The organism is Nonomuraea dietziae (genome assembly GCF_014195505.1).
Classification (GTDB): Bacteria; Actinomycetota; Actinomycetes; order Streptosporangiales; family Streptosporangiaceae; genus Nonomuraea; species Nonomuraea roseola.
Genome location: NZ_JACIBV010000002.1, coordinates 173,015 through 281,570 on the forward strand (window position 1 = coordinate 173,015; position 108,556 = coordinate 281,570).

Here is a 108,556-nt window from a genome sequence, read left to right on the forward strand (position 1 = left end):
CACGCCTCCAGGATAGCCCTCTATAACATTTAGGAGTGATAGCTCCTAAATTAGGAGTATTGCTGTTACCGTCGTCGGTAGAGCCTCCGGGGCGCTGCTGTGTCGGCAGGGCGGGCGTGTCGTGCCCGATCTCCCAGACCCCGTGGAGGCGTGATGTCTGGATCAAGGAGATGCCATGAATCTTCCGCCGATCGTGTCGCCCGAGGAGTGGCAGGCCGCCAGGGACGAGTTGCTCCTCAAGGAGAAGACCCTGACCCGGTCTCTGAGCGTCTTCCTGCGTGACGGCGACCGCGTCTTCCGCAGCTACTTCACGACCGCCCGGGGCGTGGACCGGCTGCGCGCCGACTTCAATCTGCTCGATCTCACGCCCTACGGCAGGCAGGAGACGTGGGAGGACTCCCCGCAGGGATGGCCGCAGACCCCCGCCTACCAGTGGTGGCGGCTGCACGACGAGTACGAGATCCACACTGCGATGCCGATGGCAGACGGGCAGGCCAGGGCATGAACGGCGTCTCCGCTTCGACGCACCGTCCATTTCGCCCGGGCTGGACGCTCGCGCTGGTGTCCGTCGCCGCGTTCCTGACCTCACTGGACGTGATGGTGGTGGTGACCGCGCTGCCCACCATCCAGGAAGAGCTGAACGCGAGCCTGGCCGACCTGGAGTGGACGGTCAACGCCTACAACCTGGCGTTCGCGTGCCTCATGCTCATCGGCTCCGCGCTCGGCGACCGTTTCGGCCGCTTGAAGAGCTATGTGTTCGGACTCGCGGTGTTCACACTGGCCTCGGCCATGGCCGCGCTGGCCCCCTCGGTGGAAATTCTCATCCTCGCCCGCGTCCTGCAGGGGATTGCGGCCGGGGTGGCGATCCCGGTGAGCCTCACGCTGCTCGGCGACGCCTACCCACCGCACAAGCGTGGCCGGGCGATGGGGATCTGGGGCAGCGTCTCCGGCGCGGCGGTCGCCGCCGGGCCGGTGGCCGGCGGCCTCATCACCGAGGGCCTGTCGTGGCAGTGGATCTTCTGGCTGAACGTGCCGCTCGGGGTCGCCGCCACGATCCTGGCCGCGGCGCTGATGCGGGAGAGCTTCGGTCCACGGCCGAAGATGGACATCGTTGGCCTGGGGCTGGCTTCGCTCGGTCTGTTCGGGCTGGTCTGGGCGGCCGTGCGGGCGCCTGGGCTGGGTTGGGGGCACGCGGAAGTGGTCGTCATGGCGCTGGGCGGCGTTGTGCTGATGGTTGCCTTCGTGTTCTGGGAACACCGGGCTGAGCACCCGGTGCTGCCGCTGCGCTACTTCCGGGCGAGAGGCTTCACCATCTCCAACGCATCCGCCTTCTTCATGCACTTCAGCCTGATCGGCTCGCTGTTCATCATCTCGCAGATGTTCCAGATCGGGATGGGAGCAAACGCCCTCGACGCCGGATTGCGGATCCTCGCGTGGACCGCGATGGTGCTGGTCGTCGCCCCGATCGCGGGCCGCTTCTCCGACAGGTTCGGCGCCCGTCCGTTCATCGTGGGCGGTCTGCTTCTCATGGCGGCGGGCCTGGCCTGGCTCGGTGCGGTGGCCGGCGCGGACACCGGGTACCTCGTCCTGCTGGCGCCGCTGGCATTCGGTGGCATCGGAATCGCCATGAGCCTGCCGAGCACGATCAATCTGGCTCTCAGCTCGGTGCCCATGGAGGACATGGGTGTCGCCTCCGGTGCCAACAACGCCATGCGGGAGCTCGGAGGTGTCTTCGGCGTTGCCTTCCTCGGCGCGATGTTCGCGGCGAACGGCGGCTACGCCACGCCGGCGGCGGCCATCGACGGTTTTCGAGCGGCGCTGTTCCTGGGCGGTGCGATGGCCCTCGTCGGTATGATCATCGCACTGTTCGCACCCGGCCGCCGCCCAGCCGAGGCAGCGGCTCCGGCGGCCCCGGAACCGAAGGTCGCGAAGACCGGCGGATGAAGGCGCTGTCCTGTGCGGAGAGTGCTGGAAGCCTTGTCCCGGCCGGTGAAGGCGATGCTGTCGGCGACCACGGTGACGGTCTGGGCGGCGGCTTGACGCTCGATGGCCTGAGCAGCCGTGGCGAGGCGGCGGCCCGGTGGGGCCGCGCGTCGTGAACGTTCGTCACACGGTCGTCTTCCCGGTGATCTACTGGTTGCCCTCGGCGGCCGAGATGTCGGCCAGGGCGGAGTCGGAATCGCGTTCGATCGCCAAGTCTCCGATGCTCACGATGCCGACGGCCCGCTCGTCTTGCACCACCGGCACCCGGCGGATGGCGGCCGAGCGCATCAGCTGCACCAGCTGCGCGATGCTCGTATCCGGCCCCACGCTGGTGAGGTCGCCGCTGTAGGCGTCCGCCACCGGGGTGTCGGGGCCTTTGTCGGCCGCCACGACCCTGATGGCGATGTCGCGGTCGGTGATGATGCCGCTGACGCGGCCGTCCTCGGTCACGATCACGGCGCCGGTGTCGTGATCGAGCATGAGGCGGGCCGCAGCGGAGACGGGCTGTGCGGCCTCGATGGTTTGCGGATCGGCGGTCATCACGTCGGCTACGGTCTTGGCCATGTCATCCCCCTGAAGTGGTGTTTCCCGATGCCCTACCCGATGACCGCCATCGCATGTGGCCCCCTGCGGGCATGCCACCGGGTCACGGCGGAAATGGGCCGCCAGCCTCTGTCACCGCAGGCCGAAAGCCGCAGCGATTTCTCGCGCACCTTGCGGTGGTGGCATCACCGCGTCTGGGCCGTGGCACGAGGGCGGCGTACAGTGAGACCACGGCACCGTGCCAGTCGCGCGGCTTGTGCGCTGGTGACACCCACCCCCGTCGTTGGGCGAGGCCTCCATGACCGCTTTACACGTGGACCTTCTCCGCCATCCCGACCGGCCGGTGATGCACCTGGTCGGCGAACTCGACATCACCGCGCTACCCGTCCTGCGCCAAGCCGTCGACGCCGCATTGGCCGCCCAGCCCGCGACGTTGGAGGTCGACGTCGCTGCGCTGACCTTCTGCGACTCCAGCGGCCTTCAAGGCCTGCTCCAGATCCAGCACGCCGCCGACCAGAACGGCGCCGCGCTGCGCCTGATCCACGTCCAGGGCCAGCTGCACCGCGTGCTGAGGCTCACCCGCCTCGAGGCGGCCTTCGACATCGAGCCCGCCGCGACCACCTGACTCTGTGCCGCCGATCGGCGGGCTGGGGACATGTTCGGGAGTGCTGACCGGCTGGCGCTCGCCGGGAGTTTCAACAGACTCCGATGCCTGCGCGAAGCGGCCGCACCTGCACGTCGACCATTGCCTGGACTCCACGGTTGAGCGCCGCCGGGTCGATTTCGGCGTGGTAGCCGCGGATGACGCCACACCTGGTCAGCGCAAGTCGTGGCCGCGGTCGCGTACGAGCGCCGTGGGCGGTCGCGCGGCGCTCAACGAGGGCGAACAACCGTCGTCACCGAATCTGCCATCAAGATCCGGTCTGATACTCCCCGGACACCTACCTGCGCCGGCGTGGAAGTCGCTGCACGATAGTGTGGCTCGCGCGGTGGTCGCCCTTGTCGCGGCAAGCAACGAGTGGTATGACGGGCAGGTCACGCCCGCGGCAAGGCAAGCTCATAGCGGCTCACCCAGGTGACCGGACCGTCCTCCAACCGCTGACCAGGAGCCCCACCCACCGGTACGTCTCCGCGGTGCGCGAAGCCGCGCGCCTCGTAGTAGGCACGCAGCCGATCATTGGACTTCACGCAGTCCAGCCGCAGGTACTTGGCGGCCCGCTGCTGTGCGGCATTGGCCGCCCAGTCGAGGATGCAGTCCCCGAGCCCCGACGCCCATCGGCGCACGGCCATGCGGTGCACGTATCCCGCCGCGTCGGCATCCGTCCACAGGGGATCCGACCAGTCCATGGTGATCGTCCCCGCCACCTCGTCCCCGGTTGTCACCAGCCACGTCTCGCCCCGCACAATGGCTTCCTTAACCCATGCAGCCTCGAAACGCGCAGGCCACTGGCTGATTCCACGTGCGTTGAGCCATTGCGCCGCCTCATCGAGCACGCTCAGCACCTCGCCCATACGGTCGACGCCAACGCGCTGGAAGACGACCTCCTTGCCATCCCCATCAGCTGTCATGGCACGAATGATCGCACCACTTCCGATACACGGTGCGCTTGGAGCGATCAGGTCAGGACGGGCTCGGATGCCTTCCGGAGCCCGCCGGACGGCAGGTCGCGGTGGGTGAACATGTCGATCAGCACCTGGACCGGCATGTCGGCCTCAGCGGGATGGCGGAAGTGCTGATCGGGTCTGATCTGGTAGTGGTTGCGACGCCCGACCCGGATGCGCTCCAGGTAGCCGGCCTCCACCAGATCGGCCACGATGCCCTGAGCCGCTCGCTCGGTGATGCCGATCTTGGCCGCCATGTCGCGCATGCGCACGTGGGGATCCGCCGCGACCGCCAGCAGCACGCGGGCGTGGTTGGTCAGGAACGTCCAGGCGGAGCGTCGATCGGCAGCGTTGTCCATCGTCTGGCGAGTATATCGAAGGCGATCCTGACGCACGAAGCTTGTAAGGCGAAAAGTTTTTCCGGTAATCTTTTTACGGAATTGGTGTGACGTCGCGGCTCGCATGGACAGCGGGCCGTTGTCGATCAAAGGAACATGATGCCGCTCAGATCAGGTGCCGTGATGTCCCGCGGCGACGGCCCGCTGGAGGAGTTGCCCAAGTTCGCCGACGGAAGCGTCCCTGAGCAGCTCGCGCCCGAGCGAGCCCGACCCGAGCAACTGCTGTACGTCGATCGGATCCTGCGCATCACCTGCACCGTGACGCCGGCCTCGTCGGTGATCTGGCTCGCCGGCGAGATCGACGCCACCAACTGCCGGGCCATGCTGTCCATCCTGACCCAGGCCCGCCGCATCGACGAGCGGCTCATCCTCGACCTCGGCGCCGTCACCTTCGCCGACATCTCCGCCATCAAGGCGCTGACCGCCTTCACCGCCGATCGCACGCTCCATGTCCGCAACACACCACGGCAGATGGCCAGGCTGATGAGCCTGCTGAACCTTCCCCCCTTCGACTGACCCGCGTCATGACTCACCGCCCTCGCGGCGCGGGAGGACGAACGTCGCCGCCCACGTCTGAGCACGCCTGAGCGGGCGCGTAGCCCCTTCCTGGGCATTTGAGAAAGTCATTCGTGTTCGGGGTGACGGCATGACGACGTAGCCGGTCTCGCCAGGAGTCGTCGGCGATGGCCCAGGGCGCGGACGGCGTGAGGGCGCTCGCAGGGGTAGGGGCCGCCGGTGGCCGTTCCCCGATGGGTCGTGACGCTCTCGACGCTCATCGCCCTGACCGGCTGCTCCGGTCCCAGCGACGCCGACATGGTGTACTGCTTCGCTCCCCAGCGCCAGGCCGGGATGATCTCCGCGATCAGGGTGTTCGAGCCCTCGGTCGCCTCAGCGCAGGGCATCCTGCTGGAAGGCGGCACCCCGGTCAGCCTGCAGACCTGGCGCGCCAAGCATCCGGCGGCCTTCGACCGGGCCTGCGCGGCGCTCAGCGCGAACGCCGCGCGTAGCGGGCCCTCGCTGCCGGCGATGGCGCTGTCCGGCCTGGCCGGCGCGGCGATCACCCTGTTGGCCTCCTGGCTGTGGCGCAGGCAATCCTTCCACCGCGAACGCCCCTGACGGTCGCCGTTCGGTCCCCTTACCAGGAGCGCTCAGCTGAGCCGCGCCGCCCCACCCGCAGTACGGCCAAGCCACGCTACTGGCTGGGAGCCGACCCGGACGAGGCCCGAGATCCGGCTTCTTGACGGGAGCGGAGGGATCGCGCCGCCACGATGAACGATCAACCGGAGTGTGCGGGCGCCCTCTCGTGCTCACGTCACGGCACCGGAAGCTTTTCCCCCGGCCGCCGGCGAGCAGGACGACGAGCCGCCTGCAGACCGGCCACACTGAGTGTTGAGAATCGATCGTTTCGGACAGCGGCCGAGGGCATCTCAGGACACCACCGATCCCCGAAGACCGCGCTCCGGCGCGCCGTGCATCACGCAGGGCGCCCGCTTGGACCGGTCCATATGCGAGTCCGCCGAACCCGGCCTAGCATCCCCCGGGTCAGAGGCCGCCGTCGCGAAGCCAAGGCCACGGACCGCGGCGGCGGCCCATTGCCCATCCGGCAAGTCAGAGGAGCAACGTGACGATTCTGGTGACGGGCGCGACCGGCAACATCGGCCGTCGCGTGGTGGACGGGCTGGTGGGGGCCGGCCAGCGGGTACGCGCCATGGTGCGCGACCCGCGGGCGGCCCACCTCCCCGATGGGGTGGAGCTGGTCCGCGGCGATTTCGAGCGGCCGGAGACCTGGCCGGATGTGCTGGACGGTGTCGAGCGGCTCTACCTGTTCCCGTTCGCCTACCACGTGCCCGAATCCGCCGACCTCGGCTTCGTCGAGCGGGCCTCGGCGGCCGGCGTACGCAGGTTCGTGGTCCACTCGGCCGCGGCGGCCGGGTTCGCCCCGTCCGACGACCCGAGCGCGCTGGGGCGGCACCTGGAGGAGGAGCGGGCTGCCCATCGCGGGCTGGAGCTGATGGTCGAGGCCACCGGCAAGGAGTGGACCCATGTGCGTCCCGGCCTGCTCGCCGTCAATGCCCTCGGCTGGGCGGAGCGGATCCGCACCGAGCGCACGGTACGCGAGCCGTACGGCCGGTCCGGTTACCCCCTGGTCCACGAGGCGGACGTGGCCGAGGTAGCGGTGGCCGCGCTGCTGACGGACGACCACCTCGGCGCGGCGTACACGATCACGGGCCCCGCCAAGGTCACCCAGACCGAGCAGGCGGCGGCGATCGGCGCCGCCATCGGGGCGGACGTCCGCTTCGAGGAGCTGACCCCGGCGCAGGCCCGCGCTCAGTGGCTCGCGGACGGCTGCCCACCGGACGTCGCCGACTGGCTGATCGAGCTGCTGGCCGATGCGCTCGACGGGCCCGGCGCGCTGCCGCCGACCGGCACGTACGAGGAGCTCACCGGCCGCCCGCCGCGCGCGTTCACCCGGTGGGCCCGCGACCACGCGGCGGACTTCATGGAGGTGGCATGACGATTCTGGTCCCGGGGAGCGGCTGTACCTGTCCCCCGTGCCCCGGACGGTTTCCGAGGTCGTCGCGCAGGCGGTCACCCAGCTCACCCACGAGGCCGGCGTCGCCGCCACGGCCATTGATCGAGGACGGCCACGCGAGCCAGACTGACGGAAGGGCCGGAGGCGCTCATCCTCGTTGAGCGGTGGGGGCGATCAGCAAGGCGATCGGAGAGCTGGTGCGGTTCGAGGAGCAGGTTCCGGCGGCGACGCGGGAGCAGTGCGGGACGGATATCCGGCCGAGGTGGGTGCGACGCCACAGATCAGACAGCGGACGTGACCAAGCTCCACCCGGCGACCACCACAAGCCCCGCCGCCGTCAAGCGCGCAAGAGCGCCTGTCAGCAGCCAACCTGACCGCGACCAACGAGCCATCACCGAATGAGAGGGAATCACCCGTGACCACCGACGACTCCCAGGCTGCCACCAAGCTCCGGGCGACCATGGTGAGCGAGCTGCACGATCTGGGAGCCATTCGGTCGGAGTCGGTGGCAGCGGCCGTCGCCACCGTGCCTCGGCATCTGTTCGCGCCGGGTGCGCCGCTGGAGGACGCCTACGCCGCCGACAACCCTCTGGTGATCAAACGCGACGTGAACGGCAAGGCCCTGAGCTCCATGTCGGCCGCCCACATCCAGGTCGTGATGCTGGAGCAGGCCGGCATCGAAGCCGGCATGCGGGTGCTGGAGATCGGGTCTGGCGGCTACAACGCCGCTCTGCTGGCCGAGATCGTCGGTGAGCAGGGTCGCGTCACCACCGTGGACATCGATCCGGAGATCGTCGAGCGTGCCGGCGCTTGCCTGCGCTCGACAGGCTACGACCACATCGACGTGGTCCTGGCCGACGCCGAGGAAGGCGTGCCCGCGAACGCCCCGTACGACCGGATCATCGTCACGGCCGGGGCGTGGGACATCCCGCCCGCGTGGCTGGAGCAGCTCAGTCCGGACGGCCGCATCGTCGTCCCGCTGCGGCTGAAAGGGGTGACCCGCACGATCGCGTTCTACTGCGACGGCGAGGGCGGTCTGATCAGCCGCAGCTACGGCCCGTGCGGCTTCGTGCCGTTTCAGGGCGCCGGCTCAACCGGCCGAGGGGCACCCGTTCTGATGCGCGGCGGCAGCTTCGCCTACCGGACGAGCCGGGAGAACGAGGAGACGGGCGGATACGAGACCGGTGTCATCGCGCACGGGCCTTCGGCCGAGCAGATCGCCGACCGCTACGTGGAGTCGCTGCGGCGCTGGGCGCGAGAGCACCACCGTCGCGGCGCCGCGACCATCCGCTACCTCCCGAAGTCCGCAGCCGTCCCGGCACCGTCCAGCGGGTTGATCATCAAGAGGCACGGAGCCGTTGTTGTCTCCTGGCCATAGAGACCACCGCGCTTCCCGCCGGTCGAGCCGATCAGCAGGGGGAAACCGGCAGGACCCCACCCTCACAAAGGTTCCCTCCGTCATGTTGATGAGGGCGTTTTGGATGGATTCGTTCAGATCTGTTGTCGGCCGGGTCAGGCGTCGCTCGGACCCGGCCGCCAGCCGACGCTCTGAGCCCACGTGTCGGCGCGCCGCACGATGTCCCAGACGAAGGGCTCCTTGGCAGAGACATACTGTTCCCTGTCATCGCGGAACTGTCGCGCACATCGTCGCTTCGCCTGCGCGAACTCGGCCGCGGTGGCTGGGTGGGCGCGCAGGTAGTCGCGGAACAGTAGGGGCAACTGCTGGGAGAAGCTGCCGAGCTCGCGCACGTGAATGTGGGTGCGGCGGCCGCCTGGCGCCTCGCGGAAGTATCGTTTGGTCAGTTCGGGGTTGTCCGCTCGATACACCAGGCCGAGCCGCTCCAGCGGAGCCCTGTAGGCATCCAACGGCTCCAGCGAGCGTACCGAGATCTGGATGTCGATGACCGACTTGGCGGCCAGACCGGGCACCGACGTCGAGCCGATGTGATCGACCCGCAGTGCGCCCTCACCGAGCACCCCGCGCAAAGCTGTCCCGATCGCGGCGAACTCCGTCTGCCAAACCGGTTCATAGTCCATGATCTCGATTAGATCCCCCATATCCTGATTGTCCACGGTGTCAGGCCACCTTCGCGCAGAGAAGATCATGATCCGGCAACGGTCTCGGTGCCGGCGTTTCGAGATAGGCGGCGAACGCCCTCCGTGGACATCCAGTACGGCCTTCGGGGAGGATCGGACCGGACTTCGGCGCCATGCAGCCGCCCGAGGAAGCCGGCCCCGGTCAGGCTCCCCTGCCCGGAGCGCGCGCTTGACCGCGGTCATCGCGGGTGGAGTCGCGCACGACCAGGCGCCACTCGATCAGGCCGGTCTCATTCGCCGCTTCCCCGCCGAGGACCAGTTGCGCGCAGCGAGCTCCCCGGGCAGGTTGTGCGCGACGGTCGTCAGCGACGGCGGGGCGCGGCCTCGTATTCACGACCCCGAACTGATCCTGGACACCGCGGAGCGGCTGGTGGCCGGCTCGGGGCCTGATGGGGTCACCATCCGGGGCCTGGCGGCGGCTACGGGCATGTCGAATGGGGCGATCTATCACTCGTTCGAGTCTTTGCCCGCGCTGCTGGGGCGGGTCTGGCTGCGAGCGGCGAACGATTTCCTCGACCTACAGTCCACGCTGGTTCAGCAGGCCTTGAATACCGGGGGGCAGCCGGCCACGGCGATGGTGGAGGCGGTTGTCGCGGCGGCCGACGCGCCTGCCGTCTTCGCGCTGCGCCGTCCTGCGGCGGCCCGGATGCTGATGGGCGTGCGCCGTGAGCAGCTTCTGGGGCCTGATCTGCCCGACCAACTGGCCGCCGACCTGTTCGCGCTCGACCGGCGGCTGCTGGCCCTGCTCTCGCACCTCATCCAGGGCAAGCTCACCCCGGCCGCCGCCATCGCCTCCATGGCCACCGGCCACCGGTTCAGCGCCCCCGAAGCCCGCGACCTGGGCCTGGTCGACGACGTCGCCGAGCTCGACCGGCGCATCGCCACCGCCGACGGCCGCGTCCGGCCCCTGGCCGGCAAGGACCGCACCACCCTGGCCGCGATCAAGACCACCATGTTCGCCTCCGCCCTGGCCGCACTGCGCGACACCCAGCCGGCGCCAGCGACCGCCTGACCCATCGGGCCCGACTGCTGACCTCAGGGCGGACCTGCCTCGATGCTGCGAGCGCGGCGGGCGGCGACCATGCCCGGCGCCTACCGCCATCACGACAGGTTCGGGGTCACCAGGGGATGACGCCGTCGTCCTCGAAGAACGAACCGGTCGGGCCGCCGTCGGGCAGGGCGGCGAGCCGGATCGCCGTGGCTGCGCCCTGCTCAGGGGTGCGGGGTCCGTGGAAACCGGTGAAGTCGGTCGCGACCAGGCCTGGGCAGGCGGCGTTGATCAGGATGTTCGTTCCGGCGAACTGCCGGGCGTACTGCACGGTGACGGCGTTGAGGAACGACTTCGACGGCGAGTAGGCCGCCATGATGGGGCCGATCTCGATGTCCGGGTCCGCCTGCCGGGTCAGGGAGGCGACGGCACTGGAGACGTTGACGATGCGTGGCGACGCCGAGCGCCGCAGCAGCGGCAGCATCGCGTTGGTCACCCGGATGACACCGATGACGTTGGTCTCCACGACCGTGCGGACCATGTCGAGGTCGAGCGTGGTCGGGTCCTGCGCCCACCCCGGCCCCGTCTCTCCTGAGATACCGGCGTTGTTCACCAGGACGTCCAGGCGCCCGGCCTGCCGTTCGATCAGGTCCGCGGCATCGGTGACGCTCTGGTCGCTGGTCACCTCCAGCGGCACCCCGAATGCGTCCACCCCGGCGGCGCGCAGCTTCTCAACGGCGCTCTCGCGCCGGGCCTCGTCGCGGGCTCCCACGCCCACCCGGTACCCGAGGGCGCCCAGCCCGGCCGCGATCTCGTACCCGATTCCCTTGTTCGCGCCGGTCACCAGCGCGATCTTCGTTTCGCTCATGCCGTCGATCTTCGCTCGCGGCCGAGCGGCGCCTCCAACACCGATACAGTGCCCTGTCATACCTGGTAGGTATCAGTGAAGTACGGTGTGGCCGTGGACACCTTGGAGACCCGCGAGTTGAGGTACTTCACGGCTGTCGCCGAGGAACTGCACTTCGGCCGCGCCGCCGAGCGCCTCGGCATGGCCCAGCCACCGCTGTCCCGGGCGATCCAGCAGCTCGAGCGGCGCCTCGGCGTCTCCCTGCTGAAACGTAACCGCCGCGGTGTCTCCCTGACCGGCGCCGGAGAGGTACTGCTGCAGGAGGGCCGCGCAGCCCTCGACGCGATCACCGCCGCCGCTCGCCGCACCCGTCGCGCCGGTGGCGCCGACAGACCAGGTGAACCCCGCCACCGCCTGGTGCTGGCGGTGAAGGCCGCCGCCTTTCACGAACTGCTGCAGAAGCTCCTCGACGCCTACGCGGCCGAGCCAGACGCCGCCGAGGTCGAGGTGCTACCGAGCGGCACGTGCGAGCAGGAAGAAATGCTGCGCGATGGCCGCGCTGATGTGGCGCTCATGCACGCGCCGTTCAACTCCCTCGCCGGGTTCGACAGCGAGGAGCTGATGACCGAAGGGCAGATCGCGATCCTGCCTGCCGGGCACCCCCTCGCCGCGCACAAGACTCTGTCCCTGGCCGACGTCAGCGACATCCCCGATCTTCCGCTCGCCCGCTGGTCCCGCCACGGCACGTATCCACCCGGCCCAGGCCCCGAGATCCACGACCAGACGCAGCTGGCCCAGCTGATCGCCCTCGGACGCACCGTAGCCGTCTTCCCCGACTCCGCCCGCGCCTGGCTATGGGCCGAGCACGCCGCCGTCCCCTTGACCGACGCACCCCCCGTCGTCACCCACATCGCCTGGCCCGCGCACAGCCGCTCCCTCGCCCTCGCCGGGCTGATCCGCACGGCGACACAGCTCTGACGCTCTCCTGACCCGCCTGACTCAAGCGCGAGGCCGGACGCGAGACGAACTCCCGCCTGGTGATCGCCGATGCCGCCGACTGAGAGCATCCCCGCCGGCCCGGCCGTGGCCACCGATCCCACGGGCGCCAACCCTGAGCGAGGGGGTCAGTGCTCGGCGAAGAACTCCAGCACCGCCGGGCCAATCTGTTCGCCGGCCGCAATCGCACCGCCGTGCGCATGGCCGGCGATCTCAGGGAAGCGGCCCTGCGGCATCACCGCCGCCGCCAGGCGTCCCCCGCGCGGCGGGAACAGCAGGTCATGCTCCAGTGCCAGCACCGGCACCGGGACGCCGATACGCGGCCAGCGGGCGGCGTGATCGACATCCAGCATCCACTCGATCCAAGCCAGGTGCTGGCCGCGATCGCCCGGCGTATCCCACGTCGTGCCCGACAACAGCTCCACCCACTGCCCGACCAGCGCATCGTCATCCCGCAACTGCTCGGCAGGCAGCGCGTTCAACAGGTTCTCGGCGATGAAGAACTCCTGGGGCACCGGCCCGGCAGCGAACAGGGCCCGCATCGCCGAAAACCATGCTCGCTGATAGGCGGTGGCAGGTCCGGCGCTGGCCAGCAGCACCGCCGAGCGCACCAGTTCCGGCCGTTCGGCGGCCAGGTACTCCACCACGAATCCGCCCTGCGACAGCCCCATCATCCGAGCCTGCGCCCAGCCCAGATGCGCCATCACCCCGGCCGCGTCGGCGGCCAGGTCGGCGATCGCGTACCCGCCCAGCGGCGCCGAGGACTCCCCGGTGCCGCGCGGGTCCACGGCCGCCACCTGGTAGCCCGCCTCTACCAGGGCGGGCAGCTGCATCATCGTCCACACCCCGCGCGGCATGCTGGTGCCTCCCAGCAGCAGCACCGGCTCACCATCGGCAGGGCCGTGCAGCTCGTACCCGGCTGCCACCCCTTCGACCTCCGCGACCGCCACGTTCCTTCTCCCTCACCGTCAGGACAGCACCACCTGTGGTGATCAACGACACTCGCACGGCGATCGTTTCCCAGCCAGCGACCGGCAGCGCGGAGAGCACTGCTGGGCCTGTACCTCTCACTCCAGCGGCGGCCGGCGGCGCAGCACCGCCCACGCCCCATTCCGCGCGACTTTCCATGCCCTCCCCATCACTCAGCGCAGCGGCGATGTCCGCCGCGGGCACGTCCACCGCACGCAGGGCCGGCGGGTGCGCCGGCGAAGGGTCAGCGGTGGCGGCTCGTCGCCGTCCTGGTGGCCTGCGGTTGAGCCGCAAAGGTGGCGGCGACCGTTGCGGCGTCCTCGCCAACCCAGCCAAGCAGGGCGGACCCGCGGTTACGCTGGAAGGGCAGGCCGAGGTACGTCAGGCCAGGTACCGGGCTGATGCCGCCGGTGTGGAGGGGGAGCCCGCCGGCCAGCGCGCCGGGGATGTGCATCCAGCGGTAGTCGGGACGGTAGCCGGTCGCCCAGATCACGGCCGACGGGGCGATGGTTTCTCCGGTGTCGCTGCGAAGCCGCGTGCCGTCGGCTGCGGTGATGCGGTCGACGATGCGGACGCCCAGGCGGCGCAGGCCGCGTGGTCCCATGCCGATGAGGGGGTCGCGGTTGCGGACGAGGTGGCCGAGGCGGCCGGTGACCGGTGCGCGGACCAGGCCGAGAGCCTGAAGCCAGGTGAAGACGTCGGTGCCGCCGATGCGCTGGGGCAGCACGGGTTGCCGTTTGCCGAGGGCGAGGGTCACCGGGCGGGTCGCGGCCAGTTCGGCGGCGATCTGCACGCCGGAGTTGCCTCCGCCGACGACCAGCACGGGCCCGTCGGGCAGGTGTTCGGGGTTGCGGTAGGCAGCGCTGTGCAGCGAGACGATCTCGGGCGGGATCGGCAGGTCGGGGATATGAGGCTGCTGGAACGGGCCGGTGGCGACCACGACCCCGTCGCCGGTGAAGGTGCCGTGGCTGGTGATCGCCTCGAAGCCTTCGTCCGGGGTCAGACGCAGCTGGGTCACGGTGGTGGCGAGGTGGACGGGCAACTGGAAGCGGGTCGCGTACGCCTGCAGGTAGTCGGCCACCTCGTCCTTGCCCGGGTAACGGTTGTCCGGGCCCGGGAAGGGCATGCCGGGCAGCGCGCTCAGGCGGGCGGGGGTGAACAGGCGCAGAGAGTCCCAGCGGCGTCGCCAGGACTCACCGAGCCGGGGGTGGGCGTCCAGCAGAAGCACGTCATGTCCGGCCAGGCGCAGCGCGCGGCCTGCCGCGAGCCCGGCCTGACCGGCGCCGATCACGATAATCACGAGGTCAAGCCTGCCTACTGGAGCGGCGGCGGGGCTTGAACGAACCTGCTAAGACAGCCACCGCACGCCGTCGGCCAGGGCTGAGGGGGCGTCGCCCATCATGCGGCGCACGGTGCGGGTCAGGTGGGCGGCGTCGGCGAACCCGGCCGTGTGCGCGGCCTCGGTCAGCGAGGCGCCCTCCGACAGCGCCGCCAGGGCCGCGCGCAGGCGTGCCCAAAGCACATACGGCCGAAACGGCAGGCCGAACTCGCCGGTGAACAGGTGGGACAGCCTGCTCTCCGACAGGTGCACGCCGGTCGCGACGTCGCCGAGCCGCACCTGGGCGGGCAGCATTCTTTCGATGATCTGCGCTGCTTCGGTCAGCACGGGATGGCCTGGCCTTGGTGGTGCCGCCCCGGTCACGGTGGTGACCAGCGCGTGCAGCGAGGGCAGGTCACGCTGGGCGGGCACGTCCAGATCGATGTGCCAGGCGGCGGCCGAGCCGGTTCGCGTCCGGTCGAGTGCCGGCCCGGCATGGGCCGCCGGGTCGATCAGGGCGAGCAGCGCGTCGGCCGAGCCGCGGACGATCGCGTGCGGGGTGTTGGCCGGAATGAGTGCTGCTGTCATGGCGTGCTCGGCGCCGTCGGCGCCGGCCAGGATGAGATCGTCCCCGATCAGGAGTTGCACGGCGTGGTGGGAGTGCAGGCTGCCCGCGCCGATATGGCCGCCGTAGTACAGCCGGCCCGGCTTGATCGTCACCCAGCCTCGCCACCGGGGCGTGGGCAGCGGCATCAGCGCCTCCTTTGGAAGCTCAGGAGAAGACCGGGGAGAAACGGATGGGGGTAACGCCGCGCACGCGCCCGCAGAAAGGTCGGCTGAGCATGCAAGCCGTCCACCTCCAAGTGATCCACAAGCGGCAGCGCGCACAGTACGTGCCATGCATGCCAAGAAAATCACGCGGTCGGCGGTGCTGCTCGCCCTGGTGGCGGCCCTGGCCCTCCCGGCGGGTCAGGCGCAGGCAGCCACGCCCACCCCGAAGAACACCGACTTCAACGGCGACGGCTACAACGACCTGGCCCTCGGCAGCCCGAACTACGCCGGCGAGGACGGAAGCTGGAACAGGGGTCTGGTCACGGTCCTGTACGGCGGCCCGGACGGGTTCGACGGCCACTGGAGCCGCAGGCCCCCGGTCGGCTGTACGGCCCCGAACGGGCGCCGCTGCTACTTGTGGGGTCGGCAGGTGTCCGCGGGTGACCTCGACGCCGACGGCAGGACCGACCTGCTCTTCGCCGCCGATGACGGCATGCGCGTCCAATCCTGGACGCCCCAGGGAGTCACCGAGATCGAGTACCACGGCAATAATCCCACCCTCAACCCCGTGGGGGTGACGCTGGGTCAGTTCGACGACCAGCCGGGAGGCGACATCGTCGGCGCATGGGATAACGGCAACCATCAGTCCGTTGTCGGCGGCTGGTACAACAGGGACGCATCGACGATCACCCGGGGGTTCGGCTTCCCCGACAGCGATGTCTCGGTCAAGTCGGCCGCCACCGGGGACGTCGACGGCGACGGCAAGCTGGAGATGTCGGTCATCGCCAGCAGGCGCTACAACGGCAAGGAATCCGCCTACCTGTGGCTCATCGACGACCCCAAGCAACAACCGCTGAGCATCAGCGACAAGGCCTGGGGCTGGGAGGCCCTCTGCAAACCGGACACCAGGAACTTCCTGGGCTGCCCGCGACTCGACTCCCGGGTGGCGATGGGCGACGTCGACGGCAACGGCCATCTCGACGTGGTCATGACCACCCCGAGCACCCGCTCCCTGCAGGTCTGGTACGGCTCGGCCTCCGGTCCTGCCAGCCATCCCGGTTTCTCCGCACACGACCTTGACTGGTTCGACCCCGACCCTCTGGTCGGCCGCGGCCTGGCGGTGGGCGACGTCAACGGTGACGGCGCTGCCGAAATCGCCATCGGCACTCCCAACGCCACCGTTTCCGGCCAATTCAGAGCGGGCGCGATCGTGCTGATCCCCGGTTCCGCAGGCCCCACCCGCGGCCCGGTGCTCGCGAACGCCCAGCTCATCACCCAGGACGGCATCGGCCCCGTCTCGGCGCCGAACCCCACGCCTGCCGCGGCCGCGCTCGCCGACCCGATCGGTGAGCAGTCCGAGGCCGGTGACCGCTTCGGCGAGGAGATCAGGATCATCGACATCACCGGTGACGGCAAGGGCGAGGTCATCATCGGCGTCCCCGACAAGAACGGCAAAGCCGGCATGCTGGCCGTCCTGCGCGGCTCGGCCACCGGCGTCTCGACCACCGCCGCACAGGTGGTCCACCCCCGCCAGTTGGGCCTCGCACCGGGCTACATCACGTTCGGCATGGTCATGACGCCTTGAGAACCGGCGATGTCCACGAGCCCTTCCTGGGCCACGACGGATATGCAGGTTACCTGCGCGAAGCGCGGTAAGCACGCGGTTGCCGACGCGCTGGAACCGCATCGGCCGCGGCCCGGGCGTCAGAGACAGGCATCCGCACTAAACGATCAGTTCTGTCGATGATGTCGAGGGCGGGGTGTCGGCTTCGAGCACCGACTGACCGTCCGGGTCGGCGGTGCGCCCGCCCGCGGAGGATTCGTGGGCCGGCGCGGCGGCTGGTTCGGTGCCGCTGGACAGGTCGTGTTGGGCGAACATGTCGATGAGCAGCCTGATGGGCAGGTTCGCCTCGGCTGGATGGCGGAAGTGCTGGTCGGGGTTGACCCGATAGTGGTTGCGGCGGCCCACCTTCTCACGGGTGACGTAGCCGGTCTGGTGCAGGTCGGACACGATGCCTTGGACGGCGCGTTCGGTGATGCCGATGCCGGCGGCGATGTCGCGCAGCCGTGCGTGTGGGTTTCGGGCTATCTCCATCAGGACGCGTGCGTGGTGGGTCAGGAAGGTCCAGGCGGACCGGTCGTCAGAGCTGCTCACTTTCCGTCTTTCCGGCCAGAGGTCGGGAGGCCCGTGCATTCGGGCCGGGCATGGAACCGCTTCTATCATGAGAGCCACACCGGAAGAAGGTTTCCGGTATGCGGCTTCTTCTATTACGCTGTGGCGCGAACATCAACTGCACAGCAGTGTCGGGAGGTCTTCGATGGCTGCCATTACACACCAGTGCGCTGGTATCGCCGCGCAACTCCCGTCAGCGCAGACCCCGACAGCACAAACCTCGACAGTGCAGGCGAGGGCCCTGGACCGGCCGCCCCTTGCCACGTCGCGCGTCCGGTACCGCCCTCGCACCCCGGCCCCCATGACCTCCTACGGTGACAGCCCCGCCAGCACGCCCGAGCCCGGGTCCTGCGAGTACGTCGTGGCGGTGCTCTACCTCGATGACCACTTGCGCATCACCTACACCCCGCGACCATCCTCGGCCGCCGTCCGCCTGATCGGCGAACTCGACGCGGCCAACCACCGGGCAGCGGCTGACACTCTTCGCCGTGCCGGCCGAGACGACGACCCGCTCGTCATCGACTGTGAACACCTTGACTTCGTCGACGTGGCCGGCCTGCGCATGTTGATCGACCTATGCCGCGACGGCCGGGCCCGTATCGCCAACCCTCCGGCCCAGTTGCTGCGGCTGCTGCACCTGGTCGGCCTTGCCCTGCCCTGACCACGGCCGGCCGTGCTGCTTCTGCAGGATCGGATCGGTCGCCGCCGTCTGATGTGTGACACCTGGTTCGTGGCCGGCGTCGACCCGGCCACCGCCGGCTGGAGACGCGCCGCCCGACTTCATCGTCCGGGTCGAGGTGTCAGCCCCCATCGGCCGTCTCCAGGCCGGTGACAAGGCTTTGCCTGTTTCCAGTCCAGCCACTCCTCTAGGCTTCCCTCTCGTGTCCCGACGATCATGGATGCTCTGGGCCGCGGCCATGCTGACCGCGCTCGCCCCCAGCCTCTACTTCTGGGTCTCGTCGCTGCTGTCCGGAGACGACGGCGCCCGGTACTACGCGCACATGTTCTCGTGGCGGTGTACGGGTGCGCAGATCCACTCCATGATCCCCCACCTGGTCGTGGCCATGGCGCGGCTCATGGTGGATCGCCTGGAGCGCCAGCAGCTGCACATCGGCCAGCCGCTCACCTCGTAGCCGATGGGGCCGATGGCATGCTCTGCGAGCCGGTCGAGCAGTTCGGCCTCGGCCCGGTCGCTTTGCGGCTGCCATCAGGGTGGGGGTCTGGGACGTGTCCACGAGGACGACGGTCACCCATGTCGCTCGAGCCCCGAATGCCCGCCGCGTGGCCAGGGCCGCCACAGCCCGCTCATCCGTCCTGGTCCAGGGCGGATGCCGCCTCGGCCACTGTGGCGTAGCAACCGAAGACCCGATCCAGGCCGGTGAGGCTGAGAACCTGTGTGACCCGGTCGTGCACGCCGGCCAGCACCAGCGGCCTGCCGTCCGCCGCCAGGCGATGCCGGGCGCTGATCAGCGCGCTCAGTCCGGTGGAGTCGCAGAAGGTCAGCTCCGACAGGTCCGCGATCACACCCGACGGGTGCGGCGCCGTCTCGGTCAGCACCTGGGCGAACGCGTCTTCGGCCAGCGGCTGGGTGTGCAGGTCCAGCTCACCCTTCAGGGCCACCACGACAGCCGAGCGATCGCGGCGCACGGTGACGCGCAGCAACTCCCCCGGTCCACCCCCCAGGCCCACGATCACCACCCCCTCCCAGGCACTGCCCTGGCACGAGCAGGAAGAACGCACCCTTGTGTACTGGGTCATGCTCCTCCAAGGCCGGAAGGCGAAGTCCCGGACACCGCCCCCGGCCGCCGTTTCATGCCCGCAGCGGCTACGGCCTGTGGCTCATGGGTCGGCTGTGCGACGAACTCGTCGTCGCCCAGGGCGCCGGCCGCTTCTCCGTCCGCCTGCGTATGCACACCGGCGACGACTCCGACCTACCGGCTGATCACCACCATCCGCGAGCGCGGCCGGGCCCTACTCGGTGGCGAAGGCGTCGGCGAGCGCGTCCTGCACGCTGGCGTAGATCGACAGATGGGACTCCAGGCTGGCGATGTGCAGCAGTCGGGCCGGACCGGGCCGCAGCGCCGCCAGGCGCAGGCTGCCGCCGTGCTGGGCGCTGTAGGAGTGGGTGGTGAGCATCACCCGTAGTCCGCTGCTGTCCATGAAGGACAGCTCGGTCAGGTCGAGCACCACATGCTCTTCTGGCCGACGGCGGACCTGGCGGATGAAGCCGTCCAACTGGCCGCTGGTGATCGTGTCCAGTTGCCCGGCCACGGTGATCAGCGTGACGCCGGGAAGGTGCTGGCAGCCGAGCACGAGAGCCTTCACCGCCCAACCATAACCCGGTGATCAAGAGCAGATGTCGAGGGTTGCGGGCCACTGGAGGCGTGCGCGCGAGACTCCCGCCGGCGGCCACCGATCTGGGGATCTCACAGCAGCAGGTGTACGTGCTGCTGCGCCGGCGTCCCTCCCCCGACGCGCGTAGTCGCGGGCCACCGCCCCGATAGCCACCGAGATGTCACCTAGGGACCGCGGGAGACGGTGTGGTGGACGTCGCGGTGACGATCAGCGGCGGCGCAGTGACGGGTCAAGCAGCGCGGGCGGGGTGTCGTTCATTTCGTGTACGGCGATCGCGACGATGGCGTCGTGTAGGTCGGCGGAGAGCGTGGTGTCCGCGGCGGCGAGTTGCGAGTGCAGGTGGTCCAGCGCGCGGGGGCCGATGAGCGCGCTGGTCACGGCGGGGTCGCTGTCACGAAGCCGAGCGCGATACTCGCGGGCGGCCCACTGGACCTGCACGATGCGGCAGGCGGGGAAGGTCGAGAAGTCGAAGTAGCGGATCTTTCCCGAGCGCGAACACCGAAATCTCTCGCTGCGTTCACCGCTGGCTCACCCCGTGAGACGGCCGATGGGGGTCGGCGTGTATGTGCGTACGCATCCCTTGCGGGTCGAACAGGATGAGAAGCTCGACAACGCCGCCGTCGGCACTGCCCAGCCAGTGCGGCAAGGACGTGTCGAACTCGGCTGCCTCACCGGCCGGCAACGTCAGGTCGCGCTCGCCGAGGATGAGCCGCAGGCGTCCGTTCAGCACGTACAGCCATTCGAAGCCGTCGTGGGTCTGCGGGGTCGGTACGGACGGTTCCAGCTGGGCAGGGATGATCATTTTGAACGCCTGTACCCCGCCCGGTCGCCGGGACAGCGGCACGAAGGTCATCCCGAACCTCCGGATCGGCGTGAGGTGGATCCGGGGGTCGCCGGTGCGCGGGGCGCCTACGAGGTCGTCCAGCGGAACGTTGTACGTGCGGGCCAGCGGCAGCAGCAACTCCAAGGTCGCGCGGCGCTGACCGCTCTCAAGGCGGGACAGGGTGCTCTCCGACACGCCGGTTGTCGTGGCGAGGTCGGCGAGGGTGATGCCGCGGTGACGACGCAGCGCACGAAGTCGCGGCCCCACTGCGGCGAGTACCTCGTCCATCTCATGTTCCACGGTGCCATCTTGCCAGAACCGCAAGATTTCGTGCCAGATCGGTGGGTGCCTGGCCAGACTGAGCGGACACCGACGGAAGGAGCCTCCATGAAGACCGGTGATGCGGTCATGTTCTGGGACGGCGTGTACGCGGCGCGACCGGCGGCCACCGATCCACGGCCGAATGTCCGTCTCACCGAGACGGTCACGGGCCTGCCGCCCGGCGACGCGCTGGACCTCGGATGCGGCGCCGGTGGTGACGCGCTGTGGCTCGCCGGACAGGGGTGGCACGTCACCGCCGCCGACATCTCGGCCGTGGCGGTCGAGCGGCTCGCGGCACTCGCCGACGCACACGGCCTGGGCGATCGCGTGACCGCCGTGCCGCACGACCTACGCAGCTCGTTCCCGCACGGTGAGTTCGACCTGATCTGCGCCCACTATCTGCACACGCCCTTCGACCTGGACAGAGCGGCCGTCCTGCGCTCGGCCGCGCACGCGTTGCGCCCGGATGGGCGCCTGCTGATCGTGGACCACGGTTCGACCGCGCCGTGGTCGTGGAACCAGGATCCCGACGTCCGGTATCCGAGCCCGCGGGAGGTGGCGGCGGGTATCGGTCTGGACGCGGCGACGTGGATGGTCGAGCGGGCCGACGCACCCCGCAGGATCGCGACCGGGCCGGGCGGGCGCACCGCCGAGGTCACCGACCACGTGCTGCTCATCCGCCGCAGCGCCTGACACGGCGAACAGCGCCGCCCCCCACCCCACGAAGAGAGGAGACCACTATGCCCAACACCGTGCGCCGCCGCCGCGACACTCCGCCGCCCCGGACCGGGAGCAGCGAGGCTGAGGTCCTGCGCGGATTCCTCGGCTACCTCCGCGCCTCGGCCGCCGCGAAGGTCGAGGGTGCGCCCGAACCGGCGGTGCGAACGGCCGCTGTGCCGTCGGGCACGAACCTGCTCGGCCTGCTCAACCACCTGACGTTCGTCGAACGCTCGATGTTCCTCGGGGACGACGTCACCGACTGGCAGGCGACCTTCCATGCCGCACCAGAGGACAGCGTGGCCGACGTCGTCGCCCGCTACCGCGAGACGGTCGAGCGTGCGAACGACGTGCTCGACGGGTGCACCGATCTCGGCGCGCCTGTCCCTCGATCGCGGCCGAACCGCCCCGCTCCCAGCGTCCGCTGGGCACTCACCCACATGATCGAGGAGACCGGCCGCCACGCGGGCCACGCGGACATCCTCCGCGAACTGATCGACGGCACGACCGGACGCTGATCCCACACCTTCTCCAGGACAGGAACACATGAAGACCGCAACCCCGCCGTTGTCGCGCCGCCTCCTCCGATCCGCGCGCACGGTGGCGACCGTCATGCTCACCCTTCTGCTCGCGATGGGCATCGCAGCCTGTTCCACGCCGACCGCGACGAACGTCGCCCCCTACGCCGTCGCCACCCAGGACGACCCGGAGTTCAAGAAAACCTTCCGACACGAGTTCGCCGATGTCGACGGCGTCCGCATGCACTACGTGACCGGCGGCAGCGGCACACCGGTGGTGCTGATCCACGGGTGGCCCCAGACCTGGTACGGCTGGTGGCCGATCATGCCGGCACTCGCCGAACACCACACCGTCTACGCTGTCGACCTTCCGGGACTGGGCGACAGCAACGGCTCACCGACCGGCTACGACAAGGCCACCCTGGCGCGGTACGTGCACACGTTGATCGCCGACCGGCTCAAGATCCGGGACGCCGCCGTCGTCGGCCACGATTTCGGCGCCGCAGTAGCATTCCAGTACGCCAGCCAATTCCCCGACGACACCGCACGCCTCGGCTACTTCGACCTGCCGCTGGCCGGGCCCGCGATCGATGCGTCCACGTACCGCTCACTGAGCTGGCACATCGCCTTCCACTCCCAGCGACGGGTCCCCGAGGCGGTCGTAGCCGACGACGTCCGCGAGTACCTGGCACTGTTCTACCCCCAGGTCTCCTTCGGCGGAACGGCGTTCGGTGGCACCTCAGACCGGTCCCCGTTCACCGACACCGAGATCAACGAGTACGCACGGACCTACAGCCGGCCGGAGGTCCTGTCTGGCGGCTTCGAGCTCTATCGCGCCCTCGACAAGGACGTCCGCGACACAGCGGCAGCGGCACCGGTACGTGTCCCGACGCTGCTCATGACCGCCCAGGGGCAGCTCGACGGGATCCGCTCCACCGTGGCCCCGCGCATGACCAAGATCGTACGCGCGGTGGACGTGCCGCACGCAGGGCACTGGCTCGTCGAGGAGAACCCCCGGTTCGTCACCGCGGAGCTGGTGCGTTTCCTTGACGGGAACAGTTAGCAGGGGGCGCCTTGCTGACTTCGACCTGCCTGCTGGTCTGGAGCAACCCAGAAGGCCAGTAGGGCTTGACCTTGCCCTCAAGGGCAAGGTTTAAGGTTTCCGCAGGTGAATGCAGATGAAGATCAGTGAACTCGCACGCAAGGCGGGAGTGAGCACCAAGGCGGTTCGCTACTACGAATCGTTGGGACTGGTCACCCCGGTCAGGCTCGACAACGGCTATCGCGACTACTCGGCGGACGACCTCCGGCGGGTCCGCGAGATCCGTGCGCTCACCCGGCTGGGCATCTCGGCGGACCGGACCCGGCCGTTCCTGGAATGCCTGGACGTCGGTCATGAGCACGCCGATGACTGTCCCTCGTCGCTGGCCGGGTATCGCGCCGCGATCGACGAGCTGACCATGAGGATCGACGCTCTCACCGAGCGCAGGACCGAACTGATCGCCCGGCTGCGAAGCGCCGCCGCCCGCAACTTCCCCATCTCCCCACGTGACCTGGAGCAGACAAAGATGGCCAATCTGCACGAACTCCCCACAGACCTCCCCGTTCCCCAGGACGACGGAGCCGCTCGTCACCTACCGGGGACGGCGTTGCCGGAGATCACGCTGCCCAGCACCGGCGGCGACCCGGTCCGGCTCCACGCCCTGGAAGAGGGCCGTCATGTCCTGTACGTCTTTCCGCTCATCGGCACCCCGGACGTCGACCTGCCCCAAGGCTGGGACAACATCCCCGGAGCCCGCGGCTGCACCCCCGAGGCCTGCGATTTCCGGGACCACTACGAGGATCTCACTGCCGCCGGCGCGGTCAGCGTGCACGGGATGTCCATCCAGACCACCGACTACCTGCAAGGAGTCGTGGATCGGCTACGGCTTCCCTACGCCATGCTCTCCGACGCCGAGTTCCGGCTCGCCAAGGCACTCCGGCTGCCGACCTTCCAGGCCGATGGAGAGCACTTCTACCGGCGGCTGACGCTCATCATCCGCGGCGGGAAGATCGAGCACGTCTTCTACCCGATCTTCCCACCGAACGAGCACGCCCAGCAGGTTCTCGCCTGGCTGAAGGACAACCCCGCCTGATCGGTTTCCGGCCCCACAGGATCGGTCGAGACAGCACCGTCAGCCAGAGCCGATCGGGGTCGGTGTGCGGGCGGCTGCCGCTCGTGCGCGACGCGCTAACCCGACAGCCGCGCCCGTGCGGCGCGTTCGGCGAGCTCGGCGAACTCCTCCCCGGTCGTGGCGAACCCCAAGGTGCCACGCTTCGGATCGGTGACCACGAAATGGAGCCAGGGTCCCGCGGCCGGGTGGAGAGCGGCCTTGAGCGCGGCCTCACCGGGGTTGGAGATGGGCCCCGGAGGCAGACCGCGATGGCGGTAGGTGTTGTACGGCGAACGCACCTTCAGGTCCTCGGTCGTGATGTCGCCGCGGTACCTGCCGAGGCCGTAGAGGACGGTGCTGTCGAGCTGCAGCAGCATGCCGCGGGCCAGGCGGTTGTGGATGACGCGGGCCACCTTCGGCATGTCGGCCTCGGTGGGCGATTCGGCCTGGACGAGGCTGGCGATGATGACGACGTCCAAGGGGGCGCGTCGGGAGGCCAGGCCGAGCTCGTCCGCCGTCTCGCGGAACCGGGCCACCATCTCGGTCAGGATCGCGGCGGGGGTGGCGGAGTCGGCGAAACTGTACGTGCCGGGGTGGGCGAAGCCCTCCAGCCTGCCCTTGGCGTACGGAGGCAGGCCCAGTGCCCTGCCGTCCTCGGCGGCCCGCGCGAACGACTCCGCGGGCTCGCCGGTCGCGCGGGAGAGGTTGTCGAACAAGCGGGCGACCCGCCATCCCTCATTGATGGTCATCTTGTGCGTCCGCTCCGGCTCGGGACGCGCGGCCACGGGTGCCTCCGGGCGACCTGCCTCGGGCGAGAGGGTCCTGACGGCGATCGTGCCGCCCAAGGCCAGGGCGACGACGGTGACCGCGGCCGCCAGGGCGGCGCCCCTCCGGCGGGCAGGGCGGTTGGGGAGGAAGCGGGCCGGGGGCGGCGGCACCTGCTCGTCCGCCATGTCGGCGAGGGTCTCACGCAGCAGGTTCTCGACGTTCAACGGAACTCCCTCACAGTGCTCAGTTCGGGGGCGGACTTCTTCAGCCGCTCCAGCGATCGGTAGATCTGGCTGCGGACCGAGCCCACCCGCACGCCCAGCAGGCGCGCGATCTCGGTCTCCGACTTGTCCTCGAAGTAGCGCAGGACGAGCATGGTCCGCTGCCGGGGCGTCAGCCGGGACAGCGCCGCCCGCATCGTCACGCGCAGGTCCGCGGCCTCGGCGTGCCCGTCGCCGGCCCGGTCGAGCCGCTCGTCCGTGCTCACCTCCACGACCCGCGACCGGCGGCGCCACCGGCTCACCTGCTCGTGGTACATGGTGCGGCGGACGTATCCCTCGATGGCCTCGGCGTCGCGCAGGCCGCGCCACCGCGCGGCCGTCTTCGCCAGGGCCGACTGGACGAGGTCCTCGGCGGCGTGCCGGTCGCCGGTCAGCAGGTACGCCGTGCGGAACAGCGCACTCGACCTGTCGATGACGAACTGCCGCAGAGCCGCCTCAAAGCCTGGATCCACCCGTCCTCCTCTTGATGTCACCCACCAAGGACGAGCGGGCGCCACGGAACTATGCCGGGTGCCGGAAAATGTCAGGCGCCCCGGCGCCTGCGCGGCCCTGCCCGAGCAGAACCCTCACGGTCGGAGACCGAAATCAACCCAGCACGGACAGAACGCCCCGGCTGTGCCGAAGAGGAGATCTGAGCCTTCACCCGCGCCTCGCCCTGCGGTGGCGACCAGGCCTTCGAGGTGGAGATCCAGGTGGAAACCTGTGCACCGGGTGGGCTTAGCGTCAACCGAAGCCGAGAACGTCGTCCACGTGACCACGTTCATGGCCGTTCCCGAAGGAGCGGCGGTTCGGGAAGGGGTTCCATCATGCCCAAATACCTCATTCAGGCGAGCTACACCGTGGACGGCCTCAAGGGGGTGCTCCGGGAAGGAGGCACCGGACGGCGCCAGGCGGTGGAGCGCATGGCCGAGAGTCTCGGGGGCCGCGTCGAGCAGATGTACTACGCGTTCGGCGAGAGCGACGTCTACGTCGTCGTCGACCTGCCCGGCAACGTCGCTTCGGCCGCGTTGGGTCTCAGGGTGTCGGCGGCCGGCGGAGCACGCACGAAGACGGTCGTCCTCCTGACGTCGGAGGAGATCGACGAGGCCGTCAGGCAGGAGGTGGAGTACCGGGCTCCCGGAACCTGACGACGGCAGCCCGCCGAGGCGGGCGGCGATCAACCCTGCGGAGCGATCTCGATGGCGGCCTCCTTCTGGCCGGCGAACTCCAGCAGCCGCCTGGCCTCCGCCATGACCTCGTCGGGCAGCGCGCCGAAGGGCTGGATCCGCAGACCCGTCCTGGTCAGCCACCACATCCCGGCGACGAAGCCGTCGACCAGGATCACCGGGTGGGTCACCGAGCCCACGCACACCTGCCTGCGGTGCTCGTCGGCCATCAGCCTGGTGCGGTCGTCGTAGGCGAGCACGAGATTGTCGAAGGAGGGCAGCAGCCGCACCGGCGCGGGCGTGTCCTCGTCGGCGAGCTCGGCGTCGGGCAGGTCGTACAGGACGCGCCCCTCCTCGTCGGTGTAGCGGCGCAGCGGCATTCCCTCGACGACCTCGCGCAGCCTGCTCAGCCCCGACCACATCTGGACGTCCTTGACGCCGGCGGGGCCGAAGGCGGCAAGGTACCGCTCGACCAGCCGTTCGGGCGAGAGCGTGGTCTCCAGCGGCCTGCCGATCCACTCCTCGGCCAGGGTGAACGGCGTGGCCCCTCCCCTGCCCCAGATGCCGTTGGGCGGGGTGTGCACCACCGCCAGCAACGACTGGGCCAGCCAGCCGAGCGCGAGCGCGTCCGCCTCGGGCCAGCGCTCTGCCAGCAGGTCGCGCAGCTGCGGGCGGGTCAGCGTGCGGCCGGTCAGGTGCCGCCTGGCCAGCGCCGCCAGCTCGTCCCTGTCCACGCCCTCGGTCACCTTGGCGAAGGCGCTCTGGCTCGCCCTGCTGAACCTGGCCTGCATGAGGGGGCGCACCCACACGTAGTCGTCGGCGGCGGTCAGGTGCTGGGTGGCGCGCAGCAGGGAGCCGCGCACGACCTGCCCGCCGTACAGCAGGTCGGACAGGTCGTCGTGGGCGAAGCCCGACAGCCGCGACCACAGCCCGAGGTAGGGCGCGTTGATCTCCTGGCCCTGCACCGCGACCAGCCTGCGGATCGCCTCGATCGGCGACATCGTGGAGCGGCGCAGCAGGAGCTGCCGGTGGAGTGCGGTGTGATTGAGAGTCCTGCGCGTCAGCTTCATGAGACCAACGCTACGGCCCAATGCGGAAGGCTTCGTTCCGCAATTCGTCGAGCGCGTCGCGAAGCCTGCCGGTGATCTCCCACGCGTCGGGGATCATGGTGCGGTCGGTGACGACGCCGACGTCCAGCGAGCCGTCGTAGGAGAAGCAGGTGATGTTCACGCCGCCGCTCACGTCGGTGATCACCGACACCGGGTAGTGCGTCAGCAGCCTGGCCCCGCACACGTAGAGCGGGAACTGCGGGCCCGGCACGTTGGAGATGGCCACGTTGATGGGCGGCGAGGTCTGCCCCACCAGGCCGAAGGCCGAACGCGAGGCCAGGCCCATCAGCGCGGCGGGCATCGACTCGCTGAACTCCCTCAGCCAGCGGGCGGGGGCCAGCGAGAACCTGTCCTTGATGCGCTGCATGGAGACGCGCACCTCCTCCAGGCGCTGGACCGGGTCCTCGACGTGGACGGCGAGCGGCGCGGTCATGATCGTGACCTGGTTGCCCCTGCGCGCCTCCCCCACCTCGCGCACCGAGAACGGCACGCCCGCCACCAGCGGCCGGTCGGGCACCCCGCCGTGCGCGGCCAGCCACTGGCGCAGCGCTCCCGCGCACACCGTCATGACCACGTCGTTGACCGTCACCCCGAACGCCTTGCGGACCTCCTTGATCTCCTCCAGCGGAAGCGACACGAAGGCGAAGCGCCGGTGCGCGGAGATGGGGCCGCTGAAGGGGGTGCGCGGCGCGGGCAGCGCGGGCAGTCCGGGCGCGTCGCCCGCGCCCGCCACCCTGCGCGCCAGCCCCGAGACCAGCTCTACGCCAGGCACCTTCGACACCACGGGGATCTCGTCCAGGTGCGGCACCGCCCTGGCCGCGAACCGTACCGCCTGGGCGGGGTTGGCGGCCAGCCTGGTCAGCGCCCTGCCCACCATCGCGGTCCTGCTCGGGGCCGGCTCGTCCGGCTCGGGCTCGCCCTCGGGCGGCGGCGCGGGTGTGGGCGACAGGTCGAGCAGCGCCGCCAGCACGTCCGCGCCGCCGACCCCGTCGACCGCAGCGTGATGGATCTTGGTGTAGAGGCCCATGCGGCCGTCGCCCAGGCCGTGGATCAGGTAGATCTCCCACAGCGGCCTGCCTCTGTCGAGCCTGCGCGCGTGCAGGCGCGAGACCTGCTCGGCCAGCTGTCTGTCGTCGCCTGGCGGCGGCAGCCCGATCTCCCTCACGTGGTAGTCGAGGTCGAGGTCGTCCTCCCTGATCCAGTAGGGGTGGTCGAGACCCAAGGGCACGGGGGCCAGCTTGCGCCGTAGCGCGGCCACGTGCGGCAGGCGCTGTTCCAGCAGCGCCTGCAGGTCCGATCTGTTGAGGTCGCCGTCGAGGATGGCCAGGCCGGCGATGTTGGCCACGTTGGTCGCCGTCTCGAAGTGGAGGAACTGGGCGTCTAGAGCGGTCAGCTGCGCCATGACAGGAAATTTACTCGGCTTCGGGTTTGCTGCAGAGGGCATGAGTAGCACAGCTGCCAGACTGCTGGTCCGGGCGCTGGAGGCGGAGGGCGTGAAGTACGTCTTCGGCATCCCGGGTGAGGAAAACATCCACTTCGTCGACGCGTTGAACGACTCCTCCATCCGCTACGTCCTCGTCCGCCACGAGCAGGGCGCGGCGTTCATGGCCGAGATGTACGGCAGGCTGACCGGCAAGGCGGGTGTGGCCTCGGCCACCCTCGGCCCGGGGGCGATCAACCTGCAGCTGGGCGTCGCCGACGCCACCACCAACAGCACCCCGGTCGTGGCCATCTCGGCGCAGGTGGGGCTCGACCGCATCTACAAGGAGTCGCACCAGATCGTCGACCTGGTGTCGCTGTTCAGGCCCATCACCAAGTGGGCCGAGCTGGTTCCGACGGCCGCCGCGGTGCCCGAGATGCTGCGCAAGGCCTTCAAGATCGCCCAGACCGAGCGTCCTGGCGCGGTGTACCTGGCGATCCCCGAGGACGTCGAGAAGGCGCCCGTCTCCGACGACGCGCGCCCGCTACCGGTGAACGTGGTGCGGCCCGTCGACCCCTCCGCCGCCCAGATCGCCCGCGCCGCCGACCTGCTGGCCACGGCCAGGCGGCCGATCGTGCTGGCCGGTCACGGCGCGGCCAGGGCGGGGGCCCGCGACGCGCTGGTGCGCTTCTCCGAGCACCTGGGCATCCCCGTGGCCACCACCTTCAACGGCAAGGGCGTCTTCCCCGACGACCACAGGCACGCGCTCGGCGCCTTCGGCTTCATGCGGCACGACCACGTGAACTTCGCCTTCGACGAGGCCGACGTGCTGATCAGCGTGGGCTACGAGCTGCAGGAGTTCGACCCCGTCAAGATCAACCCTGACCGGTCGAAGAAGATCGTCCACATCCACCAGTTCCCCGCGGAGGTCGACGAGCACTACCCGGTGGCCGTCGGCGTCCAGGGCGACCTGTCGAGGTCGCTGCACGCGCTCGGCGAGGCCGTCCACCGGCGCTTCACGCTCAGCCCGACCGTGGAGAAGGTCCGCACGCTCATCAGGGAGGAGTTCACCCGGGGACAGGGCGAGGACGGCTTCCCGCTGACGCCGCGCAGGGTCGTGGCCGACATCAGGCAGGCGATGGAGCGCGACGACATCGTGCTGGCCGACACGGGCGCGGTGAAGATGTGGATGTCGCGCATGTACCCGACCTACGAGCCCAACACCATGCTGGTCTCCAACGGCCTGTCGTCCATGGGGTTCGCGGTGCCGGGGGCCATCGCCGCCAAGCTCGCCTTCCCCTCGCGCAGGGTGCTGGCCGCCACGGGCGACGGCGCGTTCCTGATGAACTCGCAGGAGCTGGAGACCGCCGTGCGCGAGCGGATCCCGATCACGGTGCTGATCTGGGAGGACGGCGCCTACGGGCTCATCGACTGGAAGATGGGCCTGGAGCTCGGACGCAGCTCCAGCATCGCCTTCGGCAACCCCGACTTCGTCAGGTACGCCGAGAGCTTCGGCGCCAGGGGCCATCGGGTGCGGGCGGCGGAGGAGCTGCTGCCAACGCTGCGCGAGGCGCTGGCCTACGAAGGGGTGTCGGTGATCACCGTCCCTGTCGACTACTCCGCCAACCTGGCCCTGACGGAGACGCTCTCCCACGTCCTGGAGTCCTAGGATCGGCGGGATGGACGTGCCCGCCGTACCCGCCGCCGAGCAGCGGCTGCCCGCGATCGCCGAGGCGCCCGCCACCGACCCCTACCACGTCTACCTCGACTCACTGGCCAGCGCCGAGTCGAGGAGGACGATGCGCGGGTGCCTCGATCGCATCGCGAGGGTGCTGACCGGCGACGAGGCGGTCACGGGGGCGGGCATGCCGTGGCACCTGCTGCGCTACGAGCACACCGTGCGCATCAGGACGGTGCTCACCGAGCAGGGCTGGTCGCCCGCCTACGTCAACAAGCACCTGGTGGCGCTGCGGCGGGTGCTGAAGGAGGCCTGGCGGCTCGGCCAGATCAGCGCGGAGGAGTACGCCCGCGCCGCCGACCTGGCGCCCGTCACCCACACCAGGCTGCCCACGGGCCAGCACGTCCCGCCGGAGGTGGTGGGCGCGGCGCTGTCGGCGTGTGACGACTCCCCCGCGGGGCTGCGCGACGCCGCGCTGATCGCGACCCTCTACTCCACCGGCTGCAGGCGCGCGGAGATCGCGGGGCTGGCCCTGACCGACTACGACCCCGCCGCGCGGTCGCTGCGGGTGCGCGGCAAGCGCGACAAGGAGCGCATGGTCTACCTGACCGGCGACGCGATCGGGCTGCTCGAGCGGTGGCTCGCGGTCAGAGGCCGTACGGCCGGCGCGCTGTTCTGCCCGATCAGCAGGGCGGGACGGCTGCGCACGCGCGACGGGCGACCGGTGCCGCTGACCGGGCAGGGCATCGCCGACATCCTCGCCAGGCGGCTGGGCGAGGCGGGCGCCTCGCCACGGACCGCGCACGACTTCAGGCGCACCTTCATCGGCGAGCTGCTGGACGCGGGGGTGGACCTCGCGACCGCTCAGGCGCTGGTCGGGCACTCCTCGCCCGCGACGACCGCCCGTTACGACCGCAGGCCGGAGAACACCAGGCGCGAGGCGGTCGACAGGCTCAGGCTCCCCGAGGCCAGACCGCTGCGCTGACGCAGGCCACGCGCCGGAAGATTTTCCTCCTCGTTGTCGAAATGGCCGCCGCTCGCGCGTCATGGCAGTGACACCATCACACAGGAGGGACTGTCATGAAATATCTGTTGCTGGTCACCGGCGAGGAACGCACCTGGGCGGAAGCGGGCCCCCAGGAGCGCAAGGAGGTCTACGCGCGCTGGGGCGCCTTCACCAGGATGCTGGAGGAGCGCGGCGCCAACCTGGGCGGCCAGGAGCTGGCCCACTCCTCCACCGCCACCACGATCAGGAAGAACGGCGAGCAGGTGCTGGTCACCGACGGCCCCTACGCCGAGACGGTCGAGCAGATCTCGGGCTACGTGCTCGTCGAGGCCGCCGACCTCGAGGAGGCCGTCGAGTTCGCCACCGCCATGCCCTCCGACGGCGTCGAGATCAGGAGGATCACGACATGAAGTACGCGATGCTGATCTACGGCGACGACAAGCTCTGGGAGCAGGCCACGCCGGAGCAGGCCGAGCAGACCCGGGCCGCGCACGAGCGCTTCATCGCGATGCTGAGCCAGCGCGGCGCCTTCCTCGGCGGCGACGCCCTCGCAGGCTCGCGCGAGACGGTGAGCCTGCGCAAGAAGGACGGTCACGTGCTGCGCACCGACGGCCCCTACCTGGAGACCGTCGAGCACCTCGGCGGCTTCTACCTCATCGAGGCGGAGAACCTGGACGAGGCCATCGGCTACGCCAAGGCCTGCCCCGAGCAGATCGTCGAAGTGCGACCTGTCGTTGAGTATCAGGAATGAGGCGGTCGAGCAGGCGTACCGGGAGCACTGGGCGCGCCTGCTCGCCCTCCTGACCGCCGAACTGCGCGACCTGGACCTGGCCGAGGAGTCGTTGCAGGACGCCTTCGCCACGGCCGTCTCCTCCTGGCCGCCCGTCCCCGCCAACCCGCCGGCCTGGCTGCTGACGGCCGCGCGCCGCCGCGCCGTCGACCGGCTGCGCCGTACGGCGGTGGCCACCCGCAAGCTGCCGCTGCTCGTGGTCGAGGAGCAGCCCGCCCACGACGACCGGCTACGGCTGATCTTCACCTGCTGCCATCCCGCGCTGTCCATGGAGGCGCGGGTGGCGCTGACCCTGCGTTGCGTGGGCGGTCTGACCACCCGGCAGATCGCCAGGATGTTCCTGGTCGGCGAGGCGACCATGGCCGCCAGGATCACTCGCGCCAAGAAGAAGATCAGTCAGGCCGGCATCCCCTTCAGGGTGCCCGCCGGACCCGAGCTGCGCGAACGGCTCGACGGCGTGCTGGCCGTCCTCTACCTGATCTTCACCGAGGGCTACGCGGCCACCGAGGGCGACGCGCTGATCCGCGACGAGACGGCGAGCGAGGCGATCACGCTGGCCCGCATGCTGGTCTCGCTGCTGCCCGACGAGAGCGAGGTGCGGGCGCTGCAGGCGCTGATGATGCTGCACCACGCGCGCCGCCACGCCCGCGTCGGCTCGGACGGCCGCCTGGTCACCCTCGCCGAGCAGGACCGCTCGCTGTGGCGGCACCAGGAGATCGAGGAGGCGCTCGCGCTGCTGGCCCCAGGCCCGCCCGGCCCCTACCTGCTCCAGGCCGCCATCGCCGCCGAGCACACCTCCGCCGCCCGCGCGCAGGACACCGACTGGACGGCCATCGCCGCCCTGTACGGCATGCTCGAGGAGCTGACCGGCTCGGCCGTCGTGCGGCTCAACCACGCCGTCGCCGTCGCCGAGGCGTCAGGGCCCGAGGCGGGCCTGGCCATGCTCGACGGGCTGGAGGCCGAGCTGCCCCACCACCACCTGCTGCCCGCCACCCGCGCCGAGCTCCTGCGCAGGCTGGGCAGGACGGAGGAGGCGGTGACCGAGTACGGCAGGGCGCTGGCCCTGGTCGGCACGCAGCAGGAGCGGGAGTTCCTGCTGTCGAGGCGCACCGAGACCGAGCGCGGGCTGCGCCCGTGAGATCCTGGCCACCGTGCCCCCACTCCACACCCCCCGCCCGGGTCCCGCCCTTCCCTCACCTGCGGGCGGCGTCATGGGCGAGGCCGGCCAGCTGCTGCCTTTCGACCTGCTGAAGGCTCAGGTGAAGGCCAACCTCGCGCTGCTGCGGCCGGTGAGCGCGCCGGTCGGCGACGGGCTGCGCAGGGCGGCGGTGGCCGTGTGCGTGCTGCGCGACGGCGAGCGCCCGCCGTACACGATCGTGATCAAGCGGGCCGCGCGCGGGCGCAACGCGGGGCAGTGGGCGCTGCCGGGCGGGCGGCTCGAGGACGGCGAGCAGGCGACGGAGGGGGCGCTGCGCGAGCTGGCCGAGGAGACGGCGGTCACCGGCATGGAGGTGGCGGGCGTGCTCGACGACTACGTCACCGACTCGGGCTTCGTGATCACCCCGGTGGTGGCCTTCGGCGGGCCTGCCGACCCACGCCCCGACGCCAGGGAGGTGGCCTCGGTCCACAGGGTGCCGCTCGACCGGCTGCTTGCCCCCGGCGTGCCGCGCTGGAACCAGGGGCTGCTGCAGATGCCGCTCGGTCCTGGCATCGTGATACACGCCCCGACGGGCGCGATTTTGTGGCAGTTCGCCGAAGTCGCACTCAGGGGGCGTGAGCTGCGCGTTTCCGGCGTCAGCCAGCCCCACTGGACGAGAACCTGACCCACTCTTGGGGCAGGATGGAATAGCCACCGCCCGATGTCCGTTAGAGTCAGCAAGGCCGCTGTGGTCTGTGTCCCCCGGGCCGCAAATTACCGCCTTCACGGAATACCGTTCGGCTGGAGCCGTGTTGTGCACCTCGCCGAGGAGGCGACCGCCACAGCGGCCTTGAGCGTCACGAACGGCGCCCCACCCCTCCGGTGGGGCGCCGTTCGCGTGTGACGGATGGTAAAGTGTGTGACGCGTCCGCTCGGACGCCCGCCGCGCCCGTGAGTCCGCCGGGTCGCCCTCTCTTTCTCTCCCACCGTGCCGGTCCTGCGCAGAGTCCCTTCATGGACATCCACGCGTTTCCCACCCAGCTGGCCCGCACGCAGCGCCTGTCCCTCGGCCTGCCGCGCGCCTTCACCCTCTCCCCCGACGGCCGCAGGGCGCTGTTCCTGCGCACCCGTGGCCCCGAAGACCGCGCCGGCTGCCTCTGGCTGCTCGACGGCGGCCACGAGCGGCTGCTGGCCGCCCCCGAGACGCTCGGCGCGCACGGGCCCTTTCCCGAGGCCGAGCGCGTCCGCAGGGAACGAGCCCGCGAACACGCCGCAGGGGTGGTCGCCTACAGCGCCGACGCCGACCTCCGCGTCGCCGTCTTCGCCGTGAACGGGCAGCTGTGGGCGGTGGACACCCGCGAGGGCATGCCGTGGCGGGTGCCCACCGAGGGCCCCGTCACCGACCCTCGCCTCGACCCCACGGGCGCCAGGGTGGCCTACGTCCGCGAAGGCGCGCTGCACGTGAGCGAGCTGGCCGGCGGGAGGCGGCTGCGCATGGCCGCGCCTGACGGTCCCGAGGTGGTCTGGGGGCTGGCCGAGCATGTGGCGGCCGAGTCCATGCACAGGAGCCGCGGCCACTGGTGGTCGCCCGACGGGCGCAGGCTGCTGGCCGCCAGGGTGGATCACTCCCCCGTCCAGCGCTGGTGGATCGCCGACCCCGCCGACCCGTCCAAGCCGCCGCGCCCGATCCGCTATCCCGCCGCGGGCACCGCCAACGCCCTCGTCACCCTCCACGTGCTCGGCCTCGACGGCGAGCGCGTCGAGCTCGACTGGGACCGCGAGTCCTTCGAGTACGTCACCGCCGCCCGCTGGGACGCCCACGGCCCGCTCATCGGCGTGCAGAGCCGCGACCAGCGCACGCTGCGGATCCTGGCCGCCGACCCTGGCACGGGCGCGACCACGCTCCTGCACGAGCAGCGCGACCCCGCATGGGTCGAGCTGATCCCCGGCACCCCCGCCCGCACCGCCTCGGGCGCGCTCGTCCACACCGCCGACTCCCCCCTCACCCGGCGGCTGCTGGTGGACGGCGTCCCTGTCACCCCCGAGGGACTGCAGGTCGCCGAGGTCCTCGACGTCAGCGGCGAGTCGGTGCTCTTCCTCGCCACGGACGAGCCCACCGAGAGACACCTGTGGTCGTACGACCCCTCGCGCGGCGCCGTACGGCTGAGCGAGGAGCCGGGTCTGCACACCGGCCACCGGTCGGCCGGCGCGCTGCTCGTCGCCTCGCACACCCCGCACGGCCACTCCTTCCGCCTGCTCCGCGACGGCCTGCCGGACACCGAGATCGCCTCGCTGGCCGCCGAGCCGCTCCTGTCGCCGCGCGTCACCTGGCTGAGGGCGGGCGCGCGGGAGATCCGCACCGCGCTGCTGCTGCCGTCCTGGCACAGGGCCGGCGCGGGCCTTCTGCCCGTCCTGATGGCCCCCTACGCGGGGCCCGCCATGCAGCTGGCGGTCAGGGCCAGGCACTGGTGGCTGTGCGAGGCGCAGTGGTTCGCCGAGTCGGGGTTCGCCGTCGTGGTCGCCGACGGGCGCGGCACCAGGGGACGCGGGCCCGCGTGGGAGAAGGCCGTCCACGGCGACACGCTCACCGCGCCGCTGGAGGACCAGGTGACGGCGCTGCACGCGGCCGCCGCGCACTGCCCCGATCTCGACCTCGGCAGGGTCGCCATCCGCGGATGGAGCTACGGCGGCACGCTCGCGGCGGCGGCCGTGCTGCGGAGGCCCGAGGTCTTCCACGCCGCCGTCTCCGGCGCCGCGCCCAGCGACCAGCGGCTGTACGACACCCACTGGCGCGAGCGCTTCCTCGGGCATCCCGATCAGGAGCAGGGCAACTACGAGCGCTCCTCGCCGATCGGCGACGCGGCGCGGTTGCGACGGCCCCTGCTGCTGGTGCACGGCCTGGCCGACGACAACGTGGTGGCCGCGCACACGCTGCGGATGTCGGCGGCGTTGCTGGCGGCGGGCCGACCGCACCAGGTGCTGCCGATACCGGGCGCCGCCCACGCGCCCACGGGGCAGGCGGCCGTCGCGGGGCTGCTGCACTGCCAACTGGACTTCCTGCGGCAGGCGCTGAACCTCACAGCCCGAGGTGGGGCGTCGGGGCCGCCCCGCGCGCAATAGGGTTGGCTTCGCCGTCCACACGATTCAGGAGAGCCGTTGCTGTACCAGATGGTGAAGTTCGTCGCCGCGCCGATGGCGCACGTGATGTGGCGCCCGCACATCTCCGGCGGTCACCACGTCCCCGCCACGGGTCCCGCCATTTTGGCCGCCAACCACCTGGCGGTGATCGACTCCTTCCTGATTCCCGCGCTGCTGCCCCGCCACGTGACCTTCACCGCCAAGAGCGAGTACTTCTCGGGCAACCCCGTCTCCCAGTGGTTCATGCGGCTGGGCGGCAGTCTGCCGATCGACCGCGAGTCGGCCGGCGCCGCCCAGGCCATGCTCGACAGCGCCGCCGAGCTTCTGGAGCGTGGCGAGCTGTTCGGCATCCACCCCGAGGGCACCCGCTCGCCCGACGGCCGCCTGTACCGCGGCAAGGTCGGCGTGGCGTGGCTGGCGCTGAAGACGGGCGCCCCGGTGCTGCCCGTCGCGCTGTCGGGCACCGAGAACGTGCTGCCCCTCGGCGCCAAGGTGCCGCGCCTCACGAAGATCGGCATCAAGATCGGCGCGCCGATGACGTTCGAGGGCGACTACAAGAACGCCCGCGACCGGCGCAGGGTGACCGACGAGATCATGGTGGAGATCCAGAAGCTGTCCGGTCAGGAGTACGTGCCCGCCTACGCCTCCAGCGTCAAAGCCGGAATGTCATGAATCATCGACAGGTAGGCTCTGCTACCTGTCGATGACCGGGGGGATGGCTCGTGCCGCGTGGCCGTACGATCGCGATAGTTTCAGGGGTCAGCGTGCTTGCGGTGGGGGCCGCGGCCGGGGGCGCCTGGTGGGTGCTGCACACGCGCGGCACCCCGCAGGAGAGCGCCCAGCGCTTCGCCGCGGCCTGGCAGACGGCCGACTGGGGCGGGATGACGGCCGAGCTGGCCGCTCCCGCCTCGCTGGCCGCCTACGAGCAGCAGCGCAAGGGGCTGAACGTCGAGCGGACCACCGTCAAGCTAGGGCAGGCCGTCGAGACGGGCGACGGCACCGCCAGGGCTCCCTACACCGCCACCCTGACCCTGAGGAACATCGGCGACTGGACCTACACCGGCCAGATCGATCTGAAGGTCGCCGACAGGGCATGGAAGGTCGACTGGTCGCCCGCGACCGTGCACCCCTCGCTGACCGGCCAGGCCGACTTCTCTCTCAAGACGGACTGGCCGGCGCGGGCGGCGATCACCGACTCCTCGGGCGAGCGCATCGACACGGGCCAGGCAGGCGGCTCGGTGCAGCAGCTGGTCGGCTTCCTGGACAAGGCCACCGCCAAGGACGTCGCCAAGCTCGGCCCCTCCTACAAGGTCGGCGGGGCCGTCGGCAGGGGCGGCCTGCAGGAGACCTTCCAGACGCGCCTGGCGGGCACCCCCGCCACCAAGATCCTGCTCGGCGGCAAGACGCTGGCCACGATCAAGGGCAGCGAGGGCAAGCCGCTGGAGACCACCCTCGACCCCCGCGTGCAGGCCGCCGCCGTCGGCGCCGTCCGCGACCTGGACAAACCCGCCTCCCTGGTGGCGGTACGGCGCGGCACGGGCGAGATCCTCGCCGTCGTCAACAACCGCGGCGGCTTCAACAGGGCGCTCGACGGCCGCTACCCGCCGGGCTCCACCTTCAAGGCCGTCACCGCGCTGGCCCTGCTCGCCGAGGGAGTCTCCCCCACCGAGCGGGTGACCTGCCCCAAGTACGCCACGGTCGGCGGCCTGAAGGTGCGCAACTCCGAGCACGCCGAGTACGGCTCGCTCACCTTCTCCGACGCCTTCGCCTACTCCTGCAACACCACCTTCGCCCCGCTGGCCGCCGAGCGGCTGGGCTCCGACAAGCTGCTGAGGGCGGCCGAGATGGTCGGCTTCAACCAGCCGCTCAACATCGGCGTCCCCGCCGCCAAGGCCAGCTTCCCCAAGGCCGAGTCCGACGCGGAGCTGGCCGCCGAGTCCTTCGGCCAGGCGCGCATCACCGCCAGCCCGCTGGTGATGGCCTCGGCGGCCGCCGCGCTCGCCGACGGCACCTGGCGCCCGCCGACGCTGGTGAAGGGGCTCAAGCAGAAGGCGAAGGAGGTCAAGCTGCCCGAGGGCGTGGCCGACCAGCTGCACCCGATGATGTCCGCGGTCGTCACCAAGGGCACCGCCAAGGCGGCGGGCCTGCCGTCGGGAACGCGCGGCAAGACCGGCACCGCGGAGTACGGCAGCGGGCCCGAGCTGCCCTCCCACGCCTGGTTCATGGGCTACAGCGACGACGTGGCCTTCGCGGTCGTCGTGGAGGGCGGTGGCGGCGGCGGCAAGGTCGCGGCCCCTGTGGCAGCCGACTTCCTGCGCGGCCTCTGAGCCGGGAACCCTCGGCTCTCGTCAGAAGGCCAGGGCGGCGGCCTCGTGGCGGAGCATCAGCACCAGCAGCGTCGCGACGAGGGTGGCGATCAGCAGCCAGCTGACCGTGATGATGACGGTCGAGCGGCGTGGACGGCGGCGCGGAACGGGCTTCTCGCCGTTCGCCTTGGCCTCGCGCCGACGCTCGGACTCCTCGCTACGGCGCACACGGTCGTTGAACGACTCCAGGCGGGCGACGAGCCGTGGATCCTCGTCGACGAGGTGGCGCTCGATCTGGGCCAGCAACCGCTCCTCGTCCTGCGACCAGGCCATGGTGCACCTCCGGAACGCAAGCTCTGTGCCCCGTTTCCTGCCCAACCGTGAAGATCATTATCCGTTCCAAGGGTAGGTAATTACTGGCTCTTTCCTGTTGCGATCACTATCGAACCTGCGTTCTAATCATGGGATGCGCTGGGACAACCTGCGTCTGGCCGACGCCGAGGGCGACGCTTCCGCCGTGCCGCTGTTCGCGCGCGGCGCGGTGGCGCGCACCTTCGACACGCCTGAGTTCAAGGGGATGACCTTCTACGAGATCCAGGCCAAATCCATCATCAACAAGGTCCCGGCGGCCAGCAGGGTCCCCTTCACCCACACCATCAACCCCTACAGGGGGTGCAGCCACGCCTGCTCCTACTGCCTGGCGGGCGACACGCCGGTCCTCATGGCCGACGGCCGTGCCAAGCCCATCGCCGAGCTGCGCGCCGGCGACCGGATCTTCGGCACGCGGCTGGTCGGCGGGCGGCGGCGCCATGTGGTCACCGAGGTGCTCGACCACTGGTCGACGGTGAAGGCGGCGCACCGGGTGGCCCTCGCCGACGGCACCCGCCTGGTGGCCAGCGGAGAGCATCGCTTCCTCACCGAGCGCGGCTGGAAGCACGTCACGGGTGAGGGCGCGCGGCCGTTCCTCCGCGACGGCGATCGGCTGGTGGGCTGCGGGCGCTTCGCCGCGCCCCCCAAGCAGGACGACGACTACCGGCGCGGCTACCTGTGCGCGATCCTCTCCTCACCCTGCGCCTTCCAGCAGGAGGGCCACCCCGCGCGGAAGGCCGGGGAGCGCGCGCTGCCCGAGGAGGCGCTCGACAGGGCGCGCTCCTATCTCGGCCACTTCGGGGCCGATCCGGCCCTGCCGAGCGCAGGGTGCGAGCCCTCGGGCCTGTTCGCGGTGGCGGAGTCGCCTTCCGGCGAGTGGATGAAGGGCTTCGTGGCCGGCTGCCTCGACGCGGGAGGCGAGTACGAGGCCGACCGCCTCCGCGCATGCCTGTCCGCCCTGGGCTTCGACCGGCTCGACACCAGCCCGGCCCTCGACGAGGTTCGGCGAAGACCCGGCCCCGGCCGCGCTGCGAGGAGACCCGGCCCCGATCGCCCTGCGAGGCGGCCCTGCCGCGTGGCTGCGGCTTCTGCACACCGTCGATCCCGCCGTTCCCGCCCCGCACGCCCTCGAGGGCGCCGTCGTCGAGTCGGCGGCCGACCTGAGGGTCGTGTCGGTCGAGCCGCTCGGCGTCGAGACGCCGATGTACGACATCACCACCGGCACCGGCGACTTCATCGCCGACGGCGTCGTCTCCCACAACTGCTTCGCCAGGAAGACCCACGAGTACCTCGACCTCGACGCCGGCCACGACTTCGACTCCAAGATCGTGGTGAAGGTCAACGCCGCCGAGCTCGCCCGCAAGGAGCTGGCCTCGCCCCGCTGGGGCGGGCACCACGTGGCGATGGGCACCAACGTCGACTGCTACCAGCGCGCCGAAGGGCGCTACCGGCTCATGCCGGGCATCCTGCGGGCGCTGACCGAGGCGGCCAACCCGTTCTCCATCCTCACCAAGGGCACACTGATCCTGCGCGACCTGCCGCTGCTGGTGGAGGCGGCGCGGGTCAGCGAGGTGAGCGCCGCGTTCTCGGTGGGCTTCGTCGACGAGCGGCTGTGGCGCGCGGTGGAGCCGGGCACGCCCCATCCGAGAAGGCGGCTGGAGGCCTGCCGCAGGATCACCGACAGCGGCATCGCCTGCGGGGTGCTGATGGCGCCGATCCTGCCCTACCTGTCCGACTCCCCCGAACAGCTGGAGGCGGCGGTGCGGGAGATCGCGGCCTCGGGGGCGACGCACGTCACGCCGATCGTGCTGCACCTGCGGCCAGGGGCGCGCGAGTGGTTCCTCGGCTGGCTCTCGCGCGAGCATCCGCGCCTGGTGCCGCGCTATCTCGAGCTGTACGGCAGAGGCGCCTACGCGCCCAAGGCCTACCAGGAGCGGGTGAGCACCCAGGTGAGGGAGCTGGCCAGGCAGTACGGCATCGGCCGGAGGGCCTCCTGGCGGATCCAGCCGGACAAGCCCCCGCCACCCGAGCAGCTATCCCTTCTGTGAGACTAAATAGCCAAATGGGTATTAATGCGCGTGATGCCCGGATAGCGGGCCGACATCACGGGGGAAAGATCCATGGCAGAGGAGCGGAAGAAACCCGTCGCCAAGTCAGGCAAGGCCAAGAAGGCGACCATCAAGGCCACCAGGGCCGCCAAGAACGCCAAGCGGGAGTCCACCAGGAAGCCGGAGGCGGAGTAGTCTCCGCGCCGGCACCGGTGAAATCATGATCAGGCAGCCGGAGGCCGATCCGGCTGCCTGATCATGGAGCGGACATTGACGGCCTACCTGCGCTTTCCAGCGATCTTCAAAGACGTGGTGGTCTTCGCCGCCGAAGACGACCTCTGGATGGTCGCCGCGCAGGGCGGCCGCGCCTTCCGGCTGACCGCGGGCCTGGCCGAGGCCGCCTACCCGCGCTTCTCCCCTCGTGGGGACCAGCTCGCCTTCGTCGGCAGGGAGGAGGGCCCCGAAGAGGTGTACGTGATGCCCGCGGGCGGCGGGGCGGCCAGGCGCGTCACCTTCCACGGGGCCCGCTGCACCGTCACCGGCTGGGACCCGCAGGGCAGGGTGCTGTACGCCAGCGACGAGCGACAGCCGTTCGAGGGGCAGAAGTGGCTGCACAGGGTGCTGCCGGGCGGCGTGCCCGAGCGTCTGCCGTACGGCCCTGCCACCAGCATCAGCCACGGGCCGCGCGACATGATCGTGCTGGGCCGCAACACCGCCGACCCGGCCCGCTGGAAGCGTTACAGGGGCGGCACCGTGGGCGACCTGTGGATCGATCCCTCGGGACGGGGCGACTGGCGGCGGCTGATCAGCCTGCCGGGCAATCTCGCCTCACCCTGCTGGAGCGACGACAGGGTCTGCTTCCTGTCCGACCACGAGGGCACGGGCAACGTCTACTCCTGCGCCCCCGACGGCTCCGACCTGCGCAGACACACCCATCACGACGACTACTACGCCCGCAACCTGTCCAGCGACGGCCACACGCTGGTCTACCACGCCGCCGGCGACCTCTACGTCCTCGAGCCAGGCAGCAGGACCAGGAAGGTCGAGGTGCTGCTGGCCAGCTCCCGCACCCAGCGCAACAGGCGGTTCGTCGAGGCCGCCGACCACCTCGACAGCGCCGCCCCGAGCCCCGACGGCAGCAGGCTGGCCATCACCACGCGCGGCAAGGCCTACACCTTCGCCGGGTGGGAGGGCCCCGTCCAGCAGCACGGGGAGGTCGACGGCGTCCGCTACCGCTTCCTCGCCTGGACGGGCGAGGGCAGCCTGGTGGCCGCCGCCAGCGACGAGGGCGACCGCGAGATCCTCGTCCTGCTCGACGGCAGGCGCCAGACCCGCCTCGACCACCTCGACACCGGCCGCGTCACCGACCTCGTGGCCTCCCCCGCCGGCGACCTGATCGCCGTCACCAACCACCGCCACGAACTGCACGTCGTCGATCTCGCCGCGCGCACCACCACGCTGGTCGAGGCCAACCCGCACGCCGCCGTCGAGGAGCCCGCCTGGTCGCCCGACGGGCGCTGGCTGGCCTACGTCAGCCCCACCAGCGGGCAGCACACCGCGATCAAGCTGCATCACGTGCCCACGGGGCGCACGGTGGAGGCCACGCACCCGGTGCTGAAGGACTCCGGCCCCGCCTTCGACCCCGAGGGCCGCTACCTCTACTTCATCGGCCAGCGCGTCTTCAACCCCGTCTACGACGCGCTGCAGTTCGACCTCGGCTTCCCGCTCGGCACCCGTCCCTACGCCATCGCCCTGCGCAAGGACGTCCCCTCCCCCTTCGTGCCGCAGCCGCGGCCGCTGGCCGCCGGGGACGACGACGAGGACGACGAGCACGGCGAGGAGCGCGGCGACGAGCGGGCCGAGCTGACGATCGACGTGGACGGCCTGCCGGACCGGATCACCGCCTTCCCGCTGCCCGAAGGGCGCTACGAACGGCTGGCGGGCCTGAGGGGCAAGGTGCTGATCCTGTCGAGCCCCATCGAGGCCGACGACGGCACGCTGCACCTGTTCGACTTCGACAAGCAGAAGAACGAGACCTTCGCCGAGGACGTCGGCGACTTCCAGCTCGCCGCCGACCACAGGAGCCTTCTCTACCGTTCGGGTGATCGCCTGCGCCTGCTGAAGGCGGGAGAGATCCCCGATCACGACGACGACCACGCCTCGAGGAGCAGCGGCTGGATCGACCTGGGCCGCGTCAAGGTCTCTCTCAGCCCCGAGGCCGAGTGGCGGCAGATGTTCCGCGAGGCCTGGCGGCTGCAGCGCGAGAACTTCTGGTCCGCCGACATGGCGGGCCTGGACTGGCAGGCGGTCTACGACCGTTACCTGCCGCTGGTCGACCGCGTCAGTACCAGGGGGGAGCTGTCCGACCTGCTGTGGGAGCTGCAGGGTGAGCTCGGCACCAGCCACGCCTACGAGATCGGCGGCGAGTACCGGCCAGGCCCCGACTACACGCAGGGCAAGCTCGGCGTCGACTGGGACTACCGCGACGGCCTCTACCACATCGGCCACATCGTCCAGGGCGACAGGTGGGATCCCGAGGCCACCTCGCCGCTCAACAGGCTCGGCCTCGACGTACGGCAGGGCGACGCCCTCCTGGCCGTCAACGGTGTGCCCATCGACGAGGCCACCACCCCCAACCAGGCGCTGGTCAACCAGGCGGGCCAGGAGGTGCTGCTGACCCTGCGCAGAGGAGAGCAGACCTTCACCGCCGCCGTCCGCGCGCTGGCCGACGAGCAGCCCGCCCGCTACCGCGACTGGGTCAATCTCAACAGGGCCCGCTGCCACCAGCGCAGCGCGGGGCGCGTCGGCTACGTGCACATCCCCGACATGGGCAGCGCCGGATTCGGCGAGTTCCACCGCGCCTATCTCACCGAGTACGACCGCCAGGCCCTGATCGTGGACGTGCGCTTCAACGGTGGAGGGAACATCTCCGCGCTGCTGCTGGACAAGCTCGCCCGCCGCCGCCTCGGCTACGACCACCCCCGCAGGGGCGAGCCGGAGCCCTACCCGCCCGAGTCGCCCAGGGGCCCGCTGGTGGCCATCACCAACGAGTGGGCGGGCTCCGACGGCGACATCTTCAGCCACACCTTCAAGCTCCTCGGCCTCGGCCCGCTGATCGGCAAGCGCACGTGGGGCGGCGTCATCGGCATCTGGCCGCGCCACCGCCTGGCCGACGGCACCCTCACCACCCAGCCCGAGTACTCCTTCACCTTCATCGAGGGCGACAGGGAGGTGGAGAACTACGGCACCGACCCCGACCTCGAGGTCGACATCACCCCCCAGGACTACGTCAGGGGCGTCGACACCCAACTCGAAACAGCCATTGACCTGGCACTGAAAAGGATCATTCACAGCTGACGTTCAGACTTTGCAACCTTTGTCCGCCTTAAAGCGTCTAAAGATCGAAAGCGGGGGAACGCGCCACGGGGACAGACGACGCGTGAACTCGGTCGCAGGCGAGAAGGGGACCCAGAGTGCGTGCACTGGCAGGCAAGGGTAAGGCGGCCATATACCGGCTCTACGAAGCCAACAACCGCAGGCGGGCGCGCTCCGCGCCGCCACCCTCGACCGACCGGGTCCACATCCTGCTCCTGCACGCGTACGGGATGGGCGGCACCATCAGAACGGTCTTCAACCTGGCCGGCTATCTGGCCTCCACCGGTCGTGAAGTGGAGATCGTCTCCATCCTCAAGGAGGCGGAGGAGCCGTTCTTCCCCGTCGACCCCCGGGTGAAGTTCCGCTTCCTCGACGACAGGCTCGTTCCCAGGACGGGTGTGCGGGGGCGTCTGTCGAAGATGCCCAGCAAGCTCATCCCTGAGCAGGAGGCCGCCTACCACCGCTTCAACCTCTGGACCGACCTGCAGCTGGCCCGATGGATCCGGTCGATCGACACCGGCGTCATCATGGCCACCAGGCCAGGACTCAACCTGGCCCTGGCCCAGCTCGCCCTGCCGAGCGTCATCACCATCGGCCAGGAGCACGTGGCCCTGCAGGGCCAGCCGCAGCCGGTCCAGGAGATGATCAAGCGCCGCTACCGCTCCTTCGACGCGCTCGTCACCCTGACCAAGGCCGACCTGCGCGACTACCGTGAGACGCTGCGGCGCAAGCCCAAGAAGCTGCTGCGCATCCCGAACGCCGTGCCGCCCATGCCGGGCGAGATCTCCAAGCTGGAGAACAAGGTCGTCCTCGCGGTCGGCCGGATGACCAAGCTCAAGGGCTTCCACCGCCTCATCACCGCATGGGAGACCGTCGCCGCCGCCCATCCCGACTGGAAGCTTCGCATCCTCGGCGCCGGCCCGCAGGAGGACAACCTGCGCGCCCAGATCACCGAGGCGGGGCTCGAGGGCAAGGTCGAGCTGCCGGGGCCGTCCAACAACGTGGCGGGCGAGCTGGAGAAGGCCTCGATCTTCGTGCTCAGCTCGCGTCATGAGGGCTTCCCCATGACCATCCTGGAGGCCATGGCCAAGGGGCTGGCGATCGTCAGCTTCAACAGCCCGCACGGCCCCAAGGAGATGATCACCGACGAGGTCGACGGCCTGCTGGTCAAGCCGCGCACCAACGCCAACCTCGCCACCGCCATCATGCGCGTCATCGAGGACGAGGAGCTGCGCCACCGCCTGGCCGAGGGCGCGCTGGCCACCGCCGCGACCTACGACGTCGACTCGATCGGCGCCCGCTGGGACGCGCTTCTTGACGAGCTGCTGGCCCGCCGCAACGGCACCTACGTCAAGCCCACTCCAGCAGCTCCACCGGCTCAGTGATGACGTCGACGAGCGCGCCGTTGCGCAGCACCGTGATCGGCAACGGCCGCCCTATCGCGTCGGCGAACATCAGCCGCTGAAGGCTCTGCGCGTCACCCACTGGGCTGCGGCCTGCGTTCACCACCAGATCGCCCGCCCGCAGCCCGGCCCTCGCCGCCGGCGAGCCGCTCACCACCTGCACCACCCGCAGCGCCCTCCGCTGCCCGAGCCGCTCCGCGAGCGCCTCGGGCAGCGGAGCGGGCGAGGTCACCAGCCCGAGGTAGGCCCTGCGGACCCTGCCGTCGCTGATCAGTGCGGCGATGATCGCACGCGTCGTGGAGTTCACGGGTACGGCCAGGCCCACGCCGATCCCCGCCACCGCCGTGTTGATCCCGACCACCCTGGCACTCGAGTCGGCCAGCGCCCCGCCCGAGTTTCCCGGGTTGAGCGCGGCGTCGGTCTGGATGACGTCCTCGATGAGCCGCCCGCCCACCGGCAGCGAACGGCCCAGCCCCGAGACCACGCCCGCCGTCACCGACCCCGCCAGGCCCAGCGGGTTGCCCACCGCCACCACCAGCTGGCCCACCACCAGCGCGTCGCTGTCGCCGAGCAGCGCGGGCTCGGGCGTCGACCCCTGCGCCTTGATCACCGCCAGGTCCGACAGCGGATCGCGGCCCACCAGCGTGAAGTCGCCGGCCGAACCGTCGGCGAAGGCCACGCTCCCCGATCTCGAGGAGCCCACCACGTGCGCGTTCGTCAGAAGGAAACCGTCGGCGGTGAACACCACCGCGGAGCCGCTGCCCCTGCCCGCGCGCACGCCGGCCACCTTCGGCTGCAGCTCGGCGGCGACAGAGGAGACGGTACGGGAGTAGGCGTCGAGGGGATCAGACATGCGAGACCTCCCGGGTGAATTACACGATTACACGGTAACTCGCCCGTCCCCCGAACGCGCCCGCGAGCGCGTCAGCCGATCGCGCAGCGCGTCAACCGAGCGTGATCGCCAGCGCGGCGCCCGCCGCAGCCGCGCCCAGCCCCGCCACCACGCTGAGCACCACGTTGGCCACCGCCCTGAGGCGGAAACCCTCCTCGGCCAGGCGCACCGTCTCGTAGCCCAACGTCGACCAGGTCGTCAGCGCCCCGCAGAACCCCGTGCCCGCCAGCGCCATCACGCCAGGCGAGGCCGCGAGCCCGACGAGGAAGCCCAGTACCGCGCTGCCCGCGACGTTGACCGTCAGGGTGCCCCACGGGAACAGCGTGCCGTACCGGGACTGGACCAGCCGGTCGACCAGGTAGCGCAGCGGCGCGCCCACCGCCGCGCCCAGCGCCACCAGCAACGCCGGCGGCAGCGTCTCCTGGATCGCGCTCATCGCAGCACCAGCCGTGTCAGCCGTGCGCCCGCCCACACCGCCGCCAGGGCCGCCAGCACCGTGGCCAGCAGGTAGACCAGGCCCACCAGCGCGGCGCCCGAGGCGATCAGACGCTGGAAGTCCACCACATAGGTGGAGAAGGTGGTGAACCCACCCAGCACGCCCACCCCGGCGAACGGCCGCACCAGCGGATGCGGCGCACGCGCACGCGTGATCACCGCCATGAGGACCCCGATCAGCAGGCAGCCGAGCACGTTCGTCGCGAACGTCGCCCAGGGAAAGCCGCCGGCGGGCACGGGGAAGGCCACGGCCAGGCCGTAGCGGGCCAGCGCGCCCACCATCCCACCCAGCGAGATCACTCCGAGCACCCGCCATCGGCCGGGCCCCAGCTCCGCCCGCTGCTCCTCGACCCGCAGGTCGACATCAGGATCGACAGGATCTCCCACGCCATCCCCCCGGGTCTGAACGCGGTCTCCTCGCACCCAGGCGAGGGCGGCGAGTTCCACCGCCGCACGATTCCCACAGCCTAACGCCCCCGTGTCAAACTCCCCGGAGGCGGGAACCTACCGAACGGGAGGCGCCACTTGAGCACACGTGACGCGATCGCCGTACTGGCGGCCGCCGTACTCCTTGCCGCCTTACTCGGCAACAACCCGCAGCAGACCGCCAAAGCCACCGCCACGCCCCTCGAGAACCCCGACGGCACCAGGCCAGGCCTCGCCCCGCTCACCAGCAGAGCCGACAGGACGGCCGCCCGCCACCTCATCGGCAGGCTCAGGACCAAGGGCATGGGCCCCAAGACGGGCTACACCCGCACCCGTTACGGCGAGAACTGGGCCGACACCGCCGCGAACGTCCCCTACGCGGGCAACGGCTGCCGCACCCGCGACGACCTGCTCGTCCGCGACGGCCACGACCTGTCCTACCGTGGCGGCTCGCCCTGCGACGTCGTCGCTCTCAGCCTCGACGACCCCTACACCGGACGCACCATCGCCTGGCGCAAGAAGCACGCCGACGACATCCAGGTCGACCACGTCGTCCCACTGTCCTACAGCTGGCGCATGGGGGCCGGCCGCTGGTCGGCGGCCAAGCGCCTGCGCTTCGCCAACGACCCGCTCAACCTGCTGCCCGTCGACGGCGACACCAACGAGGCCAAGGGGGGCTCAGGACCCGCCTCCTGGCTGCCGCCCCAGCGCCGCGTCCGCTGCGCCTACGCCGTCCGCTTCGCCCAGGTCGCGCTCAAGTACGGCATGCCCGTCACCCGAGCCGACCGCGCCACCATGATCAGAGTGTGTCGTTAGACCAGTCGAACCCCTTGTCGAACGTGATGTCGGCCAGGATCTGCTGCCCCTCAGAGTTGGGGTGGAAGTAGTCCCACTTGCTCACCTGCGCCAGCGTGAACCGATAGGCGAACACGGCGCCCTCGTCGGTACGGCAGCGCGGGCCGAACGCCGCGCACGCCCTGGCCCACTCCCTGTTGAAGTCGCGCACCCGATCACGCACCCGGGCCCGCCGCTGCACATCGGCCCGCTTGGTCGAGGTCGGGTTGGCCAGCATCGCCTGGCAGATGCGCCCCAGCCCCCAGAACGTCCTCGCGATCGCGTTGTCCTTGCCCACCTGCCACAGCCTGCGCAGGTCGGGGATGCTCGCCACGAACACCCGCGCCCCCGGCAGCTCGGCCCGCAGCCTCCCCATCGCCGCCTCCACCCGCCGCCTGAACAGCGCCACCGGCGTCATGGCCGCCTCCGTGGGCACGCACGCGTCCTGGGCGCCGAGCAGGATCGTCACGTACTCGGCCTTCTCGGCGATGGCCTTGTCCACCTGCCCCATCAGATCGGCACTCGTCGCACCCGGCACGGCGAAGTTGCGGTTGTGCCCCCGAAGCGAGGGGCCCCGCTCGGCCAGCCGCACGTAGTGGCTGCGCACCTCCGCGTTGTCGCCCGCCGACCACGAACGCGACGTGCACGAGACGTACCAGCCGCAGGCGTTGAACCCCGCGCTGACCGAGTCGCCCAACGCCGCCATCACCCCAGGCAACGGCTCCAGCGAGGCCGCCGCCGCGGAGCTCGTCACGGAGCCCGACCCTGAGACCAGCACGACGGCAGTGAGCACGTGACGGATCATGGCCCTTAAGGTAGGGAGCGTCAGACGCCAAGGCCACGACCAGAACCCACTTCCTATCGTGGCTTGACACGATCAAGATAAGCCCTATACAACTCCATGTCTGATTTTCGAGCTTAAGGTGGCCGATGGGCAGGGGCCCGAATCGAACATGTTCAGCTCCCGCATAGCATGTCTTGAGTGAGTGTCGCGCTCGGAATAACCCGCCCTCTGCCGGTTCGCACCATCCCGATCGGTGACCCCGGTGACCTGCTCTCCCGCCTGCCGTCCACCGCCCCCTACGCGTGGATCAGGAACGGCGAGGGTCTCGCCGGATGGGGCGAGGCCGCCAAAGTCACCGTGCCACCAGGCCCGGACCGCTTCGCATGGGCCCGCCAGTGGCTCAACTCGGTCCTCGCCGACACCCACGCCACCGACGGCAACGGCCACCGGCACGGACCCGTCGCCTTCGGCACCTTCACCTTCGACGAGAACTCACCGGGCTCCACCCTCGTCGTCCCCCAGACCGTCCTGACCCGCCGCGGAGGACAGGCCTGGCTCACCAGCATCGGCGAGCCCACCCTCGGCCAGGACGTGACTCCCATCACCTATCCCGGCCGCATCAGCTACGGCGACGGCAGCCTCACCGCGCCCGCGTGGGAGGGAATCGTCGCGCGCGCCTCCCAGCGCATCCGCGAAGGCGAACTCGAGAAGGTCGTGCTGGCCCGCGACCTCACCGCCACCGCCGAACACCCCATCGACATCCGCCTCCTGCTCACCCGCCTGGCCACCCGCTACCCCGACTGCTACACCTTCTCGGTCGCGGGCCTCGTCGGCGCCACCCCCGAACTTCTCATCCGCAGGGCAGGACAGCAGATCGAGTCACTCGTCCTGGCCGGCACCACCACGCGCGGCGTCAACCCCGCCGACGACGTCGCCCGAGGCGCCGCCCTGTTCGCCTCCGCCAAGGACAGGCACGAGCACGAGTGCGCCATCGCCTCCGTCCGCCACGCGCTCACCCCGCTGTCGGCCACGCTCGACGTGCCCGACGAGCCCGAGCTCCTCGTCCTGCCCAACCTCCAGCACCTGGCCAGCCACGTCACGGGCACCCTCGCCGACGGCGCCTCCGTCCTCGACGTCGTCGCCGCCATGCACCCCACCGCCGCCGTCGGCGGCACCCCCACCGACACCGCGATCACGCTCATCCGCGAGCTCGAAGGGATGGACCGCTCCGGCTACGCAGGACCCGTCGGCTGGATCGACGCGCACGGCGACGGCGAATGGGGCATCGCGCTGCGTTCGGGCATCGTCCACGGCAACCGCGCCAGGCTCTTCGCCGGCTGCGGCATCATGGGCGACTCCGACCCGGCAGCCGAACTGGCCGAGGCCCAGACCAAGTTCCGCGTCATGCAGTACGCCCTGGAGGGATAGAGCCGCCGCCGCCTGCGGCGGCGTCGTGGTCACGGCCGACCGGTTGATCAACGACGGACGACACGTCACCCTGGTAGCGCGCCGGAAGGCGACCCGCCGCCTCCCTCGATCGCAGGAGATCACATGTCGCTCTGGAAGAAGATCGGTATCGGCCTCGTGGCGGCTGTGGCGCTGGTCATCGTCGCACTCGCGGTGGCGGTCCTCGTGCCGGGCGGCTGGAAGTTCTCGCTCATCCTGCTGGGAGTCCCGGCGCTGGCGGGCTGGCTCTTCTGGTCGTGGCTCGGGGAGTCCCATCCGTCGTCCCGCCGCGACGACAGCCCGCCTCCCGGCTCCCGCTGGGACGAGCGCACCGAACGCTGGCGCCACCCGTCCCAGTGATCGCGGTCTACCCCTTGCCAAGCAGGTCACGGGCGGCAGGGACGACCTCACGGGCCCAGGCGGTCAGCTGCGCGGCGTCGGCGCTCTCGGGCCAGTACACGAAGGAGTCGAAGCCCACGTCGCCGGCCAGGTGGGCGATGACCTCGGCCCACTGCGCGGCGGTGGCCCTGATGGGAGTCTCACCCTTCAGGACGACCTCGCCAGGGGCGTCGGTGATGTGGCCGACCAACTGGGCGATCCTGGTGATGTCGGAGGGCCGCCGCCCCGCCTCGACCGCGGCCGTGTCGATGATGTCCTGGGACTCACGCCACTTCTCGTAGGGCAGGTAGTGCGGGATGGGGGCGGCCCAGCCGTCGGCCAGGCGCCCGGTCTGGGCCAGGGCCCTGGGTCCGACGCTGCCGAACCAGATCCCGATCGGGTGCGCGGGCGCCGGGGCCGCCGTGGACGCCGGCCATCGAGTAGTGCTCGCCTGTCACCCTGACGCTCCCGCCCGGTCGCCAGAGGGCCCTGATGATCTCGACCGCCTCCTCCAGCGCGACCTGGTTCTGGCCCGCGGTGCGGTCGGGGCCGCCGAAGGCGGTGATCGCCTGGCGGTAGCCACCCGCTCCGAGACCGAGTTCGAAGCGCCCACCACTGAGCAGGTCGAGCGTGGCCGCCGCCTTGGCGATCACACCGGGGCCGCGGAGCGGCAGGCTCGCCACATCAGGAAATATCCGGATCCGCGTGGTGTCGGCGAGCAGTGTGGCGATCACGCTGAACGTGTCGGCCAGGCCGCCCGCGTAAGGGTGGTCCTGCACGCCGAGGAGGTCGAGCCCCTCCCGGTCGGCCAGTCTGGCCAGCTCGCGGATCCCGGAAAGGCCGTCAGCGGATGGGGACAGCTGGACGCCGAAACGATAGGCCATGACGATCTCCTTGGGACGACAAGATTGTTCGGTCGAAGGCGACACTAAACCGTTCGGTTTTGCCGCCGACCTTCGGGCGGCGCCGATCGACCTCATGACCGACTGGGGCAGGATCCTCCTCCGCGTCATCGGCGGGATCGACCGCTTTCCCCAGCTCGGGAGGCTCTGCTATCGGGTCAGCGACGACATGAACACCCGCCCCCTGATCGACGGCCCGCTCAGCTCTCGGGGACGTGGATCTCCGCGCCGAGATCGACCGTGGCGCGGCCCGCCGTCAGCGTGGCCACCCACTCGGTGAAGGAGGCCACCTCGTTCTCCCCCACCGCGACCGAGAACGACACCTCACCCCCGTAGCTCACCTCGCGCACCGGGTACGCCGACACCCGCAGGTCGTTCTCCACCCTGCCCGCCTGCTCGTGCCCCACCGACACCCGCACCAGTCTGGCGGGCACCATCCGCACGGGCTCGACCCTGTCGAGGGTCTCGGTCACCGCCGAGCCGTACGCCCTGACCAGACCACCAGCGCCCAGCAGCACCCCACCGAAGTAGCGGGTCACCACCGCGACCACGTCGTTGAAGCCGCGCCCGACCAGGGCCTGCACCATCGGCGTGCCGGCCGTACCGCCGGGCTCGCCGTCGTCGTCGCCCTTCTGCAGGCGCTGCCCGACGACGTAGGCGGTGCAGTTGTGGGTGGCGCCCTGGTGCAGCCTGCGCCGCTCGGCGATGAACTCCGCCGCCTCCTCCGCGCTTCCCGCCGGCGCCATCGCGCAGATGAACCGCGACCGTTTGACCTCGGTTTCGTGCTCGGCGCGGGTTCTCAGGGTGAGGTAGGGGAGAGCCACCGACCCAGGCTATCGCCTTTACAAAGTAGAACAGCTTGATTATGACTGACTGGTCATTCATAATCGGCTTCATGCCGAAGAGAGTCGACCACGCCGCGCGTAGGCAGGAGATCCTCCAGGCGGCCGTGCGGGTGTTCGCCCGCAAGGGCTTCGCCTCCTCGCGCATCGAGGACGTCGCCGCCGAGGCGGGCATCGCCAAGGGCAGCGTCTATCTCTCCTTCGACAGCCGCGACGCCCTGCTCCAGGCCGCCTTCGAGTCGTATGCCGCCGGATCGGCGCAGCTGCTGGCCTCACTGGAACCGGGTCCCGCGCTCGATCGGCTGGCGACGCTGGTGCGGCGGGTGGTGGCGATGCTCGCCGCCCACCCCGACCACGCCCGCGTGCTGGTGGACCTGTGGTCGGCGGGCCCGCCGCTGGACATGGCCGCCGTCTACCGCGACTACCGCGAGGCGATCGCGGGCCTGCTGCGACAGGCCCGCGAGGAGGGCGCGCTGCGCCCCGGCATCGACGAGCGGCACGCCGTAGTGATCGTGGCGGCCATCGAGGGCTGTCTGCTGCAGTGGCTGGTCGACCCAGAGCTCCCGCTCGCCGACCTGGCCGCCCCCATCATCGAGGTCTGCGTAGAGGGAGTCCGCTCATGACGATGACCGACAGGCTGATCGCCCCCGGCGCCACCAGGGGCGAGGTGCTGGTCTCCTTCGGCACCGCCTTCGCCGGCGCCGCCCTGTCCGTCGCCCTGGCCGTGGGCGCGGGGCTGCCCGCGCTCGCCGTCGGCGTGATCGCGGTGGTCGCCTTCGACCTGTACGGCGGAGCCGTCGTCAACGCCACCCGCTCGGCCAAGCTCTGGTTCCACCGGCCGGGCCGTACCGCAGGGCACCACCTGGGTTTCGTGGCCGTCCACGTGCAGCCGTTCATCCTGGCCTGGGCGGTGCCCGGGTTCGGGTGGACGGCGGCCGCGGTCGTCTACGGCTCTGCTCTCACCGCCGCTCTGGCGGTGACGGCCACTCCCCCACCGCTGCGCAGGCCCGTCGCCTTCGCCGCCACCGCGCTGGCCCTGATCTGGACCACCAGCCTGGTCAGCGTGCCGCACGCCGTGGCCTGGTTCGCCCCGCTCCTGCTGATCAAGCTCCTGCTCGCCCACCTCCTTCCCGAGGAAGCCGCCCGCTGACCGCCTACGGCTGACCTCTCGCGGCGGACGCCCGTACGGCTCAGCCGCCGGGTGGCGATCCCGCCGGCGGAGCCGTACGGCATGGCTCCCGCGATCTATCGGCGCCCGCCACCTTCGCGGTACGGCTTCGGAAGTTCGCCGTGATTCGTCCTTGCGCGCATTGAACCGTATGATGTACGGTACAGCGTACTAGACATACTGAGGAGAAGCTCTTGCCACAGAACGACATCCGGCCCTTCCGTCTCGACGTGGCCCAGGCCGACCTGGACGACCTGCGCGAGCGGCTCGACAGGGTCCGCTGGCCCGACGAGGTCCCCGGGCTCGGCTGGCAGTACGGCGTGCCCCTGGCCCACCTGCGCGACCTCGTCGACCACTGGCGTACCGGCTACTCCTGGCGCGAGGCCGAGTCCGAGCTCAACGCACACCCGCAGTTCACCACCGAGATCGACGGGCAGACCATCCACTTCCTGCACGTCCGCTCGGCCAATCCCGACGCGCTTCCGCTGCTGATCACTCACGGCTGGCCCAGCTCCCCCGTGGAGTACCTCGACGTGATCGAGGCCCTGTCGGCCGACTTCACGCTCGTCATCCCCTCGCTGCCCGGCTACGGCCTGTCGGGCCAGACCCGCGAGGTCGGCTGGGGCTCCACCCGCATCGCCAGAGCGTGGCTTGAGCTGATGACCAGGCTCGGCTACGACCGGTTCGGCGTGCAGGGCGGCGACTGGGGCACCTGGATCTCCAGGGAGATCGGCGTGCTGGCCCCCGAACGCGTCGTCGGCATGCACGGCAACGGCATCATCTGCTTCCCCATGGGCCTGCCGGGCGAGCTCGACGGCCTCACCGAGGTCGAGCAGGAGCGGATGGCCTTCCGTGAGCGCTACCTGACCGAGCAGTACGGCTACAAGCTCATCCAGTCCGCCCGCCCGCAGACCTTCGCCTACGGCATGGCCGACTCCCCCGTCGCGCTGCTGTCGTGGTTCACCGGCGTCTTCCACGAATGGAGCGACGCCGAGATCCCGCGCGACCGTCTGCTGACGAACGTGATGCTCTACTGGCTGACCAACACCGCGGGCTCGGCGGCCCGCTCCTTCGTCGAGACGCCGGACACCGACCAGGACACCTCGGTGGAGTGGGAGCTCAAGCCCGCGACGGTGCCCACGGCGGTCTCGGTGTTCCCCAAGGACATCCTGCGCCCGATCCGCAGGTTCGCCGAACGGGACAACAACGTGGTGAGCTGGGTCGAGCACGAGCGCGGCGGCACCTTCGCCGCGCTCGAGCAGCCGGACCTCTACGTCGCCGACGTCCGCGCCTTCTTCACCTCCCTCGCCTGAGCGGCAGCGGGCAGGCCGCTCAGGCGGGGTGCGTTCGCGTAGCCGGCCCTGCCTGCGTTCCGGCACGCGCTGCGAGGAGGAGGAGCTCGTCGACCTCCCACTGGTCGCCGGCGTGCCTGCCGTACCTGTGGGAGAGGATCTGCCCGCCAGGGTCGATGAGGAAGTCGGCGGGCAGCCCGAGCACCGTCTCCCCGCCCGTGGGGTACGGCCTGCCGCCGCGGCGCAGGCCGCGGGCGACCACCGGCCACGAGCCTGGCCGCATCGGGGTGGTCCAGGCGCGCGGATGCAGCACCGCTCCGGCGGAGGTCTCCACCCCGAACTCGGCGTACAGCCGCCTGCCGGGGTCGGCGATCGCGGCGAAGGGCAGCAGGCCCTGGTGGGGCAGCATGTCCTCGGCGCAGGAGTGGAAGACCACGATCTCGTGGACGCCCGCGGCCCTGATCTCCTCGTGCCGCGCGGCGATCGTGCGCAGGTGCATGTTGCAGATCGGGCAGCCGGCGTAGCGGCGGAACTGCAGGTGCGTCAGCCCGTCGGGGGCGGGCAGTCGCACGCGCTCGCCCGTGATCGTGCTCAGCTCGCGGGCCTCGACGGTCCTCATCGGGCCGCCGACCTGATGAAGTCGTCGACGATCTGCGCCAGTCGCGGCCCCTGGTCCTCCTGGACGAAGTGACCGCCGCCGACGATCGTGGTGTGCGGCAGGCCCTTCGCGCCGGGAACGCGCTCCCTGAAGGTAGTGTGCGCCTGGCCGAGAACGAAGTCCCTGTCGCTGAAGGCGCACAGGAACGGAGTGTCGAGGCTTTCCAGCACCTCCCACGCCTTGCGGTTGGCAGGGGCCGCCTCGTCGGCGGGGGTGATGGGGATCAGCAGCGGGAAGCGGCGGGCGCCCTGCACGTGGTCCTCCTCGGGGAAGGGCGCGTCGTAGGCCGCGACCACCGCGGGGTCGAGGTCGGTGACGGTGCCCGTCGCGACGACCTGCCCCGCGCTGAACGGCCGCACGCGCTGGCTGTGCTGCAGCCACTGGGCGTAGAAGGGTCCCATGTCACCCTGGTCGCCGGCGTGCAGGACGGTGTTGGTCGCCACGACGCGGCGGAACCTGTCAGGGTGCTCGGCCATCAGACGCAGGCCGAGCAGGCCGCCCCAGTCGTGGCAGACCATCGTCACGTCACGCAGGTCGAGCCGGTCGAAGACGGTCTCCCGCAGCCAGTCGACGTGGCTCTGGTAGGTGTAGGCGAAGCGGTCGGCGGGCTTGTCCGAGCGACCGAACCCGACCAGGTCGGGTGCCACGCACCGATGTCCCGCCGCGACCAGCGGCGGGATGACGTGCCGGTACAGGTAGCTCCACGTCGGCTCGCCGTGCAGCAGCAGTACCGTCTCGCCCGAGGGCCGCTCCGGGCGCTCGTCGAGGTAGTGGACTCTGATGCCGTCGTCGAGTTCGACGTAGTGCGGCTCGAAGGGGAAATCGGGCAGGTTTTCGAACCGGTCGTCCGGTGTGCGAAGGATGTTCATGCCTCCTGAGAGCGGGTGGGCGCCAGGAGTGTGACATCAGCCGCCGAGCTCGCGCTTGCGGCGCAGCAGGGCCGCCCGCGCCGACCTGGCCCTGACCAGCACGAAGGCCGCCACCAGCGCGAGCACCACGTTCACCGCCGCGCCCGCCCAGCCAGCCCAGCCCGGCCTGTCCACCGCCAGCGCGACGGTGAGCAGGGTCAGCGGCCAGGTCGCGGCCACGGCGATCCAGCCGCCGATGACCCTGTCGAGCGCGAACAGCGGCGTCCTGCGGGTCAGCGCCCAGCCGCCGTAGCAGGCCCAGGCCAGGCACAGGACGGCGAAGCCGCCGAAGACCGGCGGCGGCCGCTCCTCCGTGGCCCACAACAACCCGATGGCCAGCGCCCCGCCCAGCCCCATGACCAGCGCCACCACGTACGCCATGCGCCTGCGCAGCGACACCGGTCCGGACAGCCTTCTGATCATGTCGTCGGCGTCCATCATCGCGTTCCCCTCTCACCCAGTTGTTCTCTCAGCAGGCGCCTGGCCCGTGACAGGCGCGACTTCACCGTTCCGACCGGGATGGCGCAGATCTGCGCGCAGTCCTCGATCGACAGGTCCTCCAGGTAGAACAGCACCAGGATCTCCCTCTCGGCCAAGGGCAGCCCGGACAGCCCCGCGACCAGCGCGGCCCTGTCCGCCATCACCTCAGCCCTGTCCTCGACCACCTGCTCGTCCGCGTGCTCGGTGACCTGGCCGGACGCCGTGGTCGTCTCCTGCCTGCCGTACTCCTCGCGCAGCCTGTTGGTCACCGCGCGGCGCGCGATCGTGAACAGCCACGGCGCGAACCTTCCGGGCTCCCGGAGCCTGGGAAGGCCGCGCACCACGGCCAGCCACACCTCCTGGGCCACGTCGTCGGCGTCACCGTGGTCGAGCATGCGCCGCACGTAGGTCCACACCGGGTCGTGCCATGCGCGCACCAGCTCGGCGAGCGCCTCGCGCTCTCCGAGCTGGCACCGCACCACCAGCAGTTCGTCAGTCACACTGCCTCCTCACCCACAACAGTCGGGAATACAGCCCCGCGGGTTCACGAGGTGGACAGGACGCGAGGGTGAGGTCGGCTCAGCTCACGGCTGGAACGGCGGGTTCGTCTCCCTGCGCGCCGACGCCGCGGGCGACACCGTCGAACAGACCGTCATCCGGTCCTACCGCATCGCCTCCCGGAACTGACCGCAAGCCATGGCATTGTCGCCCGTGAAAGGGCGACCGATGGGATGGCGGACCTGCATCCGTGATCTGCCGCCCTGCAAGCCGATGGACGGCACCTGGGAGGTCCCGGGCCGGGTTGCGCGGACGGAAAGGAGGGCCGGCGCGGAGCTTTGGACGCTGGGATAGCGTGCGGCGATGAGCTTCCGACTGGCGGCGTACGCCGTGTGCATCGAGGACGGACGGGTGCTGCTCGCCCACCACGTAGGACCTCGGGGCGAGCGGAACTGGACTCTTCCGGGCGGAAAGGTCGAGCACGGGGAGGATCCCTTCGACGCGGTCATCCGGGAGGTCGCCGAGGAGACCGGCTGTGACGGGGCGGTTGAACGCTTGCTGGGTGTGGATTCGAGGGTGATCCCCGCGGCCGACCGCTCGCCCGGCCTGCCCGAGCACCAGAATGTCGGCATCTTCTACCGGGTGCGTATCACCGGTGGCCGACTCCGGCCTGAGCCGAACGGCGAGACCGCCGAGTCGGTCTGGACCCCCGTTCCCGATGTCGCATGCCTGCGCCGCTCATCGTTGGTCGATGTCGGACTCTCTCTGGCGCTGACCCTTCCGGCAACCGGCCATGTCGATCCCATCCCGGTGGGTGGCTTGATCCAGCACTGAGCGTCGATCCGCTCTGCTGATCTCAACGGACGTACGACATGCCCCCCACAACGTCCTCACCCACGGGACGAGAAGCAGGTGCCGCTCTCCGGCAAGGGGTATCCGTTGGTCGGCACGGTGTGCTTTCCTGTGCCCCCTTCTGGGCGTCTGTTCGAGCAACCGCCGGGCAGCTGCTCACCCAGCGTCACGTTGTTCGGGCCGTGGCAGGTTCCCCCCCGCTTCGACGCGCTGCAGGAGGCGGCCCTCCATCGTCCACCTTCAACCACCACGATGCCGAGCCTGGGCATGGTGGTTTGAGCACTCCGATCGAGACTGACGGTGCTCTCGGGCGATGACTTCGGGACTACGGGAAAGCCGACGGCGGCCACGCCCCGCTGATGTGACACACAGCGTTACCGAGGCGCCCCACGGTGCCGGAGGCGTTCGGGATCCCCTCGACTCTCTGCCCCGGCCTGAAATTCTGCCGTCGCTCGCGGACACGTAGAAAACGAAACCCAAAAGCGTTCGGAAGGTCCGATGAGGATGACGCATGGATGAAACAAACAGCCGGCACCGGTTCGAGGCCATGTACCGGCACACGTATGAACAGATCCTCGGTTACGCCATGCGGCGGTGTTCCTCCCCCGAAGACGCCGCCGATGTCGTGGCCGAGACCTACGTGATCGCGTGGCGGCGAATAGGGGAGCTACCGCGTGGCGAGGCCGGCAGGCTCTGGCTGTACGGCGTGGCCCGGCGGGTCCTGGCCAACCACCGTCGTGGCGAGCGGCGCAGAGCCACTCGACACGCCGAACTCACGGCCGAGGCCGAGGTCCTCTACGCCATGCCCTCTCCTCGGACCGGGGCTGACGAAGTCGACGAGGCCATGAACCTGCTCTCCGACGACGATCGCGAGCTGCTGGCCCTGTCCGTCTGGGAGGAACTCGACCCCGGAGAGATCGCCGCGGTGCTGGGCTGCTCACGCAACGCCGCCCGCATCCGCCTGTACCGCGCCCGCAAGCGCTTCGCCAAGGCGCTGGAGAAGACCCGCCCGTCGATGCCCCGCCTCGAAGCGCGGCCGCTCATCGAGAAGGAGTCACGGTGAACAACGACCAGATCTTCAAGAACCGGGCCAGGGTACTGGACGAGCACCTGGCCGGCCGGGCGTCCACCGCGGGGGCGGACGCGCTGCTGGCCGAGATCGTGCTGCAGGAGAGGGAGCAGGAGCCGGCCCGGCGGCGGCTCATGCCGTCACCCCGCCGCGCACTGCTGGGCCTGGCCGCTGTGGCCGTCCTGACGGGAGGCTTTGTCGTCGTGCCCTCCCTCTTCAAGGAGTCCGGGCAGGTGTACGCCAGCCAGGCCGTCACAATCGACCGCGACGGCGACTGGTACGTCTTCTACATCACCGACGGCGATCCCGATCCCGCCGAGTTGGAGAAGGCCTTCAGGAAGGTCGGGCTGGACGACATCACGGTCAAGCTGATCCCCGTCTCGCCGCAGCAGCGCGCACCCGTCGTCGGGTTCGACAAGACTGATCCCGACGCACGCATGTCGTCCACCCTGTCCGACTGCGGCGAGCGGGTCGAGGGGTGTCTGACGGCCTTCCGCGTGACCGCCGACATCAAGGGGTCCGCGCAGTTCCACCTGGGCCGCCCGGCGAAGCCGGGCGAGAGGTATGCCTATCCTGCCGATGCGAGCTGGCCAGGTGAGGCCCTTGCCGGAGTGAAGCTGCAGGGACGATCGGTGGCCGAGGCGGTACAAGTCGTGCGCGAGCGCGACCTCAGGGTGGCCTACGAACTCGACTGGCCGCTTCGGGACGGAGGCGACGGCGTTCGCTACGAGCAGGGCGTGCCCGCTTCCCGCATCGATCCGAGCTGGAAGGTGGCGACAGCGGAAACCTACAACGACGGCGTGATCGTCCTGCACATCGAGCCAGGGGCAGGCGCGACTCCACCGCCCGGATTCTGAAGTGAGAACAGGTGAGCACTCGTCAGCGCCGAACGGGTGCTCACCTGTTGCGTGCCTCGGTGCGCCTCCCGCGGGGACCAGGGCCTGTTCCAGGTCCGCGCCGAGCAAGGGTGGACGACAGGACAAGCCCTAGGAGTGGGTCGAGACGCAACGCCCTGACCTGGGCGTCGGTCCTGTCGGGGGGTGTTCCGGGGGATTCCCAAACGGGGACCGTTGGACCGGGGAGGCGGCCGGGCTCGGGTCGGGGAGAACGGAGGCGGAGACCTGGTCGCCGCTTCTCGCCGCGCGCCGAAGGATCCCTCGTCTGCCCGTGCCCGGGTTCCCCTCCCGGGTTCTGCCCCGCGAGCGCTCCAGCGTCGGGGAACGCCAGGTGCAGGAGCTTGCCTGGCTCCGGGGTTGTGCGGAGCTGGGCGGACTGAGCGGGCTGGTAGTCGCCGCCGCGCTGCCGGTTGACGACGGCGAAGCGGTTGGTGGCGTTGATAAGGGCGATGACCAGCATCAAGGTGGCGAGTTGGTCGTCGTCGTAGTGCTTGGCGGCGTTGGCCCAGGCCCTCGTCGGTGACGCCGCCGGCGCCGTCGGCGATGCGGGTGCCCTGCTCGGTGAGTTCCAGGACGGCGCGCTCGGCGTCGGTGAACACCGTGCTCTCCCGCCAGGCCGCGACCAGGTTGACGCGCGTGGCGCTCTGTCCGGCGTGAGCCAGATCCTTGGCGTGCGCGATACCTGCCGCGAGGCTCAGCGGCGCGGCGTCTGACGGCCATGAAGATGCCGGTCACCCAGGCCCCGTGACAGCCAGAGCGTGTGACATGTGCCACACGCTCTGGCTGTCACAAGAGGGCGGGGACCGGTGTCTTGTGCGTGTGGCACGATCAACACCGAAAGGCAGAAACCCCACGATGAGCGAGCGCAGCGAACCGGTCATGGACACACCCGAGCCGCCCGCCGACCGTGGCCGCGTGGACTCAGCCACCGAGGTGTTCGTGGCCCACCGCAACCTGTTGTTCACCGTCGCCTACGAGATGCTCGGCTCGGCCGCCGACGCGGAGGACGTCCTGCAAGAGACGTGGCTGCGGTGGGCGGGCGTCGATCTGGACCACGTGCGGGATCGGCGCGCCTACCTGGTCCGGATCACCACGCGTCAGGCGCTCGGCCGGATGCGTACGCTCCGCCGCCGCAAGGAGTCCTACATCGGCCCCTGGCTGCCCGAGCCGCTGCTGACCGCGCCGGACGTGGCCCATGACGTGGTGCTGGCCGACAGCGTCTCGATGGCGATGCTGCTGGTGCTGGAGACTCTCGCCCCGGTCGAGCGGGCGGTGTTCGTGCTGCGCGAGGTGTTCGACCTCGGCTACGACGAGATCGCCGAAGCGGTCGGCAAGACCCCCGTCGCGGTCCGCCAGATCGCCCACCGGGCCCGGACGCACGTCGCCGCGCGCCGCCCGCGCGGGGTCGTTCCCCTGGCCGAAGCGCACGATGCGCTCAGGGCGTTCCAACGGGCGGTCGAAACCGGCGACCTGCAGAGCCTGCTCGACAAGCTCGCACCCGACGTCGTCCTGGTGGGCGACGGCGGTGGAGTCGTCCAGGCCGCGCTGACGCCCGTCGTCGGCGCCGACCAGGTGGCTCACGTGCTGGCCACCGGGCGGCTGAGCACGATCAACGCGGCATCCCTGCAGCCTGCACAGGTCAACGGCTACCCGGCACTGATCCTCCGGCTCGACGGCGAGGTCGACACCGTCCTGGCGGTACGCATCGACGACGGCCTCATCACCGGCCTGTACGCCGTACGCAACCCCGAAAAGCTGTCAAGGATCGAGCAGCCGACCACCCTGCACCGCTGAACCGGACAGCTGACGGACACCACTGGAAGAGGACAACGCGCGTCAGGCGGGCATTCCGTTGGCGCTTTGGCGCGCCGCGCCGGTCACGAACGCACGCGCAGCGACTCCAGCATCCGCACGAGGGCGGCCTGGGTGTCGGCCAGATCGTTCGGGCCCGTCGAGGAGGCCAGCCACAGCGCCGCCTCGTTCATCGCCCCCGAGAGCAGATGGGTCAGCGGCGCGAGCGGCTGGCCTGCGATGACCCCCGCCTCGACCAGTGCCGCCAGCGCGTCGGCCAGGTGGCTGGCCGACGCGGCCTCATCCATCGCCCGCCACTCGTTCCAGCCCAGTACGGCGGGGCCGTCGATGAGCATGATCTGCTGCACCTCGGGATCGGCGCCCGCGGCGAGGAAGGCCTCGCAGCCGGCGACGAGCTGGTCCCACGGGTCGTCCATGGCGTCGGCTCCTTCGGCCACCCGCCGGCCGACCTCCTGCTGCACCTGCTCGACCACCGCGCGAAACAGCTCAGCCTTGCTGTCGAAGTGGTGATAGAGCGCGCCCTTGGTGACGCCCGCGGCGCGGACGATCTCCGACAGCCCGACGGCTCCGTAGCCGCGCGCGGCGAACAGCCGCCTGCTCTCGCGCACGAGCGTCCGCCTGGTCTCCTCGCGCTGCCGCGCTCTCGCCGTCCCGTTCACATACCGATGGTATGCTGACATACCGTCGGTATGTGAAAGGACTCGCTATGACGCTGACCAGCTTCTATCCGGTCATCTGCACGACCAGCCTCAAGGAGTCGCACGACTTCTACACCCGCCTGATGGGCTTCGAGACGACCTTCGAGGCCGACTGGTACGTGAGCCTGCGCCGCGGGCCGTACGAGCTGGCCCTCCTGGACCCGAGCCACCCCACCATCCCCGAGCGGTATCGGGGCAGGGCCGCGCAGGGGCTGCTGCTCAACTTCGAGGTGGAAGACGTCGACGCCGAGTGGGAGCGGCTAGTCGTGCGGGAAGGGCTGTCCGCCGAGCTCGAGCTGCGCAGCGAGGACTTCGGGCAGCGCCACTTCATCGTGGCCGACCCCAACGGCATCCTGATCGACGTCATCACCCCGATCCCGCCGCAGGGCGAGTACGCCAACCAGTACGTCACCCCATGACTTCCCGGCCGCCCCCACATCCGGGGGCGGCCCGGGTACGCCGCCCGGGTACGCCGGCACGAGCGGACCCCACGATCACATCCCAACCCCAGACGGGAGTGGGCCGGACGATCGTCGGATCCAGGATCGCTCCGATCGCTGGCCCGGCCGAGCCGGCGTTGAGAGGCGCGGTTGAGGGGCGCAGCGGCTCGTCCATCCCCCTCCAACGGGCGCGGGCCCGCGTCGATCACCGTGACGCGCGGAACCCGGCCCGCCCTCGCCGACCCGGTCTGCCCGGTCGCGCTAGCTGTTCTGTCCTGCGAGGTTGAGTACGCGGCTGGCGGGTGCTCGGCCGTTCACTGCGGTGTGGCCGCGGTGGTGACTGTAGGTGTGGAGCCACGGCGGGAGGGCTTGGGGGGTTCGGTTGGGGTGGGGCCTATCTGAACGCCGCGACGAGGTCGGCGAACTCCTCCGGCGTGACGGTCCGTACGCCCAGCGCTTCGGCCTTGGTGCGCTTGGATCCGGCCTTCTCCCCCGCCACCAGCAGCGACGTCTTCGCCGACACGCTCGAGGACGCCTTGCCTCCCGCGCGCTCGACCAGCTCGTTCACCTCGTTGCGCGACAGCGCCTCCAGCGGTCCGCTCATCGCCCCTGTGACGACCACCGACATACCGGTCAGTGGCAGAGCGGGCACGTCGTCCGCGAGTGCGTGGCCCACGGGATCGGGGCCCTGGCCTGCGGGGGCGGGTGGCACGGCTCCTGGCTCGGTCATCGTCACCCCCGCCTTGACCAGCTTGTCGATGAGGGGCCCGAGCGCGGCCAGCTCGGCCACCACCACGGGCGCCTTTTCGGGGCCGATGCCCTCCACCGCCTGGATCGCCTCGGCGTCGGCCGCCCTGATCGCCTCCATCGTGGCGAAGTGACGGGCGATCCTGCGGCTTATCGACCGGCCGGTGCCGCGCACGCCCAGCGCGCAGAACACCCGGCTCAGCGGCCTGGTCTTGGCCTGCTCGATGGCGGCGAGCAGGTTGTCGCTGCTGACCTCGCCCATGCGCTCGAGGGGCAGCAGTTGCTCGCGGGTGAGGAAGAACAGGTCGGCGAAGTCGGCGATGAGCCCGGCGTCCAGCAGTTGAAGGATACGGCTGTCGGCGAGGCCCTCGATGTCGAGCTGGTCGCGCCCGACCGCGTAGGTGATGGAGGCGCTCGCCTTGCACGCCCTGCCGCGCACGCATCTCCACCGCTCCTGCGAGGCGTCGATGCCGTCGCCGCACGAGGGACACACCTGGGGGAACTCGATCGGCCGTTCGTCGCCGGTGCGCAGGTGCACGACGGGCGCCTCCACGCGCGGGATCACGTCGCCCGCCTTGTAGACGACGACGCTGTCGCCGAGCATGAGCCCTCGGCGGGTGATGTCGGCGACGTTGTGCAACGTCGCGTACTTGACCGTGCTGCCGTCGAGCTCCACCGGTTGGAGGACGGCCCTCGGGGCGATGACGCCGGTTCGGCCGGTGTTCCATTCCACCGCGAGCAACTTGGTGATCTTCTCGGTGGCGGGCAATTTGTAGGCGACCGCCCACCTCGGCGCCCGCGTGCCGAACCCGGCCTGTGCCTGGTCGCCGGCCAGGTCGCACTTGACGACGATGCCGTCGATGCCGAAGGGCAGCTCGGCCCTGAGTGCGGCGATCTGCTCGATCCGCTCCTGCACCCCCGCGAGGTCGGCGGCGACGACGCCCGCCACAGCCGTCACGGCCGTGGTGCGCACGCCCTGCCCCGCGACCCACTCCATGATCTGGCTGTGCGGCAGCTCCCGCAGCCGCGCGGCCAGCTCGGAGTCGTCCTGCGGCGGTAGCGGCAGCGCGCCGTAGGCGAAGAAGGTGAGCTCGCAGGTGTAGGCCCGGTCCTGGGCGCGCAGAGTGCCCGCCGCCGCGCTGCGCGGGTTGGCGAACGTCGTGCCGTCGTGCGCGCGGCGCTTGTCGCACGCCTGCGTGAACTGTTCGGCCGTCATCATCACCTCGCCGCGCAGCTCCACCGTGACCGGTTCGGCCAGCCGCTCCGGCAGGCCGACGACGGTGCCGATGGCGTGCGAGACGTCCTCACCGGCGGCGCCGTCTCCCCTGGTGACCAACTGGACGAGCCGCCCGCCCCGGTAGCGCGCGGAGACCGCGAGCCCGTCGAGCTTGGGCTCCACACTCCACGCGGCGACCTGCCGCCCGAGCCTGCGCTCCAGCGAGGTCACCCAACCGGCCAGCTGCTCGGGCTTGAAGACGTTGTCGAGCGAGAGCATCGGCACCGTGTGCGGCACGTCGCCCACCACCGCGCCACCGGCCACCTTGCCCGTCGGGGAGTCGGGCAGCACCTCGTCGGGGTGGGCCTGCTCGTAGGCCTCGATGCCGCGCACCAGCCGGTCGTAGGCGTCGTCGTCGAGCGCGGAGGTGCCGTCGGCGTAGTAGGCGGCGGAGGCTCCGACGGCCTCGCGCACGGCCTCGGCGTAGGAGGCGCGATCAGCAAGGGTGATCATGGGGGGTGCGTCGCTCATGCGTTCATCATGCCGGTCGGCACCGACAATCCATGGAGGCCGGGAAGGCCGCCCCCGCAGACGACCGTCCCGGCACGGAGCAGCGAACCTACCGCTTCTCGACGTGCCGGTTCCACGTCCATGGTGGGGATGCCACATGCGGGCGCTTCTGCTACCGGGCCGGAATCACCTGCCCGTCGGCCCGGTCTGAAGGGTCACGCGAAAGCCGCCGCCCGGTCGCGGAACTCAGGCATGACCACCCCGCCTGGCGGGGTACGGCTGGCCCCGGCGTCGTGGGCGCGGATCTCGCGTGTGAAGCAATTCTGCTGGTCATACCCACTTTCGGCGCTTCGCAGTACATGAGACATATCACAACTCCACAGGTTTCCTGCCGGAACGATAGGGCAATTTGAAGCGGCCGCTGCGAAGTTCTCGCAAGCCGCAAATCAAGATCATTGCTTGACCCATGGCAACGAGACGAAATTCAGAAGGACGAAGACGAAGCATGTCGTTCACCGACGAGTACGACCACGACGACGCGCACGCCGAGTGCTTCCAGCCACACGGGGGCACCGACCTCGACTACTACGGCAGTGAGGGACGGCCGTTGTAGGTCTCGGACCAGCCGGTCGCCGAACGTCCGAGACGGCAGGAACGGGCGGTCAAACGACCCAGGTGCAGTGGCATAGCCGAACTGCGCCGCACGTCGATTGACGATCAGAATTCTGCTGCTGGAAGCAGTTCCGTTCTCTGGCTTCCAGCAGCAGATCCGCTCAGTAGAACAAACGCCTCCGCCACGATGGGCCCAGCGCTGGGAGCTGCTGGTGCGGTAGGCGTCCCAACATCTCAAGAGCCGCCGACCCCATGCTGGCCGGCGCCCGCATGGCGGCCTCGGCCAGCGGCGGCGTCTTCGCCAGACGGGTCGCGCAGGTCAGGCGCGGCGACGACGCGTACCGGAAGATCGGTGGTGAAGCCCAGGAGTCGCAGCGCCCGCCTCATCGCTGTCCGCTCTGATCTCACGTTCGCCCCAGGCCGTATCTCTCGACGACCGCGGTGACGGCGAGGGCGAGCCGATCCAGCAGCAGTTCGTCGAGCGGGCCGGCCCGGTGGGGCTGGCCGTTCGAGCCACACCGTCTCGACCTCCTGCTCGTCCAGCGCGATCGGGCGGCTCGACGAGGCGTCCGCCCGCGGGGCGGGCGCATTTCCTGCCGTCGGGCCCTTTCCGTATCGCGCGGTCGGTGCTGCGGAGCCGGATCCCGGCCACACGCTCGGCGAAGCCCGCCGACGCCCTGGCGAGCGCAGGAAGATCGGCCCATCAGCGTGTCGTAACACACGACGACGTGAGTCGAGGTGCGACAGCCGTACCGCGAGTGCCTCACAGCAAGAGGACAGGCGCCGATCGTCGCTGTATGCCCCGCCACTGGCGGATGACCCCACCGGGCGGGGACCGCGAGGATGACTGAAATGGATCCGGAAGCCGAAGCACCCGGCCCCGAGGCGGCTCTTGACCCAGAGCCTGCAGACCGTGTGACATACATCGTGTATGTTACCGACACGGAGTAGGCGCTCACCCCCCGAGCCGCCGTCGCGGGCCGTCGCCACCGCGGAAAGGCCTGTGTCCGATCATCCGAATCCGTTCTACCAGGAGTAGACGTGAAACGATTCCTCGCGTTCTTAAGCTCTTTTCTGCTGGTCGGCTCACTTGCCGCACCTCCCGCCGCCGCCGCGGCGGCCGCTCCGCGGCTGAAGCTCAGCTTCGGGTGGTGCAAGACGGCCTGCGAGATCCGTATCAAGGTGACGAACACCAGCCGGTACGACATCGCCTGGGTGGGCGGAACCTGTCGCCTCAGGGTCAACGGACGTTACGTGGGCAAGGGGACGGTCTACCTCGGCCCCATCAAGCGTGGCCATTCCCGCAGCAGCACGTGCAACGTGGTCGATTCGCGGCTGAAAGAGGCGTGGTGGGACTACGAGAACGGCGACGCCGACTTCAGGACGTACGCCACCGTCAAGGCGATCCCCCACTACCGGTACCGCCGTTGATCCCGGCTCTGCTCCCAGACGCACCCGGCCCGCGTGTGACGCGGTTGGCCGTGACGGTGACCTGTCTACCCCTGGCATCATCGGTTCTTCACCGGCCAACCCGAGGTTGCCTTCCACACCCTCTGACCTGGGCCGATTCAGCAGGAACCGGGGCGGCCCCACGGACCCCCGCTCACCCAGGGAACCCGGTCGTTCCGGTCCCGGGGCGGACGAGCCCGCTCTCGTAGGCGAAGACGACCGCCTGGACGCGGGTGGTCACGTTGAGCTTCATCAGGATCCGGGACAGGTGCGTCTTGACGGTCGCCTCGCCCAGGTAGAGCCGGGTCGCGATCTGGGTGTTCGTCAAGCCCTGCGCCAGCAGCTTCAACACGTCGGTCTCCCGGGTGGTGAGCGACTCCAGCTCGGCCGCCCGGCTCGTCACCTGGCTCGGATCCGGCTGCGCGGCGAACGCCGCGATCACCCTCAGGGTGACCGCAGGGTCCAGCAGGCCGCCGCCGGCCGCGACCGTCCGCACCGCCTCGATCAGATGCTCCGGCGGCGCCACCTTCAGCAGGAACCCGCTGACTCCGGCGCGCAGTGCGGACGCGACGTGCTCGTCCTCGTCGAACGTGGTCAGCACGATGACCTTGCTGTCCGGGTGCTCGCGTACGAGCCGCCGCGCCGCTTCCAGACCGTCCATGCGCGGCATGCGCACGTCGATCAGCACGACGTCGGGGCGGGTACGCGCGACGAGGTCAAGGGCCTCGACGCCGTCGGCCGCCTCTCCGACGACCCGGATGTCCGACTCGCCGCTGAGCACCATCCGCAGGCCTACCCGGATCATCGCCTCGTCGTCGACGAGCGCCACCGAGATGGTCATGTCGTTGTTTCCTACCGTGTTCGGGGGAGCGGGAATCGGGCACGGACCGCGAAGCCGCCATCCGGTTCGGGGGCGGCATGCAGGCTGCCGTGCACCATCGCCAGCCGTTCGCGCATGCCGACCAACCCGTGGCCGCCGCGCTTCGCGGGTATCCCGGCGCGCGGCACCCGCGCGGGTTCGTTGCGCACCTCCAGAGTCAGCGCCTGCTCGGTGTATCCGATGGCGACCGCGGTCGGAGCCGCGCCGGCGTGCCGGAGCACATTCGTCAGCGCCTCCTGCAGCACGCGGTAGGCGGTGAGATCGAGCACCGGCGGCAGCCGCGGCAGGTCGGCCGGGGAGTTCAGGCGCACCACCAGGCCGGCGGCGCGCACGTCGGAGATCAGCTCGTCGACCCGGGCCAGTGACGGGACGGGCGCCGGCCGCTCGCCGTCGCCACGCTCGCGCAGGATGCCGACCAGGCCGCGCATCTCCTCCACCGTCTGCCGCCCGAGCCGCTCCAGTCCGGCCACGATCTCCTGCTCGGGGGGACGGTCGGACAGCAGCCGGCGCAAGCCGCCCAGCTGCAGGGTCATCACACTGACAGAGTGCGCGACGGCGTCGTGCACCTCCCGCGCGATGCGCGTGCGCTCCTGGACGACCGCGGCCTGGGCGTTCGCCTCCCGCTCGGCGTCGAGCGCCGCGGCCAGCTCGGCCAGCTTCACCGCCCGTTCGCCGCTACGCCGTGCGAGCAGTCCCATGCACCAGCCCGGCAGCAGGATCGCCGGCACGAAGAACAGCTCCCACAGCGACTCGCCGGCGATGACCGACGTCCCGGCGAAGGACCCGGCCGCACAGCACAGCGCGACGGCTGAACGCCCCGGCGGCTCCCGCCATCCGGCCCAGGCGACCGCCCCGATGAGGCCGATCATCGCCGCGCCGCCGGCTCCCGGTGCGCCGAACGCCACCACGCCGATCGGGAAGCAGGCGGCCGCGACGACCGCGCCGACGAGGGGATACCAGGTGGAGACCACCAGACCGACGCCCAGCACGATCCCCGAGATGGAGGTGGCCGCGGCGCTGGCGCCGAAGAAGTCGTCGAGGTTCGTCTCCACGACGGACAGGGCGCCGATCAGCGGTCCGAACACCAGCGGAACGAGGCGGGCGTCCCTCAGCCGGGTCATCGTCATGGCTACCGATGGTAATGACGTCCGGTGCCTGCCGAGTCCGCCAGATGGCGGACCACCGCCGCGTAGCGGGTCCCTCGAACGGCGGACCCGCGCGCGAGCCGGTCCGTCGAAGCGCGGAGCCATCACTGTACGCAACGGCTGACGCGCCGCCTGCCGTCCCGGCGGGAGAGTTCTTCCGCTGACGACACGCGACCCGGAGGTACGACATGACCACCCCTGCTCACACCGCGACGGCCACCACCGCCGGCCTCCCCGAGCCCGCTGACAGAGCCGGCCGTCTCCTGCGGCGCGCCGGCGGTGCCGCCCTGATCGCCGGCCCCCTGCTCATGTTCGCCGGCATGATGACCTGCCCGCCGCAGGACTCCGACTCGACGGTGGACTACGTCACCTCGCTGGCCCGCGACAGCTTCCTGACGGAGCTGTCGGCGATCCTGCTGCACTACGGCCTGATCGCCGGCGCGCTGGGGGCCATGGTCGTGCCCGGGCTCATCCGCGGGCGAAAAGGGCGGTGGCCGACCCTGTTCGGGGCGCTGGCCGCCGCAGTCGGGCTGCTGAACGTGTCCGGCGCCGTACGCGACGACTGGTGGCGGATGGTCGTCGGCCGGCAGTTGCCGATCGACGTCGCGGTGCGGATCTCCGACACCGTGGACGGGTCGGCGTTCATGCCCCTGTGGAGCGGCACCGAGATGTTCGCCTTCCTGGGCCTGCTCGCGCTGTGCGCCGGGCTCGCCCGCGCCGGTGTGGTCGGCTGGTGGCTGACCGCCGTCTACCTCGGTGCTTTCGTCGCGATGATGTTCATCCCGATCCACCTGACGCATGTGGTGGGCGGCGCGTTCAGCCTGCTGTTCCTCCCGCTCGCGGTCGCCGGTGTGCGCACGTTCCAGCGCGAGCGTGCCGCAGTGTGACACCGGCGGCACGGTTGCCGCCGAAGCGCCGGCCGACCGGTGAGGGGGCCGCTCAGGCCGCACCCTCATGACCGTCGCGCCGGTGAGGCGGTGACGTTTGCAGTTGCTTCCAACTCTCCCTCAAGTCAGATCAATCAGACTACGCGGGCTATTTCACTAGATAACGGAGTTTGCGTGAGGAAAGACCTATGGTGGCGGAGCGTCCTGTCGGCGGCCGCCGCTCTCTGCCTGTCGACGGGGGTGTTCGCCGCTCCCGCGAACGCCGCGGCAGCGCCTACTGTCCAGATCGCCGCGGTCAAGGCGTCCCCGGCCCGCAGCGGCGGGCCGTGTCCGGCCTCGACGCTCTTCTCCGCGACCGTCACGGTCAAGGGGGCGGCCCGGCTGACCTACCGCTGGATCCGCAGCGACGGCAGCAGGAGCGTGGTAAAGACCGTCCGGGCGGGAGCGAGGACCACGCTGAGGGAACGGCGCTCCTTCTCCGGCAGCACCCGGGGCTGGCAGGCCGTACAGGTGCTCAGCCCGAAGAAGCTGGTATCCAAGCGCGCCCACTACTCGGTCTCCTGTGAAGCGGGGCCGCGGGACGTCAGCCTCTCCGAGGCGCCCGGACTGTCGCCGGCGCCTACGGCGTCGGCCGAGGTGACCGGCGACGGCTACTCGGGAAAGTGCCCGACCGGAGGCGGAACGCTGCGCTTCACCGGCACGATCAAGGTTTCCCGGGTGCCCGCGGCCGTCTCCTACCGCTGGGTGGACAGCGACGGCGGCGCGCTCGGCACCGAGCGGCTCTGGTTCTCCGGCGCCTCCACGCGGACGGTCGGCTCCAGCCGTACCTTCCTGACCGGCCAGTCGGGTACGCGCTGGATCGAGATCCTGGGTCCTGACGGCAGGGTGCTGAACACGTCGAACAGGGCCCCGTACCGCGTCGCCTGCGCGGCCGACCCGGCCCCGCCCCCGGTCGTCGCGAGCGTGACGAACCCGTGGGTGACGCCGGCCGGCTACCAGGGCTCCTGCACCAGGCCGCTACAGTTCACCTTCCACGCGACCCTCGCCGTGTCGCAGCCGGCGAAGGTCACCTACAGATGGGTCCGCAGCGACGGCACCACGGTGCCCGGCGAGACCGAGATCAAGGGCACCGACCTCACCAGGGACCTCACCCTCACCTGGCCGGTCGCCGACCCGGCCAGGACGAACGGCGGATCGGCCTGGGTCGAGGTCACCTCGCCGGGCCAGGCGCGGACCCAGCCGGTGAAGTTCGCCATCACGTGCGTTCACGTCAACTTCTCCGAGACCAAGGTCGTCTCGCCCGCCCAGCCGTACACCGGGGCCTGCCCCGTGACGGTGCGGACCACGGCGACGATCACCGTGACGGGCGGGTCCGCGCTGGTCTGGCACTCCTGGAAGTACCCCGGCACGAGCGTCGCCGTCGAGAGGATCTCTGGAAGCAGGACCTACACCAGGGACTGGGTCGAGACCGGCACCGCGAAGGGATCGACCGCCCTTCTCGTCGCCACCGCCGACGACTACGGCCACTGGAAGGAGTCGGCGCCGATCACCTGGTCGGTCACCTGCAGGGCCGACGAACCGGGCCAGGTCACCGTGTCCCGGACGGCCGTCACCACGTGGAGCGGCGAACCGGGCGCCTGCACGACTGCCAACCCCTACCAGCTCACCGCCGCGGCGACGGTCACCGCCCCCAAGGGCCTGACCTACCCGCTGACCGTGACCTACCGGTGGCGCTGGGACGACGGCGGCTACGGGCAGGAGGAGAAGCTCCAGTTCACCGAGCCGGGAACGCGGCGTGCCACGCACACCTGGATGACCTCCAGGAGCCACGCGGCCACGATGTGGCTGGACGTCACCGGCCCCGCCAAGGTCCAGGGCGCGCCGGGAGAGTACTCCCTGACCTGCAACGGAAAGCCGCCCACGCCGGACATCGGCGGGAAGGTGATGTCGGTGACGAGTGCGGCCATCACGCCGGCCAACCACACGGGCGCCTGCCCGGTCGATCTGAAGGCCACCGCGACGATCACGGTGTCCGCGCCGACCTCGGTGCCGGTCGAGTACGCCTGGCGCTTCGACAACAACACCAGCAGCCCGACCCAGCAGATCACGTTCCCCGAAGGCGGCCCGCTCACCAGAACCGTGGAGTGGAAGGACTGGCGCGCGATCGTGTCCACCCGCGGAAAGGTGACCGGCTACCTCCAGGTCGTCGCGCCCAACAGGGCGGTTTCCGAATTCGTCTCGTACAGCGTCACCTGTGGCTGACGGGCCTGGCTCCACTCGCCCCCTTCCCGCAGAGGGTCAGCCCGATGGGCCACTTGCGTGTTCGCCCGCACGACCTCGGCGGCCACACCTGTCGGACTCTTCGGCGAGATTCTCGCGCCGGCGTGCCGGCGCGACGTTCACGGTCAGTCCGTGGACCGCCGCGCCTTCGGCACGTCCTGGCTCGCCGGGCGAGGCTGCACGAGCACTGGCGCGTCCGACACGACCACGACGGAATACGGCAGGCTCGGGGACGGCAGGTCGGAATCGACCAGCTCCTCCAAGATCGGAGACTGCGTGCGCTGCGGAGGGATGACCAAGCGGAACGGCCCGAGCGGCTGACCGCCCTCCGCGCAGAACGTCAGCTCGACGTGGGCGTTGCAGGGGCTGATGTTGAACAGGCTGAGCTGGTCGCCGGGCATGCACCCGTCCGTGATCGCCATCTTCCAGTTCCCCACCATGGTGCTCATGCGCGACTCCCGTCTGCTACTGCGGCAGTCGTCCCGCTACCCCGTTATCCAGGAGTCACGCTTGTCGTGCCCGCCGGCCTCCAACGGATCGCCTCCGGCGCACAGTGACCGCACGGCTTGCTCAGCCGGGTCGCGCCCGCCCGAGACGACGAGGACATCGGAGGCGGGGGCCTGTCGGCAGGACGTGGCCTGGCCGGCGCCTCAGCCCGTGGTGTGCCTGGTGGTGCGCTGCCGGAGGAGGTCGGGGCCGCGCCACAGCCCGATAGCGATCGCCATCGCGAAGACCGGGACGGCCAACGCGGGCGACGGCCACAGCAGGCCGTCTCGTGCTTCTGTCGCGATCACTCCTGCTGCGTTCAGGGCGGCCACGGGCAGCAGGCAGGCGGCCACGCCGGCGGTTCGTGCCCGCCATCCGCGCCTGGCCGCCCAGGTGGCCGACGGCAGGAGCACCATCAGGGCGGGCACAGCGAGCGATGTCCCCGCCAACAGCCCGACGACACCGCCCACCAGGGAAACCTGCGCCAGCCCTGCGAGGAACGCGAGCCGGTCCACGTGTTCGGCGCCGGCAAGGGCGCTGATGAGGAACACCTGGGCGGTGATCACCCCTGTGAAGGCGCCACCCGCGGCGCCGGTAACGAGCATCCGGCCGACGATGCCCCACCCGGTGCGCCGGCCGGACGTGGTCTCGGGCGGCGCGGGTGGCAGCCGTGGGAAGATCGCCGTCACCGCCTCAGTGTCGCACGATGTCCGCCCCTGCCCAGCTGTGAGGCGCTGGTGGCGCCGGAACCGGCCGCGGACTGCCTCGTTCGCGGCGGTCCGAGGCGGTGGCCGCCCTGTTCGATCGGTCCGGTCGGGCCGCTCGGAGACCCCGGCTAGACGGCGACCGAGAGGCTGACGGCCAGACCTGAGCTCACGCTGCCGGTGACCGTGCCGAGCTGGCTCGTGTGCCCGTCGCCGAAGATGCCGTCACTGTCCAGGGACACCTGTGACAGGTTGCGCACGCTCTGGGTGTAGCCATCGGTCGCGTACACCGCCTCGCAGACGTCTCGGGGCAGCGCCAGCTGCGAGACGACGATCTTATGGTCGGGGCTCGTGGTCCTGGCCAGGCTCGGGTAGACCTCGAAGTGGATGTGCGGCCACCGCCCCGCGTAACAGGCAGGGAAGATGCTCTTGAAGGTGAGCTTTCCTTCGCCGTCGGATTCCTGGACGCCGCGCAGGTAGTTCTCGCTCGCGATGCTCTCGGAGTACATCGAGTAGTTGCCGTCGCGGTCGCACTGCCACACGTAGACCGCCGCGCCTGCCAGGGCCGAGCAGCCCCTGGAGGAGTCGAGGAGGGTCAGGTCGATGGTGAGGGGCACGCCTTCGGCGGTGCCCGAGGCCGAGCCGACGCTGCCGCGGATGTCGCTGCGGACGACGCCGCTCCGGGTGAGGATGTTCGGGCCGTTCGAGCCGTCACCCGGGTACGGCCCCGCGGTCTCCTCCGGGATCTGCGCGCACGTGGCGCTCGATGCGGACGCGCCTGCGCTCGACGACGCGCGGGGCGGCCCACTCGAGGACGTGTTCGGCGCGGCGCCGGTCGAGTCGCCGCCGCAACCGGTCAGCGTGGCCAGGCCTGCGCCGGCCAGCAGCCCCAGGACCTTCCGGCGCTCCAGCAGCGCCGCCATGTCGAACTGGAGTCCCCTGTCGAAGATGTCGTGGTGCGGCATGGGTACTCCAGGGTTCACCCGCCGATATCTTGCTGTCGTCCACGGTCAGCAGCCAGGCCCCTTTGGTCCGACTCCTCCTCCGTCGTAGGCGAAGCGAATCCGCCCCCATCTGGCGAGGCGCCTGAACCGGAACCAGCCGGAACTCATGGGATCGCTCTCTAACACTCGCTATAAGCTTTGTCACATCCTTCCATGCACTCCTCATAGGCCGAGGAGCCGGGTCGGTAACGCTCGGCGCAGGAGGCCTGACAGTACCTGTACTCCTTACTGCAGTACGTCCGCAATTCCTCGGCTAGTTCAGTCAGGATCCAACCTCCGAGCCGTTCTGTGTGTCGTGAATCAGTCCTCCGGCCCGGGGCCAAAGCGCGTTCCAGAAGGACATTCCACGCGAGTGCCGGGATCTGCTCCCGCGCATTGGTGCGCGTCGTCCTTCTGGCAGAGTTGCCTATTTGCTGATAGATGTCGTTGAGGGTCGGGTCGGCGAAGGAGACTTCGACCACCATCAATGTCTTGCCACAACAGTCGTGTACCTCTTCGGTGGTGGTGATGGTTCCTATTGCGCCTGTTGGCACGGTTACCGCATAAGAGCAGAGGCATCCTGCGTCGCGTGCGAATGGGGTGACCTTGACGCGGTCGGGCTGGTCTGCGATCCCGTCTATCGTGGACAGCGAACGTGACCGTTCTTGCTGCTTTTGCAGCTCGTCCAAGGAAATTGTCTCGCCTGCCACTGTCTGCCTCCGGATGTACGAGATCGCTCTCGATGCCATGTGCCCTCTCTCGCAGGTGCGAGGGCGGGCCGGCCAGAACTCTGCACGTTCCCATGCCAATTTCTCGCACTCCGAGGCCGTCCCATACCCAGGCGATGAGGGATCTTGCCGAATGCGAGGGGATACCGTTTCAGGCGATCGCGAGCCGTTGTTGTCGGATACCCGGTACTGCAACGCACCCTATGCCGTGCCGTTATCTGGCAGACCGGCAGCGGCGACGACGAACGTTACCGCGCGGGTCAGCCGCAGGGACGTCTCCGCCAAACCCGCGTGGAAGCAGATGGCCGGCCGCCTGGAGGAGGCTGGCGACGACGCCCTGGTCCGGGTGGTTACCCCGGCCGATGGGCACGCCCGGTTGTCGGTGGAAAAGCTCGGCGCGCTCGGTGAATCTCCGTCGCTGAAGTGGTTGCGCGCGGCCTGCCAGGCGATGCTGCCGCGGATCGACCTGCCCGAGCTGCTGCTGGAGGTGCACTCCTGGACCGGGTTTCTGGACGCCTACGTGCATCTGGCCGATATCTCGGGACGACCTGGCGACGATGTTCTGCAAGCGTGTGGCGACGAAGATCAAGAAGGCCAAGGCAGAGCTGGAGGAGATCCGGCTCGCCGAGCGGGAGAAACGTCGCCAACAAGCACTTCTCGATCGTGCTGCTGAACGAGGCGGTCGCCGACCTGGTGAACGCGCACGCCCGCCTGGACATCTCGCAGGCGTGGGGTGACGGGACCGCGGTGGCGGCGGACGGCACCCACATGGACACCTATCTCGACAACCTGCTCTCCGAGACGAGGTGAGGTACGGCAAGCCGGGCGGCATCGCCTACCACCACGTCTCGGACACCTACATCGCGCTGTTCACGCACTTCATCCCGTGCGGCGTGTGGGAGGCCGTCTACATCATCGAGGGCTTGCTGAAGAACACCTCCGAGGTGCAGCCGACCACGGTGCACGCGGATACGCAGGGCCAGAGCTTCCCTGTCTTTGCGCTCGCCCACCTCCTGGGTTTCGACCTGATGCCCAGGATCAGGAACTGGAAGGAGCTGACCTTCTACCGGCCCTCCAAGCAGACGGAGTACGTGCACATCGACGCCCTGTTCGGCGAGCCGGGCAAGAACACAATCGACTTCGACCTGATCGAGTCCCAGTTCCGCCACCTGATGCGCGTGGCCGTCTCCGTGCGCGAGGGCACCATCTCCTCTTCCACGCTACTCAAGCGCCTGCGGTCGGGGTCGCGGAAGAACGCCACCTACGCCGCCTTCCGCGAGGTCGGCCGCGTGATCTGCACCGTCCAGCTCCTGCGCTATCTCTCGGACGCGCCGCTGCGCCGGCGGGTGACCGCTGCGGCCAACAAGGTCGAGTCGTTCAACCGGTTTTCCCAGTGGATCGGCTTCGGCAACCGCGGCGTCATCGCCGACAACGACCCCATCGAGCAGGAGAAGGCGATGAAGTTCAACGCCCTGCTCACGAACGCGGTGATCTTCCACAACGCCCTGGACATCGCGGAGATCGTCCGCCAGCTGCTGGAGGAGGGATGGGAGATCGACCCGGAAGACCTGGCGCACATTTCGCCGTACCTGACCGAACACATCAACCGGTTCGGCGAGTACAGCACCCACGAACTCGGCATCCAGCCGGAAGCGTATGGCCCGAGGCTTGACGTCGACTTCACCCCGCTCCGTGAGCAGGGTCTGATCGCCACCGGCCTCGGCCAGGCATCTTGACCCAACGTTCTCGCCTACGCGGCCGCCCTATTTTTGGATCGGGATGCGGGTCGGCTATGAGGTGGGCCGCAGAAAGCCGACGACAGCCTCCTTCTCCATGTCGATACCCCGCTCGATCTGAGGCCGGACAGGTTCGAACGCATCCACCTGGATGGAGCGCGAGCCGGAGCCACGGGTCCAGGTGGCGATGGCCAGGCCGTCGGCGATGACGGTGGGCCGGATGAGGCCGCCTCCTGGCCAGACGCGGGCTTGGTGGAGAGCGGGGACGGACACCTCGCGGGTGCGGTAGCCGATCAGGTAGTTGTCGTAGGCAGGCAGCATGCGAACGTCCGGGGTGTCAGACGAGCCTGGGAGTTCTTTCACCCGCCCGGCGAGCATGGTCAACGTGCCGTACTCGGTTATCGCGCCCGATTCCGCCAGCATTTTCCAGGCCCTGCGGGCCCAGGTGACCGGCAGCCCGGACCAGGTGGCGAAGTCCTCCAAGGTCGCGGGGGCGTACGCGGCCAGGTAGCGGCGGGCCAGCTCGGCGAGGGCAGCGTCGCCCTCCCACCGGAAGCGCCCCGTGGTGGGCAGCCAGTCGTTGAGCAGTACATAGGTGGCCTCCCCGGTGCGCTGTGGGCCGTGGCAGAGGATGCCGGTGAGTGCTGCGTGGCGGATCAGGTGGAACGGCGCCTGGCCGTCCGGCGGAATACCTAGGGTGGTGAGGTGCTCGGTCAGCTCGGCCCGGGTGAGTGGGCCGTGCGAGGCAAGAGCGCGCCGGATGAGATGGTCGGCGCGCTGGCGCAGATCGTCGTCCAGGCCCAGCTGCTGGTAGCGGCGGTTGGTTGCGGCAAGGATGCGCGGGGACAGCAACGGCAACACCCAGCGGGCGTCGTCGCTGGGGATGGTGTGCAGGGTGCCGCGCATGTACCAGTTGCGGACGATGCTCCGCTCTTTCTCGTATGCCGTGCGGATGGCCTGGGCGGTGATGTCCCGGCCGCGTACGCGGATGCCCAGGTCGGAGGCTGTGGCGTCCTGGGCCTGGATGGCGAAGACCCGTTGGACGACCGCCTCGACAGAGTCCTCCCGTGCTCCGCCGGCCAGGGCCTGGGCCCGCAGCCGGCGGACGCGCTCGTGGTCAAGCATCGGGCTCAGCCAGCGCGGTCAGGAGACGGCCTTGTCGAGGATGTCGGCGAGTTCGGTGGGCGCGGACAGCATCGGCCAGTGCCCGGTGGGCAGGTCGAAGCGCCGCCACGGCGGCTGGTTCAGGTAGGCCAGCATCGGCACCCCGGCATTCAGCAGCCCCGTGAAGTCATGGCACGCGACCAGGACACGGTCCACACCGGGACCGGGCTCTGCCGGGCCGGTAAGACGCTGGGCGTAGGTGCCGAACGGCTGAGGGGTGGCACGCGAGCGAAGAGCGTCCCGCTGGCCCTCATCGAGCCCGTCGAGGCTGCTGGACAAGCCCAGGACCTCAAACGGCGGCATCGGCAGCCTCCATCCGTCACCGGAAGCGGAGACCTGGTGACGCAGCTGGTCCACTGCCTGCGGTGGCATGAGGTCCAGCATGCACATGTCCGCGGCGAACGGGGCGCTGTCCACATAGACCACGCGCTCCAGCCGGTCGTCGAGACGTCCGGCTGCCCCGGTCACCGGAGCAGCTGCATAGCTGTGGGCGACCAGCGTGACATCGCGCAGATCGTTCCGCTCGACGAAGCCGGTGATGTCGGCGATGTGCGTGTCCAGGTCCGTCTCGGGTCCGCCCTGGTCTGCGTGCTCGGCCAGGCCCGTCAGTGTCAGCGGCAGCGCCGCGTGGCCGCGCTCGCGCAGAGCGCGGGCGGTGTCTTCCCAGGCCCACGCCCCGAGCCAGGCGCCAGGAACGAGTACGAAGTTGGTCATGTGATCTCCCAGAAGTAGGTGTTGCGGGGAGCGTAAGGTCGATACAGGACAGAATCCGCCCTGAAATGCCGAGTGATCCATGTCGCATCCCCTCACCCGCGTGCTGACCCTGCTGGAACTCCTCCAGTCCAACGTCCGGCTCACCGGGGCGGAGCTGGCCGACCGCCTGGACACCGACGTCCGCACCGTGCGCCGCTACATGTCCCACCTTCGCGACTTGGGCATCCCCGTGGAGGCCGAACGCGGCCGCTACGGCGGCTACCGACTGGCCCGCGGCTACCGCATGCCACCTCTGGTCCTCACCAATGACGAGGCCCTCGCCGTCGTTCTTGGCCTGCTCGCGGCAGAACGTCTGGGCATGGGCACTGCCGCGCCGGCCAGTGCCGGGGCCTTGGCCAAGATCGAGCGGGTGCTTCCGCACGCCCTGCGCGAACCGCTCGCCGCCATGCGGGAGACCCTGTCCTTCACCGCCAACGCCGTGATCGGGCAGGCACCCGGAACCGGCGTTCTGCTGGCACTGGCCCAGGCCTCCCGCGCCCACACGACCGTCGGTATCAGCCACCAGTCCTGGCGCCAGGAACACACCGAACGCGACATCGACCCATACGGCGTGGTCTTCCACACCGGCCGCTGGTACGTCGTCGGCCACGACCACCTCCGCGACAGCCTGCGGACCTTCCGCATCGACCGCATCACCTCCGTCACCCCCCGAGCCCATAGCTTCACCGCACCCGACGGCTTCGACCCCGTGGCCCACCTGACCTCGACCCTCGCTCAGGGGCGCTACCGCTGGCAGGTCGAGGTGACGATCCATGGCCCCCTCGATGAGATCGCTCGCCGGCTGCCTCGCTCAGCGGTGACCCTCACCGCCCAGCCCACCGGCGTTCTCATGCACGCACGGGCAGAACGGCTGGACGGCATGGCCCACATGCTCGCCTCCCTGGAGTGGCCCTTCACCATCCACCATCCCGACGAACTACGGCAGGCGCTCAAGAATCTGGCCGCCCAGCTCACCGCAGCCGCCCAGCGGAGACCGGAAGGACTGCCGCAGTAAATGCCGGATTTACTGCGGTAGAGCCCTTACCGTGATCATCGCGACCTGCGGCGGGCTCTCCGGCTGCCGCAGGTGAGGTATACGCATTTACTGCGGCAGTGCTGGAAGGGCAGGGCAGGCGTGACGATCGAACCGGTGACCGAACTTGGGAGCGGGGGCGCGCTCCGTCTGCCGCGCGCCCAGGTCGAGCCCCTGTCCGCCGCGCCGCCGTCATACACCGAGGCAGTCGAGCGGTACCTCACTGGTGCGAGCATCGCGAAGTCCTCGGCGCGGATCTACCGGATCTCGCTGACGACGTGGGGGTGGATGCTCGCCGGCGAGCCTGCGCCGACGGGGCCCGCCCGCCGGGGCGCGAAGCTGCCCCAGTTCCCTGTCGCCGCGATCGGCGACCCGGCGCTTCCGGAGGTGCTCGCCGAACTGGCGGCGGCGCGGGCGGACGAGATGGACGCCGACACCGTCAACCGCGAACTGTCCATCACGCGCAAAGCGATCTGCTGGTGGCAACGCCAGGGCTGGATCGAAGCCGACCCAACGATCGGCATCGAGCGGCGGCCGGCGCCGCCCGACCGCACCAAGGCCCTGGCAGAGAACCAGATCGCCGCCCTGTGGCGCCTGGATGTCGCCCTGCGGGAGAAGACGTGCTGGAAGCTCCTTTACGAAAGTGCCTGAACGTGGAAGACCTGCACTCGCAGGACAAACGCGGCAGGATCACCGCCAAGGGCGGGGCGACCGAGTGGATTCACTGGCAGTCCGGCACCGCCCAGCTGCTGCCCCGCCTCATCGCCCGCCGCACCCGCGGCCCGCTGTTCCTCACCGACCGCAAGGCCCCGGCCGGGACACCGACGCTGGACGTGTGCCCCGAGACCGGACGGGCCCGGCTCTCCTACCGCCGGGCCGAGGAGATCTTCGAAGAGAACACCCGACTGCTGGCCAACTCGCTCGCCTCACCCGAGGACATCGAGAACCTGGACGGCTGGACACTTCACCAGCTCCGCCACAGCGCACTCACCCACGACGCCGAGAACGGCACCTCGACCCCGATGCTGCTGGCCCGCTCCCGCCACGCCTCCGTCCGCTCCCTGGAGCGATACGCCCGCCCCGGCGTCGACGCAGTCGCCCGACACGTCGCCGGACGCGACCCCGCTGCACGCCGCCGTACATAAATCCGAGCGGATCAGGGCTTCAAGATCATCCCGTTGCCCCTTTGGCGCGTATCTCGGTCACACCCCTACCGGATCGCAGGTGTTCAGTCCGCCGGCTGAGCCGGATCGGCCTGCTCGCCGCAGAACACCTCATTGACGAGCCTTCGCTGGGCGTTCTGAAACGCTGCTGCGATGGACATGCCGGCGTCGTCCACCCAGTTCAGTACGGCGGTCAGGGTCTTGCCGCCGCCGGGCGTGCTGTACATCAGCGACGCGGAGCCGACGTTGCCGCCGTTGTGGGTGATGACGGTACCGCCGCAGTCCGTTTTCTGGACGAACACTCCCAGCCCGTAGTCCATGTTCGGGATGCCCGTGGCGTGCGGGGTGCACATCTCGGCCAGCAGCGGCGCCGGCAGGAGCCTGCCGCCTACCAGCGCGGAGATGAACGTGGCCAGGTCCTGGCTGGTCGAGATCATGTCACCGCCGGTGGAGACCCAGGAGGGGTTGTAGCGGGTGATGTCGACCGTCTCCTGCCGGCCGTCTTCCTCGTAGCGGTAGTAGATGTGGGCGTGCGGCTCAGGAATCTCCGGCGAAGCGTCCGGCACCACCGTGCCCGACAGCCCGAGCGGCCCCAGGATCCGCTCCCGCATCTGCTCGGCCAGCGAACGACCGGTGACCTTCTCGATCAGCAGCCGGGCCAGCACGTAGTTGGTGTTGGCATAGCTCCAGCCCGTCCCCGGCTCGAACCGGGCTGGCTTGGACAGCGCCAGACGCACCAGATCCTGCGGCCGGTAGGTGTGGAACCGGTTGTCCAGCCACTGCTTGCCCGTGGTGCTGTAGGGCACTGGGATGCCGTGCACGATCGACCCGTCGTCGTAGACCTCGCCGGTGAAGTTGAACAGCCCGCTGGTGTGCTACAACAGCATCCGCACCGTGATCCGCCCATCCAGCCCGAACTCGGGCAGGTACTCGGCTACCGGGGCGTCCAGCCCGATCTTGCCCTCGGCCACCAACTGCAGCACCAGGGTCGCGGTGAAGGTCTTGGTGTTGCTGCCGATCCGGGCGTGCCCGTTGACCGGCGGCGCCTCGGTGCCGCCCAGCTCGGCCACCCCGGCGCTGTCGGCCCACGCGCCCCGCTCATCGTGCACGCGCAGCGACACCCCGAGGAAACCGGACTCGACGATCTCCTCGATCGCCTTGCGCAGCTCCGGGCGATCCTGTCCGGCGATCGGCAGGGTGTTCTTGTCCTGATCGAAAAGGTTGATTGTCATGGTGGTTGCCCTTCAAGGTTGTTATGTCCGGGTCGGTCTCTCGCCGCTGCGCCGAGCTTGCACCCTGACCCAAGGTCAACCTCAACCATGATCTAGCTCACAGCTGCTTTGGGGTTTGAGACAGCTTTGGGAGCAAGACGCAAAGCCTGCGGCCTTGATCCGCCGGGCGGAGCGGCGCTGATCCCGTTCCTCACACTCGGCCATGAGCAACTCGGCCAGGTAGCCGAAGTAGCTCATCCGCCTTGAGGCGGCCGCGTTCACGCTCGGCGCCGATGTGTCGGAGGTGAAGGCGGCGGTGGAGCAGCTTCCGGCAGCGATCCGCCAGGAGATCCTCGAATACACGGAGCCGGTCTTCGGGGAGATCATGGCAGGGCGGGCAACGCTGGCCACCAAGCAAGACCTGGAGGCGTTCGAGCAGCGCCTGGTCGACCTGGTCCAGAACCGCATGGGCGCTTTGGACGCGAAGGTGGACCAGATCCTGGCCGCGCTTCCCGCGGGCGGCACCGCTTAGTTCTCGGTGCGCCGCCAGGTCGCCGTCGAGGGATCGCAGGTGTAGGCGTGGCGCTGCCGGCCCCAGCCTGTTTCTTCCGGGTCGCGCGGTCGACCACCCTGCAGCACCTTGGCGGCGCTCTACTCGTACGGGAGCGTCATCGCGAGCATGCCGCCGTCCCTGCCCTCGACCGCCGCCAGCGCGTAATCCTCGAGAGCCGCCCGCGGCAGCCGCCGCAGTCCAGCGCCGGCGGGCAGCCCCTCGCCGACGGTGATCCACGGGTCGTCCCAGCCGTAGGGCGCGACGTCGCTGCCCTGCATCTTGCGGGGCCGAGGAGACGCCAGACAGCAGGCTAGATCAGCGAGACGACCGAAGCAACGACGCCTTATTGACCCGCCGACCGGCCGGTGACCGCCGGGTTCAGAGGTAGTTGATGCCGGTCAGTTCTTCGGCCGCCGCCCAGAGCCGCTTGCCGACGGCCGGATCGGCCGCCTCCCGGCTGAGCCGGGCCTCGGTGACCGGGCCCCACGTCTCCCGGAGCCGGGACGGCCCGAAGAACTGGCCGCCCCGCACGCCGGGCTCGGTCGCGGCGCGCAACTGCGGCAGCGCGCCCTGCTCCACCGACTGGGTGGCCAGCAGGCCGAACCGCGCGATCAACTGCCCGAGCCGGCCACGGTGCTCCCAGGCACGCGGAGTCAGGTTGGTGCGGGTGAGACCGGGGTGGGCCAGCGCGCTGACGATCGGCGATCCGGCGGCGCGCAGGCGGCGGTCCAGCTCAACGCCGAAGATCGTGGTGGCGAGCTTGGACCGGCCGTAGGCGGGAACGGCCCGGTAGTCACGCTCGAACATCAGGTCGTCGAAGTCGAGGTGCGCGTTCTTGTGGGTGATCGAGCTGAGACTGATCACCCGGGCTTCCCGCGCCTCGGCCAGTTTGCCGAGCAGCAGGCCGGTCAGTGCGAAATGGCCCAGCATGTTGGTGCCGAGCTGCAGCTCGAAGCCGTCGGTGGAGGTGCGACGCGGGCCGAGGAGTACCACGCCGGCGTTGTTGACCAGCAGGTCGATCGCCGGGTGGTCGGCGGCCAGCTTCGCGGCGAACGCGCGTACCGAATCGAGAGAGGCCAGGTCCAGCTCGCGCACCTCGACGTCGCCGCCGATCCGGCGGGCGGCCTCCTCGCCGGCGGCGGTGTTGCGGACGGCCAGCACCACATGGGCGCCGTGGCGGGCCAGCTCGGTGGCGGTGACCAGGCCGAGGCCTGAGTTCGCGCCGGTCACGACGGCGACCCGGCCGCGCTGGTCGGGGATGCGGTCGGCGGTCCATCCGGTCATCTGCTGCTCCTGGAAGCATCGGTGCGCTGGACCGTTGACGCTAGGAGCAATCCGGGTCGGCTCGGTCGTTCTCGGTTGCCTAGGTCTGCGGGACCTACCTTGGATGCTCAGCGAGGCGGCACACTTGCGGCATGACCCATCCGTACGCTCGTGAGCTCGGTGATTTCCTGCGCGCCCGGCGCAGCCGGCTGCGTCCGCACGACGTCGGCCTGGAGCCGGGCGGCCGGCGCAAGGTCACCGGGCTACGGCGCGAGGAGCTGGCCCTGCTGGCCGGGCTGAGCACCGACTATTACCAGCGGATGGAGCAGGGCAGGGAGGTACGCCCGTCCGACGACGTCCTGGACGCGCTAGCCGGCGCGCTCTGCCTCGGCGAAGAGGAACGCCGACACCTGTTCACCCTGGCCCACGCCGCCCGACGGCCGATGCCCACCCGAATGAACCGCGATCCGGAACGGGTGCCGGACAGCACACGGCGTCTGCTGCGGGTGACGGACACCCCGGCGGTAGTACTCGGCCGACATCTCGACCTGCTTGACTGGAACCTGATGGCGGAGGCGCTGCTCGGTGCCCCGGACGCCTACCCGCCCGACGGGCTCAACATGCTCCTGCTGATGTTCGACGACACGATGACTGGCGAGCGGAACTGCCCGAACTGGGAGCGGCAGGCCTTGGACTACATCGGCATGATGCGCGCCGCCGTCGCCACCGACCCCACCCACCCCCGCGCCACCGCGATCGTTGGCGAGCTGAGCATCCGCAGCGCCGAGTTCCGGCGGCTATGGGCCCAGCACGACGTACGCGAGTCGGTCAGCGGCACCAAGACCTTCCGGGTTCCCGAGGTCGGCGACATCGTCCTGGACTGGGACACCTACCCCCTGCCGGGCAGCCCCGGCCCGGTCATGCTGGTCTTCACCGCCGAGCTGGGCAGCGCCGACGCGGACCGGCTGCAGCTCCTGGCGTCGATGCACGCGACCCGCTCAACGCACCGCTGAACCAGAGTGTCCGCTCCGCTGGTGAGTGCCCACTGCCCCGAAGCGGTGACGACCGAGCACGTCACCGCCATGGGCGCCCGCGCTCGATCAGGTGAGCGCTCCTGCCGCGATCCGCTTGTCGGCTGCCGTCGGAGTAACCGACCGTAGCGCGGCGCGCACGACGTTTGCCAGCTTTTGACGACCTGGGAAAGGCGTCCAGCGGCAGATCCGGCAATCGGATTTCTTCCGTTGTCCGGTTCAGGCTTAAAGCGCCTAACAGAATGATCTCCGCTGTGCTTTGATCTCTCGCTGTAGCGGTCGTGAGAGGAGTACGGGTGGCGCGGGCGAAGCCCTGGGAGGTCAGCGACGAGCTGTGGGCGGTGATCGAGCCGTTGCTGCCCCAGCGTCAGCGGCGCTTCCGGCATCCGGGACGTAAGCGGCTCGATGATCGGCTGGCGTTGCAGGGCATCCTGTTCGTGCTGCACACCGGCATCGCCTGGGAGCACCTGCCGCAAGAATTGGGCTACGGCTCGGGCATGACATGCTGGCGGCGGCTGGCCGAGTGGAACGAGGCCGGGGTGTGGCAGCGGCTGGCCGAGTGGAACGAGGCCGGGGTGTGGCAGCGGCTGCACGAGGTGCTGCTTGATCGGCTGCGTGCGGCCGACGCGCTCGACTTCTCCCGGGCGGTGGTGGACTCCTCCCAGATCAGGGCGTTAAAAGGGGGCCGCAGACCGGGCCGTCCCCAGTCGATCGAGGGCGGGCCGGCAGCAAGCACCACCTGATCACCGAGGCCACCGGCATCCCGCTTGCCGTGATCGTGACCGGCGCGAACCCGCAACGACGTCACTCAGCTTCGTCCGCTGCTGGACGCCGATCCGAAGGTGCGTGGCAAGCGCGGCGCCCCCGCCAGCGCTCCGACGTGGTGCTCGCCGACCGGGGCTACGACCACGACAAGTACCGCCGCCTGGTGCGCGAGCTGCAGATCCGCTCGCTGATCGCTCGCCGCGGCACCGAACACGGCTCCGGCCTCGGCAAACACCGCTGGGTCGTGGAGCAGACATTCGCCCTGCTGCATGCCTTTCGACGCCTGCGCATCCGTTGGGAGGTCCGCGCCGACATCCACGAGGCCTTCCTCAAGCTGGCCTGCGCACTCATCTGCTGGCGACGCCTCACCTCATTGCGTCAGCAGCTCTAAGTGGCATCCGTGACCAGGCCAGGTACGTACAAGTACTCCCCGTACCCCTAGACAGGGGGTGGGCGGGAAACCACGCCCACGGTCAGCGTGGAGACACATGGTTCAGGCCGTACCCCTCCGGATCATCAGCGGGCCGTATCGCGGCCGCGCAGTACACCAGCCAGTCGCAGAAGTTGTGGTTGCCGCTGTAGTAGCGAACTTGCACCTCCCACCCGTACGGGCTCCCACTGTCGTGGATGGGGGAGGTCGTCCCGTGACCTTCGATTTGCGGCTCGGTGGCATATGCGCCGTGCTGATGGTGGCCCTGGTGTCAGTCGTGCTGGTCCGGCTCGTTGAAGCCCGCGACGACTTGGCTCTGCTGGGCCGGCTCGTTGGTGCCCATGATGGCCCATACCGCGGTCGTCGCCGCCACGAGGCTTGTAATCGACAGGGTCAGCGCGGCGGCTACACCACACATTGTCCTACGCATATGCAACCCTTCGCCGATTTTCTGACAGTGACTGGATCTTTACACCGCCTAAAGTCTCGGGCAAGGGGGCCTCGCCAGCGGGATCGCCACCAACGCTCGTGACCACCAGGCCGTCGCCGCCGACTGGAGACCCGCCGCCCGCGCCGCCGGGATTCGTCGCTCGCCAACGCCCGCCGCGGCGGACGACGAAAGCCCCGGGCCCGCCATCCCATGGTGAGACCTAACCGCGATTACCGGACTTTTCGGACACCCCTACGCGCGATGCAGGTCTCCCCCGGCCGCGTGCCCGAGGACGTGCGCCTTATGGTTGGCGACCAAGCAGCCGAGGCGATGAACCGCAACGCGTTCGATCGGCCATAGAGCGCTGAGAGCCCAGGAGCGGCGCGCCCGCTCCTGGATCTCTTACACGAGGCCAGGCAAGATCTTGATCATGGAGGGTCCCCTGTTTGTTCGTGCTGTCTCTTACCGGGTGATCGTGGCGCTCGCCGCACTGGCGCTGAGTGCTTGCACGGGCGCTCATCCCCCCGCGCGCTCGCCAACGGGAGCGACACCGGACGCCACGGCGGGTCCGCTGGCCACCGGCGTGGCTCCCCCCGCGCGGGCCGAGCCAGCGTTCTGCCAGAGCCCGCCCCGCCGGAGCGACCAGTTCCACGCCCGCCGGGTCACGGCCCGCTGGCGGCAGGTCACCCCGCACAGCTCCACGGCATGGTTCAGCGACGGGCACGTGAGCGCCGACGGCACGCTCTGGGCCGTGCTGCACGACGACGGCGAGACCGGCGAGGTGCAGCGTTTGACCGACAGCACGCAGGAGCGCGTCCCCACCCCCTGGCCCGGCAAGACCCTGAAGCTGGCGATGAGCGGTGATCGCCTTTGGGTGCTGACCGGAGCCGGGCAGAGCACATACGGCATCGGCTCGCGACAGGCCGGCCATTGGTACAGCGGACCGCTGGAGCTGGCCTCGGACAGCGTGAAGGTCGGCGTGGCCGTGGATGGCCTGGGACCCTGGGTGATGGCGAGCAATCGAACGATGCGCTGGAACGGCCACGCCTGGCAGCAAGCGCCCCTGCCTGACTACGGCGACTCGCTCACCGGGACCGCGGAGGCGCCATGGGTCCTCTTCGACGAGCGCGCCCGTGTGCCGCTGGCCCAATGGACCGGGCGAGCGTGGCGGCTCGTGCATGTGCCCCGCGTCAAGGAAAAGTGGATCTACCTGAACGCCGTGGCGCCCACGCGGCACGGCGAATTCTGGGCGCTCGGCCTGGTCACGTGGGACGAAGAGGATCAAGACCACGAGCCGCTGTCGCGCACCAGGCTGCTCGCGTTGCGCTGGAATGCCGGGCGGTGGAGCTGCTTCTTCGGGCCCACCGATGAGAATGGGGAGGCCCGGTTCACCGATGCCGTTCAGGATGGGCGTGGCGGGTTATGGGCGCTGACCTACGACAACGAGCTGTGGCATCTGACCGAAGGACGCTGGACCAGGGAACGGCCGCCCGGTATGCGGGGCATCGAGGAGCTGGCAGCCAGCGAGGACGGGCGCCATGTGTATGCGCTGGGATGGGCAGTGTGGAAGCTCAGCAGATGATCGGCCGCGAATGGCCGCCGTAGCGATCACTCTGGCGATGGCGAGCGTAACCCCGGCCGCAGCGATCGACATTCCGATCGATGACATCCTCCGGGACATCAACATCACCGACGTCACCGTCATTTCTCTATAGGGGCTGATCTGCGGGACGGGTGGGACGCGGCCTGTCAACGCGCCGAACCGCGCGGCGCCGCCCTGTGAGGAGGCCCGTCCCGAAAACACGTTTACGGGACGGTGCCGAAGCGGTCGAGCGGGAAGCGCGTTTCCCCAGGAACGACCGTCCCGAAAGACGTTGTCATTTTCCGAAGTCGTGTGCACGGCTGTTCTGGTGTTTCAGGGATCTGCGCATAGGTCTGTGAACATCCGGTGTGTCCATAGTCCTGTGCGCTACGGTGCGTTTTGTTCTGTACTCGTGTGCGCGACGGTGAGGTCCTGGCATGGACAGCGGGCGGGCGCAGATCATCGAGCGGGGGGTGCTGACAGCCCCGGATGAGACATGGGACACGGCGGTACGGCGGGCCGAGGTGATCGGCCGGATCGCGCGGGGCGTCGGCAGCCAGGTCGGCGAACCTGCCCTGACCACCTGAGGGCCGAGCTTGTCGATGCAGGAGATCTTCGTGATGCATGCGTCGGCGGCCTTGGCCATGGTGTCGAACTCCTGCCGGGCGATCGAGCCAGGGTTGTCGGAGGCGAAGGTGGTGGCGCGGTGCATGTCCTTCATGGCTGTCATCGCGTTCCGGGCGGCGGACATCGCGTCGCGGGCGCTGAACTCGTCACCGGGAGCTGGACGCCGTAGGGTGAAGGCGACATGCGAGCGGTGATGGTGGCAGCCGGAACGGTCGCGGCGGTGCTGGGAGCCGGGGTGCTTGCCGTCGGGGCTGGCGCGTTCGGGCTGGAAACCCGCACGTTCACGCGCATCGAGTGCCGCTCGGTCGCGGTCAAGAGCGGCACCGTCTGGCACTGCAGCGGCGAGAGCCCGGATCAGGCGCGCGTGAACGACGCGGCCGCCCGCCAGGCGGAACTGGACGCGTTACGCGCCCACGTCGATAGCGTTCCCCTAGGCGAGCCGAGGCGGCGTACGGAGCTGACGTTCGTCGACCACGACGGTCGAAAGGACCCCCCGCGGGTCACCGCCACCCGCCTGCCCGGTGGCGAGCGCTGGATCGCGCATTCGAGCACGGTCCTCGGCACCGGCACCGGACTGTTGATGCTCGGCGGCGCCGTCCTCGCATTTCAATGGCGGCCGACGTGGGTCCAAGGACGTCTCCGTGGACCTGACCACCCACCCGATCCAGGAGTGCGGAGCCTGGGCCGCCGCCCGTATGGCCGGCCACGCACACCCGGGCCAGGTGAGCGACGATGACCTGACCGCACTGGCCGCGCAGATCGTCGAAGACGCCACCATGGCCGCGATCGCGCCCGCCGATGGGGCCGGCGCCCACCTGGTCGTCATCGACGTGTTCGCCAAGGTACGCGGCACCACCCCGCCCGGCCTGTCGGCCTACGACGCCGACTACGCCGCGATGGGGTACGCCAAGCGTTTGGCCGACACTTTCGGCGTGGCCGTCGTGCTGGTCCACCACGTCCGCAAGATGGGCTCAGACGACTTCCTGGAGCAGGTCTCCGGCACCAACGGCCTGGCCGGAGCCGCCGACTCGACGTTGGTGCTCAAGCGCGCCAGAGGCACCGCCGACGGCGTGCTCCACCCGGCCGCGACGTGGAGGAAGACGAACGCGCCCTGTCCTTCCAACCCGACACCGGCACCTGGCACCTCCTCGACGGCCCCGCCGACGAACACGCCCTAGATGTACTGCCCAGGGACGTTGGTCAACCTGGTGATGGGTGGTTTGCCGCCGGTAGCGGTGTGGGGCCGGTGGTGATTGTAGTGATGGAGCCAAGCCGGTAGGGCTTTGCGGCGTGCTCGTTCTGAGGTGTAGAAGCGCCCCAGGGCCCAGCCGTCTGCCAGGGTGCGGTGGAAGCGTTCGACTTTGCCGTTGGTCTGAGGGCGGTAGGGGCGGGTCTTCTTGGGCCGGATGCCGAGTTCGGCGCACGCATCACGCCAGGCGTGGGATTTGTAGGCCGATCCGTTGTCGCTGAGCACCCGCTGGATGGTGACACCGCGTTCGGCGAACCAGGCAACGGCGTTGCGCAGGACGTCGATCGCGGTGGCGGCTCTCTCATCGTCACGGATTTCGGCGTAGGCAACGCGTGAGTGGTCATCGACGACGGTGTGCACGAAGGCGGTGCCGATGCGGGGCTCATAGCGGGTGTTGCGGGCGCCGGTGCGGCGAGCGGTGGCCTCTCGGTTGCGCTCGCCTTGGACTCTGCCGAGGTAGCGCCAGCCGCCGCCATCGGGGATGTTGCCGAGTTTCTTGACGTCGACGTGCAGCATCGCGCCGGGCCGGTCGTGCTCGTAGCGTCTGATCGCCTCGCCGGTGGCGCGGTCGATGTGTGAGAGCCGGTTGATCCGGCACCTGCTCAGGACGGCGTGCACGGTCGAGGCCGGCATGCCGAGCCGCCCGGCGATCTGGACCGGGCCCAGACGCTGCTTCCATCGCAGGTGCACGATCTTGCGCACTACCGGCTGCGGCGTCCTGGACGGGCTGCGGTGTGGCCTGGAGGACCGATCGGCCATCGCGGCCGCACCGTGCTGGGCGTAACGACCGGCCCACCGCTTGGCGGTCGGCCAGGACACGTCATAACGCTCCGCGGCTCTGGCGATCGGCCAGCCGTCATCGACGATCAAGCGCGCCAGCCGAAGACGTGCGCGAGGAGTCAAAGCGGCATTAGCGTGGGACACGAAGGCCTCCTGTTGGCGGAGCGGTTCCTAGACAGCTCCACTCCACAACCGGAGGCCTTCGTCATCGCAGATTCAGACCATGTCGTCACACAATCTCAACCAACCTGCCTGGGCAGTACAGATGTACTGCCCAGGGACGTTGGTCCCAGCACACCTAGAGCCCTGCTGGCGTCCGGGTCCTGTCCGACACCAGCGGCTCCCGCATCTCCATCTCCTCGCGGCTCGTAACATGAACCTCCTCGATCCGGAGCGCCACCCCGAGCGCGAAGAACGTCGGCGCCCACTGGCCAACGTAGAGCCCCCACCTGTCAGCCCGGTCGATACCGGCCGGCTCCATGTTCTTGGAAACCAGCCACGACGCTACCGAGGCGCCGATGGACGCGATACCCGCCGCGTACATGAGCGACGACTTGACGCCCATCTTGTGCAGAGTGCCGATCACGGTTCCCCCCGTTGTGTGACGGTCTGCCCTGCTTACCCCCGGCTTGATAAGCGTCACGACCCAGCGCCCGGTTTTGCCACCTCTTGGCCAGACCGCTGGCAGGCTGAGCAGGCTGACCCATGACCGATGACGTCGCCATCGTCAGGGCTCTCCTGGCGCGGATCAGCGCCGCCGCCGGTGGACTTCGGTGGTGACGACGAAGTCTTCGTCTGGTTACCGTCGCCATCCCAGGTGTCGCAGCCTTCCGTCTTCCCGAGCAGTGCGCTCAGTTCCTCCCACGACGGACGTGCCACGAACCGGTCGAGGGGATCATCGCGGCCGAGAGCAACCTTCCTAGTGGCGTTGATGAAGTCCAACCGTCGCGCCCCAAGCCCTACGCGCGCAGCAGCCCACTCCTCCTCAGAACTCACGGCACCGACATCGATCGACGTGCTAATCCGCCAAATCTCCGCATCGAGACGTTGAGCCAAGCGCACCAGATCGGAACGCACTGAGCCCTTTCCAACCTGCTCGTGCTCGCCGCCTGCGCATCGGGAAAGCACGACGATCTGGCCAGCCGCGGCCGCTACGTGCGGCTCGGGGAAGAGACCTCCGCCCGAGTCACCGCTGAAGCCGACCCCATCCAACGCCGACGTCCCCGCTGAACTCGAGGGTCGTCGTCGCTCATGATCCGCACCGTAAGCAAATCGGGACCTTATTCGCAGAGTCCTGGATAACCGCAGGCCAGAAGCTACTTCGCTGGAAATTTCCTCGTTGCTACCGGGACCCCCTTCGCGCCGACCTGGCCAGAGGAGCGGTCCGGGGACGACCCGTACGCGCTCGACCACCTGATGGACGGACTGCGTTTTCCGGCGCGCCCAGCCCACGTGCGCGGCCTGTGCTCACCGGCCCCACCGGCATGAAGCTGCAAGCACGGCGACTACACCGCGGGCGTGGCCAGCTTCCTGGCGGCACGCATGAGCGCTGCCCTGGCCGTGTCCGGAGTCGCCGGATCATCGGCGTGCATCATGCGCGCCATCTGCGGTACCGCGTACCACCAGCCCGCCAGGGCCAGGATGAGGAAGGCGAGGTCGGCGCCCGGCATGTCGTTGCTGATCAGGTTCGCCTGCTGTGCCCGGGTGAAGGCCGCGACCTTGGTGCGGTAGTAGTCGGTGCGGGATGCCTCGTCGGGCACCTCCGGGAGGTCGAGCAGGCCCTCCCACAACAGCAGCCGAGTCAGCTCGGGGTGTTCGGCGTGGTAGTCGTACACTGCGGCGGCGTACGCGGCGACGGCTTCCGGCCCGTCCAGATCGTTAAGCGGAACAGCGGCCGCGACCTTGTTCAGTTCGTCCGCGAGCACTGTGGCAAACAACTGGGATTTGTCGCCGAAGTAGGTGTACAGACGCTCCTTGTTGATCCCCGCCCGGCGGGCGATGCGCTCCATGGTGGTGCCACCGAGGCCGTGTGCGGCGAACTCGGCGACTGCGGACTTTTTGAGCCTGCGTTTGGTCTCGGCGGTGTTCCAGGCCATGCCCGACAGCATATCCAACGCTTGCGTTGCGAATCTCCGGTTGCGCGCTAGAGTGGATCCCAACCCAAACGTTGGAGTTGGAGATCATGTCCGTCACCTTGAGCGCATCGCACCCACCCACAGCCGAGCGAGGCACCACGCGGGCAGGCACTGTCTTCCTGCTCGTCAGCACCGCGCTGGTCGTACTCGTTCAGATGTACGTGTCCATCCCGCTTCACCAGCTCGTGGCCGCCGACCTCGGGTCCGCCGGGGTGACGGCCGCGCTGGGCGCCGGTTACTCATTCGCCTACGCCCTGGGGTTCCTCATCTACGGGCCGTTGTCGGATCACTACGGCCGGCGTCGCATTCTGGTGTCCGGCCTCGCGGCTCTCACGATCGCGACGCTCGCGGTGAGCCTCGCTCCCTCGACAGGTGTCCTGGCCGTCTTACGAGCTGTACAGGGCCTGGCGGCCGCCACGTTCGCGCCGACGGCCCTGGCGTATCTCGGGGAGGCGCTGCCTCCTCGACGGCGTGCCATCGCGATCGGCGCCATTTCGGTCGCCTTCCTCACTGCGGGAATCCTCGGACAGCTGTTCGCTGCCGCCGTCGCGCCTGCCGCAGGGTGGCGCGGGACCTTCTTCCTCGGCGGCATCCTGCTCGCCGCCCATACCCTCGCAGCCTTCGCCATCATCCACGAACCCGACGGGGATCGGTCCCGCCAGCCTCTCCTGGCCCGCTACGCCGGGCTCGTCCGGTTCGCCGTCCGGCCCCGCTCCCTGCTCCTCGCTGTAGGGCATCTGGTCGTGCTGGGCGGTTTCGTCGGAATGTACAGCCTGCTTGGCCCGCACTTGGCCTCGGCCGGTCTCTCCGCTGCCGAAATCATGTTCGTTCGCGCCGCCGCCCTGCCGGCGATGTTCTGCTCGCTTCTCGCCGGGCCGATGGCCGCACGCCTCGGTCTGGCGCTTACCGGGCTTATCGGCTTCATCCTCGCGGCCGCGGGTCTGGCGGCCGAGGCCGTACTGGGCGGCGCACTCGCGGGCCTTGTCGCCGCCAGTGTCATCTTCGTCACTGGAGTCGCCATCCTCGTCCCCACGATGATCACACTGTGGGGTGAAGCCGCGCATCCCGCTCGGGGCGGCGGGATGGCCGTCAACGGGTTCGTCCTTTTCCTCGGAGCCGGTCTGGGCTCCTATGCCATCGAGTTGCCGGGTGGGCTTGGCGGCGCGCTCGGCGTTGTGTCCGGGCTATACCTCGCCGCAGGCGCCATCGTCTACGCAGCGTGCGCCATGAACCAGGACCGGTGACCACCCCGCGTCGTTTCCTGCGAGCCACGTCCGAATCACCGAGTGAGGAGTTGTTTCATGTCTCGTCTAAATGCCGTCGTCCTCTCTGGGATCACCGTTGCCGTCCTCACTACCTCCGGAGCGGCATTTACCGCGATCAACCGCGACGACATCCCGCCGGCAGTCGCCGAGCCCAGGACCGGCCGACCTGAAGAGGCCATCCTGTCGCCCGCCACCGAACCTCCGACCGCCGACGTGAGCGGTGCCCGACGCCTGGAAGCCGACGCGCTGAAAGGTGCCGGTCTCCGCGTCCCCGGCGGATGGGAGATCGTCAGGGTGCGCGAGGAGCGGCACGACGACCGCGATGTCACCGTGATCCGCCACCAGCCCGACAGTTACCGTCTCGGCGGCCCCCACACCAGCCTCGTCCTCGACGCCGACGGCACGATTCTCGGATTTACCCGCCTCGAGGACGGCAGTGACGGTCCGCTCCCCACCGCACGTCGCGCCGAGGAGATCGCTCTACGCTTCCTGCGGCAGGTGGCACCGGGCCACGCCGAAGGGCTCAGCGTCAACTGGGTCGCGCAACACGCTGAGACCGTGACCCGGCCCGACGGCGCCACCGAGACGATCGCCGGCATAAAAGTGAAGATGCGCCACGACAACGGCCTCTACACCTGGGTCGTCGTCGGTCCCGATGAGACCGTGCTGACCTATGAGCGCGACATCACCTGGGACTCTGGCCGGGGACGCCGGGGCACCCAGATGTGGCTCCACGACTCCTGGATCGCCGCCCATGAGGGAACCGGCCCGCAACCCGACTCCCCGTACGCTCTCGCAACGTCGTGACCCCTCCCGGGGATGCTACGGCCAGGCGGCCGCCGGCGGTCTCGGCGCCAAGCCGGGCCGACGACCCAGAGCTATCGGCGATCTTGCCAGGTGACCGCGGGCGCCGAGCTCGTCCAGCAGGATCCGGTACAGCTTGGCCCACACCCTGGTGGTACTCCACTGAGGCTTTTCCAAACCTGATCACACAGGTCAGCAGGAGCGGCGCCGGGACCGGTTGGCATGAGCAGAGGCTCCCGGTAAGACAGCAGTCGACCAAGATCCGATGCCTCTACCGGAGAGCCTCGTTGCTGTCTTATCGTGCCTCGATTCCGCTGTCCAATCACACCCTGATCCGCCTGGCTGGGCTCATCCGCACGCAGCGGGCCGAACGAGGCTGCCGGTGGCGGCGGTTGGACCCGGCTCAGCAAGCGCTGCTGGTCCTGGCCCATCTGCGTAACGGCGACACCTACGCACGCCTGGCCGCCGGCTTCGCCATCGGCACCACCACCGCCTGGCGCTACGTCCGCGAAAGCGTGGACCTCCTGGCTGCGCTGGCCGACGACGTGCACGCCGCCGCGGCGCGCGCGAGCCGGCTGGCCTACGCCAGCTTGGACGGCACCCTCATCCAGATCGACCGTCTGGCCGACGAGCGACCGTACTACAGCGGGAAACACAAGCAGCATGTGCAACTGCTGGCCGATCCGGTGGACCGGCTGGTGTGGGCCTCACCGGCGCTGCCGCGCGGTGCACGACGTGAGTGCCGCTTGAACGGTCGGCCCGATCGACAGCCCTTTCCAGTGCTGGCGTGAAGACCTTCGCGGACAAGACATCCGATGGACGTAAGAGTCAAGTCGCGGTTGGGACGGTGGGTGGGAAGGCGAGTGTCTCGCTGTAGCGCAGACGCTTGTGGAGGCAGTGATAGAGGCAGCCGAGGAAGCGGTTGAACAGGTTGCGGAAGGCGGCGGCGTGTCCGTCGCCTGCGGCTCGTCGCCGGTCGTAGTGGGCACGAGCTCCGGGCGAGAGATTGAGTGCGGATAGGCCCCAGGTGAAGCCGACGGCCGCGAGTCTGGCGTTTTTGATTCTGCGGCAGGAGACCGTGAGGCTGCGGCCGGAGGCCCGGGTGACCGGGGCTGATCCGACGAACGCTTTGAGGGATCGGGCACTGGCGAAGCGGGTGCGATCGTCGCCGATCTCGGCCAGGATCCGCGCGCCGGCTTGGTCGGCGATGCCGCGGAAACTGGTGCGCCCATGGCCTGCTCGACGAGCGGGTCTTGGCGCAGGTGAGGGCGGCGGAAGATGGCGTGGAGTTCAGCGGCGACCTCCTCGACATGGCGCAGGCGGCCGGCCCTGCGCAGGGCTGCAGCGATTTTCACCTGGGAAACTTTGACGGCGGCTGCCGGAGTGGGGGCCAACTGCAGCAGGGCCCGGGTGAGTGGAGTGGCGAGGCTGCCGCTGCGATTGGCGGCCGCCTCGAGCATCGCCGGATAGTACTCACGTAACAGGGAGCGCGGTTCGTTGCCTGCACGGGTCCGTCGCCAGGTCGCGTCCTGGCAGGCGCGGGCAAGCACCTTGATCGAGCGGACGAGCTCGGTGTCTGCGGGCAGCGGCCGGTGGACGTGCGCGTCGGTGCGCAAGATGTTCGCCAGGACCATCGCGTCGGCGTGGTCGGACTTCTTGCCCGAGGCTGAGTGGCGTTCGCGATAACGGGCGACAGCCATGGGATTGATCGGGTAGATCTTCCGGCCAGCCGCACGAAGCGCGGCGACAAGCAGGCCGCGGGGTGTTTCGATCGCAACGGGAATCGGGGTCTGTGGGCTGTCGCCAGCCTCGGCAAGCATGGTGAGCAACTCGTTGAAGCCGTCGACGGTCTCGCTGATGCGTTGTTTGGCGATCAAGGCGCCGTTCTCGTCGACGAGGGCGATGTCGTGGTGTTTCTCGGCCCAGTCGATACCGCAGGTGATCTTCAAGCTCTGCCTCCGGTGTTGGCGTTGTCACTGATCAGTGCCCTGGCGGAACCACACGGCGCCCTAATGGAAAGGCTCTATGCCTGACATCCGATGAGCCGTCCGTGATCCCAGCGACCATCGCGGCTCCCCGTCTTTGTTGAGGGCTCCACGCCCTGAGACAACCGAGGAATCCTCCGCGCTGGCGGGCTCGAACCACGGAACCGATCCAACCGCACGATTGGTCTGCGACACAGGAACGGGCACGGTCCAGGCGGCGGCCCCCGCCTTGTCTTGAGGCCTCTTCGGGCCGGGGATATCAAAGGAGTCCACCGTCCGGACTGAGCCCGTTCGGAACCCATTGGGGCTATCAAGGCGCGGGCGGCACCATCCGCACGCCGTTCAAGCGGCATCGCCACCGTCCATGGCTGTCACGCGGGCAGCGAGAGGTCAACCGCTCGCATGCCCGTATCCGCGCCATCGGCGAGCGCGCCGTCGCGACCTTAAAGGCCTGGAAGGCCCTGACCAAACTGCGCTGCTGCCCGCATCGCGCGACCACGCTCGTGCAGGCGATCCTCGTGCTGCAACTCGTCGAAAAGGGCCGTTACCCAGGATGAAAAAGGCTCAATGGATCAAGGCAAGGCGGGGAGGTAGGCGGTTTGTGCGCCTTACCGAGAACCAGCTGTAAGACAAGGAGCCCTTTCCATCGTGACGGCGCTGGTCACGATGGGTACGCGCAAAGCGGTGGCGGATGAGACGAGGCTCCCGATAAGACAGCAGTCGACCAAGATCCGATGCCCCAACCGGGAGCCTCGCTGCTGTCTTACCGTGCCTCGATTCCTCTGTCCAACCACACCCTCATCCGCTTGGCCGAACTCATCCGCACACGGCGCGCCGAAGGCCGCTCGCGGTGGCGGAAGTTAGACCCGGCTCGACAAGCTCTGCTGGTCCTGGCCCATCTGCGTAACGGCGACACCTACGCTCGCCTTGGCGCTGGCTTCGCCATCGGTACCACCACGGCCTGGCGCTACGTCCGCGAAGGCGTGGACCTGCTGGCGGCGCCGGCCGAGAACGTGCACGCCGCCGTGACGCGCGCAGCCCAGCTGGCCTACACCATCCTGGACAGCACCCTCATCCCGATCGACCGCCTCGCCGACGACTGGCCGACCTGGCTGGCCGGCTGGTGTGGGCCTCGCCTGCGCTGCCGGGCGCCACCCATGACGTGACCGCCGCTCGGACGGTCGGCCTGATCGACGCCTTGACCAGGGCCGGCGTCAAGACCTTCGCTCACAAGGGCTATCAAGGCGCCGGCGGCACGATCCGGACACCGTTCAAACGACATCGCCATCGGCCCGGGCTCTCCCGCAGCCAGCGAGACGTCAACCGCGCCCACGCCCGCATCCGGGCGATCGGTGAACGTGCCGTCGCGACCTTGAAGTCCTGGAAGGTGCTGACCAGGCTGCGCTGTTGCCCGCATCGCGCGACCGCACTCGTGCCGGCGATCCTCGTCCTGCAGCTCGTCGAAGAGGGCCGCCACCCAAGATGAAGTGGGCCCAGTTGGGTACCCAGAGCCCATACAAGAAGGCGCTTCGCGCCATCCTTCGGCTGTAGCGCTGGGGGCAGCGCCCCCAGCATCTCCGCATCCACGTGATGGATGCACAGGGAGGCGCGAAGCACCAAATGGCGATCATTACCAGAAAGAGAGTCACAGAGATGGCTTCAGAGCGACGTCCTGATGCTCTTTGCATCGCCCATAGATCGTTCTCGTTCGAAGGTCTTCAGCGGCTCTGGACTTGCGTGAGGAGTGATGCCTTTTCACCTTGTCTCATACGGCCCGCTGAGCGACGCTAGAGCGTATCTCTTCGGATCCGAGAAGGCTGCGCGCTCGATCAGAAGATCAGGCGTTTCGTGGATCGAAGTATTCCCCTGCTGATGATCCTTGTCCTAGTCAGCAGGATAGGGCGACGATGGCACAACGGGCAATCAGTCGGCGCGGTAGAAGCTGGTGTTCGCGGTCGCAAGAAATTTTCCGGTGTACAGGTCCGTCACCCACACGTGGGCATAGACTTTCTTGCTACCGACCGAGATTTCGTTGCTGGTACAGCCGTTGGCGTTAACAGTGAAGCTGTTGAGTTTCTGGCCCGACTCGCTGTAGATCGAACACTTGAACTTCTTGTTAGGTGGCCACCAAGCCTGCATGTATACCTTACCGCAGCCATTGACTTTGAGCTTTAGCCAGGCATTGTTGCTCGCGAAGTTCCTCGTCTCGACCGTTCTCCACGTGCACGCAGCGCTCGCGGATGCCGCGGATACCGGCGTTGAGGTGACCGTCGCGGCCACTGCCGCCAGGAGCGCGGAATTAGCTGCCGTGGCCAGAACCCTTCTGAGTGAGCCGACGCGAGCCGCGCCATTCGAGGATCGAATCACCTTGAGTGTCTCCTTGCGATCGACGCATAACCCCTCGACTGGTGGACCCAGCCGAATGACTAGTACTCTTCTTTTGCTTCCCCTGAAAGGTTTTGATTACAAACCCGTTCTACCGTGTCGCGGTATACTCCTGGTATATTCGGGGTATGTTCGAACCCTCTGCAGATATGCCGTAAGCACTGAGCCCTTTTCATCCTGAGTAGCGGCCCTCTTCGATGAGCTGCAGGACGAGGATGGCCTGCACGAGTGCGGTCGCTCGATGCGGGCAGCAGCGCAGCTTGGTCAGCACCTTCCAACTCTTCAAGGTCGCGACGGCGCGTTCGCCGATGGCGCAGATGCGGGCGTGGGCGCGGCTGACGTCTCGCTGGCTGCGGGAGAGCCCGGGCCGATGGCGATGTCGTTTGAACGGTGTCCGGATCGTGCCGCCGGCACCTTGATAGCCTTTGTCCGCGAAGGTCTTGACGCCGGCACTGGTCAGGGCGTCGATCAGGCCGACCGTCCGAGCAGCACTCACGTCGTGCACCGCTCCCGGTAGCGCCGGCGAGGCCCACACCAGCCGGCCCACCGGATCGGCCAGCAGTTGCACGTTCACCCCATGCTGTTTGTGTTTGCCGCTGTAGTACGGCCGCTCGTCTGCCAGGCGGTCGATCGGGATGAGGGTGCCATCCAGGATGGCGTAGGCCAGCCAGGCCGCGCGCTGCGGCGGCCTGCACCTCGTCGGCCAGGATGGCCAGCAGTTCCACGCTTTCCTGGACATAGCGCCAGGCGGTGGTGGTGCCGACAGAGAAGCCGGCGGCCAGGCGTGTGTAGGTGTCGCCGTTGCGCAGGTGGGCCAGGACCAGCAGCGCTTGGCGGGCCGGGTCTAACTTCCGCCACCGGGAGCGGCGTTCGGCCCGCTGGGTGCGGATGAGGTCGGCCAGGCGGGTCAGGGTGTGGTTGGACAGGGGAATCGAGGCACGATAAGACAGCAACGAGGCTCCCGGTTGGGGCATCGGATCTTGGTCGACTGCTGTCTTACCGGGAGCCTCCTCTCATCCGCCATCGCTCCGCGCACACCCACCGCGACCAGCGCCGTCAGGGTGAAAAGAGCTCGGTGTTGTACCGGTGCCAGCCGCGCGACTTGCACACGCTCGCGTTGATGGTGCTGGCCAGCACGACGGCAGCTGCTCGCCGGCCACGTTCCTCCATGACGAACGCCAGGCTGCCGAACGGACGTGTGTAGGGCCTACCTGTGGGGTGTTCGTCATCGGGCAGGTGCAGCGGATGCCGCCAGGTGATCAGGAGTTCCTCAGCCTCTGCCATATCTACTTGGTAGAAGGCGACCACAGGGGACAACCGCAGGGCCAGCTGGCGGCTCATTGGGGTTCGAGTCTCTCGTTCGTGCCGGTGTTGGCGGCGGCCGCCCACGCCTTCCCGGCTGCCCGGGTGGTCCAGAGGCGATGATGGTGCGCCTGCTCCGAGGTGTCCGCGCAGCCGGTCGAGGATCCGTTGGCGGGGTGGAGGGAGCAGGCCGGGTCGTGCTCGTTGGAAAGCATGCTGTCCGTGGTGATCAGTTCACCGCACTCCTCGCATGCCGCGTCTGAATCTGCGGGGGTGAAGGGCTCCGGGTCGTGATCTTCTCCGAACGTGATCTCGATCAGGGTCCGGTTGAAGTGGCCGGGCTGCTTGGCCTGGTCGAGCGCGCGGTGAAGGTCGCTGATGGCGTCGTTCTGGGTGGTCTGGGTGTCGTCGAAGTAGATGCTCACGGTGAGGTTGGTGGTGACGCTGTAAGTTCCGGCAGATGGCCGGGAATCTCCGGAGCTACTCGGCCGGACATGATCTCTTGACGGCAGGAGTACAGCCCTCAGGACCGGTCCTGCCAGAGAATCCTGCCACCGGTGCTGGACCCGAAGCGTTAGCTGCCGGGCGGCAGCGGGATCAGCACGCACGGCTTGACCGGGCCCTCGATCAGCCCGCCCGAGAACGCCCAGCCCGGACCGCCCATCATGATGACGTCCACCAGCAGGGTCCGCCCAGGACCGAGGAGCCGCGGGTCGAGGTTGAACCCATTTCCTGCTGGGATTGAGGAGTTCACGTGGTTTGAGGTGAATCCGCTTTCCCCGCTCCGGGTCGCACGTGGCCGCCCGCCCGCCCGCCTTCGACGCGACCGCCTACAAGGACCGCAACCTGGTCGAGCGGTGTTTTGCCAAGCTCAAGCAGTGGCGAGCCGTCGCCACCCGCTACGACCAGCTCGCCAGCCGATACCTCGCGGGCGTCACCATCGCTTCACTCATGCTCTGGCTCCGCCAAACCGAATTATCAGACAGGCCCTAGCGGGCTCCGAGTGGTCTGATTGGGACATACCTCCGCCATACCGCGTCTCCGTATGGTCTCACCTCGACGGGAAATCAACGGAGGGAACCATATGAAGATCATGCGTACCGCGGTCGTCGTCGGGGCCATGGGGGCCGTGGCCATGATGGGCGCGCCCGCGTCGGCGTCGGTGACCGCGTCCGCCTCGGTGACCGCGTCCGCCTCGGCGTCCGCGCCGGCGGCGTCGGTGACCACGTCGGCAGCCAAGGCCCTCGTCGCGACCTGTTCGAAGGGGTCCTACAGGCTGAAGGTGACCGTCACCTACATCGACACGACGTATGGGCACCGCTTCAGCCGTGTCCACTGGACGGCCTCCGGAGGCCCCACCACGGTCAAGGTCAGCCTCGTCCAGGATCGGGGCGGCCTTCCGGACGCCGAGTTCCTGGCGACCGTGATCACGGGCAACTCCGGCAGCAGGGCGATCTCGGCGACCCGGCCGATGGCGCATCGGGTCTTCGTGAAGCTGGCCGGTAGGAACGGTGTTACGAGCTGCGTCGGGCAGAGCGGCGTCATCTGATCCGGACCGCTCGGCGCCCGCCGTCGCGAGAGACGGCGGGCGCCGGAGGTCAGGGCGAGGGGTGGGGGAGTTCGAGGTCGGCCACGATGGGGAAGTGGTCGGAGGCCTCGGTGCCGATGACGGCCACCGAGGTCGTTTTGATGTCGCGAGAGGTCATGACGTAGTCGATGCGCTGGTACGGCCTGCTCACGCTGTAGGTGAAGCCGTCGCCCGCACCGGCCACGTCCCAGGCGTCAAGCAGCCCCCGCCAGCCCAGAGGTCTGACAGCGTCCTCGGCCGCCGCCCTGCAAATGTCACCGCGGCCCGGACGGTGGGGTCAGCAGCTCCTCGTCCTGATCGGACAGCGGATGCGGTCCGACGGAGTGCGATCAAGCGGCATCGCCATCGTCCCTGGTTGTCGCGCGCGACCGCGCTCGTGCAGGCGATCCTTGTGCTGCAGCTCGTGGAAGAAGGCCGCTGCTCAGGATGAAATGGCTCTAATTGTGTCGGTGGGTGCTGCGAGCATGACGGGATGATCGCGACTCCTGACGACTACTCCTGGTTCTCCCGTGAGCGCTTCCCCGAGTTCGCTGATGCCTACTGCTTCACCTACATCCACGGCCTGACGCTTGAGGAAGTGGTGACCCGGCTCGGCGTCCGGGTTGGAGATTGCTCTCGCGTGACGCTTGATCAGCTGATCCGGCGGCAAACCTTCGGTGCCATCGCCGTTGGAGACTGGGTGCTCCTCGTCGAGGCCTGCAGCGGGCTCGGCGTCACCGAAGAAATCATCATGCCGCTGTCGGCGGGCACCCGTCTCGTCTCCCACTTCTACCTCGACGTCGATGACATGGACTACTTCTACTGGATCGACGACGGGAAGATCCGGTTCGAGTTCGCACACGACGAAGGCTATTCTCACCGGATCGAAGACGGGAAGATCCAGTTCATGTTCAGGCCCCACGAAAGCTACTCGGAGGAAATGCCGGACGAACTCGCAGAGATCCTGGAGCGGATCGACTCCCCCATCTACTCGATCGCCGCCCCCCACAAAGGGCCTGCGTTCCTCCTGGCCGAGCGTCTCACGGGGATCACGATGACGCCGCAACTGCTGGAGGAGTCCACCTATCTGTGCGGAGTCGTTCCTGGATCGAGGTGAGCAGGATCCATCGTCTGCAGCTCCCGCGGGTTGGCAGGCGGACGGTGGATCTTCGCTGCACGCTCCCGTCGGCTCCATGCGGGCACTGTTCTCCGGGGGCCTGCCGTACCAGGCCATCAGGATGAAAAAGCCTCAAGGTTCGAGAAGAGCTGTAGGGCATGTTGCGAAAGTGCTGGTCACCGCGATTCAAATGAGCTGGGACCGGCACCATCCCTTTCCCAGAAACGGTGAAGTGGCCGTACCGAGCGGTGTCCGTCCTTCCACTCGGCTGCTTGATCATGTGGAAATCGAGTTGGCGCTCAGGCCGGTTGAAGAGCAGCCCGGTGATCCGCCCGGTCAACTGAGAAGATGACCGAGCCCTTTTCAACCCGCCTGGCACCACCCGCTGACCAGGGGTGAGTCGCATTGGCGTGGACTGGCTCATGCTGCGGCGGAGAGCAAGCTGCCGCAGGTCACTCGCTCTGTGCAGACTGGATGTCCTGGCTGAGCTGCGGCGATAGGTTGAAAAAGGCTCACTACATGCGAAAGCGTGGCAAGCGCTTCATTCCAGGCTTCCCAATCAACCATCTGGAGCTGCACATCGTCCTCCCGCGCGTCCGCCGACCCGGCCCTGTAGCCCGACCACCAGCGTCCACAGAGGGGACAGTCGAGTCCATGCTGAGATCGCTACAGGTGTCGACCGGGAGAGTTGGAAGCGGGTTGCCAGCGCACGTCGGCCGGGCCAGCTCAAGCCTGCTAGGAGCTGTTTGGGGTTCGGATCTAGGTGAGGCCCAGTGGTGGCCTGGCCGTGGCTGGTAGAACTCGGAGGTGGGTCACGTCCAGCGAAGTGGTGTATGAGTTGACCTTCGCGTGATCCTGTTTCTGCAGGTTAAGCGGTAAGTGTCTGCGGAATGGGGTTGTGCTGCGGTGTGTCGCCCGCGATCACCCGCATGCGAGCTTTCGCCAGAACGTCCAAGCCCATGTAACGGCGGGCTTCGGTCCATTCATCGGTCTGCTCGGCCAACACCGCGCCGACGAGACGGACGATCGAGCCGCGGTCGGGGAAGATCCCGACGACGTCGGTGCGGCGGCGGACCTCCTTGTTCAACCGTTCCTGCGGGTTGTTGGACCAGATCTGCTTCCAGATCTCGCGCGGGAAGGCGGCGAAGGCCAGCAACTCCTCCCGGGCCGCGTCCAGGTGCTCGCAGGCGGCCGGATACCTCGCCTCCAAAGCGTCGATGACCCAGGCGTGCTGGGCCCGCACCGCCTCACTGGCGGGCTGATCGAAGATCGTGCGCACCAGCGTGGCGACCCACGGCTGCGCCGACTTCGGGACCGTGGTGAGCAGGTTGCGCAGGTAGTGGGTGCGGCAACGCTGCCAGGACGCGCCCGGCAAACTCGCGCCGACCGCCTCGACCAGCCCGGCATGGGCGTCGGAGATGACCAGTTGCACCCCGCCCAGCCCGCGCGCCACCAGACCGCGTAGGAAGGCCAGCCAGCCGGCGCCGTCCTCGGCCGAGGTGACCTCCAGGCCCAAGATGTCCCGCTGGCCGTTGGCGTTGACCGCGGTGGCCACCAGGACGTGCACGTTGATGATCCGTCCGCCCTCCCGCACCTTCTGCGTGAGCGCGTCCAGCCAGACGAAGGCATACGGCCCCGCGTCCAAGGCTCGGGTGCGGAAGGCCTCCACCTGGGCGTCGAGCACCTTGGCCATCTCGCTGACCTGGCTTTTGGAGATGTGCTTGATGCCGAGCTGCTCGACCAGCTTGTCCACCCGCCGCGTGGAGACGCCCAGCAGGTAGCTGGTGGCCACCACGCTGATCAGCGCTTGTTCGGCCCGGCGACGCCGTTCCAGCAGCCAGTCCGGGAAGTAGGAGCCCGAGCGCAGCTTGGGGATCGCGAGCTCGACGGTGCCGGCCCGGGTGTCCCACTCGCGGGAGCGGTAGCCGTTGCGCCGGTTGGTGCGCTCCTCGCTGCGCTGGCCGTATCCGGCGCCGCACAGGCCGTCAGCCTCGGCCGACATCAACGTCTCGGCCATGGTCTTCACCATGGATCGCAACAGATCCGGATCCCCGCGCTCGATCTGCTGAGCCAGCCAGGCGGCAGGGTCCACACTGTTGTTCACGGCCATCGCTATCTTCTCCTTCGATCTTGACTCGCAATCACGAAGGATCACGCGATGGCCGTCTTCATTTCACGACGCCACGCCTGTCACCAGCGAAAACTCGTACACCATGTCCGTGGACGCAACCCCTGCTAGTTCGGCTCAACAAGGCCGCGGTTCCTTCCCGCCCCGACGTAACTTGAGCCAGCGTGGGATCACACCGTCTGTCGATGGCGTGGCATCTCCGGAGACCTCTTGGGAAGCGCATCACGCTGCGCGGGTACAGCAAGTAGTCGGCTGAAGCGACCAACCACCTCGCACACCCTGACAGCTCTGGCGAGCGGCATGTGACCATGGAGAGGTGGGACGCATGATGACGGCCTGGGTGGTGCGGCGGCCGGGCCCCATGGCGACAGGGCCGTTGGAACGTGTGCGCCTGCCCGTGCCGGAACCGGCCAGGGGCGAGGTGCTCATCAGGGTCGAGGTGTGCGCGGTCTGCCGTACCGACCTGCACCTGGCCGAAGGGGACCTGACGCCCCGGCGCCCCGGCACGGTCCCGGGACATGAGGTCGTGGGGCGGGTCGCGGCGCGGGGCGCCGACGCCGGCCGGTTCCAGGACGGCGAGCGGGTGGGGGTCGCCTGGCTACGCGCCGCCTGCGGGAGGTGCCGCTACTGTGCCCGCGGCACCGAGAACCTGTGCCCGTACTCGCAGTACACCGGATGGGACACCGACGGCGGCTACGCCGAGTACCTGACCGCGCCTCAGGACTTCGTCTATCCGCTACCCGACGACCAGCCGGCAGCGGCCCTCGCTCCGCTGCTGTGTGCCGGCATCATCGGCTATCGGGCGCTGGTTCGCGCCGACGTCCCTCCCGGCGGGTGCCTGGGCGTCTACGGCTTCGGAGCCTCCGCCCACCTCACCACGCAGGTCGCCCTCGCTCAGGGGATCACCGTGCATGTGATGACAAGAGCACCCGAGGCCAGGCGGCTGGCCCTGGAGCTGGGTGCCGCCTCGGCGCAGCCCGTCTACGCGGCCGCGCCCGAACCGCTCGACGCCGCCATCCTGTTCGCGCCCGTCGGCGATCTCGTCCCCGTGGCGCTGGCGGCTCTCGATCGCGGAGGCACCCTCGCCGTGGCCGGCATTCATCTGACCGACATCCCGCCGCTGGTCTATCAGGACCATCTGTTCCAGGAGCGCACCCTGCGCAGCGTCACCGCCAACACCAGGGCGGACGGGCGGGCCCTGCTGGAGTTCGCCACCCGCCACCCGTTGCGCGTCGCCACCGTGCCCTACGAACTCGACGAGGCGGACACGGCGCTGTCGGACCTTGCCGCCGATCGGGTGACGGGCGCCGCCGTCCTCCACGTCAACAGCTGACACCCACGCGACGGCCCGGCGCGCACCACGCCGCATCACCGCCGTTCATGCTCCCCCTCCGTTCATCGGCTCACCGTGTGACGACGGTGAGGTCCGCGGCGAAGCCGCGCTCCAGGGGGAACATCGGCCGGCGCAGGCGCTCGTACGGCAGCCGCCGCAGGTCCTGGTCGACGCCGCCCGGCGTCAGGGCCAGCAGCCAGTCCCCCGCGGCCTCGAACAGCTCGGGTTCCAGGTAACCGATCTTCACGACCACGAGGTCCACCGTGCTCACGGTGACACCGAGCCGGGT

General features: G+C 69.5%; 117 protein-coding genes and 9 pseudogenes (2 of these 126 cut by a window edge). 69 read left to right on the forward strand and 57 right to left on the reverse strand.

All coding sequences use genetic code 11. The features are described from left to right. Nucleotides 1-3, reverse strand: partial view of a winged helix-turn-helix transcriptional regulator gene (locus FHR33_RS43375; RefSeq protein WP_312896041.1) — the 5' portion only. Its footprint begins 648 nt before the window's first position; the window shows 3 of its 651 coding nt (coding positions 1-3); it begins with the start codon at nucleotides 1-3; the stop codon falls past the left edge of the window. A 172-nt stretch (nucleotides 4-175) separates the two neighbouring features. Between FHR33_RS43375 and FHR33_RS43380 the strand changes: the two genes are divergently transcribed. Both FHR33_RS43380 and FHR33_RS43385 read left to right on the forward strand, forming a co-directional pair. Then, on the forward strand, nucleotides 176-505 hold the full coding sequence (locus FHR33_RS43380; RefSeq protein WP_183660915.1) for a DUF899 family protein: 330 nt from the start codon (nucleotides 176-178) through the stop codon (nucleotides 503-505). Next, on the forward strand, nucleotides 502-1,944 hold the full coding sequence (locus FHR33_RS43385; RefSeq protein ID WP_183660917.1) for an MFS transporter: 1,443 nt from the start codon (nucleotides 502-504) through the stop codon (nucleotides 1,942-1,944). Before FHR33_RS43380 ends, FHR33_RS43385 begins: the two co-directional genes overlap by 4 nt. 186 nt (nucleotides 1,945-2,130) lie before the next feature. On the opposite strand, the gene FHR33_RS43390 is transcribed toward FHR33_RS43385, so the two are convergent. Continuing rightward, on the reverse strand, nucleotides 2,131-2,523 hold the full coding sequence (locus FHR33_RS43390; protein WP_246453768.1) for a CBS domain-containing protein: 393 nt from the start codon (nucleotides 2,521-2,523) through the stop codon (nucleotides 2,131-2,133). 301 nt (nucleotides 2,524-2,824) lie between these two features. Here FHR33_RS43390 and FHR33_RS43395 point away from each other — a divergent pair, with 301 nt between their 5' ends. Continuing rightward, nucleotides 2,825-3,151 carry an STAS domain-containing protein gene (locus FHR33_RS43395; RefSeq protein WP_183660926.1) on the forward strand — a complete coding sequence of 109 codons (327 nt, stop codon included), beginning with the start codon at nucleotides 2,825-2,827 and terminating at the stop codon, nucleotides 3,149-3,151. A gap of 410 nt (nucleotides 3,152-3,561) precedes the next feature. On the opposite strand, the gene FHR33_RS43400 is transcribed toward FHR33_RS43395, so the two are convergent. Both FHR33_RS43400 and FHR33_RS43405 read right to left on the reverse strand, forming a co-directional pair. Further along, nucleotides 3,562-4,095 carry a GNAT family N-acetyltransferase gene (locus tag FHR33_RS43400; RefSeq protein ID WP_183660928.1) on the reverse strand — a complete coding sequence of 178 codons (534 nt, stop codon included), beginning with the start codon at nucleotides 4,093-4,095 and terminating at the stop codon, nucleotides 3,562-3,564. Nucleotides 4,096-4,142: 47 nt separating this feature from the next. Then, nucleotides 4,143-4,616 (reverse strand): helix-turn-helix transcriptional regulator, encoded by a 474-nt coding sequence (locus tag FHR33_RS43405; protein WP_246453698.1) that lies wholly within the window; start codon nucleotides 4,614-4,616, stop codon nucleotides 4,143-4,145. Between the two features lie 33 nt (nucleotides 4,617-4,649). Between FHR33_RS43405 and FHR33_RS43410 the strand changes: the two genes are divergently transcribed. The 4 genes from FHR33_RS43410 (at nucleotide 4,650) to fxlM (ending at nucleotide 8,437) form a co-directional block, all read left to right on the forward strand. Further along, nucleotides 4,650-5,042 carry an STAS domain-containing protein gene (locus tag FHR33_RS43410; protein WP_183660930.1) on the forward strand — a complete coding sequence of 131 codons (393 nt, stop codon included), beginning with the start codon at nucleotides 4,650-4,652 and terminating at the stop codon, nucleotides 5,040-5,042. A gap of 219 nt (nucleotides 5,043-5,261) precedes the next feature. Then, complete coding sequence (locus FHR33_RS43415) at nucleotides 5,262-5,642, forward strand: hypothetical protein (RefSeq protein WP_183660932.1); 381 nt, start codon at nucleotides 5,262-5,264, stop codon at nucleotides 5,640-5,642. 505 nt (nucleotides 5,643-6,147) lie between these two features. Further along, complete coding sequence (locus tag FHR33_RS43420; RefSeq protein ID WP_312896042.1) at nucleotides 6,148-7,041, forward strand: NAD(P)H-binding protein; 894 nt, start codon at nucleotides 6,148-6,150, stop codon at nucleotides 7,039-7,041. Between the two features lie 433 nt (nucleotides 7,042-7,474). Further along, nucleotides 7,475-8,437: a methyltransferase, FxLD system gene (fxlM, locus tag FHR33_RS43425; RefSeq protein ID WP_312896043.1), complete on the forward strand. Its 963-nt coding sequence runs from the start codon at nucleotides 7,475-7,477 to the stop codon at nucleotides 8,435-8,437. A gap of 134 nt (nucleotides 8,438-8,571) precedes the next feature. Here the strand turns inward: fxlM and FHR33_RS43430 are convergent, their stop codons facing one another. Further along, on the reverse strand, nucleotides 8,572-9,132 hold the full coding sequence (locus FHR33_RS43430) for a GrpB family protein (protein WP_221242535.1): 561 nt from the start codon (nucleotides 9,130-9,132) through the stop codon (nucleotides 8,572-8,574). Nucleotides 9,133-9,325: 193 nt separating this feature from the next. Between FHR33_RS43430 and FHR33_RS43435 the strand changes: the two genes are divergently transcribed. Next, entirely contained in the window at nucleotides 9,326-10,168 is an 843-nt protein-coding gene (locus FHR33_RS43435; RefSeq protein WP_246453699.1) for a helix-turn-helix domain-containing protein, read from the forward strand. A 106-nt stretch (nucleotides 10,169-10,274) separates the two neighbouring features. Here the strand turns inward: FHR33_RS43435 and FHR33_RS43440 are convergent, their stop codons facing one another. Further along, the gene (locus FHR33_RS43440) at nucleotides 10,275-11,012 is read right to left on the reverse strand and encodes an SDR family oxidoreductase (RefSeq protein WP_183660934.1); all 738 of its coding nucleotides are present in this window, start codon (nucleotides 11,010-11,012) and stop codon (nucleotides 10,275-10,277) included. A gap of 93 nt (nucleotides 11,013-11,105) precedes the next feature. Here FHR33_RS43440 and FHR33_RS43445 point away from each other — a divergent pair, with 93 nt between their 5' ends. Beyond that, nucleotides 11,106-11,969: a LysR family transcriptional regulator gene (locus FHR33_RS43445; protein ID WP_183660936.1), complete on the forward strand. Its 864-nt coding sequence runs from the start codon at nucleotides 11,106-11,108 to the stop codon at nucleotides 11,967-11,969. 146 nt (nucleotides 11,970-12,115) lie between these two features. Here FHR33_RS43445 and FHR33_RS43450 read toward each other — a convergent pair whose 3' ends face one another. The 3 genes from FHR33_RS43450 to FHR33_RS43460 form a co-directional block, all read right to left on the reverse strand. Next, on the reverse strand, nucleotides 12,116-12,937 hold the full coding sequence (locus FHR33_RS43450; protein ID WP_183660938.1) for an alpha/beta fold hydrolase: 822 nt from the start codon (nucleotides 12,935-12,937) through the stop codon (nucleotides 12,116-12,118). A 263-nt stretch (nucleotides 12,938-13,200) separates the two neighbouring features. After that, complete coding sequence (locus FHR33_RS43455) at nucleotides 13,201-14,256, reverse strand: flavin-containing monooxygenase (RefSeq protein ID WP_183660939.1); 1,056 nt, start codon at nucleotides 14,254-14,256, stop codon at nucleotides 13,201-13,203. Between the two features lie 48 nt (nucleotides 14,257-14,304). Further along, nucleotides 14,305-15,027 carry a helix-turn-helix domain-containing protein gene (locus tag FHR33_RS43460; RefSeq protein WP_183660940.1) on the reverse strand — a complete coding sequence of 241 codons (723 nt, stop codon included), beginning with the start codon at nucleotides 15,025-15,027 and terminating at the stop codon, nucleotides 14,305-14,307. Nucleotides 15,028-15,172: 145 nt separating this feature from the next. On the opposite strand from FHR33_RS43460, the gene FHR33_RS43465 reads away from it, so the two are divergent. Further along, on the forward strand, nucleotides 15,173-16,630 hold the full coding sequence (locus tag FHR33_RS43465) for an FG-GAP repeat domain-containing protein (RefSeq protein ID WP_183660941.1): 1,458 nt from the start codon (nucleotides 15,173-15,175) through the stop codon (nucleotides 16,628-16,630). Between the two features lie 138 nt (nucleotides 16,631-16,768). Here FHR33_RS43465 and FHR33_RS43470 read toward each other — a convergent pair whose 3' ends face one another. Continuing rightward, nucleotides 16,769-17,200 carry a helix-turn-helix transcriptional regulator gene (locus FHR33_RS43470; RefSeq protein WP_312896044.1) on the reverse strand — a complete coding sequence of 144 codons (432 nt, stop codon included), beginning with the start codon at nucleotides 17,198-17,200 and terminating at the stop codon, nucleotides 16,769-16,771. A 319-nt stretch (nucleotides 17,201-17,519) separates the two neighbouring features. Between FHR33_RS43470 and FHR33_RS43475 the strand changes: the two genes are divergently transcribed. Both FHR33_RS43475 and FHR33_RS43480 read left to right on the forward strand, forming a co-directional pair. Next, entirely contained in the window at nucleotides 17,520-17,879 is a 360-nt protein-coding gene (locus FHR33_RS43475; protein ID WP_183660943.1) for an STAS domain-containing protein, read from the forward strand. A 220-nt stretch (nucleotides 17,880-18,099) separates the two neighbouring features. After that, nucleotides 18,100-18,351, forward strand: coding sequence for a hypothetical protein (locus FHR33_RS43480; RefSeq protein ID WP_183660944.1), 252 nt, complete (start codon nucleotides 18,100-18,102; stop codon nucleotides 18,349-18,351). 172 nt (nucleotides 18,352-18,523) lie between these two features. On the opposite strand, the gene FHR33_RS43485 is transcribed toward FHR33_RS43480, so the two are convergent. The 4 genes from FHR33_RS43485 to FHR33_RS43500 all read right to left on the reverse strand — a co-directional run bounded on the left by FHR33_RS43485 (nucleotide 18,524) and on the right by FHR33_RS43500 (nucleotide 20,684). After that, nucleotides 18,524-18,976, reverse strand: coding sequence for an STAS domain-containing protein (locus FHR33_RS43485; RefSeq protein WP_183660946.1), 453 nt, complete (start codon nucleotides 18,974-18,976; stop codon nucleotides 18,524-18,526). Nucleotides 18,977-19,189: 213 nt separating this feature from the next. After that, a complete protein-coding gene (locus tag FHR33_RS43490) occupies nucleotides 19,190-19,543 on the reverse strand; it encodes an STAS domain-containing protein (protein WP_183660948.1) in 354 nt (117 codons plus the stop codon). Nucleotides 19,544-19,780: 237 nt separating this feature from the next. Then, the gene (locus FHR33_RS43495; RefSeq protein WP_221242536.1) at nucleotides 19,781-20,011 is read right to left on the reverse strand and encodes a hypothetical protein; all 231 of its coding nucleotides are present in this window, start codon (nucleotides 20,009-20,011) and stop codon (nucleotides 19,781-19,783) included. 79 nt (nucleotides 20,012-20,090) lie between these two features. Next, entirely contained in the window at nucleotides 20,091-20,684 is a 594-nt protein-coding gene (locus FHR33_RS43500; RefSeq protein WP_221242537.1) for a helix-turn-helix domain-containing protein, read from the reverse strand. Between the two features lie 99 nt (nucleotides 20,685-20,783). Here FHR33_RS43500 and FHR33_RS43505 point away from each other — a divergent pair, with 99 nt between their 5' ends. The 4 genes from FHR33_RS43505 (at nucleotide 20,784) to FHR33_RS43520 (ending at nucleotide 24,087) form a co-directional block, all read left to right on the forward strand. Beyond that, entirely contained in the window at nucleotides 20,784-21,410 is a 627-nt protein-coding gene (locus FHR33_RS43505) for an SAM-dependent methyltransferase (RefSeq protein ID WP_183660950.1), read from the forward strand. 47 nt (nucleotides 21,411-21,457) lie between these two features. After that, nucleotides 21,458-21,952 carry a DinB family protein gene (locus FHR33_RS43510; protein ID WP_183660952.1) on the forward strand — a complete coding sequence of 165 codons (495 nt, stop codon included), beginning with the start codon at nucleotides 21,458-21,460 and terminating at the stop codon, nucleotides 21,950-21,952. Between the two features lie 28 nt (nucleotides 21,953-21,980). After that, the gene (locus FHR33_RS43515) at nucleotides 21,981-23,015 is read left to right on the forward strand and encodes an alpha/beta fold hydrolase (RefSeq protein ID WP_183660954.1); all 1,035 of its coding nucleotides are present in this window, start codon (nucleotides 21,981-21,983) and stop codon (nucleotides 23,013-23,015) included. A gap of 115 nt (nucleotides 23,016-23,130) precedes the next feature. Continuing rightward, the gene (locus FHR33_RS43520; RefSeq protein WP_183660956.1) at nucleotides 23,131-24,087 is read left to right on the forward strand and encodes a MerR family transcriptional regulator; all 957 of its coding nucleotides are present in this window, start codon (nucleotides 23,131-23,133) and stop codon (nucleotides 24,085-24,087) included. A gap of 95 nt (nucleotides 24,088-24,182) precedes the next feature. Here FHR33_RS43520 and mltG read toward each other — a convergent pair whose 3' ends face one another. Both mltG and FHR33_RS43530 read right to left on the reverse strand, forming a co-directional pair. After that, complete coding sequence (gene mltG / locus FHR33_RS43525; protein WP_183660957.1) at nucleotides 24,183-25,097, reverse strand: endolytic transglycosylase MltG; 915 nt, start codon at nucleotides 25,095-25,097, stop codon at nucleotides 24,183-24,185. Further along, nucleotides 25,094-25,606, reverse strand: coding sequence for a SigE family RNA polymerase sigma factor (locus FHR33_RS43530; protein WP_183660958.1), 513 nt, complete (start codon nucleotides 25,604-25,606; stop codon nucleotides 25,094-25,096). Before FHR33_RS43530 ends, mltG begins: the two co-directional genes overlap by 4 nt. A gap of 354 nt (nucleotides 25,607-25,960) precedes the next feature. Between FHR33_RS43530 and FHR33_RS43535 the strand changes: the two genes are divergently transcribed. Then, the gene (locus FHR33_RS43535; protein WP_183660960.1) at nucleotides 25,961-26,281 is read left to right on the forward strand and encodes a GYD domain-containing protein; all 321 of its coding nucleotides are present in this window, start codon (nucleotides 25,961-25,963) and stop codon (nucleotides 26,279-26,281) included. A gap of 29 nt (nucleotides 26,282-26,310) precedes the next feature. Here the strand turns inward: FHR33_RS43535 and FHR33_RS43540 are convergent, their stop codons facing one another. Both FHR33_RS43540 and FHR33_RS43545 read right to left on the reverse strand, forming a co-directional pair. Beyond that, a complete protein-coding gene (locus FHR33_RS43540) occupies nucleotides 26,311-27,369 on the reverse strand; it encodes a winged helix DNA-binding domain-containing protein (protein ID WP_183660962.1) in 1,059 nt (352 codons plus the stop codon). A gap of 10 nt (nucleotides 27,370-27,379) precedes the next feature. Then, the gene (locus FHR33_RS43545) at nucleotides 27,380-28,810 is read right to left on the reverse strand and encodes a WS/DGAT/MGAT family O-acyltransferase (protein WP_183660964.1); all 1,431 of its coding nucleotides are present in this window, start codon (nucleotides 28,808-28,810) and stop codon (nucleotides 27,380-27,382) included. 40 nt (nucleotides 28,811-28,850) lie between these two features. On the opposite strand from FHR33_RS43545, the gene FHR33_RS43550 reads away from it, so the two are divergent. From FHR33_RS43550 to FHR33_RS43590, 9 genes are all read left to right on the forward strand, one after another. Then, nucleotides 28,851-30,497 carry an acetolactate synthase large subunit gene (locus tag FHR33_RS43550; protein ID WP_183660966.1) on the forward strand — a complete coding sequence of 549 codons (1,647 nt, stop codon included), beginning with the start codon at nucleotides 28,851-28,853 and terminating at the stop codon, nucleotides 30,495-30,497. Nucleotides 30,498-30,507: 10 nt separating this feature from the next. After that, nucleotides 30,508-31,491, forward strand: a complete 984-nt coding sequence (locus tag FHR33_RS43555) for a tyrosine-type recombinase/integrase (RefSeq protein ID WP_183660968.1) — start codon at nucleotides 30,508-30,510, stop codon at nucleotides 31,489-31,491. A 95-nt stretch (nucleotides 31,492-31,586) separates the two neighbouring features. Further along, nucleotides 31,587-31,922 (forward strand): YciI family protein, encoded by a 336-nt coding sequence (locus FHR33_RS43560; protein WP_183660971.1) that lies wholly within the window; start codon nucleotides 31,587-31,589, stop codon nucleotides 31,920-31,922. Beyond that, nucleotides 31,919-32,263 (forward strand): YciI family protein, encoded by a 345-nt coding sequence (locus FHR33_RS43565; RefSeq protein WP_183660972.1) that lies wholly within the window; start codon nucleotides 31,919-31,921, stop codon nucleotides 32,261-32,263. The genes FHR33_RS43560 and FHR33_RS43565 overlap by 4 nt, the downstream gene beginning before the upstream one ends. After that, nucleotides 32,247-33,440, forward strand: coding sequence for an RNA polymerase sigma factor (locus FHR33_RS43570; RefSeq protein ID WP_183660974.1), 1,194 nt, complete (start codon nucleotides 32,247-32,249; stop codon nucleotides 33,438-33,440). Before FHR33_RS43565 ends, FHR33_RS43570 begins: the two co-directional genes overlap by 17 nt. Nucleotides 33,441-33,453: 13 nt before the next feature. Next, nucleotides 33,454-34,125 (forward strand): NUDIX hydrolase, encoded by a 672-nt coding sequence (locus tag FHR33_RS43575; RefSeq protein ID WP_312896045.1) that lies wholly within the window; start codon nucleotides 33,454-33,456, stop codon nucleotides 34,123-34,125. A 329-nt stretch (nucleotides 34,126-34,454) separates the two neighbouring features. Further along, on the forward strand, nucleotides 34,455-36,560 hold the full coding sequence (locus FHR33_RS43580; RefSeq protein ID WP_183660976.1) for a S9 family peptidase: 2,106 nt from the start codon (nucleotides 34,455-34,457) through the stop codon (nucleotides 36,558-36,560). Nucleotides 36,561-36,608: 48 nt separating this feature from the next. Continuing rightward, nucleotides 36,609-37,250, forward strand: coding sequence for a lysophospholipid acyltransferase family protein (locus FHR33_RS43585; protein ID WP_183662261.1), 642 nt, complete (start codon nucleotides 36,609-36,611; stop codon nucleotides 37,248-37,250). 92 nt (nucleotides 37,251-37,342) lie between these two features. Further along, complete coding sequence (locus FHR33_RS43590; protein WP_312896047.1) at nucleotides 37,343-38,905, forward strand: penicillin-binding transpeptidase domain-containing protein; 1,563 nt, start codon at nucleotides 37,343-37,345, stop codon at nucleotides 38,903-38,905. Nucleotides 38,906-38,926: 21 nt separating this feature from the next. Here FHR33_RS43590 and FHR33_RS43595 read toward each other — a convergent pair whose 3' ends face one another. Together FHR33_RS43595 and FHR33_RS43600 are read right to left on the reverse strand one after the other, a co-directional pair. Beyond that, nucleotides 38,927-39,217 (reverse strand): DUF3040 domain-containing protein, encoded by a 291-nt coding sequence (locus FHR33_RS43595; protein ID WP_183660980.1) that lies wholly within the window; start codon nucleotides 39,215-39,217, stop codon nucleotides 38,927-38,929. Between the two features lie 357 nt (nucleotides 39,218-39,574). Beyond that, nucleotides 39,575-39,802, reverse strand: a complete 228-nt coding sequence (locus FHR33_RS43600) for a hypothetical protein (RefSeq protein WP_183660982.1) — start codon at nucleotides 39,800-39,802, stop codon at nucleotides 39,575-39,577. Between the two features lie 653 nt (nucleotides 39,803-40,455). On the opposite strand from FHR33_RS43600, the gene FHR33_RS43605 reads away from it, so the two are divergent. The 4 genes from FHR33_RS43605 to FHR33_RS43615 all read left to right on the forward strand — a co-directional run bounded on the left by FHR33_RS43605 (nucleotide 40,456) and on the right by FHR33_RS43615 (nucleotide 46,061). Further along, complete coding sequence (locus tag FHR33_RS43605) at nucleotides 40,456-41,301, forward strand: intein-containing protein (protein ID WP_246453774.1); 846 nt, start codon at nucleotides 40,456-40,458, stop codon at nucleotides 41,299-41,301. Between the two features lie 72 nt (nucleotides 41,302-41,373). After that, on the forward strand, nucleotides 41,374-41,496 hold the full coding sequence (locus FHR33_RS52260; protein ID WP_281388543.1) for a hypothetical protein: 123 nt from the start codon (nucleotides 41,374-41,376) through the stop codon (nucleotides 41,494-41,496). A gap of 75 nt (nucleotides 41,497-41,571) precedes the next feature. Further along, on the forward strand, nucleotides 41,572-44,658 hold the full coding sequence (locus tag FHR33_RS43610; protein WP_183660983.1) for a S41 family peptidase: 3,087 nt from the start codon (nucleotides 41,572-41,574) through the stop codon (nucleotides 44,656-44,658). A gap of 116 nt (nucleotides 44,659-44,774) precedes the next feature. After that, entirely contained in the window at nucleotides 44,775-46,061 is a 1,287-nt protein-coding gene (locus FHR33_RS43615; RefSeq protein WP_183660985.1) for a glycosyltransferase family 4 protein, read from the forward strand. Here the strand turns inward: FHR33_RS43615 and FHR33_RS43620 are convergent. From FHR33_RS43620 to FHR33_RS43630, 3 genes are all read right to left on the reverse strand, one after another. Further along, nucleotides 46,027-46,932: a S1C family serine protease gene (locus FHR33_RS43620; RefSeq protein ID WP_183660987.1), complete on the reverse strand. Its 906-nt coding sequence runs from the start codon at nucleotides 46,930-46,932 to the stop codon at nucleotides 46,027-46,029. The genes FHR33_RS43615 and FHR33_RS43620 overlap by 35 nt on opposite strands. Before the next feature lie 91 nt (nucleotides 46,933-47,023). Next, complete coding sequence (gene crcB / locus FHR33_RS43625; protein ID WP_183660989.1) at nucleotides 47,024-47,407, reverse strand: fluoride efflux transporter CrcB; 384 nt, start codon at nucleotides 47,405-47,407, stop codon at nucleotides 47,024-47,026. After that, nucleotides 47,404-47,853 carry a fluoride efflux transporter FluC gene (locus FHR33_RS43630; RefSeq protein WP_183660990.1) on the reverse strand — a complete coding sequence of 150 codons (450 nt, stop codon included), beginning with the start codon at nucleotides 47,851-47,853 and terminating at the stop codon, nucleotides 47,404-47,406. Before FHR33_RS43630 ends, crcB begins: the two co-directional genes overlap by 4 nt. 138 nt (nucleotides 47,854-47,991) lie before the next feature. On the opposite strand from FHR33_RS43630, the gene FHR33_RS43635 reads away from it, so the two are divergent. Then, nucleotides 47,992-48,708 carry an HNH endonuclease family protein gene (locus FHR33_RS43635; RefSeq protein ID WP_183660992.1) on the forward strand — a complete coding sequence of 239 codons (717 nt, stop codon included), beginning with the start codon at nucleotides 47,992-47,994 and terminating at the stop codon, nucleotides 48,706-48,708. On the opposite strand, the gene FHR33_RS43640 is transcribed toward FHR33_RS43635, so the two are convergent. After that, the gene (locus FHR33_RS43640; protein ID WP_183660994.1) at nucleotides 48,692-49,531 is read right to left on the reverse strand and encodes an SGNH/GDSL hydrolase family protein; all 840 of its coding nucleotides are present in this window, start codon (nucleotides 49,529-49,531) and stop codon (nucleotides 48,692-48,694) included. The two genes, FHR33_RS43635 and FHR33_RS43640, sit on opposite strands and share 17 nt — an antisense overlap. 177 nt (nucleotides 49,532-49,708) lie before the next feature. Between FHR33_RS43640 and FHR33_RS43645 the strand changes: the two genes are divergently transcribed. After that, nucleotides 49,709-50,938 carry an isochorismate synthase gene (locus FHR33_RS43645; RefSeq protein ID WP_183660996.1) on the forward strand — a complete coding sequence of 410 codons (1,230 nt, stop codon included), beginning with the start codon at nucleotides 49,709-49,711 and terminating at the stop codon, nucleotides 50,936-50,938. A 123-nt stretch (nucleotides 50,939-51,061) separates the two neighbouring features. Next, the gene (locus FHR33_RS43650; RefSeq protein ID WP_183660997.1) at nucleotides 51,062-51,316 is read left to right on the forward strand and encodes a hypothetical protein; all 255 of its coding nucleotides are present in this window, start codon (nucleotides 51,062-51,064) and stop codon (nucleotides 51,314-51,316) included. Between the two features lie 7 nt (nucleotides 51,317-51,323). On the opposite strand, the gene FHR33_RS53515 is transcribed toward FHR33_RS43650, so the two are convergent. The 3 genes from FHR33_RS53515 to FHR33_RS43660 all read right to left on the reverse strand — a co-directional run bounded on the left by FHR33_RS53515 (nucleotide 51,324) and on the right by FHR33_RS43660 (nucleotide 53,060). Then, the gene (locus tag FHR33_RS53515; RefSeq protein ID WP_376773326.1) at nucleotides 51,324-51,731 is read right to left on the reverse strand and encodes an LLM class flavin-dependent oxidoreductase; all 408 of its coding nucleotides are present in this window, start codon (nucleotides 51,729-51,731) and stop codon (nucleotides 51,324-51,326) included. Continuing rightward, nucleotides 51,619-52,218, reverse strand: coding sequence for an LLM class flavin-dependent oxidoreductase (locus FHR33_RS43655; protein WP_221242538.1), 600 nt, complete (start codon nucleotides 52,216-52,218; stop codon nucleotides 51,619-51,621). Before FHR33_RS43655 ends, FHR33_RS53515 begins: the two co-directional genes overlap by 113 nt. Nucleotides 52,219-52,436: 218 nt before the next feature. After that, entirely contained in the window at nucleotides 52,437-53,060 is a 624-nt protein-coding gene (locus tag FHR33_RS43660) for an IMPACT family protein (RefSeq protein ID WP_183660999.1), read from the reverse strand. Between the two features lie 71 nt (nucleotides 53,061-53,131). Between FHR33_RS43660 and FHR33_RS43665 the strand changes: the two genes are divergently transcribed. From FHR33_RS43665 to FHR33_RS43675, 3 genes are all read left to right on the forward strand, one after another. Beyond that, entirely contained in the window at nucleotides 53,132-53,701 is a 570-nt protein-coding gene (locus FHR33_RS43665) for a TetR/AcrR family transcriptional regulator (RefSeq protein ID WP_183661000.1), read from the forward strand. Then, nucleotides 53,698-54,228, forward strand: coding sequence for a hypothetical protein (locus FHR33_RS43670; protein WP_183661002.1), 531 nt, complete (start codon nucleotides 53,698-53,700; stop codon nucleotides 54,226-54,228). Before FHR33_RS43665 ends, FHR33_RS43670 begins: the two co-directional genes overlap by 4 nt. Nucleotides 54,229-54,440: 212 nt before the next feature. Beyond that, entirely contained in the window at nucleotides 54,441-55,559 is a 1,119-nt protein-coding gene (locus FHR33_RS43675; protein ID WP_183661004.1) for an epoxide hydrolase family protein, read from the forward strand. A gap of 19 nt (nucleotides 55,560-55,578) precedes the next feature. On the opposite strand, the gene FHR33_RS43680 is transcribed toward FHR33_RS43675, so the two are convergent. The 4 genes from FHR33_RS43680 to FHR33_RS43695 are packed head-to-tail and all read right to left on the reverse strand — an operon-like array spanning nucleotide 55,579 to nucleotide 58,084. After that, complete coding sequence (locus tag FHR33_RS43680) at nucleotides 55,579-56,157, reverse strand: peroxiredoxin-like family protein (RefSeq protein ID WP_183661006.1); 579 nt, start codon at nucleotides 56,155-56,157, stop codon at nucleotides 55,579-55,581. Then, nucleotides 56,154-57,065, reverse strand: a complete 912-nt coding sequence (locus FHR33_RS43685) for a haloalkane dehalogenase (RefSeq protein ID WP_183661008.1) — start codon at nucleotides 57,063-57,065, stop codon at nucleotides 56,154-56,156. Before FHR33_RS43685 ends, FHR33_RS43680 begins: the two co-directional genes overlap by 4 nt. 36 nt (nucleotides 57,066-57,101) lie before the next feature. Then, nucleotides 57,102-57,545 carry a hypothetical protein gene (locus tag FHR33_RS43690; RefSeq protein WP_183661010.1) on the reverse strand — a complete coding sequence of 148 codons (444 nt, stop codon included), beginning with the start codon at nucleotides 57,543-57,545 and terminating at the stop codon, nucleotides 57,102-57,104. Further along, nucleotides 57,542-58,084 (reverse strand): RNA polymerase sigma factor, encoded by a 543-nt coding sequence (locus FHR33_RS43695; protein ID WP_183661012.1) that lies wholly within the window; start codon nucleotides 58,082-58,084, stop codon nucleotides 57,542-57,544. Before FHR33_RS43695 ends, FHR33_RS43690 begins: the two co-directional genes overlap by 4 nt. Nucleotides 58,085-58,445: 361 nt before the next feature. Between FHR33_RS43695 and FHR33_RS43700 the strand changes: the two genes are divergently transcribed. The 5 genes from FHR33_RS43700 (at nucleotide 58,446) to FHR33_RS43720 (ending at nucleotide 62,693) form a co-directional block, all read left to right on the forward strand. Further along, nucleotides 58,446-58,916 (forward strand): NUDIX hydrolase, encoded by a 471-nt coding sequence (locus tag FHR33_RS43700; RefSeq protein WP_183661014.1) that lies wholly within the window; start codon nucleotides 58,446-58,448, stop codon nucleotides 58,914-58,916. Nucleotides 58,917-59,445: 529 nt separating this feature from the next. Then, a complete protein-coding gene (locus FHR33_RS43705; RefSeq protein ID WP_183661016.1) occupies nucleotides 59,446-59,997 on the forward strand; it encodes an RNA polymerase sigma factor in 552 nt (183 codons plus the stop codon). Continuing rightward, nucleotides 59,994-60,860 carry a hypothetical protein gene (locus FHR33_RS43710; protein ID WP_183661018.1) on the forward strand — a complete coding sequence of 289 codons (867 nt, stop codon included), beginning with the start codon at nucleotides 59,994-59,996 and terminating at the stop codon, nucleotides 60,858-60,860. The genes FHR33_RS43705 and FHR33_RS43710 overlap by 4 nt, the downstream gene beginning before the upstream one ends. 530 nt (nucleotides 60,861-61,390) lie before the next feature. Continuing rightward, on the forward strand, nucleotides 61,391-61,612 hold the full coding sequence (locus FHR33_RS43715; RefSeq protein ID WP_183661021.1) for a hypothetical protein: 222 nt from the start codon (nucleotides 61,391-61,393) through the stop codon (nucleotides 61,610-61,612). Nucleotides 61,613-61,754: 142 nt separating this feature from the next. Continuing rightward, nucleotides 61,755-62,693, forward strand: a complete 939-nt coding sequence (locus FHR33_RS43720) for an RNA polymerase sigma-70 factor (RefSeq protein ID WP_183661024.1) — start codon at nucleotides 61,755-61,757, stop codon at nucleotides 62,691-62,693. Nucleotides 62,694-62,776: 83 nt separating this feature from the next. Here the strand turns inward: FHR33_RS43720 and FHR33_RS43725 are convergent, their stop codons facing one another. After that, nucleotides 62,777-63,370 carry a TetR/AcrR family transcriptional regulator gene (locus FHR33_RS43725; RefSeq protein ID WP_312896048.1) on the reverse strand — a complete coding sequence of 198 codons (594 nt, stop codon included), beginning with the start codon at nucleotides 63,368-63,370 and terminating at the stop codon, nucleotides 62,777-62,779. A 47-nt stretch (nucleotides 63,371-63,417) separates the two neighbouring features. On the opposite strand from FHR33_RS43725, the gene FHR33_RS43730 reads away from it, so the two are divergent. After that, nucleotides 63,418-63,828 carry a VOC family protein gene (locus FHR33_RS43730; RefSeq protein ID WP_183662263.1) on the forward strand — a complete coding sequence of 137 codons (411 nt, stop codon included), beginning with the start codon at nucleotides 63,418-63,420 and terminating at the stop codon, nucleotides 63,826-63,828. Between the two features lie 282 nt (nucleotides 63,829-64,110). Here FHR33_RS43730 and FHR33_RS43735 read toward each other — a convergent pair. Continuing rightward, nucleotides 64,111-64,212: pseudogene (locus FHR33_RS43735) on the reverse strand (IS481 family transposase); the annotation flags it as partial. A gap of 31 nt (nucleotides 64,213-64,243) precedes the next feature. After that, nucleotides 64,244-66,343, reverse strand: a complete 2,100-nt coding sequence (ligA, locus tag FHR33_RS43740) for an NAD-dependent DNA ligase LigA (RefSeq protein ID WP_183661029.1) — start codon at nucleotides 66,341-66,343, stop codon at nucleotides 64,244-64,246. 1,632 nt (nucleotides 66,344-67,975) lie between these two features. On the opposite strand from ligA, the gene FHR33_RS43745 reads away from it, so the two are divergent. Beyond that, complete coding sequence (locus FHR33_RS43745; protein WP_183661032.1) at nucleotides 67,976-68,365, forward strand: hypothetical protein; 390 nt, start codon at nucleotides 67,976-67,978, stop codon at nucleotides 68,363-68,365. A gap of 172 nt (nucleotides 68,366-68,537) precedes the next feature. Here the strand turns inward: FHR33_RS43745 and FHR33_RS43750 are convergent, their stop codons facing one another. Both FHR33_RS43750 and FHR33_RS43755 read right to left on the reverse strand, forming a co-directional pair. Continuing rightward, complete coding sequence (locus FHR33_RS43750; RefSeq protein WP_183661035.1) at nucleotides 68,538-69,224, reverse strand: response regulator; 687 nt, start codon at nucleotides 69,222-69,224, stop codon at nucleotides 68,538-68,540. 11 nt (nucleotides 69,225-69,235) lie between these two features. Beyond that, nucleotides 69,236-70,390, reverse strand: coding sequence for a sensor histidine kinase (locus FHR33_RS43755; protein WP_183661038.1), 1,155 nt, complete (start codon nucleotides 70,388-70,390; stop codon nucleotides 69,236-69,238). 206 nt (nucleotides 70,391-70,596) lie between these two features. Between FHR33_RS43755 and FHR33_RS43760 the strand changes: the two genes are divergently transcribed. Further along, entirely contained in the window at nucleotides 70,597-71,295 is a 699-nt protein-coding gene (locus FHR33_RS43760; protein ID WP_183661041.1) for a hypothetical protein, read from the forward strand. Nucleotides 71,296-71,469: 174 nt separating this feature from the next. Continuing rightward, nucleotides 71,470-73,557: a hypothetical protein gene (locus tag FHR33_RS43765; protein WP_183661044.1), complete on the forward strand. Its 2,088-nt coding sequence runs from the start codon at nucleotides 71,470-71,472 to the stop codon at nucleotides 73,555-73,557. A 143-nt stretch (nucleotides 73,558-73,700) separates the two neighbouring features. On the opposite strand, the gene FHR33_RS43770 is transcribed toward FHR33_RS43765, so the two are convergent. The 3 genes from FHR33_RS43770 to FHR33_RS43780 all read right to left on the reverse strand — a co-directional run bounded on the left by FHR33_RS43770 (nucleotide 73,701) and on the right by FHR33_RS43780 (nucleotide 75,730). After that, nucleotides 73,701-74,024, reverse strand: coding sequence for a sensory rhodopsin transducer (locus tag FHR33_RS43770; protein ID WP_183661047.1), 324 nt, complete (start codon nucleotides 74,022-74,024; stop codon nucleotides 73,701-73,703). Between the two features lie 201 nt (nucleotides 74,025-74,225). Next, on the reverse strand, nucleotides 74,226-74,750 hold the full coding sequence (locus tag FHR33_RS43775) for a hypothetical protein (RefSeq protein ID WP_183661049.1): 525 nt from the start codon (nucleotides 74,748-74,750) through the stop codon (nucleotides 74,226-74,228). Nucleotides 74,751-74,896: 146 nt separating this feature from the next. Beyond that, entirely contained in the window at nucleotides 74,897-75,730 is an 834-nt protein-coding gene (locus FHR33_RS43780; protein WP_183661052.1) for an intradiol ring-cleavage dioxygenase, read from the reverse strand. Between the two features lie 879 nt (nucleotides 75,731-76,609). Here FHR33_RS43780 and FHR33_RS43785 point away from each other — a divergent pair. After that, on the forward strand, nucleotides 76,610-77,149 hold the full coding sequence (locus tag FHR33_RS43785) for a hypothetical protein (protein WP_183661055.1): 540 nt from the start codon (nucleotides 76,610-76,612) through the stop codon (nucleotides 77,147-77,149). Next, nucleotides 77,116-78,212: pseudogene (locus FHR33_RS43795) on the forward strand (Tn3 family transposase); the annotation flags it as partial. The gene FHR33_RS43785 and the pseudogene FHR33_RS43795, both read left to right, overlap by 34 nt. A 54-nt stretch (nucleotides 78,213-78,266) precedes the next feature. Here FHR33_RS43795 and FHR33_RS43800 read toward each other — a convergent pair. Continuing rightward, nucleotides 78,267-79,337: a winged helix DNA-binding domain-containing protein gene (locus FHR33_RS43800; RefSeq protein ID WP_183661062.1), complete on the reverse strand. Its 1,071-nt coding sequence runs from the start codon at nucleotides 79,335-79,337 to the stop codon at nucleotides 78,267-78,269. A gap of 18 nt (nucleotides 79,338-79,355) precedes the next feature. Then, the gene (locus tag FHR33_RS43805; RefSeq protein ID WP_183661064.1) at nucleotides 79,356-80,090 is read right to left on the reverse strand and encodes an alpha/beta fold hydrolase; all 735 of its coding nucleotides are present in this window, start codon (nucleotides 80,088-80,090) and stop codon (nucleotides 79,356-79,358) included. A 79-nt stretch (nucleotides 80,091-80,169) separates the two neighbouring features. Between FHR33_RS43805 and FHR33_RS43810 the strand changes: the two genes are divergently transcribed. The 3 genes from FHR33_RS43810 (at nucleotide 80,170) to FHR33_RS43820 (ending at nucleotide 82,307) form a co-directional block, all read left to right on the forward strand. Then, a complete protein-coding gene (locus FHR33_RS43810) occupies nucleotides 80,170-81,144 on the forward strand; it encodes a helix-turn-helix transcriptional regulator (RefSeq protein WP_183661067.1) in 975 nt (324 codons plus the stop codon). Between the two features lie 120 nt (nucleotides 81,145-81,264). Next, the gene (locus FHR33_RS49460; protein WP_221242539.1) at nucleotides 81,265-81,813 is read left to right on the forward strand and encodes a site-specific integrase; all 549 of its coding nucleotides are present in this window, start codon (nucleotides 81,265-81,267) and stop codon (nucleotides 81,811-81,813) included. Nucleotides 81,814-81,815: 2 nt separating this feature from the next. Next, on the forward strand, nucleotides 81,816-82,307 hold the full coding sequence (locus tag FHR33_RS43820) for a site-specific integrase (RefSeq protein ID WP_221242540.1): 492 nt from the start codon (nucleotides 81,816-81,818) through the stop codon (nucleotides 82,305-82,307). An 83-nt stretch (nucleotides 82,308-82,390) separates the two neighbouring features. Here the strand turns inward: FHR33_RS43820 and FHR33_RS43825 are convergent. Then, a pseudogene (locus tag FHR33_RS43825) lies at nucleotides 82,391-83,557 on the reverse strand (serine hydrolase domain-containing protein). A 274-nt stretch (nucleotides 83,558-83,831) separates the two neighbouring features. Between FHR33_RS43825 and FHR33_RS43830 the strand changes: the two are divergent. Further along, nucleotides 83,832-84,068, forward strand: coding sequence for a hypothetical protein (locus FHR33_RS43830; RefSeq protein WP_183661070.1), 237 nt, complete (start codon nucleotides 83,832-83,834; stop codon nucleotides 84,066-84,068). 119 nt (nucleotides 84,069-84,187) lie between these two features. On the opposite strand, the gene FHR33_RS43835 is transcribed toward FHR33_RS43830, so the two are convergent. Beyond that, a complete protein-coding gene (locus FHR33_RS43835; RefSeq protein ID WP_183661073.1) occupies nucleotides 84,188-84,367 on the reverse strand; it encodes a hypothetical protein in 180 nt (59 codons plus the stop codon). A gap of 100 nt (nucleotides 84,368-84,467) precedes the next feature. Next, nucleotides 84,468-85,373, reverse strand: a complete 906-nt coding sequence (locus tag FHR33_RS43840; protein ID WP_183661076.1) for an oxidoreductase — start codon at nucleotides 85,371-85,373, stop codon at nucleotides 84,468-84,470. A gap of 131 nt (nucleotides 85,374-85,504) precedes the next feature. On the opposite strand from FHR33_RS43840, the gene FHR33_RS43845 reads away from it, so the two are divergent. The 3 genes and pseudogenes from FHR33_RS43845 to FHR33_RS53525 form a co-directional block, all read left to right on the forward strand. Further along, entirely contained in the window at nucleotides 85,505-86,365 is an 861-nt protein-coding gene (locus tag FHR33_RS43845) for a helix-turn-helix transcriptional regulator (protein ID WP_183661079.1), read from the forward strand. A 359-nt stretch (nucleotides 86,366-86,724) separates the two neighbouring features. Continuing rightward, nucleotides 86,725-87,126, forward strand: coding sequence for a transposase (locus tag FHR33_RS53520; RefSeq protein ID WP_376773327.1), 402 nt, complete (start codon nucleotides 86,725-86,727; stop codon nucleotides 87,124-87,126). Beyond that, nucleotides 87,117-87,539, forward strand: a pseudogene (locus FHR33_RS53525) (transposase); the annotation flags it as partial. The gene FHR33_RS53520 and the pseudogene FHR33_RS53525, both read left to right, overlap by 10 nt. Nucleotides 87,540-87,849: 310 nt before the next feature. On the opposite strand, the gene FHR33_RS43855 reads toward FHR33_RS53525, so the two are convergent. Beyond that, entirely contained in the window at nucleotides 87,850-88,008 is a 159-nt protein-coding gene (locus FHR33_RS43855) for a hypothetical protein (protein ID WP_183661082.1), read from the reverse strand. A 430-nt stretch (nucleotides 88,009-88,438) separates the two neighbouring features. Here FHR33_RS43855 and FHR33_RS43860 point away from each other — a divergent pair, with 430 nt between their 5' ends. From FHR33_RS43860 to FHR33_RS43875, 5 genes are all read left to right on the forward strand, one after another. Continuing rightward, on the forward strand, nucleotides 88,439-89,590 hold the full coding sequence (locus FHR33_RS43860; protein ID WP_183661085.1) for a hypothetical protein: 1,152 nt from the start codon (nucleotides 88,439-88,441) through the stop codon (nucleotides 89,588-89,590). Nucleotides 89,591-89,600: 10 nt separating this feature from the next. Further along, nucleotides 89,601-89,723 carry a hypothetical protein gene (locus FHR33_RS52270; protein WP_281388544.1) on the forward strand — a complete coding sequence of 41 codons (123 nt, stop codon included), beginning with the start codon at nucleotides 89,601-89,603 and terminating at the stop codon, nucleotides 89,721-89,723. Nucleotides 89,724-90,027: 304 nt separating this feature from the next. After that, a complete protein-coding gene (locus FHR33_RS43865; protein ID WP_183661088.1) occupies nucleotides 90,028-90,177 on the forward strand; it encodes a hypothetical protein in 150 nt (49 codons plus the stop codon). A gap of 221 nt (nucleotides 90,178-90,398) precedes the next feature. Continuing rightward, nucleotides 90,399-90,953, forward strand: coding sequence for a hypothetical protein (locus FHR33_RS43870; protein ID WP_183662378.1), 555 nt, complete (start codon nucleotides 90,399-90,401; stop codon nucleotides 90,951-90,953). Next, nucleotides 90,940-91,395: an AAA family ATPase gene (locus FHR33_RS43875; protein WP_221242541.1), complete on the forward strand. Its 456-nt coding sequence runs from the start codon at nucleotides 90,940-90,942 to the stop codon at nucleotides 91,393-91,395. The genes FHR33_RS43870 and FHR33_RS43875 overlap by 14 nt, the downstream gene beginning before the upstream one ends. Here the strand turns inward: FHR33_RS43875 and FHR33_RS43880 are convergent. The 3 genes from FHR33_RS43880 to FHR33_RS43890 all read right to left on the reverse strand — a co-directional run bounded on the left by FHR33_RS43880 (nucleotide 91,392) and on the right by FHR33_RS43890 (nucleotide 94,342). After that, nucleotides 91,392-92,390, reverse strand: a complete 999-nt coding sequence (locus FHR33_RS43880) for an IS481 family transposase (protein ID WP_183661090.1) — start codon at nucleotides 92,388-92,390, stop codon at nucleotides 91,392-91,394. The genes FHR33_RS43875 and FHR33_RS43880 overlap by 4 nt on opposite strands. A 154-nt stretch (nucleotides 92,391-92,544) precedes the next feature. Continuing rightward, entirely contained in the window at nucleotides 92,545-92,832 is a 288-nt protein-coding gene (locus tag FHR33_RS43885; protein ID WP_312896050.1) for a hypothetical protein, read from the reverse strand. A gap of 919 nt (nucleotides 92,833-93,751) precedes the next feature. Continuing rightward, nucleotides 93,752-94,342 (reverse strand): TetR/AcrR family transcriptional regulator, encoded by a 591-nt coding sequence (locus tag FHR33_RS43890; protein ID WP_183661092.1) that lies wholly within the window; start codon nucleotides 94,340-94,342, stop codon nucleotides 93,752-93,754. A gap of 86 nt (nucleotides 94,343-94,428) precedes the next feature. Here FHR33_RS43890 and FHR33_RS43895 point away from each other — a divergent pair, with 86 nt between their 5' ends. From FHR33_RS43895 to FHR33_RS43905, 3 genes and pseudogenes are all read left to right on the forward strand, one after another. Beyond that, entirely contained in the window at nucleotides 94,429-95,625 is a 1,197-nt protein-coding gene (locus tag FHR33_RS43895) for an MFS transporter (RefSeq protein ID WP_183661094.1), read from the forward strand. A 57-nt stretch (nucleotides 95,626-95,682) separates the two neighbouring features. Continuing rightward, nucleotides 95,683-96,453, forward strand: coding sequence for a hypothetical protein (locus FHR33_RS43900; protein ID WP_183661096.1), 771 nt, complete (start codon nucleotides 95,683-95,685; stop codon nucleotides 96,451-96,453). Nucleotides 96,454-96,737: 284 nt separating this feature from the next. Then, a pseudogene (locus FHR33_RS43905) lies at nucleotides 96,738-97,285 on the forward strand (transposase family protein); the annotation flags it as partial. Here the strand turns inward: FHR33_RS43905 and FHR33_RS53530 are convergent. Beyond that, a pseudogene (locus tag FHR33_RS53530) lies at nucleotides 97,279-98,399 on the reverse strand (IS110 family RNA-guided transposase). The pseudogenes FHR33_RS43905 and FHR33_RS53530 overlap by 7 nt on opposite strands. Before the next feature lie 341 nt (nucleotides 98,400-98,740). Between FHR33_RS53530 and FHR33_RS43915 the strand changes: the two are divergent. Beyond that, nucleotides 98,741-98,992, forward strand: a pseudogene (locus FHR33_RS43915) (transposase family protein); the annotation flags it as partial. Between the two features lie 198 nt (nucleotides 98,993-99,190). Then, nucleotides 99,191-99,921 (forward strand): annotated as a pseudogene (locus tag FHR33_RS43920) (transposase family protein). A 437-nt stretch (nucleotides 99,922-100,358) separates the two neighbouring features. Here FHR33_RS43920 and FHR33_RS43925 read toward each other — a convergent pair. From FHR33_RS43925 to FHR33_RS43945, 5 genes and pseudogenes are all read right to left on the reverse strand, one after another. Then, nucleotides 100,359-100,802: a hypothetical protein gene (locus tag FHR33_RS43925; RefSeq protein ID WP_183661099.1), complete on the reverse strand. Its 444-nt coding sequence runs from the start codon at nucleotides 100,800-100,802 to the stop codon at nucleotides 100,359-100,361. Between the two features lie 190 nt (nucleotides 100,803-100,992). Beyond that, nucleotides 100,993-101,773, reverse strand: a pseudogene (locus FHR33_RS43930) (transposase family protein). A gap of 103 nt (nucleotides 101,774-101,876) precedes the next feature. Continuing rightward, nucleotides 101,877-102,161, reverse strand: coding sequence for a hypothetical protein (locus FHR33_RS43935; RefSeq protein WP_183661101.1), 285 nt, complete (start codon nucleotides 102,159-102,161; stop codon nucleotides 101,877-101,879). Then, nucleotides 102,158-102,547 (reverse strand): hypothetical protein, encoded by a 390-nt coding sequence (locus FHR33_RS43940; RefSeq protein ID WP_183661104.1) that lies wholly within the window; start codon nucleotides 102,545-102,547, stop codon nucleotides 102,158-102,160. The genes FHR33_RS43935 and FHR33_RS43940 overlap by 4 nt, the downstream gene beginning before the upstream one ends. Before the next feature lie 149 nt (nucleotides 102,548-102,696). Next, complete coding sequence (locus FHR33_RS43945) at nucleotides 102,697-102,876, reverse strand: hypothetical protein (protein WP_183661106.1); 180 nt, start codon at nucleotides 102,874-102,876, stop codon at nucleotides 102,697-102,699. A 41-nt stretch (nucleotides 102,877-102,917) separates the two neighbouring features. Here FHR33_RS43945 and FHR33_RS43950 point away from each other — a divergent pair, with 41 nt between their 5' ends. After that, the gene (locus FHR33_RS43950) at nucleotides 102,918-103,115 is read left to right on the forward strand and encodes a transposase (protein ID WP_183661109.1); all 198 of its coding nucleotides are present in this window, start codon (nucleotides 102,918-102,920) and stop codon (nucleotides 103,113-103,115) included. 91 nt (nucleotides 103,116-103,206) lie between these two features. Beyond that, nucleotides 103,207-103,671, forward strand: coding sequence for a hypothetical protein (locus FHR33_RS43955; protein ID WP_183661112.1), 465 nt, complete (start codon nucleotides 103,207-103,209; stop codon nucleotides 103,669-103,671). Between the two features lie 49 nt (nucleotides 103,672-103,720). On the opposite strand, the gene FHR33_RS43960 is transcribed toward FHR33_RS43955, so the two are convergent. Next, a complete protein-coding gene (locus FHR33_RS43960) occupies nucleotides 103,721-103,894 on the reverse strand; it encodes a hypothetical protein (RefSeq protein ID WP_183661115.1) in 174 nt (57 codons plus the stop codon). Nucleotides 103,895-104,182: 288 nt separating this feature from the next. Here FHR33_RS43960 and FHR33_RS43965 point away from each other — a divergent pair, with 288 nt between their 5' ends. Then, nucleotides 104,183-104,806 carry a DUF6461 domain-containing protein gene (locus FHR33_RS43965; protein WP_183661116.1) on the forward strand — a complete coding sequence of 208 codons (624 nt, stop codon included), beginning with the start codon at nucleotides 104,183-104,185 and terminating at the stop codon, nucleotides 104,804-104,806. A gap of 76 nt (nucleotides 104,807-104,882) precedes the next feature. Then, a complete protein-coding gene (locus FHR33_RS43970; protein WP_183661119.1) occupies nucleotides 104,883-105,158 on the forward strand; it encodes a hypothetical protein in 276 nt (91 codons plus the stop codon). A gap of 516 nt (nucleotides 105,159-105,674) precedes the next feature. Here FHR33_RS43970 and FHR33_RS43975 read toward each other — a convergent pair. Then, complete coding sequence (locus FHR33_RS43975) at nucleotides 105,675-106,916, reverse strand: IS256 family transposase (protein ID WP_183661122.1); 1,242 nt, start codon at nucleotides 106,914-106,916, stop codon at nucleotides 105,675-105,677. A 343-nt stretch (nucleotides 106,917-107,259) separates the two neighbouring features. Between FHR33_RS43975 and FHR33_RS43980 the strand changes: the two genes are divergently transcribed. Beyond that, on the forward strand, nucleotides 107,260-108,267 hold the full coding sequence (locus FHR33_RS43980; protein ID WP_350656419.1) for a zinc-binding alcohol dehydrogenase family protein: 1,008 nt from the start codon (nucleotides 107,260-107,262) through the stop codon (nucleotides 108,265-108,267). 70 nt (nucleotides 108,268-108,337) lie between these two features. On the opposite strand, the gene FHR33_RS53025 is transcribed toward FHR33_RS43980, so the two are convergent. Beyond that, nucleotides 108,338-108,556: the 3' end of a M81 family metallopeptidase gene (locus tag FHR33_RS53025; RefSeq protein WP_183661124.1), read on the reverse strand. 1,251 nt of this gene lie beyond the right edge of the window; 219 of the gene's 1,470 nt are visible here — the last part of the coding sequence; the start codon falls outside the window, past its right edge — the gene reads right to left on this strand; it ends in the stop codon at nucleotides 108,338-108,340.

What these genes read in the sequence shown, in the direction of transcription:
- FHR33_RS43410 (WP_183660930.1), top strand. Translation starts at nt 4,650, where the DNA reads ATGTCCCGCGGCGACGGCCCGCTGGAGGAGTTGCCCAAGTTCGCCGAC.
- FHR33_RS43845 (WP_183661079.1), top strand. Translation starts at nt 85,505, where the DNA reads ATGACCCATCCGTACGCTCGTGAGCTCGGTGATTTCCTGCGCGCCCGG.
- FHR33_RS52260 (WP_281388543.1), top strand. Translation starts at nt 41,374, where the DNA reads ATGGCAGAGGAGCGGAAGAAACCCGTCGCCAAGTCAGGCAAGGCCAAG.
- FHR33_RS43465 (WP_183660941.1), top strand. Translation starts at nt 15,173, where the DNA reads ATGCATGCCAAGAAAATCACGCGGTCGGCGGTGCTGCTCGCCCTGGTG.
- FHR33_RS43380 (WP_183660915.1), top strand. Translation starts at nt 176, where the DNA reads ATGAATCTTCCGCCGATCGTGTCGCCCGAGGAGTGGCAGGCCGCCAGG.
- FHR33_RS43785 (WP_183661055.1), top strand. Translation starts at nt 76,610, where the DNA reads ATGCGAGGGGATACCGTTTCAGGCGATCGCGAGCCGTTGTTGTCGGAT.
- FHR33_RS43520 (WP_183660956.1), top strand. Translation starts at nt 23,131, where the DNA reads ATGAAGATCAGTGAACTCGCACGCAAGGCGGGAGTGAGCACCAAGGCG.
- FHR33_RS43780 (WP_183661052.1), bottom strand. Translation starts at nt 75,730, where the DNA reads ATGCCGCACCACGACATCTTCGACAGGGGACTCCAGTTCGACATGGCG.
- FHR33_RS43595 (WP_183660980.1), bottom strand. Translation starts at nt 39,217, where the DNA reads ATGGCCTGGTCGCAGGACGAGGAGCGGTTGCTGGCCCAGATCGAGCGC.
- FHR33_RS43535 (WP_183660960.1), top strand. Translation starts at nt 25,961, where the DNA reads ATGCCCAAATACCTCATTCAGGCGAGCTACACCGTGGACGGCCTCAAG.
- FHR33_RS43700 (WP_183661014.1), top strand. Translation starts at nt 58,446, where the DNA reads ATGAGCTTCCGACTGGCGGCGTACGCCGTGTGCATCGAGGACGGACGG.
- FHR33_RS43390 (WP_246453768.1), bottom strand. Translation starts at nt 2,523, where the DNA reads ATGACCGCCGATCCGCAAACCATCGAGGCCGCACAGCCCGTCTCCGCT.
- FHR33_RS43505 (WP_183660950.1), top strand. Translation starts at nt 20,784, where the DNA reads ATGAAGACCGGTGATGCGGTCATGTTCTGGGACGGCGTGTACGCGGCG.
- FHR33_RS43860 (WP_183661085.1), top strand. Translation starts at nt 88,439, where the DNA reads ATGGAGGGTCCCCTGTTTGTTCGTGCTGTCTCTTACCGGGTGATCGTG.
- FHR33_RS43865 (WP_183661088.1), top strand. Translation starts at nt 90,028, where the DNA reads ATGGACAGCGGGCGGGCGCAGATCATCGAGCGGGGGGTGCTGACAGCC.
- FHR33_RS43665 (WP_183661000.1), top strand. Translation starts at nt 53,132, where the DNA reads ATGCCGAAGAGAGTCGACCACGCCGCGCGTAGGCAGGAGATCCTCCAG.
- FHR33_RS43670 (WP_183661002.1), top strand. Translation starts at nt 53,698, where the DNA reads ATGACGATGACCGACAGGCTGATCGCCCCCGGCGCCACCAGGGGCGAG.
- FHR33_RS43730 (WP_183662263.1), top strand. Translation starts at nt 63,418, where the DNA reads ATGACGCTGACCAGCTTCTATCCGGTCATCTGCACGACCAGCCTCAAG.
- FHR33_RS43460 (WP_183660940.1), bottom strand. Translation starts at nt 15,027, where the DNA reads ATGCCGCTGCCCACGCCCCGGTGGCGAGGCTGGGTGACGATCAAGCCG.
- FHR33_RS43810 (WP_183661067.1), top strand. Translation starts at nt 80,170, where the DNA reads ATGTCGCATCCCCTCACCCGCGTGCTGACCCTGCTGGAACTCCTCCAG.
- FHR33_RS43870 (WP_183662378.1), top strand. Translation starts at nt 90,399, where the DNA reads ATGCGAGCGGTGATGGTGGCAGCCGGAACGGTCGCGGCGGTGCTGGGA.
- FHR33_RS43755 (WP_183661038.1), bottom strand. Translation starts at nt 70,390, where the DNA reads ATGACGATGACCCGGCTGAGGGACGCCCGCCTCGTTCCGCTGGTGTTC.
- FHR33_RS43540 (WP_183660962.1), bottom strand. Translation starts at nt 27,369, where the DNA reads ATGAAGCTGACGCGCAGGACTCTCAATCACACCGCACTCCACCGGCAG.
- FHR33_RS43620 (WP_183660987.1), bottom strand. Translation starts at nt 46,932, where the DNA reads ATGTCTGATCCCCTCGACGCCTACTCCCGTACCGTCTCCTCTGTCGCC.
- FHR33_RS43770 (WP_183661047.1), bottom strand. Translation starts at nt 74,024, where the DNA reads ATGAGCACCATGGTGGGGAACTGGAAGATGGCGATCACGGACGGGTGC.
- FHR33_RS43720 (WP_183661024.1), top strand. Translation starts at nt 61,755, where the DNA reads ATGAGCGAGCGCAGCGAACCGGTCATGGACACACCCGAGCCGCCCGCC.
- FHR33_RS43585 (WP_183662261.1), top strand. Translation starts at nt 36,609, where the DNA reads ATGGTGAAGTTCGTCGCCGCGCCGATGGCGCACGTGATGTGGCGCCCG.
- FHR33_RS43545 (WP_183660964.1), bottom strand. Translation starts at nt 28,810, where the DNA reads ATGGCGCAGCTGACCGCTCTAGACGCCCAGTTCCTCCACTTCGAGACG.
- FHR33_RS43655 (WP_221242538.1), bottom strand. Translation starts at nt 52,218, where the DNA reads ATGGCCTATCGTTTCGGCGTCCAGCTGTCCCCATCCGCTGACGGCCTT.
- FHR33_RS43605 (WP_246453774.1), top strand. Translation starts at nt 40,456, where the DNA reads ATGTACGACATCACCACCGGCACCGGCGACTTCATCGCCGACGGCGTC.
- FHR33_RS43510 (WP_183660952.1), top strand. Translation starts at nt 21,458, where the DNA reads ATGCCCAACACCGTGCGCCGCCGCCGCGACACTCCGCCGCCCCGGACC.
- FHR33_RS43560 (WP_183660971.1), top strand. Translation starts at nt 31,587, where the DNA reads ATGAAATATCTGTTGCTGGTCACCGGCGAGGAACGCACCTGGGCGGAA.
- FHR33_RS43650 (WP_183660997.1), top strand. Translation starts at nt 51,062, where the DNA reads ATGTCGCTCTGGAAGAAGATCGGTATCGGCCTCGTGGCGGCTGTGGCG.
- FHR33_RS43895 (WP_183661094.1), top strand. Translation starts at nt 94,429, where the DNA reads ATGTCCGTCACCTTGAGCGCATCGCACCCACCCACAGCCGAGCGAGGC.
- FHR33_RS43640 (WP_183660994.1), bottom strand. Translation starts at nt 49,531, where the DNA reads ATGATCCGTCACGTGCTCACTGCCGTCGTGCTGGTCTCAGGGTCGGGC.
- FHR33_RS43935 (WP_183661101.1), bottom strand. Translation starts at nt 102,161, where the DNA reads ATGAGCCGCCAGCTGGCCCTGCGGTTGTCCCCTGTGGTCGCCTTCTAC.
- FHR33_RS43400 (WP_183660928.1), bottom strand. Translation starts at nt 4,095, where the DNA reads ATGACAGCTGATGGGGATGGCAAGGAGGTCGTCTTCCAGCGCGTTGGC.
- FHR33_RS43705 (WP_183661016.1), top strand. Translation starts at nt 59,446, where the DNA reads ATGGATGAAACAAACAGCCGGCACCGGTTCGAGGCCATGTACCGGCAC.
- FHR33_RS43555 (WP_183660968.1), top strand. Translation starts at nt 30,508, where the DNA reads ATGGACGTGCCCGCCGTACCCGCCGCCGAGCAGCGGCTGCCCGCGATC.
- FHR33_RS43385 (WP_183660917.1), top strand. Translation starts at nt 502, where the DNA reads ATGAACGGCGTCTCCGCTTCGACGCACCGTCCATTTCGCCCGGGCTGG.
- FHR33_RS43395 (WP_183660926.1), top strand. Translation starts at nt 2,825, where the DNA reads ATGACCGCTTTACACGTGGACCTTCTCCGCCATCCCGACCGGCCGGTG.
- FHR33_RS43690 (WP_183661010.1), bottom strand. Translation starts at nt 57,545, where the DNA reads ATGATGGACGCCGACGACATGATCAGAAGGCTGTCCGGACCGGTGTCG.
- FHR33_RS43965 (WP_183661116.1), top strand. Translation starts at nt 104,183, where the DNA reads ATGATCGCGACTCCTGACGACTACTCCTGGTTCTCCCGTGAGCGCTTC.
- FHR33_RS43760 (WP_183661041.1), top strand. Translation starts at nt 70,597, where the DNA reads ATGACCACCCCTGCTCACACCGCGACGGCCACCACCGCCGGCCTCCCC.
- FHR33_RS43900 (WP_183661096.1), top strand. Translation starts at nt 95,683, where the DNA reads ATGTCTCGTCTAAATGCCGTCGTCCTCTCTGGGATCACCGTTGCCGTC.
- FHR33_RS43980 (WP_350656419.1), top strand. Translation starts at nt 107,260, where the DNA reads ATGATGACGGCCTGGGTGGTGCGGCGGCCGGGCCCCATGGCGACAGGG.
- FHR33_RS43970 (WP_183661119.1), top strand. Translation starts at nt 104,883, where the DNA reads ATGCGGGCACTGTTCTCCGGGGGCCTGCCGTACCAGGCCATCAGGATG.
- FHR33_RS43485 (WP_183660946.1), bottom strand. Translation starts at nt 18,976, where the DNA reads ATGACCCAGTACACAAGGGTGCGTTCTTCCTGCTCGTGCCAGGGCAGT.
- FHR33_RS43475 (WP_183660943.1), top strand. Translation starts at nt 17,520, where the DNA reads ATGACCTCCTACGGTGACAGCCCCGCCAGCACGCCCGAGCCCGGGTCC.
- FHR33_RS43805 (WP_183661064.1), bottom strand. Translation starts at nt 80,090, where the DNA reads ATGACCAACTTCGTACTCGTTCCTGGCGCCTGGCTCGGGGCGTGGGCC.
- ligA (WP_183661029.1), bottom strand. Translation starts at nt 66,343, where the DNA reads ATGAGCGACGCACCCCCCATGATCACCCTTGCTGATCGCGCCTCCTAC.
- FHR33_RS43550 (WP_183660966.1), top strand. Translation starts at nt 28,851, where the DNA reads ATGAGTAGCACAGCTGCCAGACTGCTGGTCCGGGCGCTGGAGGCGGAG.
- FHR33_RS43840 (WP_183661076.1), bottom strand. Translation starts at nt 85,373, where the DNA reads ATGACCGGATGGACCGCCGACCGCATCCCCGACCAGCGCGGCCGGGTC.
- FHR33_RS43515 (WP_183660954.1), top strand. Translation starts at nt 21,981, where the DNA reads ATGAAGACCGCAACCCCGCCGTTGTCGCGCCGCCTCCTCCGATCCGCG.
- FHR33_RS52270 (WP_281388544.1), top strand. Translation starts at nt 89,601, where the DNA reads ATGGCCGCCGTAGCGATCACTCTGGCGATGGCGAGCGTAACCCCGGCC.
- FHR33_RS43565 (WP_183660972.1), top strand. Translation starts at nt 31,919, where the DNA reads ATGAAGTACGCGATGCTGATCTACGGCGACGACAAGCTCTGGGAGCAG.
- FHR33_RS43855 (WP_183661082.1), bottom strand. Translation starts at nt 88,008, where the DNA reads ATGCGTAGGACAATGTGTGGTGTAGCCGCCGCGCTGACCCTGTCGATT.
- FHR33_RS43890 (WP_183661092.1), bottom strand. Translation starts at nt 94,342, where the DNA reads ATGGCCTGGAACACCGCCGAGACCAAACGCAGGCTCAAAAAGTCCGCA.
- FHR33_RS43955 (WP_183661112.1), top strand. Translation starts at nt 103,207, where the DNA reads ATGAAGATCATGCGTACCGCGGTCGTCGTCGGGGCCATGGGGGCCGTG.
- FHR33_RS43580 (WP_183660976.1), top strand. Translation starts at nt 34,455, where the DNA reads ATGGACATCCACGCGTTTCCCACCCAGCTGGCCCGCACGCAGCGCCTG.
- FHR33_RS43750 (WP_183661035.1), bottom strand. Translation starts at nt 69,224, where the DNA reads ATGACCATCTCGGTGGCGCTCGTCGACGACGAGGCGATGATCCGGGTA.
- FHR33_RS43835 (WP_183661073.1), bottom strand. Translation starts at nt 84,367, where the DNA reads ATGCAGGGCAGCGACGTCGCGCCCTACGGCTGGGACGACCCGTGGATC.
- FHR33_RS43500 (WP_221242537.1), bottom strand. Translation starts at nt 20,684, where the DNA reads ATGGACGAGGTACTCGCCGCAGTGGGGCCGCGACTTCGTGCGCTGCGT.
- FHR33_RS43975 (WP_183661122.1), bottom strand. Translation starts at nt 106,916, where the DNA reads ATGGCCGTGAACAACAGTGTGGACCCTGCCGCCTGGCTGGCTCAGCAG.
- FHR33_RS43440 (WP_183660934.1), bottom strand. Translation starts at nt 11,012, where the DNA reads ATGAGCGAAACGAAGATCGCGCTGGTGACCGGCGCGAACAAGGGAATC.
- FHR33_RS43800 (WP_183661062.1), bottom strand. Translation starts at nt 79,337, where the DNA reads ATGCTTGACCACGAGCGCGTCCGCCGGCTGCGGGCCCAGGCCCTGGCC.
- crcB (WP_183660989.1), bottom strand. Translation starts at nt 47,407, where the DNA reads ATGAGCGCGATCCAGGAGACGCTGCCGCCGGCGTTGCTGGTGGCGCTG.
- FHR33_RS43680 (WP_183661006.1), bottom strand. Translation starts at nt 56,157, where the DNA reads ATGAGGACCGTCGAGGCCCGCGAGCTGAGCACGATCACGGGCGAGCGC.
- FHR33_RS43685 (WP_183661008.1), bottom strand. Translation starts at nt 57,065, where the DNA reads ATGAACATCCTTCGCACACCGGACGACCGGTTCGAAAACCTGCCCGAT.